Origin of the sequence: Amycolatopsis thermophila, from assembly GCF_030814215.1 — a bacterium.
GTDB classification, from domain to species: domain Bacteria; phylum Actinomycetota; class Actinomycetes; order Mycobacteriales; family Pseudonocardiaceae; genus Amycolatopsis_E; species Amycolatopsis_E thermophila.
Map to the genome: position 1 here is coordinate 5,185,971 of NZ_JAUSUT010000001.1, position 112,031 is coordinate 5,298,001.

At 72.6% G+C, this 112,031-nt stretch carries 118 protein-coding genes (2 of these 118 cut by a window edge); 77 read left to right on the plus strand and 41 right to left on the minus strand.

Annotated elements, in window-relative coordinates:
- The 7 genes from FB470_RS25405 to FB470_RS25435 all read left to right on the plus strand — a co-directional run.
- Positions 1-447, plus strand: partial view of an LLM class flavin-dependent oxidoreductase gene (locus FB470_RS25405; protein WP_306995496.1) — the end only. 639 nt of this gene lie to the left of the window's left edge; only the last 447 of its 1,086 coding nucleotides appear in the window; the start codon falls outside the window, past its left edge; the stop codon is at positions 445-447.
- Between the two features lie 28 nt (positions 448-475).
- Positions 476-2,008, plus strand: a complete 1,533-nt coding sequence (locus tag FB470_RS25410) for a class I adenylate-forming enzyme family protein (RefSeq protein WP_306995498.1) — start codon at positions 476-478, stop codon at positions 2,006-2,008.
- Between the two features lie 62 nt (positions 2,009-2,070).
- Complete coding sequence (locus tag FB470_RS25415) at positions 2,071-2,745, plus strand: TetR/AcrR family transcriptional regulator (RefSeq protein ID WP_306995500.1); 675 nt, start codon at positions 2,071-2,073, stop codon at positions 2,743-2,745.
- Between the two features lie 13 nt (positions 2,746-2,758).
- Positions 2,759-3,505 (plus strand): SDR family NAD(P)-dependent oxidoreductase, encoded by a 747-nt coding sequence (locus FB470_RS25420; RefSeq protein WP_306995502.1) that lies wholly within the window; start codon positions 2,759-2,761, stop codon positions 3,503-3,505.
- Positions 3,502-4,296, plus strand: coding sequence for an SDR family NAD(P)-dependent oxidoreductase (locus FB470_RS25425; protein ID WP_306995504.1), 795 nt, complete (start codon positions 3,502-3,504; stop codon positions 4,294-4,296). Before FB470_RS25420 ends, FB470_RS25425 begins: the two co-directional genes overlap by 4 nt.
- A gap of 10 nt (positions 4,297-4,306) precedes the next feature.
- Positions 4,307-5,194 carry a hydroxymethylglutaryl-CoA lyase gene (locus FB470_RS25430; protein WP_306995505.1) on the plus strand — a complete coding sequence of 296 codons (888 nt, stop codon included), beginning with the start codon at positions 4,307-4,309 and terminating at the stop codon, positions 5,192-5,194.
- Positions 5,191-5,988: an LLM class flavin-dependent oxidoreductase gene (locus FB470_RS25435; RefSeq protein ID WP_306995507.1), complete on the plus strand. Its 798-nt coding sequence runs from the start codon at positions 5,191-5,193 to the stop codon at positions 5,986-5,988. Before FB470_RS25430 ends, FB470_RS25435 begins: the two co-directional genes overlap by 4 nt.
- On the opposite strand, the gene FB470_RS25440 is transcribed toward FB470_RS25435, so the two are convergent.
- The 3 genes from FB470_RS25440 to FB470_RS25450 form a co-directional block, all read right to left on the minus strand.
- A complete protein-coding gene (locus tag FB470_RS25440; protein ID WP_306995509.1) occupies positions 5,973-6,854 on the minus strand; it encodes an aldo/keto reductase in 882 nt (293 codons plus the stop codon). The genes FB470_RS25435 and FB470_RS25440 overlap by 16 nt on opposite strands.
- Positions 6,851-7,390, minus strand: coding sequence for a hypothetical protein (locus FB470_RS25445; protein WP_306995512.1), 540 nt, complete (start codon positions 7,388-7,390; stop codon positions 6,851-6,853). The genes FB470_RS25440 and FB470_RS25445 overlap by 4 nt, the downstream gene beginning before the upstream one ends.
- 125 nt (positions 7,391-7,515) lie before the next feature.
- A complete protein-coding gene (locus tag FB470_RS25450) occupies positions 7,516-8,283 on the minus strand; it encodes an enoyl-CoA hydratase/isomerase family protein (protein WP_306995514.1) in 768 nt (255 codons plus the stop codon).
- Here FB470_RS25450 and FB470_RS25455 point away from each other — a divergent pair.
- The 3 genes from FB470_RS25455 to FB470_RS25465 are packed head-to-tail and all read left to right on the plus strand — an operon-like array spanning position 8,231 to position 10,676.
- A complete protein-coding gene (locus tag FB470_RS25455) occupies positions 8,231-9,334 on the plus strand; it encodes an acyl-CoA dehydrogenase family protein (protein ID WP_306995516.1) in 1,104 nt (367 codons plus the stop codon). The two genes, FB470_RS25450 and FB470_RS25455, sit on opposite strands and share 53 nt — an antisense overlap.
- 2 nt (positions 9,335-9,336) lie before the next feature.
- On the plus strand, positions 9,337-9,666 hold the full coding sequence (locus tag FB470_RS25460; protein WP_370876698.1) for a Rossmann fold domain-containing protein: 330 nt from the start codon (positions 9,337-9,339) through the stop codon (positions 9,664-9,666).
- Between the two features lie 32 nt (positions 9,667-9,698).
- Positions 9,699-10,676 carry an SDR family NAD(P)-dependent oxidoreductase gene (locus FB470_RS25465; RefSeq protein ID WP_306995519.1) on the plus strand — a complete coding sequence of 326 codons (978 nt, stop codon included), beginning with the start codon at positions 9,699-9,701 and terminating at the stop codon, positions 10,674-10,676.
- Positions 10,677-10,681: 5 nt separating this feature from the next.
- Here FB470_RS25465 and FB470_RS25470 read toward each other — a convergent pair whose 3' ends face one another.
- The gene (locus FB470_RS25470; RefSeq protein WP_306995521.1) at positions 10,682-11,338 is read right to left on the minus strand and encodes a TetR/AcrR family transcriptional regulator; all 657 of its coding nucleotides are present in this window, start codon (positions 11,336-11,338) and stop codon (positions 10,682-10,684) included.
- A 103-nt stretch (positions 11,339-11,441) separates the two neighbouring features.
- On the opposite strand from FB470_RS25470, the gene FB470_RS25475 reads away from it, so the two are divergent.
- Positions 11,442-12,857, plus strand: coding sequence for a cytochrome P450 (locus tag FB470_RS25475; protein WP_306995523.1), 1,416 nt, complete (start codon positions 11,442-11,444; stop codon positions 12,855-12,857).
- A gap of 175 nt (positions 12,858-13,032) precedes the next feature.
- Here the strand turns inward: FB470_RS25475 and FB470_RS25480 are convergent, their stop codons facing one another.
- Together FB470_RS25480 and FB470_RS25485 are read right to left on the minus strand one after the other, a co-directional pair.
- Positions 13,033-13,887, minus strand: a complete 855-nt coding sequence (locus FB470_RS25480; RefSeq protein WP_306995525.1) for an alpha/beta hydrolase — start codon at positions 13,885-13,887, stop codon at positions 13,033-13,035.
- Positions 13,888-13,961: 74 nt separating this feature from the next.
- Positions 13,962-14,729 (minus strand): NAD(P)-binding domain-containing protein, encoded by a 768-nt coding sequence (locus FB470_RS25485; RefSeq protein WP_306995527.1) that lies wholly within the window; start codon positions 14,727-14,729, stop codon positions 13,962-13,964.
- A 314-nt stretch (positions 14,730-15,043) separates the two neighbouring features.
- Between FB470_RS25485 and FB470_RS25490 the strand changes: the two genes are divergently transcribed.
- Positions 15,044-16,252, plus strand: coding sequence for a hypothetical protein (locus FB470_RS25490; RefSeq protein ID WP_306995529.1), 1,209 nt, complete (start codon positions 15,044-15,046; stop codon positions 16,250-16,252).
- Positions 16,253-16,423: 171 nt separating this feature from the next.
- On the opposite strand, the gene FB470_RS25495 is transcribed toward FB470_RS25490, so the two are convergent.
- Positions 16,424-16,936 carry a gamma carbonic anhydrase family protein gene (locus FB470_RS25495; protein WP_306995531.1) on the minus strand — a complete coding sequence of 171 codons (513 nt, stop codon included), beginning with the start codon at positions 16,934-16,936 and terminating at the stop codon, positions 16,424-16,426.
- Between the two features lie 300 nt (positions 16,937-17,236).
- On the opposite strand from FB470_RS25495, the gene FB470_RS25500 reads away from it, so the two are divergent.
- From FB470_RS25500 to FB470_RS25515, 4 genes are read left to right on the plus strand one after another with little or no spacing between them, the layout of a single operon-like run.
- Entirely contained in the window at positions 17,237-18,208 is a 972-nt protein-coding gene (locus FB470_RS25500; RefSeq protein ID WP_306995533.1) for a thiamine pyrophosphate-dependent enzyme, read from the plus strand.
- A complete protein-coding gene (locus FB470_RS25505) occupies positions 18,201-19,190 on the plus strand; it encodes an alpha-ketoacid dehydrogenase subunit beta (RefSeq protein WP_306995535.1) in 990 nt (329 codons plus the stop codon). Before FB470_RS25500 ends, FB470_RS25505 begins: the two co-directional genes overlap by 8 nt.
- Positions 19,183-19,506 carry a biotin/lipoyl-containing protein gene (locus tag FB470_RS25510; protein ID WP_306995536.1) on the plus strand — a complete coding sequence of 108 codons (324 nt, stop codon included), beginning with the start codon at positions 19,183-19,185 and terminating at the stop codon, positions 19,504-19,506. Before FB470_RS25505 ends, FB470_RS25510 begins: the two co-directional genes overlap by 8 nt.
- A 2-nt stretch (positions 19,507-19,508) precedes the next feature.
- Positions 19,509-20,168 carry an alpha/beta fold hydrolase gene (locus FB470_RS25515; protein WP_306995537.1) on the plus strand — a complete coding sequence of 220 codons (660 nt, stop codon included), beginning with the start codon at positions 19,509-19,511 and terminating at the stop codon, positions 20,166-20,168.
- A 366-nt stretch (positions 20,169-20,534) separates the two neighbouring features.
- Here FB470_RS25515 and FB470_RS25520 read toward each other — a convergent pair whose 3' ends face one another.
- The 4 genes from FB470_RS25520 to FB470_RS25535 all read right to left on the minus strand — a co-directional run bounded on the left by FB470_RS25520 (position 20,535) and on the right by FB470_RS25535 (position 24,989).
- Positions 20,535-21,407, minus strand: coding sequence for a helix-turn-helix domain-containing protein (locus FB470_RS25520; protein ID WP_306995538.1), 873 nt, complete (start codon positions 21,405-21,407; stop codon positions 20,535-20,537).
- A 93-nt stretch (positions 21,408-21,500) separates the two neighbouring features.
- Positions 21,501-22,424 (minus strand): LysR substrate-binding domain-containing protein, encoded by a 924-nt coding sequence (locus FB470_RS25525; RefSeq protein WP_306995539.1) that lies wholly within the window; start codon positions 22,422-22,424, stop codon positions 21,501-21,503.
- A gap of 37 nt (positions 22,425-22,461) precedes the next feature.
- Positions 22,462-23,637, minus strand: a complete 1,176-nt coding sequence (locus tag FB470_RS25530; protein ID WP_306995540.1) for a CaiB/BaiF CoA transferase family protein — start codon at positions 23,635-23,637, stop codon at positions 22,462-22,464.
- Between the two features lie 17 nt (positions 23,638-23,654).
- The gene (locus tag FB470_RS25535; protein WP_306995542.1) at positions 23,655-24,989 is read right to left on the minus strand and encodes a GntP family permease; all 1,335 of its coding nucleotides are present in this window, start codon (positions 24,987-24,989) and stop codon (positions 23,655-23,657) included.
- A 241-nt stretch (positions 24,990-25,230) separates the two neighbouring features.
- On the opposite strand from FB470_RS25535, the gene FB470_RS25540 reads away from it, so the two are divergent.
- Positions 25,231-25,854 carry a VOC family protein gene (locus tag FB470_RS25540; RefSeq protein ID WP_306995544.1) on the plus strand — a complete coding sequence of 208 codons (624 nt, stop codon included), beginning with the start codon at positions 25,231-25,233 and terminating at the stop codon, positions 25,852-25,854.
- A 50-nt stretch (positions 25,855-25,904) separates the two neighbouring features.
- Positions 25,905-26,345, plus strand: a complete 441-nt coding sequence (locus FB470_RS25545) for an iron chaperone (protein WP_306995546.1) — start codon at positions 25,905-25,907, stop codon at positions 26,343-26,345.
- A gap of 118 nt (positions 26,346-26,463) precedes the next feature.
- Here FB470_RS25545 and FB470_RS25550 read toward each other — a convergent pair whose 3' ends face one another.
- Positions 26,464-26,673: a hypothetical protein gene (locus FB470_RS25550; protein WP_306995548.1), complete on the minus strand. Its 210-nt coding sequence runs from the start codon at positions 26,671-26,673 to the stop codon at positions 26,464-26,466.
- Between the two features lie 98 nt (positions 26,674-26,771).
- Positions 26,772-27,752 carry an AraC family transcriptional regulator gene (locus FB470_RS25555; protein WP_306995550.1) on the minus strand — a complete coding sequence of 327 codons (981 nt, stop codon included), beginning with the start codon at positions 27,750-27,752 and terminating at the stop codon, positions 26,772-26,774.
- 208 nt (positions 27,753-27,960) lie between these two features.
- On the opposite strand from FB470_RS25555, the gene FB470_RS25560 reads away from it, so the two are divergent.
- The 4 genes from FB470_RS25560 (at position 27,961) to FB470_RS25575 (ending at position 32,673) form a co-directional block, all read left to right on the plus strand.
- Complete coding sequence (locus FB470_RS25560; protein WP_306995552.1) at positions 27,961-28,758, plus strand: cupin domain-containing protein; 798 nt, start codon at positions 27,961-27,963, stop codon at positions 28,756-28,758.
- Positions 28,759-28,837: 79 nt separating this feature from the next.
- The gene (locus tag FB470_RS25565) at positions 28,838-29,818 is read left to right on the plus strand and encodes an NADPH:quinone oxidoreductase family protein (RefSeq protein WP_306995554.1); all 981 of its coding nucleotides are present in this window, start codon (positions 28,838-28,840) and stop codon (positions 29,816-29,818) included.
- Positions 29,819-29,842: 24 nt separating this feature from the next.
- Positions 29,843-31,009 carry a CaiB/BaiF CoA transferase family protein gene (locus tag FB470_RS25570; protein ID WP_306995556.1) on the plus strand — a complete coding sequence of 389 codons (1,167 nt, stop codon included), beginning with the start codon at positions 29,843-29,845 and terminating at the stop codon, positions 31,007-31,009.
- 41 nt (positions 31,010-31,050) lie between these two features.
- Positions 31,051-32,673, plus strand: a complete 1,623-nt coding sequence (locus FB470_RS25575; protein ID WP_306995558.1) for an acyl-CoA synthetase — start codon at positions 31,051-31,053, stop codon at positions 32,671-32,673.
- A 1-nt stretch (position 32,674) separates the two neighbouring features.
- Here the strand turns inward: FB470_RS25575 and FB470_RS25580 are convergent, their stop codons facing one another.
- The 3 genes from FB470_RS25580 to FB470_RS25590 form a co-directional block, all read right to left on the minus strand.
- Positions 32,675-33,835 carry a PucR family transcriptional regulator gene (locus tag FB470_RS25580; protein WP_306995560.1) on the minus strand — a complete coding sequence of 387 codons (1,161 nt, stop codon included), beginning with the start codon at positions 33,833-33,835 and terminating at the stop codon, positions 32,675-32,677.
- Positions 33,832-35,481 (minus strand): class I adenylate-forming enzyme family protein, encoded by a 1,650-nt coding sequence (locus FB470_RS25585; protein WP_306995562.1) that lies wholly within the window; start codon positions 35,479-35,481, stop codon positions 33,832-33,834. Before FB470_RS25585 ends, FB470_RS25580 begins: the two co-directional genes overlap by 4 nt.
- Positions 35,482-35,590: 109 nt before the next feature.
- Positions 35,591-36,370: an enoyl-CoA hydratase/isomerase family protein gene (locus FB470_RS25590; protein ID WP_306995564.1), complete on the minus strand. Its 780-nt coding sequence runs from the start codon at positions 36,368-36,370 to the stop codon at positions 35,591-35,593.
- Between the two features lie 135 nt (positions 36,371-36,505).
- Here FB470_RS25590 and FB470_RS25595 point away from each other — a divergent pair, with 135 nt between their 5' ends.
- On the plus strand, positions 36,506-37,234 hold the full coding sequence (locus FB470_RS25595) for a mycothiol-dependent nitroreductase Rv2466c family protein (protein ID WP_306995566.1): 729 nt from the start codon (positions 36,506-36,508) through the stop codon (positions 37,232-37,234).
- An 890-nt stretch (positions 37,235-38,124) separates the two neighbouring features.
- On the opposite strand, the gene FB470_RS25600 is transcribed toward FB470_RS25595, so the two are convergent.
- On the minus strand, positions 38,125-38,997 hold the full coding sequence (locus tag FB470_RS25600) for a TetR/AcrR family transcriptional regulator (protein ID WP_306995568.1): 873 nt from the start codon (positions 38,995-38,997) through the stop codon (positions 38,125-38,127).
- Between the two features lie 220 nt (positions 38,998-39,217).
- Here FB470_RS25600 and FB470_RS25605 point away from each other — a divergent pair, with 220 nt between their 5' ends.
- From FB470_RS25605 to FB470_RS25670, 14 genes are all read left to right on the plus strand, one after another.
- The gene (locus FB470_RS25605) at positions 39,218-40,216 is read left to right on the plus strand and encodes an ABC transporter permease (RefSeq protein ID WP_306995569.1); all 999 of its coding nucleotides are present in this window, start codon (positions 39,218-39,220) and stop codon (positions 40,214-40,216) included.
- Between the two features lie 46 nt (positions 40,217-40,262).
- Entirely contained in the window at positions 40,263-41,339 is a 1,077-nt protein-coding gene (locus FB470_RS25610) for a sugar ABC transporter substrate-binding protein (protein ID WP_306995571.1), read from the plus strand.
- Positions 41,340-41,367: 28 nt separating this feature from the next.
- Positions 41,368-43,569, plus strand: a complete 2,202-nt coding sequence (locus FB470_RS25615; protein ID WP_306995573.1) for an ABC transporter permease — start codon at positions 41,368-41,370, stop codon at positions 43,567-43,569.
- 9 nt (positions 43,570-43,578) lie between these two features.
- On the plus strand, positions 43,579-44,691 hold the full coding sequence (locus tag FB470_RS25620; protein ID WP_306995575.1) for an SMP-30/gluconolactonase/LRE family protein: 1,113 nt from the start codon (positions 43,579-43,581) through the stop codon (positions 44,689-44,691).
- Positions 44,691-46,235 carry a sugar ABC transporter ATP-binding protein gene (locus FB470_RS25625; RefSeq protein ID WP_306995577.1) on the plus strand — a complete coding sequence of 515 codons (1,545 nt, stop codon included), beginning with the start codon at positions 44,691-44,693 and terminating at the stop codon, positions 46,233-46,235. Before FB470_RS25620 ends, FB470_RS25625 begins: the two co-directional genes overlap by 1 nt.
- Positions 46,236-46,336: 101 nt before the next feature.
- Positions 46,337-46,915, plus strand: coding sequence for a TetR/AcrR family transcriptional regulator (locus FB470_RS25630; RefSeq protein ID WP_306995579.1), 579 nt, complete (start codon positions 46,337-46,339; stop codon positions 46,913-46,915).
- A gap of 173 nt (positions 46,916-47,088) precedes the next feature.
- The gene (locus tag FB470_RS25635; RefSeq protein ID WP_306995581.1) at positions 47,089-47,847 is read left to right on the plus strand and encodes an SDR family NAD(P)-dependent oxidoreductase; all 759 of its coding nucleotides are present in this window, start codon (positions 47,089-47,091) and stop codon (positions 47,845-47,847) included.
- Between the two features lie 113 nt (positions 47,848-47,960).
- The gene (locus FB470_RS25640; protein ID WP_306995583.1) at positions 47,961-48,782 is read left to right on the plus strand and encodes an SDR family oxidoreductase; all 822 of its coding nucleotides are present in this window, start codon (positions 47,961-47,963) and stop codon (positions 48,780-48,782) included.
- Complete coding sequence (locus FB470_RS25645; RefSeq protein WP_306995585.1) at positions 48,779-49,960, plus strand: thiolase family protein; 1,182 nt, start codon at positions 48,779-48,781, stop codon at positions 49,958-49,960. The genes FB470_RS25640 and FB470_RS25645 overlap by 4 nt, the downstream gene beginning before the upstream one ends.
- A gap of 51 nt (positions 49,961-50,011) precedes the next feature.
- The gene (locus FB470_RS25650; protein WP_306995586.1) at positions 50,012-50,758 is read left to right on the plus strand and encodes an SDR family NAD(P)-dependent oxidoreductase; all 747 of its coding nucleotides are present in this window, start codon (positions 50,012-50,014) and stop codon (positions 50,756-50,758) included.
- Between the two features lie 17 nt (positions 50,759-50,775).
- Positions 50,776-51,939: an acyl-CoA dehydrogenase family protein gene (locus FB470_RS25655; RefSeq protein ID WP_306995588.1), complete on the plus strand. Its 1,164-nt coding sequence runs from the start codon at positions 50,776-50,778 to the stop codon at positions 51,937-51,939.
- Positions 51,940-52,078: 139 nt separating this feature from the next.
- Positions 52,079-52,498, plus strand: a complete 420-nt coding sequence (locus tag FB470_RS25660; RefSeq protein ID WP_306995590.1) for an ester cyclase — start codon at positions 52,079-52,081, stop codon at positions 52,496-52,498.
- 292 nt (positions 52,499-52,790) lie between these two features.
- Complete coding sequence (locus FB470_RS25665; RefSeq protein WP_306995591.1) at positions 52,791-53,921, plus strand: chloride channel protein; 1,131 nt, start codon at positions 52,791-52,793, stop codon at positions 53,919-53,921.
- Between the two features lie 14 nt (positions 53,922-53,935).
- The gene (locus tag FB470_RS25670; protein ID WP_306995592.1) at positions 53,936-54,514 is read left to right on the plus strand and encodes a TetR/AcrR family transcriptional regulator; all 579 of its coding nucleotides are present in this window, start codon (positions 53,936-53,938) and stop codon (positions 54,512-54,514) included.
- A gap of 16 nt (positions 54,515-54,530) precedes the next feature.
- Here the strand turns inward: FB470_RS25670 and FB470_RS25675 are convergent, their stop codons facing one another.
- Complete coding sequence (locus FB470_RS25675; RefSeq protein ID WP_306995593.1) at positions 54,531-55,022, minus strand: flavin reductase family protein; 492 nt, start codon at positions 55,020-55,022, stop codon at positions 54,531-54,533.
- Complete coding sequence (locus FB470_RS25680; RefSeq protein ID WP_306995595.1) at positions 55,019-56,158, minus strand: LLM class flavin-dependent oxidoreductase; 1,140 nt, start codon at positions 56,156-56,158, stop codon at positions 55,019-55,021. The genes FB470_RS25675 and FB470_RS25680 overlap by 4 nt, the downstream gene beginning before the upstream one ends.
- 204 nt (positions 56,159-56,362) lie before the next feature.
- Here FB470_RS25680 and FB470_RS25685 point away from each other — a divergent pair, with 204 nt between their 5' ends.
- From FB470_RS25685 to FB470_RS25695, 3 genes are all read left to right on the plus strand, one after another.
- A complete protein-coding gene (locus FB470_RS25685; RefSeq protein WP_306995597.1) occupies positions 56,363-57,175 on the plus strand; it encodes an N-acyl homoserine lactonase family protein in 813 nt (270 codons plus the stop codon).
- Positions 57,176-57,290: 115 nt separating this feature from the next.
- Positions 57,291-58,868, plus strand: coding sequence for a class I adenylate-forming enzyme family protein (locus FB470_RS25690; RefSeq protein WP_306995599.1), 1,578 nt, complete (start codon positions 57,291-57,293; stop codon positions 58,866-58,868).
- Between the two features lie 31 nt (positions 58,869-58,899).
- Entirely contained in the window at positions 58,900-60,096 is a 1,197-nt protein-coding gene (locus tag FB470_RS25695; RefSeq protein ID WP_306995601.1) for an iron-containing alcohol dehydrogenase, read from the plus strand.
- 66 nt (positions 60,097-60,162) lie between these two features.
- Here FB470_RS25695 and FB470_RS25700 read toward each other — a convergent pair whose 3' ends face one another.
- Entirely contained in the window at positions 60,163-61,458 is a 1,296-nt protein-coding gene (locus FB470_RS25700; protein ID WP_306995602.1) for an MFS transporter, read from the minus strand.
- Between the two features lie 334 nt (positions 61,459-61,792).
- Here FB470_RS25700 and FB470_RS25705 point away from each other — a divergent pair, with 334 nt between their 5' ends.
- The 4 genes from FB470_RS25705 to FB470_RS25720 all read left to right on the plus strand — a co-directional run bounded on the left by FB470_RS25705 (position 61,793) and on the right by FB470_RS25720 (position 64,280).
- Positions 61,793-62,131, plus strand: a complete 339-nt coding sequence (locus tag FB470_RS25705; protein WP_306995604.1) for a cupin domain-containing protein — start codon at positions 61,793-61,795, stop codon at positions 62,129-62,131.
- Positions 62,132-62,378: 247 nt separating this feature from the next.
- Positions 62,379-62,645: a DUF1876 domain-containing protein gene (locus FB470_RS25710; RefSeq protein ID WP_306995605.1), complete on the plus strand. Its 267-nt coding sequence runs from the start codon at positions 62,379-62,381 to the stop codon at positions 62,643-62,645.
- A 142-nt stretch (positions 62,646-62,787) separates the two neighbouring features.
- Complete coding sequence (locus tag FB470_RS25715) at positions 62,788-63,396, plus strand: CBS domain-containing protein (RefSeq protein ID WP_306995607.1); 609 nt, start codon at positions 62,788-62,790, stop codon at positions 63,394-63,396.
- A complete protein-coding gene (locus FB470_RS25720) occupies positions 63,393-64,280 on the plus strand; it encodes a universal stress protein (protein WP_306995609.1) in 888 nt (295 codons plus the stop codon). Before FB470_RS25715 ends, FB470_RS25720 begins: the two co-directional genes overlap by 4 nt.
- A 49-nt stretch (positions 64,281-64,329) precedes the next feature.
- Here FB470_RS25720 and FB470_RS25725 read toward each other — a convergent pair whose 3' ends face one another.
- Positions 64,330-64,680 carry a DUF190 domain-containing protein gene (locus FB470_RS25725; RefSeq protein WP_306995611.1) on the minus strand — a complete coding sequence of 117 codons (351 nt, stop codon included), beginning with the start codon at positions 64,678-64,680 and terminating at the stop codon, positions 64,330-64,332.
- 61 nt (positions 64,681-64,741) lie between these two features.
- Positions 64,742-65,149 (minus strand): CBS domain-containing protein, encoded by a 408-nt coding sequence (locus tag FB470_RS25730; RefSeq protein ID WP_306995612.1) that lies wholly within the window; start codon positions 65,147-65,149, stop codon positions 64,742-64,744.
- A gap of 141 nt (positions 65,150-65,290) precedes the next feature.
- On the opposite strand from FB470_RS25730, the gene FB470_RS25735 reads away from it, so the two are divergent.
- From FB470_RS25735 to FB470_RS25765, 7 genes are all read left to right on the plus strand, one after another.
- Positions 65,291-65,815 carry a hypothetical protein gene (locus FB470_RS25735; protein ID WP_306995614.1) on the plus strand — a complete coding sequence of 175 codons (525 nt, stop codon included), beginning with the start codon at positions 65,291-65,293 and terminating at the stop codon, positions 65,813-65,815.
- A gap of 135 nt (positions 65,816-65,950) precedes the next feature.
- The gene (locus FB470_RS25740) at positions 65,951-66,775 is read left to right on the plus strand and encodes a universal stress protein (RefSeq protein WP_306995616.1); all 825 of its coding nucleotides are present in this window, start codon (positions 65,951-65,953) and stop codon (positions 66,773-66,775) included.
- A 15-nt stretch (positions 66,776-66,790) separates the two neighbouring features.
- A complete protein-coding gene (locus tag FB470_RS25745) occupies positions 66,791-67,726 on the plus strand; it encodes an Acg family FMN-binding oxidoreductase (protein WP_306995617.1) in 936 nt (311 codons plus the stop codon).
- Between the two features lie 210 nt (positions 67,727-67,936).
- The gene (locus FB470_RS25750) at positions 67,937-68,983 is read left to right on the plus strand and encodes an NAD(P)-dependent alcohol dehydrogenase (RefSeq protein WP_306995618.1); all 1,047 of its coding nucleotides are present in this window, start codon (positions 67,937-67,939) and stop codon (positions 68,981-68,983) included.
- Positions 68,984-69,061: 78 nt separating this feature from the next.
- A complete protein-coding gene (locus FB470_RS25755; RefSeq protein WP_306995620.1) occupies positions 69,062-69,730 on the plus strand; it encodes a CBS domain-containing protein in 669 nt (222 codons plus the stop codon).
- Between the two features lie 16 nt (positions 69,731-69,746).
- Complete coding sequence (locus tag FB470_RS25760) at positions 69,747-70,634, plus strand: universal stress protein (RefSeq protein WP_306995621.1); 888 nt, start codon at positions 69,747-69,749, stop codon at positions 70,632-70,634.
- Positions 70,635-70,814: 180 nt separating this feature from the next.
- The gene (locus tag FB470_RS25765) at positions 70,815-71,270 is read left to right on the plus strand and encodes a universal stress protein (RefSeq protein ID WP_306995624.1); all 456 of its coding nucleotides are present in this window, start codon (positions 70,815-70,817) and stop codon (positions 71,268-71,270) included.
- A 104-nt stretch (positions 71,271-71,374) separates the two neighbouring features.
- On the opposite strand, the gene FB470_RS25770 is transcribed toward FB470_RS25765, so the two are convergent.
- From FB470_RS25770 to folE, 4 genes are all read right to left on the minus strand, one after another.
- The gene (locus tag FB470_RS25770) at positions 71,375-72,067 is read right to left on the minus strand and encodes a response regulator (RefSeq protein WP_306995625.1); all 693 of its coding nucleotides are present in this window, start codon (positions 72,065-72,067) and stop codon (positions 71,375-71,377) included.
- 333 nt (positions 72,068-72,400) lie between these two features.
- Entirely contained in the window at positions 72,401-72,667 is a 267-nt protein-coding gene (locus tag FB470_RS25775) for a PLDc N-terminal domain-containing protein (protein WP_306995627.1), read from the minus strand.
- A gap of 304 nt (positions 72,668-72,971) precedes the next feature.
- Positions 72,972-74,201: an NAD(P)/FAD-dependent oxidoreductase gene (locus FB470_RS25780; RefSeq protein ID WP_306995629.1), complete on the minus strand. Its 1,230-nt coding sequence runs from the start codon at positions 74,199-74,201 to the stop codon at positions 72,972-72,974.
- A gap of 18 nt (positions 74,202-74,219) precedes the next feature.
- Positions 74,220-74,819 carry a GTP cyclohydrolase I FolE gene (gene folE, locus FB470_RS25785; RefSeq protein WP_306999480.1) on the minus strand — a complete coding sequence of 200 codons (600 nt, stop codon included), beginning with the start codon at positions 74,817-74,819 and terminating at the stop codon, positions 74,220-74,222.
- Between the two features lie 113 nt (positions 74,820-74,932).
- On the opposite strand from folE, the gene FB470_RS25790 reads away from it, so the two are divergent.
- The 3 genes from FB470_RS25790 to FB470_RS25800 all read left to right on the plus strand — a co-directional run bounded on the left by FB470_RS25790 (position 74,933) and on the right by FB470_RS25800 (position 76,512).
- Complete coding sequence (locus tag FB470_RS25790; RefSeq protein ID WP_306995631.1) at positions 74,933-75,592, plus strand: helix-turn-helix transcriptional regulator; 660 nt, start codon at positions 74,933-74,935, stop codon at positions 75,590-75,592.
- Positions 75,589-75,747 carry a hypothetical protein gene (locus FB470_RS25795; RefSeq protein ID WP_306995633.1) on the plus strand — a complete coding sequence of 53 codons (159 nt, stop codon included), beginning with the start codon at positions 75,589-75,591 and terminating at the stop codon, positions 75,745-75,747. Before FB470_RS25790 ends, FB470_RS25795 begins: the two co-directional genes overlap by 4 nt.
- Before the next feature lie 87 nt (positions 75,748-75,834).
- Positions 75,835-76,512: a DNA alkylation repair protein gene (locus FB470_RS25800; RefSeq protein WP_306995635.1), complete on the plus strand. Its 678-nt coding sequence runs from the start codon at positions 75,835-75,837 to the stop codon at positions 76,510-76,512.
- Positions 76,513-76,827: 315 nt separating this feature from the next.
- On the opposite strand, the gene FB470_RS25805 is transcribed toward FB470_RS25800, so the two are convergent.
- Entirely contained in the window at positions 76,828-77,757 is a 930-nt protein-coding gene (locus FB470_RS25805; protein ID WP_306995637.1) for an NADP-dependent oxidoreductase, read from the minus strand.
- A gap of 133 nt (positions 77,758-77,890) precedes the next feature.
- Between FB470_RS25805 and FB470_RS25810 the strand changes: the two genes are divergently transcribed.
- Positions 77,891-78,406: a MarR family winged helix-turn-helix transcriptional regulator gene (locus tag FB470_RS25810; protein ID WP_306995639.1), complete on the plus strand. Its 516-nt coding sequence runs from the start codon at positions 77,891-77,893 to the stop codon at positions 78,404-78,406.
- A gap of 648 nt (positions 78,407-79,054) precedes the next feature.
- On the opposite strand, the gene map is transcribed toward FB470_RS25810, so the two are convergent.
- Both map and FB470_RS25820 read right to left on the minus strand, forming a co-directional pair.
- Complete coding sequence (gene map / locus FB470_RS25815) at positions 79,055-79,879, minus strand: type I methionyl aminopeptidase (RefSeq protein WP_306995641.1); 825 nt, start codon at positions 79,877-79,879, stop codon at positions 79,055-79,057.
- 75 nt (positions 79,880-79,954) lie between these two features.
- On the minus strand, positions 79,955-80,341 hold the full coding sequence (locus FB470_RS25820; RefSeq protein ID WP_306995642.1) for a hypothetical protein: 387 nt from the start codon (positions 80,339-80,341) through the stop codon (positions 79,955-79,957).
- Between the two features lie 244 nt (positions 80,342-80,585).
- Between FB470_RS25820 and FB470_RS25825 the strand changes: the two genes are divergently transcribed.
- From FB470_RS25825 to FB470_RS25835, 3 genes are read left to right on the plus strand one after another with little or no spacing between them, the layout of a single operon-like run.
- Entirely contained in the window at positions 80,586-81,137 is a 552-nt protein-coding gene (locus tag FB470_RS25825) for a TetR/AcrR family transcriptional regulator (RefSeq protein WP_306995644.1), read from the plus strand.
- Between the two features lie 23 nt (positions 81,138-81,160).
- Positions 81,161-81,844, plus strand: coding sequence for an enoyl-CoA hydratase-related protein (locus tag FB470_RS25830; RefSeq protein ID WP_306995646.1), 684 nt, complete (start codon positions 81,161-81,163; stop codon positions 81,842-81,844).
- Entirely contained in the window at positions 81,841-82,293 is a 453-nt protein-coding gene (locus FB470_RS25835) for a PaaI family thioesterase (RefSeq protein ID WP_306995648.1), read from the plus strand. Before FB470_RS25830 ends, FB470_RS25835 begins: the two co-directional genes overlap by 4 nt.
- Before the next feature lie 118 nt (positions 82,294-82,411).
- Here the strand turns inward: FB470_RS25835 and FB470_RS25840 are convergent, their stop codons facing one another.
- Positions 82,412-82,777: an IclR family transcriptional regulator domain-containing protein gene (locus FB470_RS25840; RefSeq protein ID WP_306995650.1), complete on the minus strand. Its 366-nt coding sequence runs from the start codon at positions 82,775-82,777 to the stop codon at positions 82,412-82,414.
- Here FB470_RS25840 and FB470_RS25845 point away from each other — a divergent pair.
- The 14 genes from FB470_RS25845 (at position 82,764) to FB470_RS25910 (ending at position 97,453) form a co-directional block, all read left to right on the plus strand.
- Complete coding sequence (locus FB470_RS25845) at positions 82,764-83,210, plus strand: SDR family NAD(P)-dependent oxidoreductase (protein WP_306995652.1); 447 nt, start codon at positions 82,764-82,766, stop codon at positions 83,208-83,210. The two genes, FB470_RS25840 and FB470_RS25845, sit on opposite strands and share 14 nt — an antisense overlap.
- The gene (locus tag FB470_RS25850) at positions 83,207-84,820 is read left to right on the plus strand and encodes an acyl CoA:acetate/3-ketoacid CoA transferase (RefSeq protein ID WP_306995654.1); all 1,614 of its coding nucleotides are present in this window, start codon (positions 83,207-83,209) and stop codon (positions 84,818-84,820) included. Before FB470_RS25845 ends, FB470_RS25850 begins: the two co-directional genes overlap by 4 nt.
- On the plus strand, positions 84,817-86,073 hold the full coding sequence (locus tag FB470_RS25855; RefSeq protein ID WP_306995656.1) for a CaiB/BaiF CoA transferase family protein: 1,257 nt from the start codon (positions 84,817-84,819) through the stop codon (positions 86,071-86,073). The genes FB470_RS25850 and FB470_RS25855 overlap by 4 nt, the downstream gene beginning before the upstream one ends.
- Positions 86,074-86,094: 21 nt before the next feature.
- A complete protein-coding gene (locus FB470_RS25860; RefSeq protein WP_306995658.1) occupies positions 86,095-87,270 on the plus strand; it encodes a DUF993 family protein in 1,176 nt (391 codons plus the stop codon).
- The gene (locus tag FB470_RS25865; protein ID WP_306995660.1) at positions 87,267-88,661 is read left to right on the plus strand and encodes a four-carbon acid sugar kinase family protein; all 1,395 of its coding nucleotides are present in this window, start codon (positions 87,267-87,269) and stop codon (positions 88,659-88,661) included. Before FB470_RS25860 ends, FB470_RS25865 begins: the two co-directional genes overlap by 4 nt.
- The gene (gene denD / locus FB470_RS25870; RefSeq protein ID WP_306995662.1) at positions 88,658-89,647 is read left to right on the plus strand and encodes a D-erythronate dehydrogenase; all 990 of its coding nucleotides are present in this window, start codon (positions 88,658-88,660) and stop codon (positions 89,645-89,647) included. Before FB470_RS25865 ends, denD begins: the two co-directional genes overlap by 4 nt.
- A complete protein-coding gene (locus FB470_RS25875) occupies positions 89,644-90,996 on the plus strand; it encodes an MFS transporter (RefSeq protein WP_306995664.1) in 1,353 nt (450 codons plus the stop codon). Before denD ends, FB470_RS25875 begins: the two co-directional genes overlap by 4 nt.
- Positions 90,993-91,850, plus strand: a complete 858-nt coding sequence (locus FB470_RS25880; protein WP_306995666.1) for a class II fructose-bisphosphate aldolase — start codon at positions 90,993-90,995, stop codon at positions 91,848-91,850. Before FB470_RS25875 ends, FB470_RS25880 begins: the two co-directional genes overlap by 4 nt.
- A gap of 60 nt (positions 91,851-91,910) precedes the next feature.
- Positions 91,911-92,345, plus strand: coding sequence for a VOC family protein (locus FB470_RS25885; protein WP_306995668.1), 435 nt, complete (start codon positions 91,911-91,913; stop codon positions 92,343-92,345).
- A 211-nt stretch (positions 92,346-92,556) separates the two neighbouring features.
- Entirely contained in the window at positions 92,557-93,582 is a 1,026-nt protein-coding gene (locus FB470_RS25890; protein ID WP_306995670.1) for an amidohydrolase family protein, read from the plus strand.
- Positions 93,583-93,587: 5 nt separating this feature from the next.
- Positions 93,588-94,502 carry an amidohydrolase family protein gene (locus tag FB470_RS25895; protein ID WP_306995672.1) on the plus strand — a complete coding sequence of 305 codons (915 nt, stop codon included), beginning with the start codon at positions 93,588-93,590 and terminating at the stop codon, positions 94,500-94,502.
- Between the two features lie 29 nt (positions 94,503-94,531).
- Complete coding sequence (locus FB470_RS25900) at positions 94,532-95,884, plus strand: MFS transporter (RefSeq protein WP_306995674.1); 1,353 nt, start codon at positions 94,532-94,534, stop codon at positions 95,882-95,884.
- Between the two features lie 17 nt (positions 95,885-95,901).
- Positions 95,902-96,504, plus strand: coding sequence for an HD domain-containing protein (locus tag FB470_RS25905; RefSeq protein ID WP_306995675.1), 603 nt, complete (start codon positions 95,902-95,904; stop codon positions 96,502-96,504).
- Positions 96,505-96,532: 28 nt separating this feature from the next.
- Positions 96,533-97,453, plus strand: coding sequence for an NADP-dependent oxidoreductase (locus FB470_RS25910; RefSeq protein ID WP_306995677.1), 921 nt, complete (start codon positions 96,533-96,535; stop codon positions 97,451-97,453).
- Here the strand turns inward: FB470_RS25910 and FB470_RS25915 are convergent.
- Positions 97,450-97,785: a hypothetical protein gene (locus FB470_RS25915; RefSeq protein ID WP_306995679.1), complete on the minus strand. Its 336-nt coding sequence runs from the start codon at positions 97,783-97,785 to the stop codon at positions 97,450-97,452. The two genes, FB470_RS25910 and FB470_RS25915, sit on opposite strands and share 4 nt — an antisense overlap.
- Before the next feature lie 59 nt (positions 97,786-97,844).
- Complete coding sequence (locus tag FB470_RS25920; RefSeq protein ID WP_306995681.1) at positions 97,845-98,492, minus strand: TetR/AcrR family transcriptional regulator; 648 nt, start codon at positions 98,490-98,492, stop codon at positions 97,845-97,847.
- A gap of 99 nt (positions 98,493-98,591) precedes the next feature.
- On the opposite strand from FB470_RS25920, the gene FB470_RS25925 reads away from it, so the two are divergent.
- From FB470_RS25925 to FB470_RS25940, 4 genes are all read left to right on the plus strand, one after another.
- Complete coding sequence (locus tag FB470_RS25925; protein WP_306995683.1) at positions 98,592-99,107, plus strand: DUF4863 family protein; 516 nt, start codon at positions 98,592-98,594, stop codon at positions 99,105-99,107.
- A gap of 4 nt (positions 99,108-99,111) precedes the next feature.
- Positions 99,112-99,939, plus strand: coding sequence for an alpha/beta hydrolase (locus FB470_RS25930; protein ID WP_306995685.1), 828 nt, complete (start codon positions 99,112-99,114; stop codon positions 99,937-99,939).
- A gap of 8 nt (positions 99,940-99,947) precedes the next feature.
- On the plus strand, positions 99,948-100,658 hold the full coding sequence (locus FB470_RS25935) for a nitroreductase (protein ID WP_306995687.1): 711 nt from the start codon (positions 99,948-99,950) through the stop codon (positions 100,656-100,658).
- A gap of 185 nt (positions 100,659-100,843) precedes the next feature.
- Entirely contained in the window at positions 100,844-101,566 is a 723-nt protein-coding gene (locus tag FB470_RS25940; RefSeq protein WP_306995689.1) for an alpha/beta fold hydrolase, read from the plus strand.
- 737 nt (positions 101,567-102,303) lie between these two features.
- On the opposite strand, the gene FB470_RS25945 is transcribed toward FB470_RS25940, so the two are convergent.
- The 8 genes from FB470_RS25945 to FB470_RS25980 are packed head-to-tail and all read right to left on the minus strand — an operon-like array spanning position 102,304 to position 110,703.
- Positions 102,304-103,041, minus strand: coding sequence for an SDR family NAD(P)-dependent oxidoreductase (locus FB470_RS25945; protein ID WP_306995691.1), 738 nt, complete (start codon positions 103,039-103,041; stop codon positions 102,304-102,306).
- On the minus strand, positions 103,038-104,549 hold the full coding sequence (locus FB470_RS25950) for an acyl-CoA synthetase (RefSeq protein WP_306995693.1): 1,512 nt from the start codon (positions 104,547-104,549) through the stop codon (positions 103,038-103,040). Before FB470_RS25950 ends, FB470_RS25945 begins: the two co-directional genes overlap by 4 nt.
- Complete coding sequence (locus FB470_RS25955; protein ID WP_306995695.1) at positions 104,549-105,322, minus strand: SDR family NAD(P)-dependent oxidoreductase; 774 nt, start codon at positions 105,320-105,322, stop codon at positions 104,549-104,551. The genes FB470_RS25950 and FB470_RS25955 overlap by 1 nt, the downstream gene beginning before the upstream one ends.
- 11 nt (positions 105,323-105,333) lie before the next feature.
- Positions 105,334-106,077 (minus strand): SDR family NAD(P)-dependent oxidoreductase, encoded by a 744-nt coding sequence (locus FB470_RS25960; protein ID WP_306995697.1) that lies wholly within the window; start codon positions 106,075-106,077, stop codon positions 105,334-105,336.
- On the minus strand, positions 106,074-106,475 hold the full coding sequence (locus FB470_RS25965) for a carboxymuconolactone decarboxylase family protein (RefSeq protein ID WP_306995699.1): 402 nt from the start codon (positions 106,473-106,475) through the stop codon (positions 106,074-106,076). Before FB470_RS25965 ends, FB470_RS25960 begins: the two co-directional genes overlap by 4 nt.
- Before the next feature lie 11 nt (positions 106,476-106,486).
- A complete protein-coding gene (locus FB470_RS25970; RefSeq protein WP_306995701.1) occupies positions 106,487-108,418 on the minus strand; it encodes a hydantoinase B/oxoprolinase family protein in 1,932 nt (643 codons plus the stop codon).
- A gap of 10 nt (positions 108,419-108,428) precedes the next feature.
- Positions 108,429-110,459 carry a hydantoinase/oxoprolinase family protein gene (locus tag FB470_RS25975; RefSeq protein WP_306995703.1) on the minus strand — a complete coding sequence of 677 codons (2,031 nt, stop codon included), beginning with the start codon at positions 110,457-110,459 and terminating at the stop codon, positions 108,429-108,431.
- Positions 110,460-110,475: 16 nt separating this feature from the next.
- A complete protein-coding gene (locus FB470_RS25980) occupies positions 110,476-110,703 on the minus strand; it encodes a hypothetical protein (RefSeq protein WP_306995705.1) in 228 nt (75 codons plus the stop codon).
- Between the two features lie 221 nt (positions 110,704-110,924).
- Between FB470_RS25980 and FB470_RS25985 the strand changes: the two genes are divergently transcribed.
- On the plus strand, positions 110,925-111,584 hold the full coding sequence (locus FB470_RS25985; protein ID WP_306995707.1) for a TetR/AcrR family transcriptional regulator: 660 nt from the start codon (positions 110,925-110,927) through the stop codon (positions 111,582-111,584).
- Between the two features lie 28 nt (positions 111,585-111,612).
- On the opposite strand, the gene FB470_RS25990 is transcribed toward FB470_RS25985, so the two are convergent.
- Positions 111,613-112,031 carry the 3' portion of a TetR/AcrR family transcriptional regulator gene (locus FB470_RS25990; RefSeq protein ID WP_306995709.1) on the minus strand. 157 nt of this gene lie beyond the right edge of the window, so the window shows 419 of its 576 coding nt (coding positions 158-576); its start codon lies beyond the right edge, outside the window — the gene reads right to left on this strand; it ends in the stop codon at positions 111,613-111,615.

A 112,031-nucleotide genomic window follows, 5' to 3' on the forward strand; every position in this document is an offset into this window, starting at 1 on the left:
CGCTACCGGGAAGGTCTGGAGCAGGTCCAGCCGGTCGGCAAGTTCATCAACGACCGGGTCGCGACCTTCGCCCAGGCGCACTGCGCGGAGACCACTGGCCAGGCGCACGCGGACGCCCGTGAGGCCTTCCCCTGGTACATCCAGACCTCGCTCAAGACGATCGCCGAGCTGGGCGCCTGGCAGGAGGGCACGAACCTGGGCAGCTACGAGTACGCCCGGAAACTGCTCGGCGGCATGCAGCTCACCGACCTGACCTTCGACTACCTCGTGCAGAACGAGACCGTGCTGTGCGGGGACCCTGACCACTTCCTGTCGATGTGCCGGCGCTACGAGGCCGTGGGTGTCGACGTCCTGCTCCTGCTCGTGCAGTCTTACAACATCCCGCACGAGAAGGTGATGCGCTCCATCGAGCTGATCGGCACCGAGGTACTGCCCAAGCTGTCGTGACCCCACCGTGCTGCACAAGGGAGTGCGCATGACCGTCCAGCAGAACTCGCGCATCGCGGACTGGATCCGCATCAACGCGGGCACCGTTCCCCACCGGGCCTGCTTCGTCACCGACACCGCGTCCTACACCTTCCGCGAGGTCAACAGCCGGGTCAACCGGATCGCCTGCGCCCTGCGCCGCATGGGCGTGGGCAAAGGCGACCGGGTGGCGCTGTTCGCGACCGACTCGCCGCAGTACGTCGAAACACTCCTGGCCTGCATGAAGCTCGGCGCGGTGTACGTGCCGCTGAACTTCCGGCTGGCGCAGCCCGAGCTGGAGACGCTGCTGCGCACCGCCGAGGCGAAGGTGCTGTTCTTCAGCGACCGCTACACGCCGATGGTGCGCGCGCTCGACGTGCCCGGCCTGAAGGTGGTGATCGGCTACGACTCCGCCTCCGGTGACGAGTCCTACGAGGACCTGGTCGGCGAGGGCGACGACGTCGAGATCGACACCCCGGTGGCCGACGACGAGCTGGTGTGCCTGGCCTTCACCAGCGGCACCACCGCGCTGCCCAAGGGCGTGATGCACTCGCAGCGCATGGCCAAGCACATGGTCATGCAGTGCATCGTGGAACGGCGGATGACCAACCTGTCCTTCCACTACTCGGCCGCGCCGCTGTTCCACGTCGGCGGCATGCTCTACACGCTCGCCGGTGTCGCACGTGGACACACCTCCCTGGTGCTGCCCGCCTTCGACGCGCCGACCGTGGCGCACTGGATGGCGCACGGCGGGCTCGACGGCGTGTTCCTCGTGCCGACGATGATCGACACACTGCTGCACGAGCCCGCGGTGATTACCGGCGACTTCTCCCGGCTCGGGTCGATCGGGTACGGCGCCGCACCGATGTCGCCGTCGCTGCTGCGCCGCGCCATGCAGCGGTTCTCCTGCGACTTCATGAACATGTTCGGCGCGGGCACCGAAGCCGGGTTGCAGACGGTGCTCACGCCGGAGGACCACCGCCGCGCGCTGGCCGGTGACGAGCACCTGCTCGGGTCCATCGGCAAGGCCGGCATGGGCGTGGTGCTGCGGCTGTGCGACGACGACCTCAACGACGTGCCCGACGGCGAGGTCGGCGAGATCGTCACCCGCGCGGACGCGGTGATGTCGGGCTACCTGAACCAGCCGGAGGAGACCGCGAAGGTCCTCGTCGACGGCTGGTTCCGCGGCGGCGACCTGGCCTGGCGGGACAAGGAGGGCTACCTCTACCTCAACGGCCGCAAGAAGGACATGATCATCCGCGGCGGGGAGAACATCTACCCGGTCGAGATCGAGGACGTGCTCTGCCGCTACCCCGGCGTGCGCGAGGTGGCCGTGGTCGGCGTGCCCGACGAGCACTGGGGCGAGGTGGTGCGCGCGCACCTGATCCTCGAGGACGGCGTGCGGCTGGACGTCGAAGCGGTGCGCGCCCACTGCCGCGCCCACCTCGCCGGCTACAAGGTCCCGGCCCGGTTCCGCGTCGAGACCGACTTCCCGCGCAACGCCAGCGGGAAGGTCCTCAAGCGCGAATTGCGTGCGGTCTAAGGTGGGACCGTTGGCAGACGCCCCGCACAGGCGCGGGTACCACCGAGGGGGTTGGATCGCTAGTGGCTGCGCCACGTCGACGCCGCACCGCGGCACCCGAACCGGCGAGCGACATCGCCCGGCGGCGCATGGAGCGCCGCCAGGCGGGCGGGCGGCGCTCGGACGCGCGCTGGGAGGAGATCCTGGCCGGCGCCGGGCGGGTGTTCGCGCGGCTGGGTTACGGCCGCTCGACGCTGGAGGACGTCGCCGGCGAGGTCGGCATCAGCCGGGCGACCCTCTACTACTACGTCGGCACGAAGGAAGAGCTGCTAGTCGGGTTGCTGCACGACCCGATCCAGCTGATGCGCACCCGCCTCGACGAGGTCGCGGAGCTGCCGATGTCGGGGCCGGACCGCCTCGAGGCGGCGCTGCGCGAGTACGTCCGCACGATGTCCGAACTGCCCGAGTTGTTCATCTTCCTGAGCGAGAACGTGCACCAGGTGATGTCCGGGCCGGAGGCCGACCACATCCGGGAGAACGCCGACCGCTACGGGCGGACGCTGGCCCAGGTCATCCGGTCCGGCGCCGAGGCGGGGGAGTTCCGGTCCGACATCGACCCGTCGACCGCGGTGCTCGGCATCATCGGCATGTTCAACTGGATGCACCGCTGGTACAACCCCGCGGGCAAGCGCAGCCTGCAGGACTTCGGCGAGGTGTTCATCGAGATGGCGCTGTCGGCGCTGGCCCCCAAGGACTGAGCCGGGGGCCGGCGTGACCGGCCGGACGGCACTGGTGACCGGCGGTGGCCGGGGCATCGGGGCGGCGGCCGCGCGGCGGGTCGCGCGGGAGGGCGTGGCGGTGGCGATCGCCGACCGCGACGCCGGTGCCGCGGCGGCGACCGCGGCCGGGATCCGCGACTCCGGCGGGTGCGCCCTGGCGATCGAGGCCGACGTGTCCTGCCCGGACCAGGCCGCCGCGGCGGTGGCCGAGGCCGTCGAGTGGGGTGGCGGGCTGCACTTCGCCTACAACAACGCGGGCGTCCCCGGCGTCCGCGCCCTCACGGCCGAGTACCCGGACGAGGTGTTCTGGCGGGTGCAGCAGGTCAACCTCGGCGGGGTGCTGGCGTGTCTGCGGGCCGAGCTGCGGCACATGGCCGCCGCGGGCGGCGGGTCGATCGTCAACGCCGCCTCCGGCGCGGCGCTGGCCGGCGTGCCCTGGTCGAGCGCCTACGTCGCCAGCAAGCACGCGATCGCCGGGCTGACCAGGACCGCCGCCGTCGAATACGCCGCGCGGGGCGTCCGGGTGAACGCCGTCGCGCCCGGCCTGGTGCGCACGGAGCTGGTGCGTGGTCTGGACGACGACACGTTCGCCGCGGCGCACCCGATGGGCAGGCCGGCGGAACCGGAGGAGGTGGCCGAGGCCGTGTGGTGGTTGCTGAGCCCGGGGGCGTCGTTCGTGACCGGGGTGGTGCTCCCGGTCGACGGCGGGCTCCTGGCGCGCGTGCCGGGACTGTCGTGATCGCGCCACGACCGACCGCGCAGGAGTGCAAGGTCCTGCCCGCCGCGGCGCTCCGAGACCGGCTGGCGCTGGTCACGGGCGCGGGGTCGGGCATCGGCCGGGCGGTCGCGCTCCGGCTGCTGGAGCTGGGCGCGTCCGTCGTCGGCGTCGGGCGCCGCGCGCAGCGGCTCGCGGAGACCGCGGAACTGGCGAAGACCAGCCGCTTCCGGTACCAGGCGCTCGACCTCCGCGACCGGCCCGCCGCGGCGGAGTTCGTGGCGGGGCTGGGCGGCCTGGACCTGCTCGTCAACAACGCCGGCGGGCAGTTCGTCGCCCCGGCGGCGGAGATCTCACGCCGCGGGTTCGATGCGGTGACCGACCTGAACCTCACCGCCCAGGCGTCGCTGCTCCTGGCTGCCCGGCCCGGTCTCGCCGCGCGGGGTGGCCGGGTGGTGAACCTGTCGCTGTCCGCCCCCGACCGCGGCCTGCCCGGCCACGCGCACTCCGCGGCCGCGCGCGCCGGGATTGCCGCGCTGACCCGCTCGCTGGCGCGGCGCTGGCGGGCCGAGGACATCCGCTTGTTCTGCCTGGCGCCGGGCACGGTCCTGACCGCCGGGGCCGGTGAGGAGCTGCCGGCCGGCGACCTGGCGCGCATCGTCGCGCGCACGCCGCTCGGGCGGGACACCACGCCCGGCGAGGTGGCCGAATGGGTCGCCGCGCTCGGCTCCGGTGCCGCCGACGCGGTGAGCGGTGCACTGATCGAAGTGGACGGTGGGGCCGGCCTGGTCGCCGCGGCCGCCCTGCCCGGGTAGGAGGTTTGCGTTGCGGATCGACATCGTCGAGGTGGCCCCGCGGGACGGGCTGCAGAACGAGCAACGGGTGCTGCCGACGGAGGCCAAACTGGAGCTGATCGAGCGGGCCGCGCGCACCGGCGTCCGCCGGATCGAGGTGACGTCCTTCGTGCGCCCCGACCGCGTTCCGCAACTGGCCGACGCCGCCGAAGTCGCCTCCGCGCTGGCGGACCACGGGATCGGCTACAGCGCGCTGGTGCTGAACCTGCGCGGCTACGAGCGGGCGCTGGCCGCAGGCATCCGCGAGGTGACCACGCTGGTGCTCGCCAGTGACACCTTCAGCCGGCGCAACCAGGGCATGACCACCCAGGAGGCCGTCGAGGTGGTGCGCGAGATCCGGCGCCGCGGCCGGGCCGACGGAGTCCAGGTGGCCGTCACGATCGGAGCGTCGTTCGGCTGCCCGTTCGAGGGCGAGGTGCCCGAGCCGCGGTTCCGCGGCGTCGCTGCCGCCGTCGCCGATCTGGACGCCGACGAGGTCAGCCTCGCCGACACCATCGGCGTCGCCGTGCCCTCGGACATCGAGACGCGGTTCGGGATCCTGCGGGAGCTCGCACCGGCGGTGCCGATGCGGGTCCACCTGCACGACACGCGCAACACCGGCGTGGCCAACGCGGTCGCGGCGGTGCGCAGCGGTGTCCGGGCGCTGGACGCGAGCCTGGGTGGCATCGGCGGCTGCCCGTTCGCGCCCGGAGCGTCGGGCAACGTGGCGACCGAGGATGTCGTCTACACCCTGCACCGCATGGGTTTCGACACCGGGCTCGACCTCGGCGCGGCGATCGAGCACGCCGGCTGGGTGACCGGACAGCTCGGGGTGCCGGTGTCCGGGCGGCTCGCGCGGGTGGGCGGGTTCCCCCGGTGACCGTGCACGCGCTGCTCATCCCGGACGTCACCTGGCCCGAGTTGCTGGCCCGCGCCCGCCGGCTCGAAGAGATGGGCGTGGCGACGGTGTGGGTGGACGACCACGTGCTCAACCCCGCGCATCCGCACCGGCCGTGGCTGGACGCGTGGAGCGTGCTCCCGGCGCTCGCGGCGGCGACCTCCCGGGTCCGCCTGGGGCCGCTGGTGGCGAACGCGCTGCTGCGTCCGCCCGTGGTGCTGGCGCGGCACGCGCTGTCCGTCGACCACCTCTCCGGCGGCCGGCTCGACCTGGGCCTGGGATCGGGGTACGCGGCGGGCGACCGCGCGGCGGGGCGGGTCGCGGGCGGGTTCGCCGAGACGGTGGCGGCCGTCCACGGCGTACTCCGCGGACGGCCGGTGCTCGGCGGGTTTCCCGCGCTGGCACCGGTGGGGGAGCGGCCGGTGCCGTTGACGATCGCGGCCCACGGTCCGCGGGCGCTCGCGGTGGCGGCGGAGTACGGCGATCGCTGGGTGTCCTACGGCGGGTTCGGGCTGAGCGCGGCCGAGCACCTGGCGGTGACGCGGCGCCGCATCGGCCGGCTCGCTCGTGGCGGGCGTCCGGTGCGACGGATGCTTCTCGCGGGCAGCCCGGCGGTCACCGCGGAGCCGATCTGGTCGTCGGTGGCGGCGGTCGAGGACTTCACCGGGCGTTACCGCGAGGCGGGCATCGACGAGTTCGCCTTCCACTACCCGCCAGGTCCGATGTGGACGGACGCCAAGGCGGACCAGGTCTTCGAGGACTACGTCACCAGCTGATCGAGCTCGGCCCACAGCGCGTCCGGCACCGGCGTGCCGAGGAGCGCGGTGTTGTCCCGGACCTCTTCGGGCGAGCACATCCCGGTGACCACGGGGCCGACCGCGGGATGCCGTAACGGGAACTGCAGCGCGGTCTGGCGGAGTCGCACGCCGTGTCCGGCGCAGAGGCGGGCCATCGCCCGCACGCGCTCATGCACGTCCGGCGGCACCGGCCGGTAGAGGTAGCGTCCCTCGTCGCGGGCAAGCAGGCCGGAGTCGAACGGGGCGGCGGCCAGGACGGTGACCCCGGTGGCCGCGCACTCGTCGAGCAGGGCCGCGGCACCGCGCCGGGTGAGGCTCCAGGCGCCGGCGATCAGGACCACGTCGACGGCGCCGAGCCGGACGAGCGTGCGGGCGGCGTCCACCGAGGTCGTGCCCACGCCGACCGCGCCGACCTCGCTCATGTCGCGCAGGGCCGGGAAGGTTTCGCGCACGGCGAGGTCCAGGTGGTCGTCGGGGTCGTGGCCTCCGACCATGTCGAGGTGGTCGAGCCCGAGCCGGTGCAGGCTGGTGTGCACGGACGCGCGAAGGGCGGGCGCGGTGAAGTCGAAGAGCGGCTCGCGGCAGGGGCCCTCCGGTCTGCCGTAGCGGTCTTCGATCGCCATGCGCACGCGGCCCACTTTGGTCGACACCGTCACTTCGTGCCGGGGCCAGTCGCGCAGGGCCAGGGCGAGCAGTTCCTCGCCCGCGCCGTCGCCGTAGCTGGGTGCGGTGTCGAAGTGCCGGATGCCGCAGTCCCACCCCGCGGTCAGGGCCGCGACCGAGTCGTCCCGCGCGGCGAGGCCGCGGCCGCCGATGGGCCCGCAGCCGAAGGCGAGCGCGCTCACCCGATCCGCCGCAACTCGGCGTCGAACTCCCGGGCCCGCGCTGGAGTGGACCGGGCGGCGAAGCGCAGGGAGCGGACCAGCGATGTGGCCGTGGGGTCGGTGAGCCGGTGGATCATGCCGATGGCGTCTTCGGCGGGGCGCGCGAGGCCGGACCGCACGAGCGCCGCCGCGCCGAGCGCGGCGCTGAGCAGGAGCGAACGCGCGGGCGCGGCGCCGATCGCCGCGGGCAGCGACGACGTGAGCCCGAGCGCGAGGACGTCGGCCGCGTGCACGGAGACGGCCAGGTCGTCGGTCACGAACCCGAGCGTCGCCCCGGCCAGGATCGCGAGAGCGGCGGCGTCGCACTCCCCGCCGACGGTCGCGACCACGGGAAGCGCGACGGAGTCGAGCTGCCGTACGAAGTGCGCCCCGCCCGCCGGCAGGCCGCCGGAACCGTCGAGGTGGAGGACCGTCGTCCCGGGATCGCGCGTCAGGCCGCGCAGCGCCTTCGCGGCTTCGCTCCAGTCGGTCAGCTTCAGGGTTGCCACGTCGGGCACGGGATCCTCCTACCGTCCGGTGAACCGGGGCGCGCGTTTCTCCAGCAGGGCCGTGATGCCCTCGACGTGGTCGTCGCTGTCGAGGAGCAGGAGCAGCTGCTGCCGCTTGTAGTCCAGGGCCGCCGTCAGCGGCAGTTCGTCCGCCCGGCGCAGCGCCGCCCTTCGTGTGCGACCTCCGTCGCCGCCGCGACCACCCGCTCGGCGGGCACGATCCGGTGCACCAGGCCGCGGGCTTCGAAGGCGTCGACGGACCGGCCGGTGAGGACCACGCCTGCCGCGGTGTACCGGCCCGCCGCCCGCGCCCACCGCTGGGTGCTGCCCGCGCCGGGCACGAGTCCCAGCTTCACCTCCGGTTGCCCGAAGACCGCGGTGTCGGCGGCGACCACGAGATCGGCGACGAGCGCGAGCTCGCACCCACCGCCCAGCGCATACCCGGCGACGGCCGCGACGAGCACCGTCTCGAGCGTGCCGAACCGGCGCCAGCCGGCTCCCCGCGCCGAGGCCGCGTACTCGGTCGGCGAAATCTCCTTCAGCTGCCGGACATCGGCGCCCGAGGCGAACAGCGTGGTTCCGCCGGTGAGCACGATCGCCCGCACCGCGGGATCGGCGTCCAGCTCGTCGAGCGTGTCCGCGAGCGCCACCAGCATTCCGGTGGAGAGCGCGTTGCGGCTTTCCTGTGCCGCCAGCGTGACGACGGCGACCGTGCCCTGCCTGGTGACGGTGACCTTGATCCATGCGCCGTCCCTTGACTTCGGTGTGCCTTTTTTGTCAGCATCTACGTAGACGTTGATTGTGGCAAGGGTCCCGATCGACGACAGGAGTCGCCGCCGTGACAGTGCTGTGGAACCGACGCTGGACGACGAGGCCGCGCATTGGCGTGACCTCGCCCGCACGGTGGCGGCCGAGCGCTTCGCCCCGCTGGCCGGGGAACTGGACCGCGAGCAGCGCTACCCCGGCGAGCACATCGCGACCGTCGTCGAAACCGGCCTGTCCGGCATGCTGGTGCCCGCCGAATACGACGGCAGGGCACTGTCGATGACCGCCATCACCACGGTCATCGAGGAGATCTCGGCCGCGTGCGCGTCGACCGGGGCGCTCCTCGCCGCGCGCACCCTGGGCGCGGTGCCCGCGCGCCTTGCGGGCACCGAGGAGCAGCGCCGCGCTGTGCTCGGCGCGCTCACCGACGGCTCCGCGATCAGCTTCGCTCTCACGGAGGAGGGCGCGGGCAGCGACGCCGCCGCGATCCGCACCCGCGTGGAGGCCGACGGGGACGCCCACCGGCCGACCGGCGAGAAGATCTACATCGGCAACGGCGGTGTCTCCTCGCGCTACGTGGTGTTCGCCAAGACCGATCCCGGTGCGGACGCGCCCGGTGTCACCATCGACCGCATCGAGGACAAGATGGGGATCCGCGGAACCCGCACCAGCAACCTCGAACTCGACGGCGTGCGCGTCGCCGCCGGTGCCGTGCCGGGTGAGGTCGGCCGGGGCCTGAAGCTGGCGCTGCAGACGCTCGACCTGGGCCGGGTCTCGGTCGCGGCGCAGGGCCTGGGCATCGCGCACGCCGCCTACCGGCTGGCCGTCGCGGAGGCCACCGGGCGCCACGCGTTCGGCACACCGCTGATCGACAACCAGGGCATCGGGTTTCGGCTCGCCGACCTCGCGGTCGAGCTGTCCGCCGCGCGGATGCTGACCTACGAGGCGGCCCGCGCCTACGATGCCGGGCAGCCGGTGTCCGTGCCGGGTTCGATGGCGAAGCGCTACACGAGCGAAGTGGCGCACCGGGCGGTGGACCTCGCCGTGCGGGTCTTCGGCGGCGCGGGATTCCGCAAGCCGTGCCCGGCCGAGCGGCCCTACCGCGACCAGCGCGTGCTGGAGATCTACGAGGGCTCGTCGGAGATCCAGCGGCTGGTGCCGGCGCGCACGATCACCGCCGGGGCGTGACGATGCAGGTGCTCGTTCCCGTCGGCGGCCCGGCGGACGTGGCCTCGGGGGCGGCGGCCGGGCTGCTCGGTGACGCGTTCGTCACGGCCCGGGACGCCGTGCTGCGGCTCGAACCCGGTGGTGCGGTGCTGTTCCGCTGCGAACCGGGGGAGGACGCCCTGGTCGGTGCGATCACCTCGCTGTGCCGGACGCTGGCCCGCGAGGCGGCGCCGCGGGGTGTGCGGGTGAACGCGATCGTGGCCGGCCCGGAGGCCGACGTCGACGGGCTGATCGCGTTCCTGGGCAGCCCGGCCGCCGCGATGTGCACCGGCGCGGTGCTCGAAGCGGTCTGAAGTGGACACCCTCGTCGCCAGGGAGGCCTCGCGTGGACGCGTTGCTCGCCGGACGTGCTGTCGTCGTCACCGGTGCCGGCCGGGGGCTCGGCCGCGCCTACGCCCTCGACCTCGCCGCCCACGGCGCGTCGGTCGTGGTGAACGACATCGATGTCACCGAAGCCCGGGCGGTGACCCGCGAGATCGCGACGGCGGGCGGGGTCGCGGTCGCGGACGGGCACGACATCAGCGAACCGGCCGGCGCCCGCGCGCTCATCGCGCGGTGCACGGGTGAGTTCGGCCGGCTCGACGGCCTGGTGAACAACGCCGGCCTCTACCACGAGGCGCTGCCCTGGGAGGAGCGGCCGGAGGCGATCGGACGGGCGGTCTCGGTGAACGTGCTCGGCGCGCTGCTGTGCCAGGCGGAGGCGAGCGCGGTGATGCGGGCACACGGCGGCGGAGCGATCGTCAACGCCTCCTCCGGCGGCATGTTCGGCTTTCCCGGGGTGTCGACCTACGCCGCGACCAAGGGCCCGCTCGCGGCGCTCACGTTCAGTTCGGCGCTCGACCTCGAACACGCGGGCATCCGGGTGAACGCGATCTCCCCGAAGGCGCTCACGAGGATGACCGAGAACGCGCTCGGGCGCAGCCTCACCGCGTCCACAGAGGACCCACCACCGCTGGCCGGCATCGAGGACAACCTGCCGGAACGGGTGGCGCCGCTGGTGACGTTCCTGCTCAGCGATCTCGCCGGGGGCATCACCGGCCAGTTCTTCCGCTTCGACGGGCGGCGGATCTCCGTCGTCACCACGAGTGCGTTCGACGATCACCCGTCGCGGCAGCGCCCGGCTGGGACCCGCGGTCGATCGCGGAGGCGTTCGACGGCCGGCTCGGCGCGCACCTGCAGCCCTACGGCGTGGAGCGCAGGCGACCGCCGCGGCACCGTTCTCGGCGCCCGTGTTGAGGTGCGGACGGTGACGCTGCGGGAGCTCGACGGCGACCGGCTCGTCCCGGCACTCGTACCGGTGTGACGCGGTCACCCCCGGCGGGCGAGGCGCTGGGACAGCCGCGGCAGGCTTTCGGTGGTGGTGAGCGCGAACTCGGTGCAGATGGCGACCAGTTCGTCGCGGCCGCAGTCGAGCCCGCCGTCCAGCCACACCAGCACCAGCTCGGCGAACCCGCCGGTGAGGACCAGCGACACCGCCTGCAGGAGGCGTTCCCGCTCGCCGGGCAGGTCGACCAGATCCCGGATCTGCCCGACCATCGCCTCGGCCACGGCCCGCATCGCCGTGAACCGGCGGCGCATCAGCACCTCGCTGCCGTGCGCCTCGCTGAAGGTGACGCGGGCGCGGCGCGGGTCGTCGGTGAGGTCGGCGATCATCGTCGCGAGCGCGGCGTGGGTCTTCGCCGCCAGGTCGCCGGGTGCGGCGGCGACCGCGGCCAGCGTCCGGGTCAGGGCGGTTTCGACGATCTCGTCGTGCACAGCCGCCGCGAGGGCGTTCATGTCCTCGAAGCTCTCGTAGAAGAACCGGGGCCCGACGTGCGCCTCCTCGCACACCGCCCGCACCGTGGCCGCGGCCCAGCCCTGGGTGCCGATCACCTCGAGCGCGGCGTCCATCAGCCGCCGCCGTCGCTCGGCCCGCCGCTCACCCGCGGTGGCGCCCCGGTAGATCCCGCTCAGCGTGCGTGTCACCGGGCCAGTCTGTCACACCAATCGGGAAACGATTGTTTACGGATAACTGCGTTTCCTGTTATGGTCGGGCCATTCGCACCGTGGCGACGAGAGGCACGCGATCATGGCTGTGGCGCTCGCGGACAGGCTGGGATCGGCCCTCGGCCGGCTCAGCACCAACGCACCCTCACCGACCCGCCCGCTCGCCCTGCCGCCACCCGGCTCGGGGCTCCGCCCGGTCCCCGGCGACTACGGGCTCCCGTTCATCGGGCACACCCTGGACCGGCTCACCAACCTGCTGGACGCCTCCCGCGGCCGCTACGAGCGGTACGGCCCGGTGGAGTGGGGTGGCATGCTCGGCACCAAGATCGTCGGCGTGTACGGTCCGGAGGCGACCGAGGAGGTCGTGGCCAACCGCGACAAGGCGTTCGCCAACGGCGGTCTCTACGAATACCTGATCGGGCCGTTCTTCCACCGGGGCCTGCTCCTGCTCGACTTCGGCGAGCACCTGCACCACCGGCGGATCATGGCCAAGGCGTTCACCCGGCCCCGCCTGGCCGGCTACCTGGCCGCGATGAACCCGCGGATCGGGCGCACCCTCGACGGCTGGCGGCCCCGGCCCGGGTTCCGGGTCTACGACGCGGCGAAGCAGATGACGCTGGACATCGCGACCGAGGTGTTCGTCGGCGAGGTTCCCGGCCCGGAGCAGGCGAGGATCGAGAAGGCGTTCGTCGACGCCGTCCAGGGCGGACAGGCTCTCGTGCGCGCACCCGTGCCCGGTGGCCTGTGGGCGCGCGGGCTGCGGGGCCGCCGGGTGCTGGAGGACTACTTCTTCTCGCGGCTGCCCGCGCGGCGGGACGGCGACGGTGACGACCTGTTCAGTGTGCTGTGCCGCGCGGAGAGCGAGGACGGGCACCGGTTCACCGACGAGGACATCGTCAACCACATGATCTTCGTGCTGATGGCCGCCCACGACACGAGCACCATCACGCTCGCCATGATGACCTACTACCTCGGCAGGCACCCGGAGTGGCAGGACCGCGCGCGCGGCGAGTCGCTCGCGCTGGGCCGGGACGAGGTCGGCCACGACGACCTGGATCGTCTGTCCACACTGGACCTGGTGTTCAAGGAGACGTTGCGCATCAACGCCCCGGTGGGGGCGCTGTTCCGGCAGGCGGTCAAGGACACCGACATCCTGGGCTACTACATTCCGCGGGGCACCAGGATCGCCGTGAGCACCTACGCCTCGCACCGGATCGCGAAGTGGTGGCGCGACCCGGACCGCTTCGACCCGGGACGGTTCGCCGAGGGCCGCCGCGAGGACCAGACGCACAAGTACGCGTGGGCCCCCTTCGGCGGCGGCGCGCACAAGTGCATCGGGCAGTTCTTCGGCGCGATGGAGGTGAAGGCCGTCATGCACCGCATGCTGCGGCGGTTCCGGTGGAGCGTCCCGGACGGCTACGAACCCCCGATGCGCTACGGCACGGGCCCCATGCCCGCCGACGGCCTGCCGATCGACCTGCGCCCGCTGGCCGGATGACGGCATCGCGTGCGGCGCGGCTTATTCGCTAGGTGTACTTGGCCGCTCGGATGAGCTGCCGGGTGAGTGGGTCCAGAGCCGACAGTCGAGGCATGTTGTTGCGGGCCGGCACCCGCGATACTGTCCGGCACGCCCAGCTGCGCCCCCAGCCGGTCCGGGGCACGGCCAAGTACACCTAGGGCGGCCCCGCGGCGGTGAGCGCCTCGAGGACCTGCGGGCCCGCCAGCAGGGCCGGGTCGTTGTGGTCCGCGCCGGGCACCTCCACGGCCCGGCCCCGCGCCGCCGCGGCGACGGCCCGGCTCTGCTCCGGCGGCACGATCGTGTCGCCGGATCCGTAGACCACCGTGACCGGCGCGCGCACCTTGCCGACGAGGCCGGCGACGGGGAAGGTGTCCCGCAGCACCAGGCGCACCGGCAGGAACGGGTAGTGCCGCCGGGCGACCGCGGCGAGGTCGGTGAACGGTGAGCGCAGCACGAGCGCCGCCGGCGGGTGTTCGACGGCCAGTCCGGTCACCACGGCCGCCCCGAGGCTCTCCCCGAAGTACACCATCGGCACCCGGCTCTCGGCGGCGAGGAAGCCGCGGGCGGCGCGCACGTCCAGCGCGAGCCCCGCTTCGGTCGGCGAACCGGGGTTGCCGCCGTAGCCCCGGTAGTCCAGGAGCAGGGTGGACAGGCCGGCCGCGCGCAGGGCCCGCGCGAGGGGAGCGCGCAGCGAGCGGTTCCCGGCATTGCCGGGCGCCACCAGCACGGCCGCGCGCGCCGCGTCGGCGGGGAAGTACCAGGCCGTGAGGTCCAGGCCGTCGGCCGTGCGCAGGGTGACGTCCCGCCCGCCCGGCAGGACCTGCGCCGCGGGGGGCACCGGACCGGCGTCGCGCAGGTAGATGAGCCTGCGCTGGAACGCGAACGCGCCGCCGAACACCACGGCCACGATGATGACGACCACCGCGGCGCCGATCAACACCCGCCTGCGCACGTCCGCGACCTCACTCCCGGGCCGGCGGTCCGCCCACCCGCGCAGTGCGCCGGACATCGTGCCGCCGCGACACCCTACCGCGCTCGTGTCCGCGCATGGCCGCACCCCTTCACCGGGTCAAGGCCCCCAGGCTACCCCCGCACCCGCTCCAGGATCCGGTCCAGCGCGTGGCGCACCGCGTCGGGGACCCCGGCCTCGCGCAGGTCGGCGCGGAACTGTTCGTTCAGGCCGCCCGGTGTGGTGTGCTTCGACGTCATCACGTCCAGCGCGTCGGGCCGCTCGAGCAGCGACTCGCCCAGCCGGCCGAACACGTGCGTGACGAAGGCCGTCGCCGATTCGCGGTCCACGCCATGCCCGGTCAGCCAGTCCACAATGGTCGCCAGGTAGTCCAGGTGCGCGGAAAACGCCGCGGTGGCGCCGGTGAACGATTCCAGCGCGGACTCCGAGGCGGGGACGAGCACGCGGCCCACGCGGGTGAACAACGCCCGCGCCACCTCGCTCTCCGGGTACATCACCGTCAGGCTCTGGCGCCGCGCCGCCTGGGGGAGCGGGATCGACCGCACCACCTCACCGGCCGGCGCCGTCCACTCGCGCAACGACGACAGCGGCACCCCGGCGATCGCGCTGATCACCACGTGCTCCGGCCGGAAGGACAGCTCCTGGGCGACCTCCCGCGCCACCGGCACCCGCACCGCCAGCACGACCACGTCCGCCCGGTCGAGCACCTCCTGGTTGCTCGCGCACACCCGCACGTTCGGGAACCGCCCGGCCAGCGAGCGCCCGACCTCCCGGCCGCGTGGCGACAGGAACACCGCGGGCGGCTGCGCGACGCCCGCGCTGAGCCCCTCGACGACGGCGGCGCTGATCTCGCCCGCCCCCACGAACCCGTACGCGGTCATGGCCTTCCCCTCCGATCACGCGGCGCCGCCGGTTCCGCCGAGACGGACCACGCCACGGCCGCACCGGCCGGCACGACCAGGACGGGATCGGAGTGTAGTGGACCGTGCCCTCCCCGACCGGCGATCGCGCCGTCCTGGCCGGGACGTGACCTGCACCAATCGGCCGATCTTCGGAGAGCGCTTTCCCGCTCGCGGCCGGTTTGACCGGATCAGGTGAACCCGCAGGCCCGGCGTGCCGTGGCCGGTGATCACGGCCGTGTGGTAACGCGCTATGCTCGCGACCCCCACCGACGAGAACTCAACAAGGACACGACATGGAAACCGAGAGCGATCAGCAGGCGGCCTCGACGGACGTCCTCAGCAGCGCGGCCCATGCCGCCCGCTTGGTCTTGTTGAAAACCATGGAGGAGAAGGTCCGCTACGCCTGTGAGGCGCTGGTCCAGCCGTCGACATCGGACGTCCTGGCGTTCCTCATGACCTACGGCGTGGTCACCAACCCCAAACGCGAGCGTTCCGCCGTGGCCGCGCAGGTCGACAAGTGGCGCAAGGAGCGGGGCCTGGGTGACACCGGTGACCTGCCGCGCCTGTCGGTGGAGATGCTGACCGAACTGGACGAACGCCGCGCCGCGGAGAAGCAGGGCGCCGCGCCGGCCGAGTCGCCCGACGCCGGGGACGCCGCCACCGAGCCCGCCCCGGTGGCCGAGGCGAAGACGACGCCGATCGTCGTGGTCGCCGAGGACACCGACGAGGAGAAGCCGGCCACCGACGACAAACCCGCCCCGGTGGCCGAGGCCCCGGCGCCGGCGAAGCGCAAGTCTCCGGAGGGGTCGCGCGGCTTCTACCTGGTGGCGTTCATGTCGCTGCTGGTCTCGGTGGACACGTCGTGGCGGTTCTTCGGTGACAAGCTGGGCATCACCAACGTCTACGAGCGGGCCGCGATGTTCGCCGTGGTCGAGGTGGCCCTGATCGCGTGTGGTTTCGCCATGCGCGCCGGCATCCGCAGCGCGAACGGCAAGCCCGGCCCCGCCCGGCTGATCCTGTGGGCGCTGTGCGCGGCGTCCGGCTACATGGCCTTCGACCTCGCCGGACCGGTGTCCGGCCTGGCGCGGGTCACGCTGGGGCCGGTGCTCGGTGTGGTCATGCTGCACCTGGCGCTGGGGATCGAGCTGCGGCACTCGCGCACGCAGATCAGCACGTGGGCGCGGGTCAGCCGGGAGCTGAAGGAACGGTTCCTGTCCCGGCTCGGCCTGGGCGACGACGAGCGGGACGCGCTGGCCCGCACCCGTGACCGCGCCGCCCGGCGCGCCGCGCACCTGGCGCGCGCCTCGTGGTTCACCCCGTTCCGCAAGACGCGCCTCGACCGGGCCCTCCGCTCGGCGAACGTGGCGCACGACAACCGGATGCGCAGCCGGCTGATGGCGGAGCTGGCGGCCGTGCAGCACGCGGACGAACTCCGCAGGCTCGACCTGGCCTCGCCGTGGTCGGACTCGCTGACCAACAGCCTGAAGTTCCTCAAGCGCTGACCCAGGGGTTCCGGAAGAGGGCGGTCGCCACGTGCGGCCGCCCTCTTCTCTTGAAATGGACTACACCACCCTCCAACCACGGCCGTACCGGGGCGGATCACCTGGGAGGTGTTCGGCGCGCTGCCGCCCGTCAATCCGCGCTCGCTGGCACCGCCCTTGTCGTACCGGGGCTCAGCCGCGGGCGTGGGTGCGGGCCAGCGCGCGGTAGTTCGCGGCGTTGGCGCGGGTGGCGGCCTGCTCGTCCGGGGTGAGGGGCCGGCGGACCTTGGCGGGCAGGCCCGCGACGAGGGAGCCGGGCGGGATTTCGGTGCCTTCGAGCACGACCGCGCCGGCGGCGACGAGGCTGCCCGCGCCGATCTTCGCCCCGTTGAGGACGACCGCGCCCATCCCGATCAGGCAGTCGTCCTCGACGGTGCACCCGTGCAGCACCGCGCGGTGGCCGACGCTGACACCCGCGCCGATGGTGGCGGGGAAGCCGGGGTCGGCGTGGACGATCGTGCCGTCCTGGATGTTGGTGCCCTCCCCGACGGTGATGGTGTCCATGTCGCCGCGCAGCACGGCGGTGTACCAGACGCTGGCGCCGGCGCCGACGGTGACCGCGCCGGCGACCACCGCCCCCGGGGCGATCCAGGCGGCGGGATCGACGACGGGCTGCTTGCCGTCGACGGTGATGTGGTCGGTCATGGTGTCCTTTCGGCAGTCCGGTCTACCACCGTGGAGCCGAGGGTACCGATGGACGAGCCGAACGCCGACACGATCGCGACCGTGGAGCACGGCAGCCGCGCGGCCGGTACCGGTGAGCCCAGTGCCGCGGTCGCCTCCGCCGCACGCCGCCCCGGTTCGTCATCCGCCCGGACGCGGTAGCGGTGGTTCGCTGGACAATTTGCCCAGCGAATGCGGCGAAAGGCTCGTCAGATCGCACAAAATGATCAGCCGTGGTGGCGACACTTGCACAGCCCGGGCTCCGTTACGCACTCTTCCGCCATGCACCACGCTGATCTCCGCGAACTGCACCGGCTGATGCTGGTGGCGCGCCGGCTCGACGAAGAGGCCATCGCGCTGCAGCGGCAGGGCGTCCTCCCCGCCTACGCGCCGGCCAAGGGGCAGGAGGCCGCCCAGGTCGGCAGCGCCGCCGCGCTCGACCTGGCTCGCGACTTCGCCTTCCCCGGCTACCGCGACCTCGGTGCCGCCGTCGCGATGGGCGTCGACCTCGTCGCCTACCTCGCCACCCACCTCAACATCTGGCACGGCGGGCTGTACGACCCGCGGGCCTCCCGCCTCGCGCCGTTCAACGCGGTCGTCGGCGGGCCCGTCACCCACGCCGTCGGCTGGGCGATGGGCGCGACACTCGACGACACCGGCGGCGCCGCGATCACCTACTTCGGCGACGGGGCCAGCTCGCAGGGCGACGTCCACGAGGCCATGAACTTCGCCGGCGTCTACCGGCTGCCGGTGGTGTTCTTCTGCCAGAACAACGGATGGGCGATCTCGGTGCCCACCGGCCGCCAGGTGGCCGGCGGCTCGGTCGCCGCCCGCGCCGCCGGGTACGGCATCGAGGGCGTCCGCGTCGACGGCAACGACGTGACCGCGGTGTTCGAGGCGACCCGCACCGCACTGGACCGGGCGCGCGAGGGCGGCGGCCCGACCGTGATCGAGGCGATGACCTTCCGCATGGGCCCGCACTCCACATCGGACGATCCCGGTCGTTACCGCACCCTGGAGGAGGAACAGTCCTGGCGCGACCGCGATCCGCTGGTGCGCGCGGCCGCCCGGCTCACCGCCGGCGAGGTCGCCGCGGCCGAGGACCACGCCACCGAGGTCGTGCGCGAGGTCCGCGAGGGGTTGCTCGCGCTCGAGGCACCGCCCGCCGAGGAGCTGTTCTCGTTCGTCTACCGCGAGCCCACCAAGGCCCTGCTGGAGCAGCAGCGGACGTGGAAGGAGTCCCTCGATGCCTGAGCTGTCCCTGCAGCAGGCGCTCAACCTCGCGCTGCGGCACGCCTGCGAGGACGACGACCGGGTGCTGGTGTTCGGGCAGGACGTCGGCACGCTCGGCGGGGTGTTCCGGGTGACCGACGGCCTGCGCGACAAGTTCGGCGAGCACCGGGTGTTCGACACGCCGCTGGCCGAGTCGGCGATCATGGGCATGGCGGTCGGCCTCGCGATGCACGGCTTCCGGCCGGTGCCGGAGATCCAGTTCGACGGCTTCAGCTACCCGGCGATCGACCAGATCGTCAACCAGGTCGCGCGCATGCACTACCGCAGCCGCGGTGTGCTGACCATGCCGATCACGTTGCGGCTGCCCAGTTTCGGCGGCATCCGCGCGCCGGAGCACCACGGTGAAAGCCTGGAGGCGCTGTTCGCGCACGTGCCCGGCCTCAAGGTCGTCTCCCCGTCCTCGCCCCGCGAGGGCTACCACCTGCTGCGGCAGGCGATCGCCGACCCCGACCCGGTGGTCTTCCTGGAACCGAAGTCGCGGTACTGGCACCGGGAATCGTTCGACCCGACCGGGGACGCCGAGCTGATGCCGCCGGGCACCAGCCGGGTCGTGCGGGACGGACGGCACGCCACGCTCGTCGCGTGGGGCGCGATGGTCGCCCGCTGCCTGCAGGTCGCGGACCTCGCCGCGGAGGACGGGGTCGACCTGGAGGTCGTGGACCTGCGCTGGCTCAAGCCGATCGACGCCGACGGCCTGGCCGCGTCCGTCGCCCGGACCCGCCGCGCGGTGGTCGTGCACGAGGCGCCGCTGACCGCCGGGCTCGGCGCCGAAGTGTCCACGCTGATCACCGAACGCTGCTTCGACGACCTGCGCGCGCCGGTGCAGCGGGTCACCGGCTTCGACGTGCCCTACCCGTCCGGCGCGCTGGAGGACGAGTACCTGCCCAGCGCCGACCGCATCCTGACCGCTGTCCAGACCACTTTGGAGTATCGCCGTGGCTGACGTGACGTTCCCGCTGCCCGACCTCGGTGAGGGGCTGATCAGCGCGCGAGTGCTGGAATGGCTCGTGGCCGAGGGCGACTGGGTGGAGCGCAACGCGCCGCTGGTGGAACTGGAGACCACCAAGTCCGCGGTGGAGATCCCCTCGCCCCAGTCCGGCCGCGTCGCGCGCCTGCACGTGGGCGAGGACGAGGAACTCGGGGTGGGGGAGCCGCTCGTGACGTTCACCGTGTCCGACGAGCGGGCGGGGATCGTCGGCACCGTGCCCGAGGACGGGAAACCGCGCCGCCGCGTCCGCCTGACCCCGCCGGAGGACTGATCGTGTTCGCCATCGCCGGCGACGGCACCAAGATCTGGTACGAGCACGTGCCCGGGCCGCGGCCGGTCCTGCTGGTGCACGGCTTCGCGTCGGACAGCCACCGCACGTGGGAGCAGACCGGCTGGACCCGCGCCCTCGCCCCGCTCGGGTACCTGGCGCTCGACCTGCGGGGTCACGGGCAGAGCGGCAGGCCGACGTCGGGTTACTCACCCGGCGTTCTGGCCGCGGACGCGCTGGCCGTGCTGGACGAGGCCGCGGTGTCCACTGTGGATGCCGTGGCGTATTCGATGGGCGGTCTGGTCGCCTGGCAGCTGGCGCGGCTGGCTCCGGGGCGGATCGGACGGCTGGTCCTCGGGGGCATCGGCGGGCGCGCGGCCGGCCGGGCGGACCTCGCCGCGCTCGGGGGCCCGGGGCTCCAGGCGTGTGCCGAGGGGATGGCGGGACACGGCCTGGCGGGGGAGCCGCCGGTCCCGGTGCTGTTCGCGGCGGGGGACGACGACGAGATCGCCGCGGACGCGCCGGAGTTCGCCGCGTCCCTCGGTGCGCCGTTCGTGTCGCTGGGGCGGCGCAACCACTTCAACGCCGTGTCCAGCCGGGTGTTCAAGGAGGCTGCGCTGGAGTTCCTCGGCGCCGGTGCGCCCCCCGGACCTGATCGGCGATGACCAGGTCGGGGGCGTAGGTGATCTTGCGCTTCTCCTCCTCGCCCACGGCCCGGCGGAGCGGCAACCTGGAGAAGCGCTCCATCACCGACGCGGTGTCGGTGCCCGCGAGCCCCTGCCGCACGTCTACGGCCGCATCCCGGACGCGGCGGGCGTGGAGGGCCTGCGGGGTCTGGGCGGACTGCGGCGCCGATCACAACGAGGGTGGTCCGGCGCCTGCGGTCGTGCCACCGCGGCCGGGGCGGGCCGGCGGGGGCCGGCTGTCGCCGCGCCGCGTGTCCCGCGTGCGGCAGTCGGTGCCGCGCCGGTGGCCGGGCGCCGATGCCGGCGGGCGATCGGCCGCCGTCCTGCGGGACCTTGCGCATGCGGTCAGCCCTGGTTCCGCACGTGCCTCGCGGCGGGCTCGCGCGGCGGGGCCGGTGGCAGCGTGGCCGAGGCGAGCAGCGCCAGCTTCTCGGCGTCGTCGGTGCCCGCGTCGGGGTGGTAGATGCACAGCACCTGGCCCGCGGTGCCGTTCACGGTGAGCTTCTCGCGGTTGAGCCGCAGCTCGCCGACCTGCGGGTGGTCCAGCCGGATCGGCGTGGGCGTGCCCTGCCGGTCGCGCACGTCGTGCCGCGCCCACACCTGCCGGAAGCGCGGGCTGGCCAGCGAGAGTTCCCCGACCAGCTCGATGAAGCGCGGGTCGTCGGTGTCCGTGCCCACGGACTGGCGGAACCCGGCCACGACGCCGCGGGTGATCATCTCCCAGTCCGGGTAGAGGCTCTGCTCGGCCGGGTCCAGGAACACGTCCCGCAGCCGGTTGTGCCCCACCGCCAGCCGCGGCGAGAGGGCGCCGGCCAGGGGATTGGCCGCGAGGACATCCAAGTACCGCCCCTCGACGAACGCCGGCAACGGCAAGGTCGCGACCAGCTTGGCGATGCCCGGTGGCACGGTCTCCGCCCGTGGCCGCCGCCGTCGCCGCGGCTTGCCCGCGCCGAGGCTCAGCAGGTAGGCCGTCGCGTCGTCGTCGAGGCGCAGTACCCGCGCGATCGACTCGAGGACCTGCGTGGACGGGTTGCGGTCGCGGCCCTGCTCCAGGCGCAGGTAGTAGTCGGCGCTGATACCGGCGAGCATCGCGACCTCCTCCCGCCGCAGCCCCGGCACGCGCCGCACCCCCAGCACGGGCAGCCCGACCTGCTCAGGAGTGACCAGCTCGCGACGTGCGCGCAGGTAGTCGCCCAGCGGGGCTGCCTGATCCGTCATACGAGCCACGGTAGTACCCGGCGGCATGCCGCTGCCTGGTCCTGTCACCCCCACCCACCGGCGAGCGCCAGGGTGCCCACGGCCCGGCGGCCCTCATCTGATGCCCGGCCACCGGCCCTCGCCGGCGAGGTGCCGGGTCACCTCGACGATGCCGTTCCGGATCGCGATCACCGCGTCTCGCGGTTCGTAGACCTCCGTGGCGGTCCGGACGGCCACGTGCCGCCGCAGGACGGGGTCGACGATCCGGCGCACCCCCAGCTCGCGGGGGTCCCCGTGGTCCCGCAGCACCGACAACGGCAGAATCGTGCACGCCTCACCACCGGCCGCGATGCGGATCATCGTGCCCAGCGATTCCACGTCGGCCACGATCGCGGGCACCAGACCCTTCGTGGCGAACGCCCGCTCGATCAGGGCCCGCAGGTTGCTGCGGCCGCCCGGCGTCACCAACGGCACCGCGCGCAGCCCGGCCAGCGGCACCTCCTCGTCGGAATCCGGCCGCGGATCCGGCTGCCCCACCAGGTACAGCTCCTCCGAGTACAGCGGCACCTCCGCCGCCCGCGGCACGTCGTCCTCCCGGAACACCGCGGCCAGGTCCAGCCGCCCCGCCAGCAGCAGCTCGTGGATGTAGCCGCTCATCGACTCGAACAGCTGCAGGTGGATGCCCGGGTGCTCCGCCTTCGCCCACGAGAACAGCGCCGGTGCCAGCGGCGCGGCGACCGTCGTCGGCAGCCCGACCGCGACCGGGCCGTGCAGGTGGTTGCGGCTGTCGGCGACGTCGCGCGCGAGCCGGTCGAACTGGCGCACCAGCTGCTGCGCGTCGCGGTAGAGGGTGGTGCCGGCGGGTGTCGGCACCACGCCGCGCGGCCCGCGCACCAGCAGCCGCACCCCGAGCTGCGCTTCCAGCTGGGCCACGCGCTGGCTCAACGCCGGCTGCGACACGTGCAGCCGTCCGGCGGCCCTGGACAGGCTGCCGGCCTCGACGACGGCGATGAAATCCCGCAGGTGGGCGATGTCCACGGTGCTGCCTCCCGCCCGATCATCCCACCACCGCCGGTCACGCCACCCCGTCGGCCACCAGCTCGTCGATCTCGGCCGCGGTCATCCCCAGCTCGGTGAGGATCGCCCGGGTGTGCTCGCCGACATCCGGCACCGCGTCCATCCTGGGCTCGCCGGTGGTCAACCCCGGCAGGGCCCACGAGCGGACCGGACCGGCCGGCGTCCCCACCTCGTGCCAGCGGCCGCGTGCGGCGAGCTGCGGGTGGTCCCAGACGTCGGCGAGCTCGTTGACCCGGGCGTTGGCGACCGGGATCGCGGTGAGCAGCTCGATCGCCTCCGCGCTGGGCAGCTCGGCGAACCGCCCCGCGATGATCTTCCCCAGGGCCTCGCGGTGGGCGTTGCGGTCGGCGTTGGTGGCGTAGTCCGGGTGCCCGGCCAGCTCGGGCCGCTCCAGGAACCGCTCGCAGAACAGGGCCCATTCGCGTTCGTTCTGGATCGCCATCATCACGACCTTGCCGTCGCCCGCGGTGAACGGTCCGTACGGGTAGATCGTCGCGTGCGCGGCGCCGGCCCGCGGCGGCGGTTGCGCGCCATCGTAGGCGTAGTACATCGGGAAGCCCATCCACTCCACAGTGGCCTCGAGCATCGACACGTCGATGTGCGTGCCGGCACCGGTCCGCCCGCGCTCCAGGAGCGCGGCGAGGATCGAGGTGTAGGCGTACATGCCCGCCGCGATGTCGGACACGGAGATGCCCACCTTGGCCATCTCCCCGGCCGTGCCGGTGACCGACAGCAGCCCGGCCTCGCTCTGCACCATCAGGTCGTAGGCCTTGCGCGACTCGTACGGGCCGGGGGAGCCGTAGCCGGAGATGTCGCACACGATCAGGCGTGGGTTGTCCGCCCGCAGCCGCCCGGCGCCCAGCCCCGCGCGGTCCGCCGCGCCCGGTGCGAGGTTCTGGATGAACACGTCCGCGCCGTCGATCAGCCGCCGCAGCACCGTCATGCCGCGCGGGTCCTTGATGTCGAGGGTGAGGGACTCCTTGTTGCGGTTCACCCACACGAAGTGCGAGCTGAGACCGTGCACGCGCGAGTCGTAGGCGCGGGCGAAGTCGCCGGCGCCCGGACGCTCCACTTTGATCACCCGCGCGCCCAGGTCGGCGAGGTGCCGGCTGGCGTAGGGAGCGGCGATGGCCTGCTCGAGGGAAACGACGGTCACTCCGCGCAGAGGTCGCATGTCCGGCTCTTTCGCTGTCACACCACGGAAACCAGGCCCATGACCAGCACCAGCGACACCAGCGACGCCAGGGAGGTCACGAACGTGAGCGCCTTCAACGCTCCCCGGGTGGTGACCCCGAGCAGCGTCTGGAACATCCAGAAGAAGTTGCTGTTCAGCTGCAGCGCGAACAACGCGCCGGAGCCGATGGCCAGGGCGAGCACCTCCGGCGGGATGCCGAGACCGCCCATGATCGGTGCCAGGATACCGGCCGCGGCGATCCCGGCCACCGCGATCGAACCGATCGCGAAGTGCAGGACCGCCGCGACCAGCCAGACGAGCAGGACGGTCAGCACGGCGTGCACGCCCGCGTCGGCGGAGAACAGCCCGGACAGCACGTCGTCGAGGTCGGTCTCGCCGATCACCGCGCCCAGCGAGCCGCCGACGCCGGTGACCAGCAGGATCTGGCCGGTGGAGCCGAACCCCGACGTCATCGTCTCGGCGACCCGCTCGCGGCCCAGTGACCGGCGCGCCAGGGCATACGCGCCGACGAGGCCGGCGAACAGCGCGAACACCGGGTCGCCGACGAACGCGAGCACGTCCGACTTCACTCCCGCCGCCTCGGTGATCGCACCGGTGGCGATCAGCACCAGCGGGACCACGATCGGCAGCAGCGACACCGACAGCCGCGGCTGCGCGTTTGGTTCCGCGCCGGTCTGTCCGGCCGGCTCGGCGGGCGGGTCGCTTTCGTCCTTGTCCGCGTTCCAGAACCCGCGCTTGAGGAGCCTGCGGTAGACAAGCATGGTCAGCAGTGCGGTCACCGGCGCGATCACGAAGCCGTACAGCAGCATCGTGCCCAGCGGGACGTGCAGCAGCCCCGCGATCGCCACGGTGCCCAGGCCCGGCACGACGAAGACGTAGCCGACCAGGATGCCGGTGGTCAGCGCGCCGCCCATCGTCGCCAGGCCGTTGCGCCCCAGGTGCGGGGCGGCCGAGCGGGCCAGCGGCGCGGCCAGCACCAGCTGGACGTCGACGTAGATCGACGGGAAGATCGTGCTCAGCGCGACGGCGAGCGCGTAGGGGAGCTTGCCCGGTCCGAGGGTGCGCAACAGCTTCTCGACCACGCTGTGCAGTGCGCCCATCGCGTGCAGCAGCGAGCCCAGCAGCACGCCGAAGCCGATGAGCAGGCCCACTTCGGTCATGATGTCGCCGAACCCCTGGGCGATCGTCGTGATGGTCTTGGCGAAACCGAGCCCGGACGCGAGCCCCAGGTAGAGCGACCCTGCCACGAGTGCGATCACCGGGTCGACCCGGAGCGCCAGGATCAGCACGATCACCACGGCGATGGCGATCGCCGCATGCAAGACGACCACGGTGCGCCACGTCCTCTCGCCGGCCACGGTGCGGGTGCCGGTGATCGAAACACAGCCCGGCCAGGGCCGGTAGACGGCGCGCGTGAAGATCGGTATAAGGACGGCTTATAGGTGGAGGCTCCGCCGTGGTGCACCGCACTCAGTGCGCCCCCGGCTCCACGGCCTCGCCGTCACGGGCGGCCCGGAAACCGGTCAGGAATCGAGAAGCCCCCGGTACCCGCACCGCCCTACCGTTCCTGACATGACATCGATCGACACCATCACCCTCGAGGTGGCCGACCCCGCGGCCGCCGAACGCTTCTACACCACCGCCTTCGGGCTCGGCGACCAGCTGCGGCTGCGGGCCTCGCAGGAACCGACGTCCGGTTTCCGCGGGTTCACGCTGTCGCTGATGGTGTCCCAGCCCGCCGACGTGGACGCACTGGCCGGCGCCGCCGTCGAGGCCGGGGCCACCGTCCTCAAGCCCGTCGCCAAGTCGATGTGGGGATACGGCGGGGTCGTCCAGGCGCCGGACGGGACGATCTGGAAGGTCGCGACGTCGGCGAAGAAGAACACCGGACCCGCCACCCGCCGCATCGACGGGATCGTGCTCCTGCTCGGCGTCGCCGACGTGGCCGCCAGCAAGAAGTTCTACCTCGAGCGGGGCCTGGCCGTGGGCAAGAGCTTCGGCCGCGTGTACGTGGAGTTCGCCGCCGACGGCCCGGTCAAACTCGCGCTGTACCGGCGCCGCGCCCTGGCCAAGGACGCCGGGGTGCCGGTCGAGGGCACCGGCTCGCACCGGATCGCGATCGGCGGCGGCGCCGGGACGTTCACCGATCCGGACGGTTTCGCCTGGGAAGCCGCGTCCGTGGCGGCCCGGTCCTGATGTGCCTGCACCACCCGCCCGCCGACGCCCACCGATCCGAGGAGAGTCCCATGACCAGCAGCTACCAGGGTTTCACGGCCGAAGAGCGGGCCGCGATGAAGGAACACGCCCAGGAGGTCAAGAAAGCGGCCCGGCGCGCGGCGCAAGCGGACAAGGCGGCCGAGGCGGAGCGTGACGTTCTGGCGAAGATCGCCGCGATGACCGGCGCCGACCGGGTCCTCGCCGAGCGCGTCCACGAGATCGTGACGGCGAACGCCCCGGCGCTCGCGCCGAAGCTCTACTACGGCATGCCCGCCTACGCTTCGGACGGCAAGGTGGTCTGTTTCTTCCAGCCCGCCGCGAAGTTCAAGGCCCGCTACGCGACACTGGGGTTCAGCGACGAGGCGAACCTCGACGACGGCGCGATGTTCCCGACGTACTTCGCCCTGAAGGAGATCACGCCGGATGTCGCCGAGCGCATCGCCCTGCTCGTCAAGCAGGCGGCGAGCTGACACCGGGGTGATCAGGGGATGCCGTCCGCCGGCTGAGCGTTCGTGCCGTCGCCGTCACCGCGGTCACGACGGCGGTGTCGGGCGGCAGGTCCGGGTCGAGGAGCTTCAGCGCGCCGAGTCAGGTGGCGCACCCAGCCGGCCCGGACGCGGACCGCGTCGGCAGGGTGCGGGAACTGTCCATCGCGATCTGCTCGAGCTGGTACCGCATCCGCGGGTTCGCGAAGCGGGCCAGCAGCGCGGCGCCGTAGGCGTCCACATCGGACGGCGGGAGCGAGTGGTGCCGGGCCGCCTCCTGCCACCACTCGCGCAGCCCCTCCCTCCACCACACGCGCCCGGCGTGTCGGTGGTCAACGTCGACAACGGCTACGGCGCGGGGCACCTGGCCGCGCAGATCGCCGCGCCGCACTGAATCCCGGGCCCGCGGCGCTACGTGCCGCTGCGCAGTGTCTCCGACGGCAGCACGCCGAAGCGGGTCCGGTACTGCTGCGCGAAGCGGCTCAGGTGGAAAAACCCCCACTTCGTCGCGACGTCCGTGACGTTCACGCCCGGCCCGCCGACCACCAGCTCCTCGCGCACCCGGTCCAGCCGCGCGGCGCGCAGGTAGGCGCCCGGCGACGTGCCCACCAGCTCGCGGAACCCGCGCTGCAGCCCGCGCGCCGTGGTGCCCACCGCCTCGGCCAGCTCGGCCACCGTCAGGTTCCGCTCCGGGTGCGCCTGGATCAGGTCCAGCGCCGCCCGCACGGCGGTGCGCGCCGCGGGCGGGTGCGGTGCCCGCATCAGGTCGCTGAACTCGTTCGGGATGGTCAGCAGCAACTGGGTCATCACCGCCGACTCGAGCTGGTCCCGCGCCATCGGCATGGTCGCGATCCCGCCCGGGCGCTCCAGTTCCGTGCGCAGGAAGTGGACCGACGCCAGCAACGCCTGCCCCGCGGGGCCGGACAGGTCGAACCCGAGGTCGAACCGGACGGGCCGGTCGATCTCGCGGTTCAGCAGGCGCGACAGGTGCGTCTCCAGGGACCGGCGCGGCAGTTTCAGCGCGTACTGCACGGCCTCCGGGCTCCACCGCACGACGAACGGGTCGGCCGGCGCGAAGATCACGCCGCTGCCGCGCGCGTTCGTCGCGGCCTTGCGGCCGCCCTGCTCGACCATCGTGCGGCCGTGCAAGGTCAGGTTCACGTGGTAGCAGCCGACCATCGGCGGGACGAACAGCTCCGCGTCCGCGCCGTACACGCAGTGCCCCACGGTGAACCGCTCGGAGGTGAGGTAGCGCAGCCGGAAGTTCAGCGGCTTGCCGCCGAGGGTGGTCAGGTCGTGCGGGATGTAGATGCGGGTGACGATGTCGCGGGCCTGCTCCAGATCTCGCGTCGCGAAGGGACGCCGGTCCGCCACGCTGCTGTCTCGCCCCATTGCGATCCTCCTGGACACGTGCGGCGTCCAGCGTAGCGGCCGATGACCTGGATCACTATCCCCGTCGCGACCGGACTATCCGGAATGCGTCCGGCGCCCGTCCCGCGCGGATAGCGCGGCACCGGCCCGGCCGGTAGCGTCCCGGACCGATCCCTCGACAGGCAGGTCAGCGATGCGCACGAGCGAACCCTTGTCGCGACTCCGGGCCATGCACACCACCGACCCGGAGGAGGCGTGGCGCACCGTCAGCGCCGTCTTCGTCCCGCACGAGGTCACTGTGGACGGAGCACTCGACGCCCGGCTCAACGTGGCGCGCAGCGACCGCGTCACCTTCGGGTACCTGACCTACGGCGCGGAAACCACGCTCGAGGTCCCGCCGCTGACCGACTGCTACCACCTCAACCTCACGCTGACCGGGCGCACCCGGGTCCGGCACGGGCGGGACGAGACCGCGACGCACGGTGCGGTGGGAGCGATGTTCTCGCCGTTCGAGCCGAGCACGGTCACCTGGTCCGCGGACGCGGCGCAGTTCGCGATCAAGCTGCCCCGCACGCACCTGGAGGCGCACCTGTCGGCCCTGTTGCACGACGTGGTGCCCCGGCCGCCGCGGTTCGCGGTGCGCGTCGGGCTGCGCGGCCCCGCCGGACGCGGCCTGCTGGCGGCAGCGAAGTTCTTCGCCCAGCAGGCCGGTGCGCAGACGTGCGTGCCGGAGCTGCAGCGCGAGCAGTGGGAGTCCTTCCTGCTCACCCAGGTCCTGCTCGGCGTGCCCAACACCTACAGCCGCGCGCTGCGGACGATCGGGGGATCGGCGGGCCGGTACGCCGTGGAACAGGCCATCGACTACATCGAAGCGCACCCCGGCCGCCCGCTCGGCGGCGCGGTCCTGGCGTCGGTGGCCGGAACCAGCGCCGCCGCCCTGCGCCGGGCCTTTCTCCGGGAGGTGGGGATGACGCCCGCCGAATACGTCCGGCGGGCCAGGGCCGCCCGGCCGCCGCGCGGGTTTTGACCATCCACCAAGACGGCGGGCCGGTCTCTTTGGTCTTCGCACGAAGACACCGCACCCCGCGCACGGGCAGGATTTCCGCATGCCGAGTGAGGAGAACCCGATGCCGGACGTCCGCGCACTGGTGGTCGACGAGCCCAGCGGGCCCGACGCGCTGCGGATCGGCTCGCTCACCCTGACGCCCGCGCCGGACGCCGTCGTCGTCGACGTGCACACCGCGGGTGTCACCTTCCCCGACCTGCTCCTCACCCAGGGCCGGTACCAGGTCAGGCCCGAACCCCCGTTCACGCCCGGACTGGAGGTCGCCGGCGTCGTGCGCTCGGCGCCCGCCGACTCCGGCATCGCGCCGGGCGACCGGGTCATCGCGTTCACCGGCCACGGCGGTGGCTGGGCGGAAACGGTGGCGGTGCCGCCGCACCACGTCGTTGCCGTCCCGGACGCCCTCGGCTTCGACGCGGCCGTGGGCCTGATGGTCAACTACCAGACCGCCTACTTCGGACTCGTCGAACGCGGCCGCCTTCGCGCGGGCGAGACGGTGCTGGTGCACGGAGCCGCCGGGGGTGTCGGCACCGCGGCGGTGCAGATCGCGGCCGGGCTCGGTGCCCGCGTCGTCGCGGTCGTCAGCGACGAGGGCAAGGCGGCGGTCGCGCGGGCGGCCGGGGCCCACGAGGTGGTCCTCGTCCGGGATTGGACCGAGCAGGCCGGCGGGGTCGACGTCGTGTACGACCCGGTCGGCGGTGACCGTTTCGACGCCAGCCTGCGCCTGATCCGGCCCGGCGGCCGCATCCTCGTCATCGGGTTCGCCGACGGGCGCATCCCGCGCATCGCCGCGAACCGGTTGCTGCTGCGCAACATCGACGCCGTGGGTGTCGCATGGGGACACTACCTGCCGCACGACCCGGGCCTGATCCGGCGCGTCGGCGCGAAGCTGAACGACCTCGTCGCCGCGGGTCACGTCCGGCCGGTCGTCGGCGCGTGCTACGCGTTCGACGACGGCGCGCAGGCGCTGAAGGACCTGCAGGCGCGCAAAACCGTCGGCAAGAGCGTGCTCACGCTGCGCTAGCCGTCCCATCGATTCGGAGGTGCCATGTCCGGACCCCTGCGAGGTGTGCGGGTCGTCGAGCTCGGCGGGATCGGTCCCGCGCCGTTCGCCGCGATGATGCTGTCCGACCTCGGTGCCGAGGTCGTGCGCATCGACCGGCCCGCCGGCGGTGAACCCGGGGAGCACCAGCGGCACGAGCTGGACCTGCTGCTGCGCGGGCGCCGGTCGATCGCACTCGACCTCAAGGCGTCCCGCGGCCGGGACACGCTCCTGCGCCTGCTCGACCGGGCCGACGTGCTGCTCGACCCGTTCCGCCCCGGCGTGACCGAACGCCTCGGGCTGGGACCCGGACCGGTGCTCGAGCGCAACCCCCGCCTGGTCTACGGGCGCATGACCGGGTGGGGCCAGACCGGCCCGCTGGCCACCGCGGCCGGGCACGACCTCAACTACGTCGCGCTGGCCGGCCCGCTCGCGGCGATGGGGCGCCGCGGCACGCCACCGCCGCCCGCGCTGAACCTCGTCGGTGACTTCGGCGGCGGCGGCATGGTCCTGGTCGCCGGGGTGCTGGCCGCCCTGCTGGAGCGGACCGGGTCGAACCGGGGCCAGGTGATCGACGCGGCGATGATCGACGGCACTGCGGCGTTGTTCACCAGCATCGTCGGGTTCATGAACATGGGCGCGTGGAGCACGGCCCGTGAGGACAACTTCCTCGACGGGGGAGCGCCCTACTACGACTCCTACGCGACGGCCGACGGCCGCTACGTCACCATCGCCGCCCTCGAGCCGCAGTTCTACGCCCTGCTCCTGGACCGGCTGGGCCTCGATCCGGCCGAGTGGCCGCAGGACGACCGGTCCCGCTGGCCCGCCCTGCGCGCCCGGCTCACCGCGATCTTCGCCGCCGGAACCCGCGACCACTGGGTCGAGCGGCTCGAAGGCTCCGACGCCTGCTTCGCGCCGGTCCTCACCGTCGACGAGGCGATGGACCACCCGCACGTGAAGGCCCGCGGGACCTACGTGACCGAGTACGGCATGCGGCAGCCGGCACCGGTCCCGCGTTTCGACCGCACCCCCGGCTCGATCCAGTCGCCGCCGTGTTCGCCCGGCGAGCACACCCGGGCCGCGCTGGCCGACTGGGGCGTGCCCGGACCGGAGATCGCCGAACTGCTCGAACTCGGCGTCGCGGTCGACCGTCCCCGGGTCGGTTCCGCGTGAGCGAGGGCGAAGCGGCCACCCCGAACCGAGGAGGAGTACACATGGGACAGTCCGAGTGGGAACGCGTCCTGGGCACGCTCGCCCAGGACCCGGAGCGGGGGTTCAACCTCGCCCACGAGTGCTGCGGGCGCTGGGCGGGTGACCGCGACCGCCTCGCGCTGGTCACCCGCCACCCGGACGGCAGCGCGCAGCGGCACACCTACCGCGAGCTCTTCCGCCTGGCGAACCGGGCGGCCGACGCGTTCGCCGCCGCCGGACTGGGACGCGGTGCGAAGGTCGGCGTGATCCTCACCCGCCAGGTCGAGGCGTGGATCGCCGCGCTGGGCACGTGGCACGCCGGCCTGGTCTACGTCCCGCTGTTCTGCGGCTTCGGTCACGACGCGGTCGCGCAGCGGCTCAACGCGGCCGGGGTCGACGCCGTCGTCGTCGACCACCGGTGGCGGGCCGTCCTGGAGGCGGCCCGTCCGCTGCTGCGGCGCGACATCCAGGTGTTCACCGTGACCGGCGCCGACGGGGACGGACTGCTCGACGGCGACCGCGACTTCGCCGCCGAGCTCGAAGCCGGTCACCCGGTGACGGCGATGGCCGCCACCGCCGCCGACGACACCGCGGTCGTCATGTTCACCAGCGGCACCAGCAGCGAACCCAAGGGCTGCGTCATCCCGCACGCCGGGGTGATCGCGCTGCTGCCGTGGCTCGACCACAGCGTCACCGCCGGCCCGGACGACGTCGTGTTCACCACCACCGATCCCGGGTGGTCGTTCGGCCTGCTGTCCACCGGCGCGGCCCCGATGGTCCGCGGCGCCACCCGGGTCATGTACACCGGTGACTTCGACCCCGGTGCCTGGCTGGACGTGATCGAGCAGGAGGGCGTCACGTGCCTGACCTCGGTCCCCACCGCCTACCGCCGCCTGGTCACCGCCGGCCGCGACATCCCGGCCTCGCTCCGCTGCGCCGTCAGCGCGGGCGAACCGCTGGACGCCGCCACCGCCGACCGGTGGCGGCGGCTGACGGAGGCGCCCCTGCGCGACGGCTACGGGCAGACCGAGCTCGGGATGGTCCTCGCCGACCTCGCCTCCGCCGAGAGCGACCCGGTTCCCGGCTCGCTCTCCGGCGCCGTCCCCGGCTGGGAGGCGCGCCTGCTGGGCGAGGACGGGGAGTTCATCGACGGCCCGGGGCGGGGTGAGGTCGTCTTCCGGCGCCCGCCCTACCAGCTCTCCAGCGACTACGCCAACGCCCACGAACTGTGGGAGTCCCGCGTCGTGCACGGGGAGTGGTTCCGCACCATGGACATCGTCCGGCGGGACGAGGACGGCCGGTGGTGGTTCGTCGGCCGCAACGACGATGTCATCGTCACGGCCGGGTACAACGTCGGCCCCGGCGAGATCGAGGCGGTGCTCGGGTCGCACCCGGCGGTCCTCGAGGCGGCGGCGGTGGCGGCGCCGGACCCGCAGCGGGGATCGGTGGTGCGCGCCGTGATCGTCCTGGCCGACGGGGTCACGCCGTCGGCGGCTCTCACCGCGGACCTGCAGGACCTGGTGCGCCGGGAGATCGGACGGCACGCCTACCCGCGCGTGGTCGACTACGTGCCCGAACTCCCCAAGACCGTGACCGGCAAGATCCGCCGCGCCTCGCTGCGGGAGCCTCTGGTGGAGGCCGGGTAGCTCAGGGGGTGCGGGTGGCGGCGAGCACCAGGTGCGCGGCCAGCCTGGCGTCCGGATCGGCGAGATCCAGCGGCGCCAGGTCGGCCAGCCGGGACAGCCGGTAGCGCAGCGAGTTCGCGTGGATGTGCAGCGCCGCCGCGGCCCGCCGGACGTCGCCGAACTCGTCGAGGTACACCCGCAGGGTCCGGCGGTAGTCGGTGCCGTGCCGGCGGTCGTGTGCGCTGAGCCCGTCCAGCAGGCCGTCCACCAGAACGGGGCGGGTGCGCAGGAACGCGACCACCTCGTGCACCAGGATCTCGTGCCGGAGGGCGCCGAAACACCCGGCCCGCCGGTCGCCGGCCTGGAGGAGCCGCAACGTCAGGTCGGCCTCCTCGCGCGACCGCGTCGCGGACGCGAGCCCGCGCACGACCGACCCGGCGGCCACCCGCACGTCCGGCCCGAGGTCCGCCTCGGTCTCCCGCACCACCTGGGCGGCCGTCACCTCGGACAGGTCCGGGGCCACGTGCAGCAGGTAGGTGCGGCGGCCGACGGCACCGGCGAGCCAGGTGTGCGGCTTCAGCCGCGCGTACCGGGACAGGGCGCGGACGAGGCCGGGCGGTTCCGCGCCCCCGAACGCCAGCACCACGGCGCAGGCGTTGTCGCCCTCCACCTCGAGCGCGTCCGCCAGCTCCGCCGCGGACAACTGCCCGTCCAGGAACCCGCGCAGCAGCCGCTCACCGGTGACGCGGCCGCGCCGGGCGAGTTCGGGCGCCAGCGCGCCCGCGAAATCCCGGGCCAGGCGCTCCACCTCCGGCGCCGGCTCGCGCTCGCCGCTCAACAGCCACAGGTAACCCACCACCTGATCGTCCGCGCGAACCGGCCGGACGAAGCGGTGCAGCGGCGACGGCCACGGCGGGTCCAGCCGGACCAGCCGGTCGTCGCGCTGCAGGCGGTCGCGGATCCCGGAGTCGGCCATCCACCGCACCCAGCGGTCCGGGGTACGCCGGTTCAGGATCGCCGACCGCCGCGCCTCGTCGCCGGGCTGCCCGGGCACCGCGGAGTAGGCGAGGACGCGGAAATCGACGTCCTCGACCACCACCGGTCCGCCGAGCAGCCGGGCCGCGGTGTCGGCTACCTCGAACAGGTCCTCGGCGTACCCGGGCGCCGCCGCCAGGGCGCTCAACCGCCGACCTTGCGATCGCCGTCGGCCCAGTAGCGGTCCCGCAGCTGCCGTCGCATGATCTTGCCCGAGCCCGTCTTCGGCAGCTCGGACACGAACTCCACCGACCGGGGTTTCTTGTAGCCGGCCAGGTTCGCCGCGCAGACCGCCACCACGTCGTCGGCGGACAACTCGTACCCCTCCCGCACCACGACCACGGCCTTGAGCGCCTCGCCCCACACCGGATCGGGAACGCCGACGACCGCGACCTCGGACACCGCGGGCAGCGTGGACACGACGTTCTCGACCTCCGTCGGGTAGACGTTGAACCCGCCGGTGACCACCATGTCCTTCTTGCGGTCCACTATGTACAGATAGCCGTCGTCGTCGAACCGGCCGAGGTCGCCGGTGCTCGCCCAGCCCTCGGCGTCGATCATGTCGGTCGTCGCCGACGGCAGGTTCCAGTAGCCCATCATCGTCTGGTCGCCGCGCACGGTGATCTCGCCGATCTCGCCGTGCGGCACCTGCACACCGCGGTCGTCCACGAGCCGGACCTCGACGAACGGGCTGACGCGCCCGGCCGAGGCCAGGCGCGCCGGCACGCCGCCCGCGGGGTCGAACGCGTGGTCCCGCCGCGACAGGCAGGCGATCGGGATCGGCAGCTCGGACAGGCCGTAGAACTGGACGAACACGTCACCGAACACCTGCCGGGCGCGGGCCAGCCGCCCGGGCGCGATCGGCGAGCCGGCGTAGACGACCGTGTGCAGCGACCGGTAATTACCGGTCCGCCGCTCGGCGGCCTGCACCAGCAGGTTCAGCATCGTCGGCACCATCGGCAGGATCGTCACCCGGTGCCGCTCGACGAGTTCGAGCGTCGCCACCGCGTCGAACCTGGGGCAGGTGAAGTGGGTGGCGCCGCGGACGAAGTAGGACGGCGCGACGTACCCGCTGAGGTGGCTCAGCGGCGCGACGTGCAGCACCCGGTCGTCGTCCTCGGCCGGGGGCAGTTCGAGCAGTTCGTTGCGGACCATCGCGGCCCAGTTGGCGTGGCTGAGCGTCGCGCCCTTGGGCATGCCGGTGGTGCCGCTGGTGTAGAGGATCGCCGCCGGATCGTGGGGGAGGGGAGGCGCGTACGGCGCGGGAGGCGCTTCGCGCAACCGGTCCACCGTCGTGTCGCCCGGCCCGCCGGCCACGGCGACCACGTGCCGCAGCGCGGGCAGCCGGTCCCGCACCCCGGCCAGCTGCTCGGCCCAGCCGGGCGAGGCGAACACCACCGCGGCCGCGCAGTCGGCGAGGATGTGCACCACCTCGCGCAGGTGCAGCCGGACGCTCAGCGTGGTCCGCACGAACCCGCCGACGAACAGCGCGTGCTCGATCTCGAAGAATTCGGGGCAGTTGTCCAGCAGCAGGACACCCCGGTCGCCGCGCCGGACGCCGAGCTCGCCCAGGCCGCCGACGATGCGGTGCACCTGCTCGCCGAGCTCGCGGTAGGTGATCGTCGTGCTGCCGTCCCGGATCGCGACGCGCGAACCGTACTGGTGGTAGCCGCGCTCGTAGAGGTCCGCGACCGTGACCCGGGTGACGCGCTGCCGGTGATCCAGTCCGTCGGGGCCGATCACGCCGGCGTCCCCGGACGTGCCCTGACCCGTGCGGGTCGTTCCGCTGAGCATCGTCGCTCAACCTCCTCGCCCGATCCAGTGTTTGTACTGATCGGTCTGAAATAGGCCGTCGAATGCAGATTATGCTTGTACCGATCGGTATGAACAAGGGGAATGGAGGTCACCGTCCGGTGAAGCGGGCCTTGCCGGGGCCGTGCTCGAGGAAGGACTCCATGCCGATCGTGCGGTCCTCGGTGGCGAACAGGGCCGCGAACACCTCCGACTCGAGATCCAGGCCCGCTTCGAGGTCGCGGTCGAGGCCGCCCTCGATCGCTTCCTTGGCCGCCGCGTAGGCGCGTGCCGGACCTTCGGCGAACTGGGCCGCGTAGGCGACGGCGCGGTCGAAGACCTCCCCGGCGGGCACGACCTCGTCGACGAGTCCCATCGCCAGCGCCTCGGCCGCGCCGACGAACCGGCCGGTGTAGACGAGGTCCTTCGCCGCGGCCTCGCCCACGAGGCGCGCGAGCCGTTGCGTGCCGCCACCGCCGGGGATCACGCCGAGCAGGATCTCCGGGACGCCGAGCCGGGCGTCGTCGGCCGCGATGCGGCGGTCGGTGGCGAGGGCGATCTCGAGTCCGCCGCCCAGGGCGAAGCCGGTGATCGCGCTGACCGTCGGCTTCCGGATGTGCGCCAGTGCGCCGATGCCCGCGGAGATCCGGCGGGACTCGCTGATCATATCCGCGTGGGAGGTGGACGCCAGTTCGCGCACGTCGGCGCCGGCGGCGAAAGTCTTCGGGCCACCGTGGACCACGACGGCGCGGACGTCCTCGCGCGCCGTCACGATCGCGGCGACCTCGATCAGTTCCTCCCGCACCGCACGGTTGAGCGCGTTGACCGGCGGGCGGTCGAGGCGGACGACGCCGATCCTGTTCTCGACGGTCAGGTGGACGTGTTCCGGCATGACGGCTCCTGTCTGTATCGATCGGTACAAGCGAGAGTACGGGGCGCGTCCTGTGGCCGTTTGTGAGCTTTTGCATAGGGTCGCGTGCTGAGTGGACCGGGTGGTCCAATGACGCTCGGGAGTAGGCTGTGCGTCATGGCCGACGCTGATCTGCACTTCTACTTCGACCCCGTCTGCCCCTTCGCGTGGATGACGAGCAAGTGGGTGCGCACGGTCGCCCGGCGCAAGCGGTACGACGTGGAGTGGCGGTTCATCTCGCTGCGGCTGCTCAACGCCCACATCGACTACGACGCGCACTTCCCGCCCGAGTACGAGGCTTCGCACACCGCGGGACTGGAGTTGCTGCGGGTCGCGGCGGCGATCCGGCGGGAGCACGGCCCGGAGCCGGTCGGTGCGTTCTACCAGGTGGTCGGGGAGGAGACCTTCGAGCGTGAACCGGTGCCCGGCGGCACCGCGGCCGCGGTGCATCGCGGCACGCGCACCCTGGCCACCGAGGCGCTGGTCCGGTGCGGGCTGCCGGCCCACCACGTGGAGGCGCTGGAGGATCCGGCGTGGGACGCGGAGATCCAGGCGTCGACCGACCTCGCGCTCTCGCTCACCGGTAAGGACGTCGGCACGCCGATCCTGCACTTCGAGCCGCCCGCGGGCACGGCGCTGTTCGGCCCGGTGATCAGCAGGCTGCCGGGCGAGGACGAGGCCGTCGAGCTGTGGGACCACGTGGTGGCGCTGGCGCGGTTCCCCGGTTTCGCCGAGCTGAAGCGCAGCCTGCGGGAACGCCCGCAGCTCGCGGCGTTCGGGGTGCGCCCCGGGGAGACCGGCCGCCAGGAGGACTGGCACGCCGGAAGCCGGCGGCAGAAGAAGTGACCGGCGGCGCCCCGCCTCGCCGGTGACCCCGGCGCGGTGTGCGCCCATCGGTGACCCCGGCGCGGTGACTCTGCGCCGCCACCGGTGGTCTGCCCCGGCCCGGCACAGTGACCAAGGGCGGTGCTACGGCGTCCGGCTCCGGAGCCGTGAGCCACGGCCGTGGCGCGCCGGCTCCGGAGTGGCGCTGGGGCGCGGGCCGGTCTGCCCGGCCGGCTCTGCCGGCTCGGCCCGCGCAGCGGGCTCAGCCTGCGCGGTCGATCCGCCCGGCTCGGCTCGCCCAGGGGCTCAGTCTGTCCGGCCAGGTCTGCCGGCTCGGCTCGCCAGTGGGCTCAGCCTGCCCGGCCCGGCGTGCCGGGCCGGCGGGTTCGGTCGCGCGAGGACGCTGGGCGCAGCTGGGCCGCCGCGGCGCGCCGGGCCGGCCGGTCAGGAGGTGCCCGCTGCCGCGGGCTCGGCGGTCGTGCCGGCCTCGGTGGGCTACGCCTCGGTGGTCGCCCGGCTTCGGTGGTCTGTCCGGTCGATCCGCCCGGCTCGGCCCGCGCAGGGGCTCAGTCTGTCCGCCCGGCTTCGCTGGCTCGGCCCGTCCAGCGGGCTCAGCCGGGCCGGCCCAGCGTGCCGGGCAAGCTGGGTCGGTGGCGCGACGACGCCGGCCGGTCTAGGAGGTGCCCGCTGCCCCGGGCTCGGCGGCTGTGCCGGATTCGGTGGGTTGCGCCCGGTGGTTTGCCCGGCTTCGGTGGTCTGCCCGGCCTCCCCAGTCGATCCGCCCGCCTCGGCCCGCGCAGGGGCTCAGTCTGCCCGGCCGGCTCTGCCGGCCCGGCTGAGCCCACTGGGCGAGCCGAGCCGGCCCAGCGTGCCGGGCAAGCTGGGTCGGTGGTGCGGCGACGCCGGCTGGTCTAGGCGGTGCCCGCTGCCGCGGGCTCGGCGGCCGCGCCGGCTTCCGTGGGCTGCGCCGCGGTGGTGTGCCCGGCCTCGGTGGGCGCCCCGGCCTCCCCGGCCCCCCTGGCCTCCCCGGTCGATCCGCCCGCCTCGGCCCGCCCAGCCGGCCCAGCCGGCCCAGCCGACTCGGCGCGCCCAGCCGACTCGGCCGGCCCAGCCGACTCGGCCGGCCCAGCCGACTCGGCCCGCCCAGCGGGCGCAGCGGGCACAGCGGGCACAGCCGATCCGCCCGGCGCGCCGGGCCGCAGCTGGCCGTGGATCACCAGATCCGTGAGCCGGTCCGCGATGTCGTCGGGGGTGAGCGGTCCCCGTGCCGCGTCGAGCCAGACGTGGGTCCAGTTGAACATCCCCAGCACGCCCAGCACGACCACCCGGTCGGCGCCGGCGAACACGCCCTGCTGTGCGCCCTCCCGGAGGACGTCGGCGAACAGGTTCTCGTACTCGTCCCGCAGCGCGGTCAGGCGCTTCGCGCGCTTGCCCGTCAGGGCGTGCATCTCGCGGATCACGACGGTCACCTCGTCGCACCGCGCGGCGATCGTGCGCAGGTGCTCGCGCGCCAGCGCCCGCAGCTTCTCCGCCGGCGGCAGATCGCGCGCCACCACCTCCCGGCCCCGCGCGAGCGCCTCCTCGACGTGCCGTTTCGACAGGTCGTACAGCAGGTCCTCTTTGGACCCGATGTGGTAGTACAGCGCACCGCGCTGCAACCCGGCCGCCTCACCCAGCTCGGCCACCCCGGTGGCGTGGTAGCCCTTCCGCGCGAAGATCTCCGCCGCCACCCGCAGGATCCGCTCGTGGGTCGACTCGCCCGACGTGTCCCGGCGACGTGCCATGGTCCCTCCCCGCTCCAGCCAATCCGGACAAGCGTACCGATCGGTCCAGCAAACGCAACGCCACACAGAACCGCCACTCGCTGTGCCCTGGATCACTCAAGGGGGTGAAGCCTTCGCTCAACCCCACCCGAAACCATTGACGAACCGGCACCTCCGTGTACCGTTCGGTCCGACGTCGGTACTGACCGATCGATACAGGCCATCGGACAACGGAGTGACGATGAGCGGAACCCTTCTGCGGCGGCGATCCACCGGGCGCGCGGGCATCTCCCAGGAACAGATCGTCGGGGTGGTGGTCGTCGCGCTGTTCGTGGTGTTCGGCCTGACCCTCGACGGCTTCCTCCACTTGGACAACCTCGTCAACCTGGTGCGCAGCGTGTCCTCGCTGGGCATCTTCGGCGTCGCGATGGCCGTCGTGGTGATCGCCCGTGGCATGGACCTGTCGCTGATCGCCTCGATGGGCGTGTCCACCGCGGTCGCGATCCAGCTGATGCGCAGCGAGGTGAGCACGCCCGTGGCCCTCGTCGCGGGCCTGGGCATCGTGCTCGTGATGGGACTGCTCAACGGGTTCCTGATCGCCTTCGCCGAGATCCCCGCGCTGTTCGCGACGCTGGCCTCCGGCCTGCTCGTCTACGGCCTGGCCCGCACCACCGTCCTCGACGGACTGATCGCCGAACTGCCCGGCGACCGGCACTTCGTCCTCGCGCTCGGGCAGGGGACCCTGTTCGGCGTCCCGGTCCCCATCCTCGTGTTCGTGGTGACCGCGGTGCTCGCCCAGGTCATGCTGTCGCGCACGAAGGCGGGCCGGTTCATCTACGCGCACGGGGACAACGCGGGAGCCGCGGCGCTGTCCGGCATCGCCGTCCGCCCGCTCACCGTCTTCGAGTACATGGCGAGCGCGGCGATCGGGTTCGTCGGCGGGCTCGTGGTCGCCGGATCGGTGGGCGGGCTCAACACCCAGGTGATCGACAGCTCGCTGATCTACGACGTGCTGCTGGTCGTGGTCGTCGGCGGCATCAGCCTGGTCGGCGGCCGGGGCAGCGTGCTCAGCGTCGTCGTCGGCACCGCGCTGATCGGCGTGATGCTCAACGGCATGACGATCCTGAACATGAACACCCACGAGCAGGACATCGTCAAGGGTCTGATCCTGCTGGCGGCGCTCGTGCTGGACAACCGGCTGCACCCGCGCGACGAGGAGACCGTCCGCCAGGGCGACTGACACCGCACATCCCCCGAATTTCCACAAAGGACAAGGAGGTCCTGGAATGCGTAACGCCAAGACGCGGGCGCTGCGGATCGGCGCGCTCGCCGCGGCCGCCGCGCTGGCCGCGAGTGCCTGCTCGACGGGCAGCAGCGCGAACACCACCGCCGCGGGCTCGAACCAGATCCCGCCCACCGCGTCCGCGGGCGAGCTGCGCGACCACGCGCTGAACAGCCTGCAGGGCAAGACGGCCGCGTTCGTGCCGGTCGGCATGGGCACCCCGCTGATGGAGGAGTGGAACCGCCAGCTGGAGCGCGGCTTCGAGGCCGCCGGCATGCACTACGTGCTGCGCGATCCCAACTGGGACACCGCCAAGCAGGCCGAAGCGGTGCAGTCGCTGATCAACGAGAAACCGGCCGTGCTGGTGGTGCACAACTTCGACGTCCAGATCCTGGCCAAGCTCATCCAGCAGGCGCAGCAGGCGGGGATCTACGTCATCCAGATCAACATGGTCTCCAACTACAAGTCCGACGCGTTCGTCGGTGCCGACACCATCGACCTCGGCCGTCGCATCGCGACCGACATCGTTGGCCAGTGCGGGGCGAACACGCCCACCTCGCACGAAGTGCAGATCGTCCAGGGCGACGCGACCTCCGGCTTCACCCTCGACGTCATGGCCGGCGCGAAGCAGATCTTCGACCAGCACCCGGAGATCAAGGTCGTGTCCACCCAGGCGGCGAACTGGGACCGCACCAAGGCCCACGACATCACCGCGACCGTGATCCAGCAGCACCCGAACCTGTGCGCCAGCTGGGGATTCTGGGACCAGATGCAGTACGGCGCGGCGACCGCGATCAAGGAGGCCGGCAAGCTCGGCCAGGTCAAGGTGTTCACCTCCGACCACAGCAACATCGCCTGCGAAGGCGTGCGCGACGGGATGTTCTTCGAGTCCTACGGCTACTCCGTGCCCACGCAGGGCACCGACATCGTCGCCATCGCCAAGTACCTGATCCAGTCCGGTCAGGCGCCGGGCACCGCCCGCATCGCCGACTACACGCCGCTGGTCAAGATCGACAAGAGCAACTGGAACCAGCCCAACACGTGTTACGACGGCAAGAACGACGGTCTCACCGTCCGCTGATCCCACCGGCTCCTAACGAGGGAGAACCATGACGGCCACTGCGGACGTGCGGCCCGCGCCCCCGCGGCGCCGCCCACCCGAACGCAACGTCGGCGAGCGCGAGACCGTGCGCGACCGGCTGCGGCACCTTCGCCACCGCGCCTCGCCGCAGCAGTTCTTCGCGGAACTGTTCGAGAAGCGGTGGATGGAGCCCGCCATCCCGCTGGCGATCCTGGTCGCGGTGATCGTGTTCTTCTCGATCGCCGCGCCCGGGTTCGCCGGCCCGGCCAACCTGCTGTCCACCGCGGCCGAGCTCGCGGAGATCTCACTGCTGTGCCTGGGCATGGCGGTCGTGATGATCTCCGGTGGCATCGACCTGTCCGTCGGCTCGATGTTCGGCCTGTGCAACATGATCGCGATCCTGCTGATCACGGTGGCCGGGGTGCCGGTCGTGCCGGCGATCCTGCTGACGCTGGTCGCCGGGGCGGTGCTCGGCGCCACCAACGGCGTGATCGTGGCCTACCTCAAGGCGCGGCCGTTCCTCACCACCCTGGTCACCCTGATCATCTTCCGCGGCGTGCTGAACCTGCTGGACCTGCACTACTCGGCGAAGACGGCGACCGCGTTCGTCGTCGACCCGGTGTGGGACTGGTTCGGCACGGGCAAGGTCGCCGGGCTGCCGTTCAGCTTCGTCACCCTGCTCGTGGTGCTGGTCGCCGGTCACGTCGTGCTGAGCCGGTCGCGCCTGGGCTGGCACATCACCGCGGTCGGCGCGAGCCGGCGGGCCGCCCGGCACGCGGGCATCCGGGTGGAACGCGTGCTGCTGATCAGCTACGTCTTCGCCGGTGCGCTGTGCGCCCTGGCGGGCGTCTTCTACGCGGCACGGCTGAGCAGCGCCAGCGCCCGCGTCGGCGAGGGGCTCGAGCTGAACGTGCTCACCGCGGTCATCCTCGGCGGCATCAGCCTCTCCGGCGGCAAGGGCACCGTCTGGCGGGCGTTCATCGGTGCGGCCACCATCAGCCTGCTGGGCAAGGGGCTGCTGCTCATGGACGTGGGCGGCGAGGTCCTGCAGACCGTGCTCGCGGTCGTGCTGATCGTCGCGGTCGGCCTGGACACCAAGTGGGGCAAGAACCGCGGCAAGGCCATTCAGAAGACCTACGTCAACCCCACCCTGCTGGAGTACGGTCCGCTGCCCGACGTGCGGCCCGGTTCGGGCAGCCCGTACGAGATCAACGACCGGCTGCGCGACGCCGAAGCCATCGGGCTCGGCGAGGTCGAGGGCCCCGAGGACGTGATCGTGGATTCCCGGGGCCGGGTCTACTGCGGCACCCGGCAGGGCTGGATCCTGCGCTTCTCCGGACCCGGCTTCAGCGAGCGGGAGGTCTTCGCGCGCATCGGCGGTCACCCGCTCGGGATGGCCTTCGACGCCGAGGAGAACCTCATCGTGTGCGTCGGCGGCATGGGCCTGTACGCGGTGTCGCCGGACGGCAAGCACCGCAAGCTGTCCGACGAGACCAACCGCACCTGGACCCGCCTGCGCGACGACTCGCGGCTGCGCATGGCCGACGACCTGGACATCACGCCCGACGGCAAGATCTGGTTCAGCGAGGCCACCACCCGCTTCGACATGGCCGACTGGATCCTCGACGGCGTCGAGGGCCGCCCCAACGGGCGCCTGGTCTGCTACGACCCGGCCACCGGCAAGACCCGCACGGTGATCCGCGACCTGGTGTTCCCCAACGGGATCTGCAGCTGCCACGACGGCGAGTCGCTGCTGATCGCGCAGACCTGGCTGTGCCGCATCCTGCGCTACTGGCACAGCGGGCCGAACCGGGGCAGGCTCGAGATCTTCATGGACAACTTCCCCGGCTACCTGGACAACATCAACCGCGCCTCGGACGGCACGTACTGGGTGGCGATCAACGGGATGCGCTCACCCGCCTACGACCTCGCGATGCGCATGCCGACCTTCCGCCGCCGCATGATGAAACGCATCCCGCGCGACGAATGGCTCTACCCGAGCATGAACCACGGGTGCGTGGTGAAGGTGTCCGAGGACGGCGAGGTCCTGGAGACCTACTGGGATCCGGGCGGGGAGAAGCACTCCACGATCACGTCGATGCGCGAGCACGACGGCTGGCTCTACATCGGCGGACTGGAGAACAACCGGATCGGGCGCATCCGGCTCCGCGCCGGGCAGCCCGACGCCGCCACCACCGGACGGGCGGGCCGTCCCGCCACCGTCGGCTGAGGAGGACCGATGCCCCGAGTCGAAGCGTGGGAACTGGTCAAGGAGTTCCTGTTCCCCGGCCGCACCGGCCACCGCGCCATCCCGCCGCTGGACGGCGGCCTCACCCCGAACGACGCGCTCGACGCCGTCGGCACCGCGATCGGCGGGCTGGCCGAACCGGAGGACGCCTGCCTGGACGAGCAGGGTGATCTGTACGTGAGCACCGGCCGGCGGGTCCTGCGGCTGTCCGGTCCGGACTTCACGAGGTCGGAGGTGGCCGCGACCCTGTCCGGTCCGGCGGGCGCCCTCGCACCCGCGCCCGGCGGCGGCCTGCTGGTGTGCGTGGCGGGAACCGGCCTGGTGCGCGTGTGCCCGGACGGGACCACGGAACTGGTGACTGGGGCCGACGAGACCGGCACCCCGATCCACTGCCCGACCGACCTGGCGGTCGCCGCGGACGGCACGATCTACCTCACCGACGGGTCCACGCGGCACCACGGCCGCGACTGGATCCGCGACCTGATGGAGCAGAACGCCCGCGGCCGGCTGCTGCGCCACGACCCGGCGACGGGACGCACGAGCGTGCTCGCCGGCGGCCTGGCCTACGCCAGCGGGGTGTGCCTGACGCCCGCGCGGGACGCGCTCGTGGTCTGCGAGGCCTGGGCGCACCGGGTCCGGCTCCACCCGCTCACCGGCGGCGCTCCGCGGCCGTGGCGGGAGAACCTGCCCGGCTACCCGGGGCGGATCAACCCGGGTGGCGGCGGCTACTGGCTGGCGGTGTTCGCGCTGCGCACCCAGCTGGTCGAGTTCGTGCTGACCCAGCGCGACTACGTCGAGGAGATGATGCGCACCATCGAGCCGGACTACTGGATCCGGCCGGCGCTGCGCGGCCTGGACTCCGGCCTGGAACCGTTGCAGGGCGGGCAGATCCGCAAGCTGGGCGTGATCAAGCCGTGGGCGCCGCCGCGCTCGTACGGGCTGGTCGCCCGGCTGGACGAGGAGGGTTACGTGGTCTCGAGCATGCACAGTCGCGGCGGTGGCCGGCGGCACGGGGTCACCTCCGCCCGGCAGTGCGGCGGCCGGCTGTTCGTCGCGGTGCACGGGGGCGACCAGGTGCTGGTGACCGACGCGGGGGAGGCGTGATGAGCACGTCACTGGTGGACCAGCTGGACATCGACCCGGCCGCCGGGCGCACCCTGCTGGTCGAGATGTCGAAGGTGACCAAGACCTACCGCGGCGTGCACGCCATCCACGACGTCGACTTCGACCTGCGCGCCGGTGAGGTGCACGCGCTGGTGGGGGAGAACGGCGCGGGCAAGTCCACGCTGTGCAAGATCCTCGCCGGCGCGGTGCAGCACTCCAGCGGCGAGCTGCGGATCGCCGGCGAACCGGTGACCTTCCGCCGCCCGCACGACGCGCTCGACGCCGGCATCGCGATGGTGTACCAGGAGACGAGCCTGGTGCCGACGATGACGGCCGCGCAGAACATCGAGCTGGGCCACGAGAAGCCGCTGACGCGGTTCCGGTCGCTGAACATCGGGGCGCAGCAGCTGCTGCAGTCGATGAACTTCCACGTCGACCCGACGGCGTACGTGTCCACGCTGGGCGCGGCGAAGAAGCAGATGGTGGAGATCGCGCGGGCGCTGCGCTCCCGCGCCCGCATCGTCATCTTCGACGAGCCGACGGCGAGCCTCACGCCCGAGGAGACCCTGCACCTGTTCAACGTCATCGAGGACCTGCGCAACGCGGGCCTGGGCATCATCTACGTCTCGCACGCGCTGGAGGAGTCGCTCAAGATCGCCGACCGCGTCACCGTCCTGCGCGACGGGGAACGGGTGGCGTGCCTGGACGCGAAGAAGACCGACCGGGACGAGATCGTCCGGCACATGGTGGGCCGCAGCCTCGCCGGGGTCGGCCGGGTGGAGTCCCGGCGGACCACGGACGTGCGGCGGCGGCGCGTGCTGGAGGTGGAGAACCTCATCCTGGGCAACGTCGTGAAGAACATGTCGTTCACCGCCTACGCCGGAGAGGTCCTCGGCATCGCCGGGCTCATCGGCAGCGGCCGCACCGAGACCGCGAAGATCATCGCGGGCGCGCTCAAACGCAACCGCATCCACGGCGGGCGGGTCCTGCTCAACGGCAAACCGGTGCGCTACCGGGTGCCCAAGCAGGCGATCGACGACGGGATCGTCTACATCACCGAGGACCGCAAACTCGACGGCTTCTTCGAGACGATGACCATCGCCGAGAACCTCTACCTCGGCCTCCTCGCCTCCCGCAAGGGCCGCCGCCAGTGGTGGCTGTCCGCGGCGCGGCGGAAGCGCCTGGCGAAGGAGTGGGGCGACCGCCTGCGGATCAAGGCGATCAACGCCGACGCCAAGATCGTCGAGCTCTCCGGCGGCAACCAGCAGAAGGTGGTGGTCGGCAAGTCGCTGGTGGCCGACCCCGAGGTGGTCATCTTCGACGAGCCGACCCGCGGCGTCGACGTCGGCGCGATCGAGGAGATCCACCAGCTGGTGCGGCAGCTGGCCGACGAGGGCAAGGCCGTCATCGTCATCTCCTCCTACCTGCCGGAGATCCTCGCGGTGTCCGACCGGATCCTGGTCACCCGGTTCGGCCGGACCGTCGCGGAGTTCAGCCGCGAGGAGGCCACCCAGGAGAAGATCATGTACGCCGCCATCTTCTGATCGGGCCACGCCGGGCGCCGCCCTTGCTCCGGCCCGCCGCCTCCGGGCGATATCCTGCGGATCGTTCGGTACACGGGTCGGGAGTGAGGGCGGCGTCGGCGATGACGGTCACGAGTTTCGAGGCGAACCGGGCGCGGGTGATCGGGATCGCGGCGGAGCTGTTCGCCCGCAACGGCTACCACGGCACCGGCATCGCCGAGCTCGGCCAGGCCGCCGGGCTCGGGCGGGGCGCGCTCTACCACTACATCGGCAGCAAGGAGGCCGTGCTCTACGCCATCAGCAAGGACCAGGTCGACAAGATGAACAGCTACGCCGAGCAGCTGCTCGACGAGGGTCGCGAACCGCTGGACCTGCTGCGGCAGATGGCCCGCGGGCTGCTGCGCAACATCGCCGACCACCGGTCCGAATGGGCGGTCTTCTTCCGCGAGTACACCGCGCTCACCGGTGAGCGCCGCGACCACGTCATCGCCGCCCGTGAGCGGTACGAGAGCTACTGGCGCCAGGCGCTGGACAACGGTGTGCGCGCCGGAGTGCTCAAGCAGACCCCCCGCCTGCTCGTGAAGGGCATCCTCGGCATGCTCAACTACACCTACCTGTGGTTCGAGCCCGACGGTGAGCTGACCCCCGACGAGGTGGCCGACATGTTCCTCGACGCGCTGATCGAGGGCATCCGGGCTTGATCCCGGCGCGATCGGCCCGCGCAGTGTGACCGTGGACCGATCGGTACGGAAATTCTTGTGCCGCCGTCATCCGCCCTGTTACAACGGGGCGGACCGGTGGCGCCCGCCCGTCGTTCTCCCGAACCTTTCCGCGGATGCCCGCCGCCGGCGATGCCCACGTGGGAGGAAAAGACATGCGAATCGACGAGTGCGCGGCCGTGGTCACCGGCGGCGCGTCCGGCCTCGGCCGGGCCACGGCGCTGCGGCTGGCGGAAAAGGGGGCGCGGGTGTTCGCGCTCGACCTGCCCGCCGCGGTGGCCGGAGCCGCCCCCGCCGACGGGGTGACCTGCCTCGAGGCGGACGTCACCGACGCCGACCAGGTGCGGGCGGCGGTGGCGCGGGCCGCGGACGGCGGCGCGCCGCTGCGGATCGTGGTGAACTGCGCGGGCATCGCCCCGTCGGCCCGGATCCTGTCCCGCGCGGGCGTGCACGAGCCGGCCGTCTTCCGCAAGGTGCTCGACATCAACCTGACCGGCACCTTCACGGTGATGACGCTCGCCGCGGAGGCGATCGCCGCGACCGAGCCGCTGGCCGACGGTGCGCGCGGGGTGGTGGTCAACACCGCCTCGGCCGCCGCGTTCGACGGCCAGATCGGGCAGGCGGCCTACGCCGCGTCCAAGGGTGGCGTCGCCGCGCTGACGTTGCCGGCGGCGCGTGACCTCGCCTCGTCCGGCATCCGCGTGATGACCATCGCGCCGGGCATCATCGACACGCCGATGATGGCCACCGTCGCCGAGGAGTACCGGGCCGGGCTCGCCGCCGGTGTCCCGTTCCCGCGGCGCTTCGGGCGTCCCGAGGAGTACGCCGAGCTGGTCGCCGGCATCGTCGAGCACGACTACCTCAACGGCGAGGTCATCCGGATGGACGGCGCGATCCGGATGGCACCGCGCTAGGGGTCCGCGCTCGCGCGATCGTCCGTGCACCGGTCAGCGGAAATACTTGTACCGACCGGTCCATACAGGTATTGTTCGGGAAGAGAGTCCAGCGTCGGACACCGGGAGGAAACGTGAGCAGCAGTCCGGGGTGCGCCCTCGTCACCGGCGGGGCGGGCGGGATCGGCCGGGAGGTCGTCCGCCGGCTCGCCGAACGCGGACTGCGCGTGATCGTCGCGGACATCGACGCCGGCGCGGCCCGCCGCACCGCGGACGAGGCCGGGGCGTCGGCGGTGGCCTTCGACGTCGGTGACCCGGACGCCTGGGCGGAAGCGGACCGCGCGGTCGCGGCCACCGGTCTGCCGCTGGTCGCGCTCGTCCTCAACGCCGGGGTCGCCCTCGGCGAGGCCGAGGTGCTCGACGTCGATCCGGCCGCCTACCGCCGCGCCTGGTCGGTGAACGTCGACGGCGTCGTGCACGGTCTGCGGGCCCTGGTGCCGCGCCTGGCCGAGGCGGGCGGGCACGCGGTCGTCACCGCCTCGCTGGCCGGTCTGACCGCGGTCCCGTTCGACCCGGTCTACGCGATGACCAAGCACGCGGTCGTCGGACTGGTCCGCAGCTACGCGCCGGCGCTGGCCGCCCGCGGCGTCGGCCTGCACGCGGTGTGTCCCGGGCTCGTCGACACCGCGATGCTCGGCGCCGCGCGGCCCGAGCTGGACCGGCTCGGCTTCCCGCTCGTGGCTGCGTCCGACGTGGCCCGCGCGCTGGTGGCGTGCGCCGTGGGCGACGACCCGCACGAGGTCGTCGTCGTGCAGCCCGGCCGCGATCCGCTGCCCTACCGCTTCGCCGGCGTGCCCGGCGGCCGCACCGGAACCCCGATGCCCGCCCTGCCGTCCCGGCTGCCGATCGGCACCCGCCGGTCGCGCCAGAACCCCGTTCCGAGGGAGGAACCATGACACCACCGCGCGACGCGGTCATCGTCGACGTGCTGCGCACCCCGGTCGGCAAGGGCAAGAAGGGTGGCGCGCTCTCGCACGTCCACCCGGTGCACCTGCTGGCCGACGTCCTCGCCGAACTCGTCCGCCGCAACGACCTCGACCCGGCCCTGGTCGACGACGTCATCGCCGGCTGCGTCACCAAGGCGGGGGAGCAGGCGATCAACCCCGCCCGCAGCGCCGTGCTGGCCGCCGGTTTCCCGCTCTCGGTGCCCGCGACCACGGTGGACCGGCAGTGCGGGTCCAGCCAGCAGGCCGTGCACTTCGCCGCTCATGCGATCCAGGCCGGTGCCGCCGACGTGGTGATCGCCTGCGGTGTCGAGTCGATGTCGCGGGTGCCGATGCACTCCGACGCCCAGGGCGCCGACCACCTCGGGGCGCGGATCGCCGAGCGCTTCCCCGGCGGCGGTCTCATCGGGCAGGGCCTGTCCGCCGAACTGATCTGCGCGCGCTGGAAGCTGGACCGGGACGAGCTGGACGAGTTCTCCGCGGTCTCGCACCAGCGCGCGGCGGCCGCGCACGAGGCGTTCGTGCCCGACCTGGCCACGGTCACCGAAGCGCCGGAGCTGAGGGTCGACGAAACCGTGCGGCCCACGACCACGGTCGACAAGCTCGCCGCTCTGCGGCCGTCCTTCGTCGACGACGCGGCCGCGGCCCGTTTCCCGGAGATCGACTGGAAGATCACGCCGGGCAACTCCTCGCCGCTCACCGACGGCGCGGCGGCGGTGCTGATGATGAGCGCGGAGAAGGCCGAACGGCTGGGGCTGACCCCGCGTGCCCGCGTCCACGCCACGGCGGTCGTCGGCGACGACCCGATCGTCATGCTCATGGGCGTCGTGCCGGCCACCCGCGCCGTGCTGGAGCGGGCCGGGCTCACCGCCGACGACATCGACCTGTTCGAGGTCAACGAGGCCTTCGCGCCGGTGCCGCTGGCCTGGATGCACGACCTCGGGGTCGAGCACGAGCGGCTCAACGTGCACGGCGGCGCCATCGCACTGGGGCACCCGCTGGGCGCCAGCGGCGCCCGGATCATGACGACCCTCGTCGGCGCGCTGGAGCGGCGCGGCGCCCGCTTCGGGCTCCAGACGATGTGCGAGTGGGGCGGCATGGCCAACGCCACGATCGTCGAGCGGCTCTGACCGCCGACTTCATCACACCTATCCGTACAGACCGATCGGTACAGGGAACTCATGGACGCAGACGACACCACGACGGGCGACCGGGTCGCCCTGGTCACCGGCGCCTCCCGGGGCATCGGCGCCGGCATCGCGCGACAGCTTCTCGACCGGGGAGTGCGCGTCGCCGGCACCTACCGGTCCGGCGGCGAGCTCGTCGAGAAGCTCGGGGCCGCCCATCCCGGCCGGGTCCTCCCGGTCGCCTTCGACCTCGCCGTGCCGCAGACCGCGGCGGACGTGGTCGAGCAGGTCACCGCGCACTGGGGCCGGCTCGACTCGCTCGTGCTCAACGCCGCGGTGTGGCAGGGCGGCAAGCTCGCCCGGATCGACCTCGGCGACTGGTGGCGGGTGATCGAGGAGAACCTGCGCAGCACCGCGGCGCTCGTGCGCGCCGCGATCCCGTGGCTGATCCGCGGCGAAAACCCCGGCGTGGTGCTCATCGGGTCCGCGGTCGGGTCGGTGGGTTTCCCCGGGGACACCGCCTACGCGAGCGTCAAGTCGGCGGCGGTGGGCTTCGCCCGGTCGCTGGCCAAGGAGCTCGCACCGCAGGGTGTGCGGGTCAACGTGCTCGCGCCCGGCTTCGTCGACACCGACATGACCGCCGCCATCCCGGACGGCTCGCGGCAGAAGATCGCCGACGCCACCCTGCTCGGCCGGTTCGGCACGGTCGACGAAATCGCCCGCGCCGCGGTGTTCCTGGCCGAGGACGCCACGTTCTGCACGGGCGCGGTACTCGCCGCCGACGGCGGCTGGACGCTGTGAATTTCAAGGAGGACACCATGAACGCTGGCCTGCCCGCCGACGAGTACCAGAAGCTGCGCGACAGCGTCTTCGCGACCATCTGGGACGAGCTCGACCCGCTCGAGCACCGGATCGAAGACACCGAGAAGATCCCCTACGACATCGTCCTGCCCGCGCTGCGGGCGTGCGGCGCCTTCGGCCTGATCGTGCCCCAGGAGTACGGCGGCGCCGGCCTGTCGATCGCGCAGTACCTGCCGATCCTCGCCGAGTTCGCCAAGATCCAGGGCGGCATCCGCGCCATCGTGCACGTGCACAACTCCTTCGCCCACGCGCTGTCCGAAATCGGCAACGCGGAGCAGAAGAAGGAGATCCTGCCCGGCGCGGCGACCGGGGAGAAGTCGGTGGCCTTCGCCCTCACCGAGCCGGGCAACGGCACCGGCGCCGACCTGTCGACCACGGCGCGCCGCGAGGGTGACGAGTACGTGCTCAACGGCCGGAAGTGGCTCATCACCAACTCCGACATCGCCTCGCACTTCCTCGTGTTCGCCAAGACGTCGGCGAAGGAGGTCTCGGCGATCATCGTGCCGCGGGACACGCCCGGGTTCACCATCGCGCCGCTGCCCGAGACGATGGGCTGCAAGGGTGCCGAGCACGGCGAACTGACGTTCACCGACGTGCGGGTGCCGGCGTCGAACCTGGTGGGCTCCGAAGGTGAGGGTGGCGCGCACCTGGAGCGGGCGCTGGAGATCAGCCGCGTGTTCATCGCCGCGTCGTCGCTCGGCACGGCGTCGCGTGCGCTGGAGCTGTCGCTGAAGTACTCGCAGGAGCGGGTCACGTTCGGCAAGCCGATCGCCGAGCGCCAGGCGATCCAGCGGTACCTGGCCGAGATGGCGGCCGACGTGTACGCGTTGCGCGGCATGCTGGCCGACTGTGCCGCCAAGTGGGACGCGGGCAAGCGCATCCCGGCCGAGTCGTCGCTGGTGAAGCAGTTCGGGCTGGAGGCCGTCGGCCGCGTCACCGACCGCGCGCTGCTGGTGCACGGCGGCATCGGCTACACGCGCAAGTACCCGATCGAACGGCTCTACCGGGACGCCCGGCTGAACTGGCTGGAGGAGGGCACGCCGACCATCCAGTACATGGTGGCCGCGCGGCAGCTGATCGACGGCTACACCTTCGACGACGCGTTCACCGTGGCCGGCTGACGCACCGTCCACAAAGGCCGGGTGCCCGTTCGGGTACCCGGCCTTTTCGTGTGGCGGTGCTCTCCCGGGCTGGGCTTCAGGGGCGTGCGGCGGCTATGTTTGACAGTGCTGTCAAACATGCTTGATCGAGGAGGTTGTCTTGTCTTCGTTGAATTCGGTGGACGTGGTCGAGTCGTTCTGGCGGGACGTGTGGAACGCGCGCAACCCGGAGGCTGCCGACGACTACGTCGTCGAGGACTTCGTCATCACCAACGCCGGCGAGCGCATCGAAGGGCGCGAGAACTTCAAGGCCTGGATCGCGGCGTTCCTCCGGCAGATCCACGATTTCGAACTGGAGGTCCTGGAGACGTTCCAGAACCACGACGGCAGCCGGGTCGCCTCGCGGTGGCGCGTGCACGGCCGGAACAACGGGGTGCTCGGCACCGAGCCGGACGGGCGGCCGATCTCCTTCAGCGGCACCGCGGTGTGGGAAGTGCGCGAGGACGGCAAGCTGCTGCACAACCACGTGGAGCGCGCGTCGTGGGAACTGTTCCAGCACCTGAACACCGCCTCCGCCTGACGGCCCGCCGATGAGCGGAAGTCCTCCCGGTGCGGCCGCCCGGTCCGGTGCGGAGGTGCGGTCCGCCCGGGCGCGCTGGGCATGTCCCGGTGTCCGGTGGGCGACCACGGTCCTGGCCGCGGGCGCCCACCGTCGATCCTGGCGCAACCGGCGGTGGGGTGCCCGGTCCGCCGGTGCGGCCGGGTTCGTCCGCCGGGCGTCCCGGCGCGAACCACTGCGGCCGGCGGCGGTCTCCGGTGGCGGACGGTGGGCGCGGTGGCGTTCCCGGTCCCCTGCTCGGCACGACCACCGGGTGCTTCCGCCGCACACGCTGCTCCTGGCGGCGATCGCGGGTGCGCTGGGCGCCGCGGGCGCGGTCGGCCTGATCCGGTCGGTGGCCGTGCTCCGCGGGCTCCTGGCGGGCGCTCCGGCGGTCGTGCTTCTCCTCGCGCCGGTGGTGGCCGGCCTGTGCTGCGGGCCCCTGGTCGCCGCGCTGGCGACCGGGGCGGGTGGTGTCGTGGCGGTGCGGGATGCGCTCGCCGCGGGCGAGCCGCTTCCGGCCCGTGCGGCCGCTATCAAGGGAGTGGCGGCCGTCCTCACGCTCGGGTCCGGGGGCTCGGGCGGGAGTGAGGGCCCGATCATCCACCTCGCCGCCGCACTGGGGTCCGCGCTGGCACCGGCGGCTTCGGTGCGGGCGGTCATGGCCGGGGCGGTGGCGGGTGGCTTCGCCGGGTCGTTCCAGGCTCCGTGGGCGGGCGTGGCCGTGGTCGCGGAGGTGCTGCTCGCACGGATGTCGTGGGCCGAGGTCGCCGCGGTGGTGGTGGGAGCCACCGCGGGGACCGCGACCGCACGAGCGCTGCCCTTCGCCCCGCTGCGGCTGCCTTCCGGGACCGCCGGAATGCTCACCGTCCTCCCGGTCGCGCTGCTCGCGGGGCTCGCCGGGGTGGCGCTCGTCTGGTGTCTGCGGCAGGCGCGGCGAGCCGCCGACGCCGTGTGGCACCGGCCGGAATGGGCGCGTCCGATCGTGGGCGGGCTCCTCGTGGGTGCCGCGGTGGTCGCGGTACCCGGAGCCGGCGGGATCGGGCAGGACGTGATCGCCGCCGCCGGGACCGCCGGCGCCACGCTCCTCCTCCCGGTGGCCAAGATCGCGGCGACGAGCGTCACCCTCGCGGTCGGCGGAGTGGCCGGCACGATCGGCCCGGCGCTGGTCACCGGCGCGACAGTGGGTGCCGCCGTCGCCGGACCGGGAGGTGCGGCCGTGGGACTGGCCGCCTGCCTGGCGGCCGGCGCCCGCGCCCCGGTGACCGCCGCCGTGCTGGCGGCCGAACTCACCGGCGTCACCGCACTGCCCGCCGTCCTGCCCGCGGCGGTCCTGGGATGGGCGGTGGGCCTGCTGTGGTGCCCCGGCACCCTCTTCGAGCCCGGTAAGGTGGAGCGGAGCTAGCCGGAAGGAGTTCCATGGCGGGAGTACGCCAGTTCGACGAGCAGACGACTCTCGAGCGCGCTCTCGACATCTTCTCCGAGCGCGGCTTCCGGGCCACGTCGATGCTCGACCTCGCCGCGGGCACCGGCGTCCAGCGCGGCTCGCTGTACCACGCCTACGGCGGCAAGGAGGAGATCTTCCTCCGTGCGTTCGCCGAATACGCCGGCCGGTTCCTCGCCGGCGCCCGCGAGGCGCTGGACCGCCCGGGCACCCGATCCGCCCTGCTGTCCTTTTTCGACTTCTGCGTCGACTCGATCGTCGCCGGCTCGCCGTCGCGCGGCTGCCTGTCCACCCGCACGGCGATCGAGGCGGCCACCGACTCCGAACGCACCGAAACCGCCGTCCGCGCCTTCCTCGACGAGCTGGAAACCGTGGTGCACGACCGGCTGACCGCGATCGACGACGGCGTGCGCCTGACCGTCGAGGCGCGTGCCGCAGCCCGCCTGGTCGTCACCACCACCCGCGGCATCGCGGTCATGGAACGCGTCGACCACACCCCCGCGGAGCTGCGCGCCATCGCCGAAACCCTGGTGACCGCGCTCGTCGGCCCCTGACCGGGTCCGGGCCGCGTCACGACACCCCGTACGCCCCGCGGTGGTACACCAGCGGCGATCGATCCTCATCGCCGCCGTGCAGCTCGCGCACGAGGCCGGTCACGATCGTGTGGTCGCCGCCGTCGTACTCGGCCGCCAGCTCGCACGAGACCCACCCGCACACCCCGTCCAGGACCGGCACGCCCCGCGGACCCGGCCGCCACGCGGTCCCGGTGAACTTGTCGGTCCCCGAACGCGCGAACCGCGCGCTGACGTCCGCCTGGTGCGCGGCCAGGATGTTCACCGCGAACCAGCGCGTCCGGCGCATGCGCGGCCAGCTCGCCGAGGCCCGCGACGGGCAGAACACCACCAGCGGCGGAGCCAGCGACAACGACGCGAACGACTGGCAGGTGAACCCGGCCGGCCCGTCCGGGGTCGTCGCGGTGACCACGACGACCCCGGACGCGAACCGGCCCAGCACGTGCCTGATCCGCTCCGGCGTGACCAGGGGCGGTTCCACCCGGGTCACTGGCGCAGACCGTACTTGCGCAGCACCGGCATCACCTCGGACCCGAACTCGCGCAGTTCCCGCACGTAGTCGTGGAACCCGAAGATCGCCCCGGACAGGCCGGCCTCGCTCAGCTCGGCGAACTGGTCGGCGACCTGTTCCGGTGTGCCCACCAGGCACGGGCCGCCCCAGCTGGTGATGAAGCTTTCCTGGAACTGTGTGATCTGCGTGCCGAACGACTGGCTCTGGATGCCCAGCGTGTCCATCACGACCTGCGCACCCGGCCAGTCGCCCGCGTCCACGATCGCCCGGTAGGCCGCGCGGGCCTCGCGTTCGGTCTCCCGGCAGATGACCAGGCAGTAGGTCCACACGTCGATGTCGCGGTCGTAGTCCTCGCGCGCCATCCGCTTGATGTTGCCGACGTAGCCGCCGATCTGGTCCACCGGCAGGGCGACCAGGTTGACGTCGACGTTGCGCGCCGAGAACCGTTGTCCCGCCGGGGACGCGCCGGCGTTGAGCAGCACGGGCCGCGGGTCCTGCAGCGGCTTGGGGTAGGCGTGCGCGCCCTTCGAGTGGAAGTACCGGCCGTCGAAATCGAAGTCGCCCGGCTGGTTCCACAGTTCCATCACGAAGTCGAGCCACTCCTGCCCGTACGCGTACCGCTCGTCGTGCTCGAGCTGGCGGTTGCCGAACAGTTCCATCTCCGGCGTGAACCAGCCCATCACCAGGTTCATGCCGAACCGGCCGCCGGAGATGTGGTCGATGGTGGTCGCCATCTTCGCGGCCGCCACCGGGTGGATCACCGGCAGGTGCGTGGTGCAGAAGACGCCGATGTGCTCGGTGGCCTGCGCGAGACCGGCGGCCCAGGTGTAGGTCTCGTAGCACACGGCGTGGACGTGCGTGTTCCCGCCGAAACCGGTCCACCGTCCGACCGGGACCATCGCCTCCAGGCCCATCCGGTCGGCCGTGGTGGCGATCTCCAGCTGCTGGTCCCAGGTGACCCGGAAGCCGCTGGGGGCGTCGGTCATCACGATCCCGCCGCTGGTGTTCGACGAGAACACCCCGAGCTTCATCTTCTGGTCGTTGAACAGGACGCTCTCACTGGTCTTGCGCGTCTTCCCCAGCAGCCCGTCGGTCCGGTGCGCGGCAAGCGTCATCGCTTCCTCCTCGGTTCGTGGTCGGCTGTCCCCACTGTGCCGGGAGCGGCCGGCCGCGCACTATCCCGAAGCCGACCGCGACTATCCCGTTTGGACGCACTCCGGAACGAACGGTCCACGCTGCTTGTCGCCACCTGAGTTGCGATGCTATACCTGGGCTCGCCCGGCCGTTCCGGACCGGATGTTCGCGAGATCGGATTCCCCATGTCTGCAACGAAGCTGCATCTGCTCGACCTCGGACGCCTCACCGTCGACGACGGGTTCTTCATCCGCGGCTGCGGGTGCGCCACCCGGTCCGAACCGGCGCCGCAAGCGAGCGCGCGGGAGGTCGCCGCGCTGGCCGCCGTCGTCGAACACCCCACCGCGGGGCCGATCCTGTTCGACACCGGGTGCGCGCGCGACGCCGCCGAACAGTGGCCGGCGCCCGCGTTCGAAGCCTTCCCCGTCACCACCTACGACGAGAGCCACCACCTGGACAAGGCCCTGGAAGCCGCGGGATTCGGCATCGGAGACATCCAGGCCGTGGTCATGAGCCACCTGCACCTGGACCACGCCGGGGGACTCGAGCACTTCCTCGGCACCGACGTCCCCGTCTACGTCCACGAACAGGAGCTGCGTGAGCAGTACTACGCCATCGCCACCAAGGAGGACTTCGGCGCCTACGTGCCGGGCGACCTCCACTGGCAGCTGAACTGGCAGGCGATCTCCCGCGACGAGATCGAACTCGCCGGCGGCGTCACCCTGCGGCACATGCCCGGGCACACCCCGGGGTCGCTGACGATGCAAGTGGATCTGGACAACTCCGGCACGTTCCTGTTCACCGGCGACCTGTTCCACGTGCGGGACCTGTTCGAGCAGGGGCTGCCGCAGGGGTGGCTGAACCGGAATTCGCAGGACTGGTGGAACAGCGTCCGGTGGATGCGGCACCTGCAGAAGCGTCACGACGCGACCCTGGTCTACGGCCACGACGCGACCGTCCTGACCGAACTCAAGGCGCGGGCCGAGTTCCTCGACTGAGCGCGGGTGTCCGCGGGGGCCGGGCCGGTGGCCGAAAACGGATAGTGCACCGGCGCCACGTTCACCAGAGTGGACCGCGGGTCGTACCGGGCGGTCCACCGGAGTACGGAGGTTCGTGATCGTGACACTCCAGGCGACGCTGGCGTCGGCCTTCACCGACGTCCACGCCAAGTTCGCCACCCGGCCCGCGGTCCTCGGACCGGACGGTCCGGTCCTGACCTACGGCGAGCTCGGCGCCCGCGCCCGGCGCCTGGCCCACGGGTTGACCGGGCTCGGCGCGGGGACGGGGGACCGGATCATCGTGGTCTCCGCCAACCGCACCGAGAGCTTCGTCGTGGACCACGCCCTGGCGGTGGGCGGATTCGTGCGCGTGGCCCTGTCGATCAGGCTGCACCCGCGCGAGATCGCCGCGATCGCCCGGGACTGCGAAGCGCGTGTGGCCATCGTCGACGCCGAGCGCGAACCCGGCGTGGCCGCGGCCTTCGCCGAGGCGGGCCGGGACACCGCCGTCGTGGCGCTCGACGAACCGGCCGGACCGGTGGCCGCCCGCTACCCCGACCTGCTGGCCGGTCCGGAACTCGACCCGGCCCGGCCGGACCCGGACGACCTGGCCTGGCTGCCCTACACGTCGGGCACCACCGGCGAACCCAAGGGCGTGATGCTCAGCCACCGCAACCTGCTGGCCTACAGCCGGAACCTGATGGTCGAGCTCCCGCCGATCGAGACCTCGGACGTGGTGCTGCACGTCGCCCCGCTCACCCACCTGTCCGGCTACGTCTCCCTGCCGTTCCAGCTGCGGGGCGCGCAGCACCTCCCGATGGCGTCGTTCGCGCCGGAACCGGCGTTGCGCGCGGTCGCCGAGCACGGGGTCACCGTCCTGCCGATCGTGCCGACGATGCTCACCATGATGCTGCCCGCGCTGGAAACCGGTTCGCACACCACGGATTCCCTGCACACCGTGCTCTACGCGGGCTCGGCGATCGCGCCGGACCGCCTCGCGCGGCTGGTCCGGTGCCTCGGCCCGGTGTTCGTCCAGGGCTACGGCCTGACCGAAACCCCGCTGCCCCTCACCGCATTGTCCAAACAGGACCACCGCGTCGACCCTGCCGGCCCCCTGCCCGCCCGGCTCGGCTCGGCGGGCCGGGTCAGCCCGTTCGTCCAGGTCCGCGTGCGCACGCCCGACGGGCGCGACGCGTCGGAGGGCGAGGAGGGGGAGATCCAGGTGCGCGGCGACATCACCATGCTCGGGTACTGGAACCGTCCCGCGGCCACCGCCGAGGTCCTGCTGCCCGGCGGCTGGGTGGCCACCGGCGACGTCGGCCGGTTCCACGACGGGTACCTGCACATCGTCGACCGCAAGAAGGACATGATCGTCTCCGGTGGGTTCAACGTGTTCCCCGGCGAGATCGAGAACGCCATCTCCGCGCTCGAGGGCGTGGCCGAGGTCGCCGTCATCGGCGTCCCGGACGAGCGCTGGGGCGAAACCATCAAGGCGGTGATCAGCGTGCGCGAGGGCCACCGCGTCACGGCCGAAGACGTCGACCGGATCTGCCGCGAGCGCATCGCGAGCTACAAACGGCCCCGCTCGGTGGAGTTCGTCGAGGCGCTGCCCAAGACCGGCACCGGCAAGATCCAGCGGAGCGAGCTCCGGCGGCGCCACTGGGCCGGCGCGGACCGCCGGGTGGGTGGCTGATCCACCGATCCCTGCAACCGAGGAGACGACCTTGACCACTCAGACCCCGCTCGCGGGCCGGTTCGACGTCCTGCCGCTCGAATCCGTCCTTTTCGGACCGGGGGTGTCCGGCTCGCTCGCCGTGGAATGCGCCAAGCGGTCGGTGCGGCGGCTCTTCGTCGTCGCCTCGCCCAGCCTGGCGCGGCAGATCGACGTGCGGGAGCGGTTCGCGGCCGCGACGGGCGGCCGCGTGGCCGCGGTGTTCACCGGCGGACGACCGCACGTCCCGCACGACGTCGTGCTCGCCGCGACCCGCGCCGCCCGCGAAGCGGGTGCCGACGGGGTGCTCAGCGTCGGCGGGGGCAGCGCGATCGACCTCGCCAAGGCGGTCGTGCTGTGCCTGGCGGAGGGCATCGACAGCGCGGCCGCGCTGCTGCGCTGGAAGGTGGTCGTGTCGCCGTCCGGGACGAAGCAGAGCCCCGTCACCACCGCGCCGAAGGTGCCCCACTTCACCGTCAGCACGACGTTGTCGGCGGGCGAGTTCACCCACATCATCGGGATCACCGACACCACCCGCGGAGCCAAGGACCTCTACCTGTCCCCGGACTTCGTGCCGCGGGTCGTGGCGCTGGACCCCGGCCTCGCGGCGCACACCCCGCGCTCGCTGTGGGCGTCCACCGGGATCAAGGCCGTCGACCACGCCGTGGAGACGCTCTGCTCGCCACGCGCCCAGCCGGTGACCGACGCACTGGCGGCGGACGCGCTGCGCAGGCTGACCCGCCACCTGCCCGCCTCGGTGCGCGACGCCGGCGATCTGCACGCGGCCGGGCAGTGCCAGCTCGGTGCGTGGCAGTCGATCTTCGGCGTGACCAACGTCAGCCTGGGTCTGTCGCACGGGATCGCGCACCAGCTCGGCGGCCGCCTCGGCGTTGCACACGGCGTCGCGTCGTGCGTGCTCCTGCCCACCGTGCTCGAGCACCACGCGGAACACACCCGCGGCCCGCAGCGGCTGATCGCGGACATCCTCGCCGAGACCACGGGGCACCCGGCCGGCCTGGGCGCGCCCGAACTGCTGCGCCGGTTCATCGCCGGGCTCAGGCTGCCCACCGGGCTGCGCGAGGCCGGCGTCGGCCGGGAGGAGTTCCCCGCGATCGCCCGGCACACCGTGGGCGACCTGATGGCCGCCGCGGCACCGGGCCCGGCACTCGGCACGGACGACGTGGAGAAGATCCTCGGCCGCGCGTGGTAACCAATGGACCGATCGATCCATTGCGATACGGGGCGGCTCCGGGTATCCGGTGCCGCCCCGAATCGGTCACGCCCGGCGGGGCGCCAGCAGCAGTGCGACGAAGGTGACCACGCACGCCACGACGATGTACAGGGCGATGACCCACGAGCCGCCGAACCCGGCGAAGAGAGCTGCCGCGATGAACGGTGCCGGGCCGCTGGTGATCAGGCCGCCGACCTGGTAGGCGACCGAAACGCCGGTGTAGCGGTGCTCGGCGCCGAACAGCTCGGCCAGGAACCCGGCCATCGCGCTGTAGGTCAGCGCGTGCCCGAGGGTGGCGAACAGGAACATGGCCACCAGTACCGCGAGCGGCGCGCCGGTGTCGATCAGGTGGAAGAACGGGAACGCGGCGAGGGCGGAGTAGAGCGCGCCGATCAGGAGGACCTTCCGGTTGCCGATCCGGTCGGCGAGCACCGCCACCAGCGGCACCGCGGCGATGTCCACCAGGGACGCGACGATCAGGCAGGTCAGCACGGTGCCGCGGGAGACGCCGGCCGCGCCCGGCGCGTAGGACAGCACGAACACGCTGACGACGTAGAACGGGATGTTGGACGCGGCCTGCGCGAACAGGCCGACGAGCACGGCGCGCAGCGAGCGGCGCAGGGTGTCCTTGAGCGGGAACTTCGAGACCTCCCGGGCCTCGGTGACTTCCTGGAACTCCGGCGATTCCTCCAGGCGGGAGCGCACGTAGAGGCCGACCACGATCAGCACGGCGCTGGCCAGGAACGGCAGGCGCCACCCCCAGGAGAGCAGCTGGTCCTTCGGCAGTTGCTGCACCGCGAGGAACGCCGAGGCGGACAGCACGAGCCCGGCCGGGACGCCGGCCTGCGGCCAGCTGCCGTAGAAGGCCCGGCGGTGCGGCGGGGCGTGTTCGACGGCCATCAGCACGGCGCCGCCCCATTCGCCGCCGACCGCGAAACCCTGCAGCAGCCGGACGAGCACGAGCAGGATCGGTGCGGCGGCGCCGATCCGGGCGTAGTCCGGCAGCAGTCCGATCGCGACCGTGCCGCCGCCCATCAGGAGCAGGGACAGGATCAGCATCCGCTTGCGGCCCAGCCGGTCGCCGAAGTGGCCGAACACGATGCCGCCCAGCGGCCGCGCGACGAAGGCGACGCCGAAGGTCGCGAACGCGGCGAGGGTGCCGGCGAGCGGGCTGAGGGTGGGGAAGAAGCGGGTGTTGAACACCAGCGTCGCCGCCGAGCCGAAGAGGAAGAAGTCGTACCACTCGATCGCGGTGCCGAGGAAACTCGCGAAGGCCACGCGCGCGGGTCTCACCCGCACGGCCTGTTGCTGGTCGACCACCATCACTACCTCCAACGACATCGGGGAGAGTTCCGCCGCGACGCGGCGTGGGGCTGGACGCCGCCGGCCCCGTGCGCGAACCGGAGCCGGCGGACGACGCCGCGTCCTCGATCGGGCGACCGTGGTCCGCGACGTTGCGTGGACTATAGGTCGTATTGACCGATCGGTACAAGAAGTTGTCCGTGGTTTTTACGAACGCGATGCCGGAGTGCCGCATGCCGGGAGCGGGCGCTGCTCGGTCCGGGGACGGCCGATCGTGTCGCCGACGGCGGAGACCGATCCGCTCTATCGTGTGCGGCAGCCGCCACGCCGAAGGTGGGCAGCCGCCGGGCCCCGGCGGGGAAGGGAGCGCGCAGTGACCGGACAGCACCCCGAAGTCAGCCGGCTCGACGACGTGGCCACCGAGCTGCTCGGCGAAGCCCGCGGGCACGAGTCGCGGCGAGCAGCCAGGACGCTGGTCGGCGGCCCAGCTCAGCGCGCCACCCTCATCGCCATGGCGGAAGGCGCCGAGCTGGCCGAGCACGACTCGCCGGTGGCCGCGACCCTGCAGGTCGTCAGCGGACGGGTCCGGCTGCACACCCGCGACCGTCGCTGGGTCCTCGACGGCGGGCAGCTCGCCGCCGTCCCGCCGGAACGGCACGGGCTGAGCGCCCTGACCGACGCCGTGGTGCTGCTGACGGTCGCCCTGCGGTAGGGACCGCGCCGGCCGGGACGGGGGAGCTCCAGCGTCGGGCGGGCCACTGTGGACGATCGGGGGCCCCGGCCCGACCGCCCGGCGGATCCGGCCACCGCGACGCACCGGCGCGGGGGAGCGTCGAAAGTCCCCGGCCGTGGTGTCCGAAGGCCCTCCCCTTCGCGCGGTCGCCGGACCACCCTGAGGGACATCGCGGGGCCTGCCTACGGCGACGCCGTCGGCAGAGGTGAGCACGGGAGGTTTCCAGATGCGGGAGAAGAACTGGACCGTCGAGATCGTCATCGACGAGCACGAGCGGCGCACCAGGGCGACGGCGCGCCTGCACACCGGGGCCCCGACCCACCTGGTCGGCGTCGGCACCGCGCGGCTCAACCCGGCCGACGCCGACGTTCCCGAGATCGGCGACGAACTGGCCGCCGCGCGGGCGCTGAACGACCTGGCCCACAAGCTCCTCGACGCCGCCGCCGGCGACATCGAGCGGGTCACCCACACCCCCGCCCACCTGCACCACTGATGATCACCACACGCGCCGGGTCCCGGGTGATCGCGATGCCCGCGAGTCCCCGCTCACCGGTGCCGCGGAGGGCCGGAAGTCCCTCCCCGAGGTGACCATGGGCCGCTGCCCGCACGCACCCCGCGTTCGTAGCGTCGAAGGCATGCGAGCACTCGACATCATGAGCAGGCCGGTCACCACGGTGACACCGGACGTCCCGGCGAAGGAAGCCGCCCGGATCCTGTCCACGCACGGGTTCACCGCGCTGCCCGTGGTCGACGACGACGAGCGTCTGGTCGGCATCGTCACCGAGGCCGACCTCATCGCCGGCCGGGTGCCGCCGGACGCGCGGTACCCGCGGCCCGAGGGCCAGCCGCACCGCGCCGGCGCCTCGGTGGGCGAGGTGATGACCACCCCGGCGACCGCCATGGCACCCGGGTGCGACCTCGCCGCGCTGGCCCGCGCCCTGCTCGACGCCCGCATCCGCGCGATGCCCATCGTCGACGGCGACCGCCTGGTCGGCATCGTCACCCGCGGGGACATCGTCCGCGTCTTCGCCCGCAGCGACAGCGCCATCGCCGCGGACGTGCGGCGCCACCTGAGCAGGTACGGCGGGCCGGACCGCTGGCACGTCGACGTCCGCGACGGCGTGGTGCGCATCGCCGACGACTTCGACGACGAAACCGACCGTCACGTGGCGACCCTGCTGGCCGAGGCCGTGCCCGGCGTGGTGGAGGCCACCATGGTCAGCACCGCGGGAGGCCGGGCATGAGCGGGGAGCAGGACGCGATCGTCGCCGGTACCGACGGCTCGGAGGGGTCCCTCCGGGCCGTCCGCTGGGCCGCGCGCGAGGCCGCCCAGCGCCACGCGCGGCTGCACGTCGTCCACGCCTGCGCACCCCTGGTCGGCCTCTACGGCGCCGGGCTGTCCGCGCTGCGGGGGGCCTCCGAGCAGATCCGGCGGGCCGCCCGCGAGCGCTTGGACGAGGCCGTCCGGGTGGCGCACGACGCGGCCGGCGACGAGGTCGTGATCAGTTCGGAGATGCCGGAGGAAGCGGCGTCGCCCCTGCTGGTCGAGCGGTCCCGCCGGGCCCGCATGATGGTCCTCGGCTCGACCGGGACCGGCGGCTTCACCGGCATGCTCGTCGGGTCCACCGCCGTGCAGGTGTCGGCCCACGCCGCCTGCCCGGTCGTGGTGGTCCGGGGCCGGGAGGCGGCGGAGGGACCGGTCGTCGTCGGGGTGGACGGAAGCCGGGGCGGTGAGCGAGCGCTGGCCACGGCCTTCGAGGAGGCGAGCCGGCGCGCGGAGCCGCTGGTCGCGGTGCGGTCCTGGAACGACGCCGAGTTCCCCGGCTACTACGGCAACCTGTACCTGACCGTGGACTGGGACGAGATCGAGAAGGACGAGCAGCGGACGCTGACCGAGCAGCTGGCCGGCTGGGCCGGGAAGTACCCGGACGTCGAGGTCGAGCGGGTCGTCGTGCGGGACCGGCCCTACCGCCAGCTGCTGGAGTGGAGCAGCCGCGCGCAGCTGCTCGTCGTCGGCAGCCGCGGCCGGGGCGGGTTCCGCGGTCTCCTGCTCGGTTCGACGAGCCAGGCCCTGATCAACCACGCCGACTGCCCGGTGGTGATCGTGCGGCCGGGACAGGACCAGTGACCACCGCGTGGGCACCGCGCTCAGGTGGGGAGCCGGCCGCCCGCCGTGCTCAGCGCTGCGCCGCCCGGTCCCGGCCGACGTAGCGGATCACCTCGACCGGTTCGACGACGACCATGCCCTCGCCGATCAGGTCGTCCAGCGTGGGCAGGAACCCGCGGATCCGGGCCTCGTCGTCGACGATCAGGACCACCACCGGCAGGTCGTCGGACAACGACAGGATGCGCGTGGTGTGCACGTGGTTCGAAGCGCCGTAACCCTCGATGCCGCGCAGCACGGTCGCGCCCGCCAGCCCGGCCGCGTGGGCGCGGTGCACGATCTCGGTGAACAACGGCTTGTGGTGCCACAGGTCGGACTCGCCGACGAAGATCGTCAGCCGCAGTGCGCCTCCCTGGAGTTTCATCGCCTCACCATCCGCCGCGCCGCGCCGGCGGTCAATGCGCCGGCCGCCCGGAAGCGCCGGGTCACCGCCGCACGGCGACCAGGTGGGCGAGCAGGTCCCGCCAGCTGACGATGCCGACGATGTGGCCGTCGTGCACGATCGGCAGGCACCGCTGACGCGAGTCGACCAGTGCTTCGGCCACGTCCGCCACGTCCGCGTCCGGCTCGGCCGTGACCACCGGCCGGTGCATCAGCGCCGCCACCGTCGCCGGCCGCGCGCGAAGCAGGACGCCGTCGTCGGGCTCGCTGCGGGCCATCAGCCGCGCGGCGGCCAGATCGGACTCCCGCACCAGCCCGACGAGCTCGCCGGACTCGGTCAGCACCGGCAGCGTCGTGAAACCGCGCTCCACCATCGTCGCGGCCGCCTCCTCGGGCGTGGTGTTCGGCGTGATGCCGACGACGGGGGTGCTCATCAGGTGCCGGATCTGCATACGCCGATCTTCGCCCCGCCGCGCGGCCGCGGCCAGGGCACAACGTCCCCCCGCCGAGGGACCAAGGCGAGGACCGAGGGCCCTTCGCCCGGGCGCCCCGCCGGACCAGGCTGGAACCACCGGAAACCCGGAGGAGTCCCGATGAACGTCGGCGCCAGGGCGGGTGGCACCGCGGGCGCGTGGTCCCGCTTCGGCACCCGCAGCCCCGGCCGTGACCCCAGGAAGGAGAAGACGGTGCCCAAGATCGACTGGAAGCGGTTGCGGCGCCAGGAGAAGCGGCCGGCCCGGCGGCGGCCCTGGCTCGGCTCGTGGACCGGGCTGCTCGCCGTGTTCGCCTACGTCGGCGCGATCGGCCTGTTCACCGGAGTCCTCGACTTCGGTGCGGAGGTGAACGAACGGCTGCCCTTCCGCAGCCCGGTCTTCGCCGGGGTCTCCCTCGCGGTGATCGTGGGCGTCCCGATGACCGTGGTGACGGTCTTCGCCGCCCGACGCGACAACCGGACCGGCCCCGCCGCCGTGGTGGCCGGTCTCGCGCTGATCGGCTGGATCGTCGTCGAGGCGGGCGTGATCCGCACCTACAGCGTGTTGCAGCCGGTGTGCGCGCTGGCCGGGCTGGCCGTGCTGATGGCGGGGCTGAAGGACTTCCGCCCGCCGGGTGGGGCATGAGCGGGGCTCGTTCGTCGCGGCCGCCGAGCCGGGCGGCCTGCCCGCGATGACCGGACGGAAAAGAGCCGAACGGCCCCCGCCTCAAGGGCCGCTCTCCTCTGACCCGCGACCGGCTCCGGCGGACAGGATCACCTCATGAACCCACGCTCGATCCTGGCCGGTGCCGACGGCTCCCCGTCCGCGCTCAACGCGGTGCGGTGGGCGGCGCGCGAGGCGGCGTCGCGGCGCCTGCCCCTGCGTCTCGTGCACGTGGCTCCGGACGGCCGGCAACCGGGAGACCGCCCGCTCGAGGAAGCCCGCCGCCGCGCCGAGGCGACCGAGCCCGGCCTCGAGGTGCGCACGGCCACCCGGACCGGACCGGCTGCCGCGGCACTGATCGACGAGGCGGGCACCGCGTCCCTGGTGGTCCTGGGCTCCCACGGGCTCGGCGGCTTCCCCGGCATGCTGCTCGGCTCGGTCTCCTCGGCGCTGGCGGCCCACGCCCCCTGCCCGGTGGTCGTGGTGCGGGGCACGCTGCCCGACGACCCGCCGCCGGAGCAGGGCCCGGTGGTGGTCGGCGTGGACGCCTCGCCCTCGAGCGACGCCGCCATCGCCTTCGCCTTCGACGCCGCCGGCCGGCGCGGGGCGCCGCTGACCGCGGTGCACACCTGGACCGACATGTCCCTCGGCGAGACGTGGTCGGTGCTGCCGATCGACGTCGACTACGACGAGGTCGCCGAGGACGAGCGACGGCTGCTGGCCGAACGGCTCGCCGGCTGGTCCGAGAAGTACCCGGACGTGCGGCTGATCCAACGGACCGTGCGGGACCGCCCGGTGCGCGGCCTGCTCGCCGCCGCGGCCGGCGCCCAACTGCTCGTCGTCGGTTCACGCGGGCGCCACGAACACCACGGCATGGGACTCGGTTCCACCAGCCAGTCCCTGCTGCACCACGCCGCCTGCCCGGTCGCCGTGGTGCGCTGACCCGAGGAGACAACCATGATCTGGTCCACGGTGGAGATCCAGGCACTGGCGCGGGCCGCGAGCCGGGCGCCCTCGGTCCACAACTCCCAGCCCTGGACGCTGGAGGTCGCCGACGACGTCGTGCACCTCTACGAGCGGTTCGACGTGGCACTGCCCCGGCACGACCCGGCCGGCCGCGACCGGGTCCTGTCCTGCGGCGCCGCGCTGACCAACGTCGAGCTGGCGGTGCGGGCGCTGGGATGGCGGCCCGGCATCGAGGTCCTGCCCTCGGCCGAGCGGCCGGACCTGGTCGCCACGCTGCGGGTCCGCGAACGGGCGGAAGCCACCGCCGCGGAGAGCGCCCGCTACTCGGCGATCTTCCAGCGCGGCAGCTACCGGTCGCCGTTCGCGCTGCACCACGTCCCGCCGCGCGTCCTGCGCCGCCTCGGCGACACCGCGGCGGGGCCGGGAACCGAAGCGCGCCTGGTCCGGTCGCGCACCGAGGCGGCGCCGCTGGCGGACCTGCTGGCCTACGCCGGGCTGGCGCTGCGCGCGGACCGCGCCTACCAGCGGGAGCTGTCCGCCTGGACCGCGCAGTTCCGGCAGCCGCCCGCGGAGGCGACGACCGTGCCCTGGTCGGGTCTGGTGCGGGCGGACACCCACCTGCCCGACACCGTGACCCTCACCGAGCGCATCGCGGCGGAGTCCCTGCTGATCGTCCTCACCGCCGACGACACCCGCCGCGACCACCTGCGGGCCGGGGCCGCCCTGGAACGCGCCTGGCTGGCCGCCGTCGCCGAAGGGCTCGTGGGCTCGGTCCTGACCCAGCCCCTGCACCTGCACGAGGTGCGTGCCGGGCTGATCGAGAAGCTCGACCTGCCCGGTTATCCACAGGTGATCCTGCGGATCGGGTATCCGGTCACCGCCACGCCGGCGCGCGTCGTGGTCCCCGCCGGACGGGGAACGGTGTGAGGGCAGGGCCGGGATGCTCGCCTCGCCCACGGCAGGGCACAAAGTCCTCACCCGCGTCGACCTCGGCCCTTCCGCGTCGGGTCTTCCGCCCGTCGATCTCCCGCCGGTCCGCGAATAGCGTCGAGGACACGGAGGGGTTGTCGATCCCGGAACCGACCACCTACGTCCGCCGGGCCGTCGCTCCGGCGTGACGACACGAGGGGAGGCGCCATGCGGGCATGGCGGTTGCAGGCCTGGAAATCGGACCCGGAGCTGGTCGAGGTCGACCAGCCCCGTCCCGGACCCGGCCAGGTGGTCATCCGGATCGGCGGCGCCGGCGCGTGCCACTCGGACCTGCATCTGATGCGGGAGTTCGACGCGGGACAGCTGCCGTGGGGACCCCCGTTCACCCTGGGCCACGAGAACGCGGGCTGGGTGCACGAAACCGGCGACGGCGTCACCGGTCTGCAGGTGGGGACACCGGTGGCGGTGCACGGGCCGTGGGGCTGCGGGACCTGTTCCCGGTGCCTGGCCGGCCTGGACCCCTACTGCGAGAACCCGGAGGCCGCACCCGTGGCCGGCGGTGGCGGGGGACTGGGGCTGGACGGCGGCATGGCCGAGTTCATGATCGTCCCCGCCGCCCGGCACCTCGTGCCGCTGCCCGACGGACTCGACCCGGTCACCGCGGCGCCCCTGACCGACGCGGCCCTCACGCCCTACCACGCGGTGCGCCGGTCGTGGGGCAAGCTGTCGCCGGGCAGCACCGCGGTCGTCATCGGCATCGGCGGCCTCGGGCATCTGGCCGTGCAGATCCTGAAGGCCACCACGGCGGCGCGCATCGTCGCCGTCGACACCCGCGGCGAGGCGCTGGACCTCGCCGGGCGGGCGGGCGCCGACCTGCTGGTGCCGGCGGGGGAGCGGGCGGCCGAGGAGATCCGCCGCGGCACCGGCGGCCGCGGCGCCGACGCGATCTTCGACTGCGTCGGCACCGACCGGACCCTCGCCCTCGGTGTCGCTTGTGGACGCATGCTCGGCGACCTGACCATCATCGGCCTGGGCGGCGGAGCCGTGCCGGTGTCGTTCTTCGGCGTCCCGTACGAACTGTCGGTGCAATCCACCTACTGGGGCAGCCGCCCGGAACTCGTCGAGGTCCTCGACCTCGCCGCCCGCGGCCTGCTGAACACCGCGACCACCACTTTCCCCCTGACCGACGCGCTGGAGGCCTACCGGCAGATGGAAGCCGGGAGCCTCGTCGGCCGCGCCGTCGTCGTGCCCTGACCTTTCCCGAGGAGCGCCCATGTCACCGCCCACCGTCGTCGGCGGCCCCCTGCTGATCGCCCGCGCGGGGTGAGGCCGGTGCCCAGACCGACCGTCGGCGACCTGATGACCCACCCCGTCGTGTCCGTGGTCAAGACGATGCCGTTCAAGAACCTCGTCGCGCTCCTGGCCCGGCACCGGATCGGCGCGGTGCCGGTGGTCGACGAGCAGGACCGGCCGATCGGCGTGGTGTCGGAGACGGACCTGCTCGCCAAGGAGGCACAGCGCGGTGACCGCATGCCCTCGGCCTTCGCGCGCGCCCGGCGGTGGCGCTGGTGGGGCAAGTCGCGGGCGGTGACCGCGGAAACCGTGATGACCCGGCGCGTGGCGGTGATCGGGCAGGACGAACCGGTTCCCGTGGCCGCGCACCGCCTGGTGCACGAGGACCTGCGGCGCCTCTACGTCGTCGACGGCGCCGGGGTGCTCGTCGGCGTGCTCGCCCGGCGGGACGTGCTGCGCGTGTTCCTGCGGCCGGACGACGAGATCGCCCGCACCGTCGAGCAGGAGGTGCTCGCCCGGTGCCGGTGGGCCGAGGCCGGCCAGGCCCGCGCCGAAGTCGCCGACGGCGTCGTGACACTCACCGGCTCCGCCGGCCGGCGGAGTGAAGCCGATCGCGTGGCCCGCCTGACCGAGGCGATCCCCGGTGTGGTGGCCGTCGTGAACCAGGTGCGCTTCACCGTGGACGACCGGCTTCCCGGACGGCCCTGAGACAGGAGGGACCAGCATGACCACCCCGACCGGAGCGATCGTCGTCGGTGTCGACGGCTCGGAAGCGTCTGCCGCCGCGGTGCGTTGGGCGGCCGCCGGCGCGGTGCGGCACCACGAGCGCCTGCACATCGTGCACGGCTTCGCCCCCTTCGCCGGGCTCTACGGCGCCGGGATGCCCGTGCTGCACAGCGTGTACGACGACTTCGTGACCAGCGCGAAGGACCTGCTGGCCGATGCGGTCCGGACCGCCCACGACACGGTCGGGGAGACCCTCGAGGTCACGACGGCCATGCCGCAGGACCCGCCGTCGGCCGTCCTGATCGAGGCCTCCCGGTCCGCGCGGATGGTGGTGCTGGGCGCGTCCGGCTCCGGCCGCGTCACCGGCGTGCTGGCCGGGTCCACCGCGGTGCAGGTCGTCTCGCACGCGCACTGCCCGGTCGTGATCGTGCGGGGACGGCGCGGGGCGGTCAACGGCCCGGTGGTAGTCGGCGTCGACGGCAGCCCGCTCAGCGACCGCGCCCTGGGCGCGGCGTTCGACGAGGCCTGCCGGCGCAGCGTGCCGCTGGTGGCGGTGCACGCCTGGAGCGACGAGGACCTGACCGGCCCGTTCGGGGTGTTTTCCCTGGCCGTCGACTGGGAGGAGGTCCGGCAGGACAACGAGCGCCTGCTGGCCGAGCGGCTGGCGGCCCGGCAGGCGGAGTACCCCGGTGTCAAGGTGGAGCGCGTGGTCGTGCGCGACCGGCCCCGGCACCAGCTGATCGACTGGAGCCGGCAGGCGCAACTGGTCGTCGTCGGCAGCCGCGGCCGGGGCGGGTTCACCGGGCTGCTGCTCGGCTCGACCAGCCAGGCACTGATCCACCACGCCGACTGCCCGGTGATGGTGGTCCGCCCGGACGGCGGGTGACCCGCCCGACCCGCACCGCCGGCACCACGCCCGGCGCGACCGTGGCGGTGGCGAGCGCGACGGGGCCCGCGGGTGGGAGAGCAGAACGGATCGGGCGGCGGGGACCATCGGCCCTTCACGGACCCTCCCGCGCCGGAACACGCTGGGGACACCAGGGAACACGAGCGGAAGGACGGCCCCATGACCGGGATCGTGGTGGGAGTGGACGGCTCGGCGGGCAGCGCCGCGGCACTGCGATGGGCGGTGAGTGAGGCGGCGCGGTCCGACCGGGAGGTCGTCGCGGTCAACGCCTGGACCTACCCGGGCACCGGGATGACGGCCGACGAGGTGCGTGACGCGCGTCGGCGGGCGCTCGGCGAGCTGGCCGACCAGGTGCGCGACGAGGGACCGGGTGTGAAGATCCGCACGGAGGTCGTCGAAGGCGATCCCGTGGACGTGCTGTTGTCCACAGCGGACGGAGCGGCGATGCTGGTGGTCGGCAGGTACGGCTACGGGCGGATCTCCCGGGCCCTGCTCGGTTCCGTGGGGGCCCAGTGCGTGCGCCGCGCGCAGTGCCCGGTCGTGATCATCCCGGCCGCGCGCGGCGACCGGCACCCGCTGGCCGCGATGGAGGCCGTGCCGCGCCCGATCCTCTGAGCGGCCACGCCCGCCGCGGCGCCGCGTCGACGACAGGGGAAGGGCCCCCGGGACACCCCGGAGGCCCTTCCCCGCTCGCGGAGACTCCCCTCTCCGCGGAGAACTCAGCGCATCGCCGGCCGCACCACCGGCGCCCACGCGTCCCGGTGGGGACCGTCGGCGTGCTCGCCGGCGTGCACCTTGGCCGCGAGCACCGCCGCCTGCGTGCGGCGCTCCAGGCCGAGCTTGCTCAGCAGGCGCGAGACGTAGTTCTTGACGGTCTTCTCGGCGAGGAACATGCGCTGGGCGATCTGCGCGTTGGTCAGGCCCTCGCCGATGAGGTCGAGCAGCGTCCGTTCCTGCTCGGTCAGCCCGGACAACGGGCCGTCGTCGATGGCGTTCGCGCGCAGCTTGGCCATCAGGGTGGCCGCGGCGCGGGTGTCCAGCAGCGACCGGCCGGAGCCGACGTCGCGCACCGCCGTGGTCAGCTGGATGCCGGCGATGTCCTTGATCGCGTAGCCGCCGGCCCCGGCGAGGATGGCGTTGAGCATCGCTTCCTCGTCGGTGTAGGAGGTCAGGAACAGCACGTTCAGCTCGGGCAGCCGGGAGCGCAGTTCGCGGCACAGTTCGATGCCGTTGCCGTCGGGCAGGCGCACGTCCAGGACGGCGACGTCCGGCCGCAACGCCGGGATTCGGGCCAGCGCCTCCGCCACCGTCGACGCCTCACCGACGACGACCAGCTCCGGATCGGTGTCCAGCAGGTCGGCGACACCACGGCGGACGACCTCGTGGTCGTCGACGAGAAACACGGAGATCACGGCGGTACCCCTTCTGGTGGTGCTGACCTCCTCACGCTAGAGCGCGGCGGGCCCGGGCGGGGTCGGCGGAAGTCACCTCGCGCGGGGACCAAGGTCATCAGTTGGACGGGTCACGGGCCGCAGTCCCCGCGTCCGCACGACCAACGACCCTTCTCCGGCCGGCGACGGGGCAGCTGCCCCTGCGGCTCGACAGGGTTCGCCTCACCCGGCGCGCTCCCGCCCGGTCGGAACCGGGGATCGCCGAGGCCACCGTGGCCGCCGGCGACCGCACCGTCCGCGCCCCGAAAACAGCCGGCGCGCCCCGGCGCGCGAACGACCGCATCCGGCGGCACGTCACCTCGTTCGCCGCCCGGTCCGCGCTCGCCCGACCGCGGGCCCGGGGACGGGTTTGCGGCCGAAGCGCCGGTAGGCGAGCGGGCCGGCGAAGTTGACCGCGATCGCCAGCGCCCAGGCGCGTTTGGGCCCGCGGACCTCGTCGGCGGGGCGGCGCCACAGGTCCCACCACGCGCCGGCGGCGAGCGCCACCTGTACGGCGGCCGCCGTCACGATCACCGCCCGTTCGGCCGGGCTCAGGCCACGCCAGTGGTGGGTGCGTTTCACGTCCGGGCCTCCTCGTCGTCGATGCTAGTGCGGATGGGGCGCACCCGTCGCGGGCTGCGGGGCCGTGTGTTCAGCCGCACCCGGTGCGGCAGGGCCGGGTCGCGAGCAGCGCGGACGTCGCGGCGGCGACCGATCTGCGGGTTTCCTCGCCCTCGCCCGGTCGTGGCGTTCCTGGTCCCGGCTACCGGGGCACCGCGCCGGGTCGGCCCCTCCGCTGAGCATCGACCGGTTCCTGCTCGTGCAGTGGCCGGCGCCCTTCGGTCGTCACCCCGGGCCGGAGCGGGCGAGGTCGTCCCGCTGCGGGTCAGGCCGGGGTGGCCAGCGGCGCCGCCGGGTCGGCGAGGTGCTCCGGATCGACGGTGCGCCCGCTGCGGATGAGGTCCTTGACCGGGTCGATCCCCTCGTCCCACTGGTTCACGTGCAACCCCGCCACGACGCGGCCCCCGGCGAGCCAGAACGCCTGGAACGCCCGTGCCGCGAGGTCCCCGCGGACGACCAGCCGGTCGTAGCCGCCGGGCGGGAACCACCCGGCGAATTCCATGCCGAGGTCGTACTGGTCGGAGAAGAAGTACGGCAGCTCGTCGTAGCTGACCTCGTGCCCGAGGATCGCCCGCGCGGCCGCCGGGCCCTGCTTCAGCGCGGTCGCCCAGTGCTCGACGCGGATGAGGCCGCGGTAGAACGGGTGGTAGGCGCGGGCGATGTCGCCGGCCGCGAAGACGTCGGGGTCGCCCGTGCGCAGCGACGCGTCGACCAGGACGCCGTCGTCGACCGTGAGCCGGGCCGCGGCGGCGAGCTCGGTCTCGGGCCGCGCGCCCACGCCGACGATGACGACATCCGCGGGGATCACCGTGCCGTCCGCGGTGACCACAGTGGACACCCGGCTCGCGCCGCGCAGCTCGGCGACGCCGGTCCCGAGGCGGAAATCCACGCCGTGCGCTCGGTGGACGTCGGCGAAGAACCGGCCCAGCTCGGGCCCGAGTGGACCGTGCAGGGGAGTGGGGGCCGGTTCGACGACCGTGACCTCGCATCCCATCGTGCGCGCCGCGGCGGCCGTTTCCAGGCCGATCCACCCCGCGCCGACGACCACCACCCGGCCGCCTGCACCGAGTTCCGCGTGCAGGGCGTCGGCGTGCCGGAGGCGACGCAGGTAGTGCACGCCGTCCAGGTCGTGGCCCGGCACGCGCAGCCGCCGCGGCGACGAGCCGGTGGCCAGCAGGAGTTTGGTGTAGCCGATCCGTTCGCCGTCCTCGAGCTCGACCAGGTGCGCCGCCCGGTCGAGCCGCGTGACGCGGCGGCCCAGGACGAGTTCGATCCGGTTGCCGGCGTACCACTGCTCGTCGTGCAGGAACACGGCGTCCCGGCCCGTCTCGCCCAGCAGGTAGCCCTTGGACAGCGGCGGGCGGTCGTAGGGCCGGTCCGGTTCGGCGCCGACCAGCACGACACGGCCCGCGAAGCCTTCCGCGCGCAGGGTTTCGGCGGCCTTCGCGCCCGCGAGGCCCGCGCCGACGATGACGACGACGTTGTCGTGATCCATGTCGATCTCCCGTGGTGGTCAGCCGGCGATCCCGGTCAGGGCGAAGAACTCCTGCCGCGTCGCGCGGTCCTCCCGCAGCAGGCCGTGCACGGCGGAGGTGACCGTGCGCGATCCGGCGACCTGCACGCCCCGCAGCGACATGCACAGGTGCTCGGCCTCGATCACCACGCCGACACCCTTGGGTGCGAGGTGTTCCTGCAGCCAGTCGGCGACCTGCTGGGTGAGCCGTTCCTGCACCTGCAGGTCCCGGGCGAACAGCTCGACGACACGGGCCAGTTTGGACAGTCCGAGGATGCGGTCGCCCGGCAGGTACCCGACGTGGGCCACGCCGTGGAAGGGCAGCATGTGGTGCTCGCACAGCGACCACACCGGGATCCGCTTGGCGACCACCAGCTCGTCGTAGGCCTCGTCGTTGGGGAACGTCGTCAGCTGGAACTCGCGCGGGTTGAGCAGTTCCGCGTAGGACTTCGCGACGCGCCGCGGGGTGTCGGCCAGGTGCTCCGACGTGGGGTCCTTGCCCAGCGCGACGAGCAGGTCCCGGACCGCGCGTTCGGCCGCGGCCAGGTCGACGGTGCCGCGGCCGTGCACCACGTTCAGGTGCCGGACCGGCGCATCCAGGTCGCGCAGTTCGTTGACGGTCACCAGCCCTCACCCCTTCTAAAAACAGGATGTGCTGACCTTAGAACGCCCGCGGAGTTTTCGTCAAACGTCACTTGTTTTAGAGTGGGGTGATGGACGACGCAGTGTCGGCCGTCGCCGCTCTCGAGGAACCGACGCGCCGGCGACTCTACGACTACGTGGTGCGGCAGCCGGACCCGGTCGGCCGCGACGAGGTCGCGGCCGCCACCGGCCTCCCGCGCGCCACGGTCGCGTTCCACCTCGACAAACTGGTCGCCGAGCAGCTGCTCGACGTCGGCTTCGAGCGCCGCACCGGCCGCAGCGGGCCGGGAGCCGGGCGGCCGGCGAAGCTCTACCGGCGGTCCGGCCGGCAGGTGACGGTGTCCCTGCCCGAGCGCCGGTACGAGCTGGCCGGGACGCTGCTCGCGGGCGCGCTGGAGGAGGCGGACCGGACCGGGGGGCCACCGGGCCCGATCCTGCGCCGGCGCGCTCGTGAGCTCGGCGAACAGCTCGGCCGTACCGCGGTGGGTGTCCCGGTGGAGAGCATCTTCGAGGAGTACGGGTTCGAACCGCGCACCGGGCCCGGCGGGACGGTGTTCGCGAACTGCCCGTTCCACCGGCTCGCGCAGGAGCACACCGAACTGGTCTGCGGCATGAACCTGAGCTTTGCCGAAGGGCTGCTCGCCGGGCTGCGGTGCGCGGACCTCTCAGCCCGCCTCGAGCCGCTGCCGGGGGCCTGCTGCGTCCGCCTGCGCCCAGGGGTGCCGTCATGACGCCCGAGGAGCGCGAGCAGGTGCCCGACGAGGGTGGCGACCCGGCGTGCTGGCTGGCCCGGGTGTGCCCGGAGTGCGGCCTGGTCGCCGACGTCGACCCGCCGACCGTGTGTCAGCGGTGCGGGACCCGGCTGGAGACCGGCGACCAGGGGTGAGCGGCGCGGTGGGCGTGGCGGACGCTGCCGGTCACCGCCGCCCTTCCGCCTAAGCTGGAGCCCCGCGCCAGGAACAGGGAGGCTCTGGTGACCGAGACGACGGTGGCCGACGTGCTGGCCGAGCTGGCCGAGCTCGAGGACCCGAAAGCCCGCGCCGTCAACGAGAAACACGGCGACGACCACGGCGTGAACCTCTCGAAGCTGCGCGCCCTGGCGAAGCGGCTGAAAACGCAGCAGGACCTCGCGCGCCGGCTGTGGGGGACGGGGGATTCCGCGGCGCGACTGCTCGCGACCCTGATCTGCCGCCCGAAGGCGTTCGAGCGCGACGAGCTGGACGCCATGCTCCGTGAGGCACGCACGCCCAAGGTCCACGACTGGCTCGTGAACTACGTGGTGAAGAAGAGCCCGCACGCCGAAGAACTGCGCCGGTCCTGGTTCGCGGACCCGGATCCGGTCGTCGCCAGTGCGGGCTGGGCGCTGACCACCGAACGGGTCCACAAGACACCCGCGGGTCTCGACCTCGCCGGACTGCTCGACACCATCGAGGCGCAGATGAAGGACGCCCCGGACCGGCTGCAGTGGGCGATGAACGCCTGCCTGGCCCAGATCGGGATCGACCACGCCGGGTACCGCGACCGCGCGCTGGACATCGGGGAGCGCCTCGAGGTGCTCAAGGACTACCCGACCCCACCGAACTGCACGTCCCCGTTCGCGCCCGTCTGGATCAGCGAGATGGTGCGCCGGCAGCACGAGCGGTCCGGCTAGGCGGCAACCGGCTGGCCGCGCTGGGGCCGGTGTGCCACGCCGCCGAGAATCCAGCGGCTGGTCTTGGAAGCGGCGCTCCCGCGACAGTTCCGGCTCGCCGAGGTCGGCGAGGGCCCTCTCGTTGAGCTGGGTCCAGGAGCCTGCGTCGCCGGGCGCGGCCGGGATCGACCCGTGCCGGCGCGGCCCACCGCCGCAGGCCGAACTTCCCGGCGGCGCTCGATCTTCCCGTCTCTGCGCGCACTGGCGCGGGAGCTGCGCCCTGCCCCACGCCACCAGATCCGCACCGGCGAACCACCACCGGTGCGCGGCACCTCGTCAGGCGGGGATGAGGACGGTCTTGCCGGGCAGACGGCCGGCGTCGGAATCCGAGTGCACCGCGGGGAGTTCGGCCAGCGGGCGCCGGGCGGCGACGTCGATCCGCAGCTCCCCGGCGTCCACCCGGGCGACGAGGCCGGCGAGCTGGTCGGCCTTGCTCAGGGCGAAAACGCGCGTGGTGCGGATGCCGCGCCCCGGGTCGTCCGGGGGCGGGGTGGTGGTGCTGACCAGGGCCCCGCCGTCGGCGACGAGCCCGGCCAGCGCCGCGATCTCGCCGGGCGAGGTGGGCACCAGGTTGAGCACGACGTCGAATCGCCGGCCCGCGTCGGTGACGGGGGTGGTGGTGTGGTCGATGAGCCGGTCGGCACCGTGGTCGCGGAGGCGGTCGGCGCTGCGCGGGCTCGCCGTCGCGGTGACGGTCGCGCCGGCCCGCCGGGCGAGCTGCACGGCGTAGCCGCCCACCGCGCCACCGGCCCCGTTGATCAGGATGGTCTGCCCGGACCGCAGGCCGGCGTGGTCGAACAGCGCCTGCCACGCCGTGAGCCCGACGGACGGCAGTGCCGCGGCGTCGGCCAGGTCGACGGTCTTCGGGGCCGCGGCGAGGACCTCGGCCGGCGCGAGTGCGTACTCGGCCGCCGCGCCGTCGGCGTCCAGCGGCAGGAACGCCACGACCGCGTCGCCCGCCTGCCAGCGGCCGACGCCGGGACCGGCCTCGGCGATCGTCCCGGCGAGGTCGATGCCCGGCACGTGGGGCAGGGCCAGCGGGAACACGTCCCGCAGGGCGCCGGCGCGGATGGCCGCGTCGACCGGGTTGAACGAGGTCGCCGCGACCTTCACCAGCACCTGCCCGGTGCCGGGGACCGGCGTCTCGGCCTCCTCGTGGACGAGCACATCGCTGTCGCCGTAGCGGTGGTAGCGCACTGCCTTCATGGTCTCCTCCTCGGACGGGTTGCTTCGATGTCGAAGCACTAGACCAGAGTAGCGTGTTTCGACATCGAAGCAAGTTGTCGCTGTCGCGACCGCCGCCACACTGCTTCCAAATCGAAGCATTATGCTGAGGGGTATGGCGGATGACCTGCGTCCCGAGCAGCTGCAGACCTATTTCGCGCTCGTGGAGGCCACCGCCCTCCTCCACCACGCGGTCGAACAGCACCTGCGGGCGGACGGCGGCCTGAGCTACGTCCAGTTCCAGCTGCTGGCCCGGCTCGCCGGGTCCGCGGGCCAGCTGACGATGACCGAGCTGGCCGACGGCGTCGTCTACAGCCGCAGCGGCCTGACCCACCAGGCGGGCCTGCTGGAGAAGGCCGGCCTGGTCACGCGCGGCCCCAGTCCCGACGACCAGCGCGCCACGCTGGTCACCATCACCGACGCCGGGCGCGCCCTGGTCGAGAAGGTGCTGCCCGGTCACGTCGAGGTGGTGCGCAGCCTCCTGTTCGATCCACTGTCCGAAGAGGACCTGCCCCGCCTCGGTGACATCATGACCCGCGTCCGCGACCACATGCGCGCCCTGCCGCCCCGCTCGGTCACGACCCGCAAACGCCGCACCGCGACCGGCGACGACCGGCGAAGCCCGTCCTGACGCGTTTGCGGTCGCCGGCGCGGGAGTCGGCGGGTGCCACACCGGATGGCGGCGCCGGCCTGGCATCGCGCAATTCCCCGGCGGCGCCGAGGTCCGGATGGCGCGGGAGCTGTGGCCCTTGTGCGCCCCATCGCCAGAACCGGTGGCAGACCGTCTTCCGAGGCCCGTTCCGGTCCGGCAGGTCCCGCCACGCGATCCGGTCTCGCACTCGTGCGCGCCACAACCCGAGGTCGAACCAGCCAATCCGCCGCGCTGTGCGGACTCTCCCTAGGCCGTATCCGGGTAAGTCATCGGAGCCGGAGGATGATGGCGGCGATGGTGTGTTCGGCGTGGTAGCAGGCGGCGCGTTGGGCGGAGCGGGTGGCGAGGTCGCGGAACTGTTCGAGCCGGTTGAAGCAGCGTTCGACCACGTTGCGCCGCTTGTAGGTTTCGTGTCGCCGGCGTGGCCGCCGGTGGGCAGCACCCGAATCGGCAGGCCGCGCCCGTCGACGGCGAGGTGGATCAGTCGAGCACCTGCCGGTGATCCCGCCACCGCCGCCCCCGGCCGGACATCGGCGGCAGCAGCGGCTCACTCCACGCCCACGCCCGATCCATCACCTCACCCCGACCCACCACAACCCAAGACCAAACCAGAACCCCAGAGCTCACCTAGGCGTCCTTAGTGGACAGACGTCTGGCGGAACCGCCCCGTGCGGGAGGGGTTTCGTCGGCCCGGCGGGTGAGCACCAGGGGGGCGTCCTCGGTGATGGCGACCGTGTGCTCGGAGTGGGCCGTGCGTGACCCGTCGGCCGAGCGGATCGTCCAGCCGTCGGCGTCGTGCACGATCCGGTCGGTCGTGCGGGCGAACCAGGGTTCGAGTGCGAGGGTCAGCCCCGGCCGGAGCTTCAGGCCGCGGCCCGGGCGGCCCTTGTTGGGCACGTGCAGGTCCTCGTGCATGGTGCGGCCGATGCCGTGGCCCCCGAACTCGGTGTTGACCGGATAGCCGTAGTCGCGCGCCACGGTCCAGATCGCCGCCGAGATGTCACCCAGCCGGTTGCCCGGGCGCGCCACCTCGATCGCCGCCTCCAGCGCTTCCTCGGTGGCGCGGATGATCCGCAGGTCCTCCTCGGCGGCGGTGCCGACGACGATCGTGCGCGCCGAGTCGGCGACCCAGCCGTCGATGCCGACCGCGAGGTCCGCGGTGAGCACGTCCCCGTCCCGCAGCGTGTAGTCGTGGGGCAGGCCGTGCAGGACGGCGTCGTTGACGGACAGGCAGATGACGTTGCGGAACGGGCCCCTGCCGAAGGACGGGGCGTAGTCCCAGTAGCAGGACTCCGCCCCGCGCCGTTCGATCATGCCGCGCACGTGGTGCTCGAGGTCCAGGAGGTTGACGCCCACGTCGGCGAGCCGGCCGACCTCGGAGAGCACTTCGGCGACGAACCGCCCGGCCACGTGCATGCGGTCGATCTCCGCAGGCGTCTTCAGTTCGATCACGACTACCTCGCGTCACAGGGTTGGTATAGTTATACCGAAACCCTAGCACGTGCCGGTATAGTTATACCGCGCCGGTCAGTGGTCGTTGTACCACTGCGCGGTGTCCTGGTACGCGTACGGCGTGCCGCTCCGGTAGAGGTAGATCCGGAAGTTGACGTAGGCGTTCTCCGGGATGTCGTGCTCGCTCGCGTCGGTCGACCGGCAATTCCCGTTTCCGCCGACCTTGAGGGTGTATTCGCCGCCGTTCCAGTACACGTCGACGCCGACCGCCCATCCGTCCGCTTCGATGTCGCAGACCTGGACGACGTCGCCGTGTTCGGTGAAGTACACGACGCCGCCGGGGTCGCCGTCGTTGGTGCGGACACTGTGGTCGGCGGCGGCGGCTTCCGGCGCGCCCAGCAGCGCCGCGGTGGTCAGCAGCCCGGCGCCGGCGAATCCGGTGATCATGCGCGAAATCTTCATCGTTGCCATCGCAGGTGATCTTCGCAGTTCCGCCCCGCGCGAAGTGGACGTTCCGCTGATGGGCGGCGGCACGGTTCGCCCGTTTCAGGCCGCCGGGGCCGCCTCCGGTGCGGGTCCGGTGCGGTTGCGGTACGGACGCCGGGGAGCGGCTGGTTGCATGTTCTATGTCATAGACCATAGAATCCGCGGCGTTCCGCGGGGAAGGAGGCCGGTGAGCCCTCGCAAGAGCGACAGTCGTGACCGGATGGTTCGCAGTGCCGTCTCGCTCCTGCGCGAACACGGCGCGAGCGCGACCAGCGTCGACCGGGTGCTCGCCCACAGCGGAGCCCCACGCGGGTCGGTCTACCACCACTTTCCCGGCGGGCGGACACAGCTGATCGAGGAGGCGGTGGTGCTCGCCGGGGACGTCATGACCGGCGTGATCGAGGCCGCCGCGGAGGCCGACGACCCGGTCGAAGCCGTCGACGCGTTCTTCGCGTTGTGGCGCGACCGGCTCGTGCACGGCCGCTTCCGGGCCGGCTGCCCGATCGTCGCGGTCGCGGTGGAGGCCACCGACGACGCGCCCCAGCTCGCGCGTTCCGCGGCCGCGGCCTTCGCCCGCTGGCAGGAGGCGCTCACCGCGCTGTTCCGGCGGCACGGCCTGCCCGAGGAGCGCAGCCGCAGGCTCGCCGCGCTCATCATCGCCGCCGCGGAGGGCGCGCTGGTCCTGTGCCGGGCCCAGCAGAGCACGGCCCCCATCGAGGCGGCCGCCGCCGAGATCCACGACCTGCTCGTCCACGCCCTGCGCACCCCGTGACCGGAACCCGAAGGACCCCCCGCATGCCCACGCTCGACCGCCAGGACGACGTGTTCGTCCTCGACCTCGGTGACGGCGAGAACCGCTTCCACCCCGACTGGATCGCCTCCGTCGACGCCGCTCTGGACGACGTGGAGAAGGCGCCGGGACCGCGTGCGCTGGTGACCACCGCGACGGGCAGGTTCTACTCCAACGGGCTGGATCTGGAGTGGCTGTCCGCCCACGGCGACCGGTACCGCGAGTACGTCGACTCCGTCCACGGGCTCCTCGCGCGCGTGCTGTCCCTGCCGGTGATCACCGTCGCCGCGATACCGGGGCACGCGTTCGCGGCCGGCGCGATGCTCTCGCTGGCCCACGACTTCCGGGTGATGCGCGCCGACCGCGGCTTCTGGTGCCTGCCCGAAGTGGACATCGACATCCCGTTCACGCCCGGCATGTCCGCGCTCATCCGGGCCCGGCTGACGCCGCAGACCGCCCACGAAGCCATGGTGACCGGACGGCGGTACGGCGGCACCGACGCGCAGGCGGCCGCCATCGTCGACCGGGCCGTCGCCGAGGGCGCCGTCCTGGCCACGGCCGCCGAGATCGCGGGGGCGCAGGCCGCCAAGGCCGGCTCCACCCTGGCCACCATCAAGGAACGCCTGTACGGCCCGGCGCTGGCCCTGCTGCGCACGACCACCGCCGCCGAGCAAGGAGAACGCGCGTGACGAGCACCGATCTCGCTGCCATGTCCGGTCTGGAACTGATGCGGTGGGTGCAGACCGAGAGCCCCGCCGAGCTCCCCTCGATCCGGCGGCTGCTGGGCATGCGCTTCGACGAGGTCGAGCACGGCCGCATCGTCATCTCCCTGGACACCCGCCCCGACTTCGCCAACCCGCTGGGCACCGTCCACGGCGGGATCGCCGCCACGCTCCTGGACTCCGTGATGGGGTGTGCCGTCCACACCACGCTGCCCGCCGGCGTCGGCTACACCACGCTCGAACTCAAGGTCAACTACATCCGCTCCGCCCGGACCGACGGCCAGACCCTGACGGCCACGGGCACCGTCATCCACGCCGGCCGTCGCACCGCCACCGCCGAGGGCCAGGTGCTCGACGAGCGCGGCAAGCTGATCGCCCACGCCACCACGACGTGCATCATCCTGCGCGACGGCTGATGGTCCACCCGACGGCGAACGCGACTTCCCCCACCGCAACGACCACCGCCGAACCCACACCGCCCTCGGCGGCCAACCCGCCCATCGCCGGCGTCGACAACTTCACCGGGCACCACCCCTAGCCGGCGGGCTCGAGCTGGTTCCGGGAGTGCAGTTCGTGCGACAGGCTGGTGGCGAGCCCGGACAGTTCGGCGGCCGTTTCCAGCAGGCTGGGTGCCAGGGTCTCCATCCGCTCGTCGGTCAGCTGGACGCTCGGGCCGGCGATGCTCACCACCCCGAGCGGCTTGTCGCTGTCCGGGTCGACCAGGGGCGCCGCCATCGCGGAGATGCCCTCCTCGACGCTGTCGTGCACGCGGGCCCACCCCTTCGCCCGTGCCTCGTCGATGCGCGCCTGCACCTCGGCCAGTGTGCGGGGCGCGTTGCGGCCGGCCGGGTGCCGGTCGTCGGGGTCCTGGCGGGCCACCAGCCGCGTGCTCGCCGTCAACGCGCGCGGCACCCTGCTCACCCTGCAGCTCGCCGCGCGGTGCCTGCGCGACTCCGGCGCGGCGGTCGCCGTCGCCTCGATCCAGGCGCTGCTGCCCAACCCGCTGTCCGCGGACTACGCCGCGTCGAAGGCCGCCGTGCTGAGCCTGACCAGGTCCTTCGCGGCCGAGCTGGCGCCGCGCGGGATCCGGGTGAACGCGGTCGCGCCGGGACGCATCGACACCGCGCTCTCGGACTACGGCAGCGCCGAGGTCGGGCGCCTCACCGGGCAGGACGCGGGGGAAACCCTGGCGCGACGGCTCGCGACCAACCCGCTCGGCCGGATCGGCCGGGCGGACGAGGTCGCCGCCGCGGTCGCGTTCCTGGCCTCCGACGACGCCTCCTACATCACCGGCGAATGCCTCAACGTGTGCGGTGGGGACGTGATGGCGTGATCCCGCTCGACGCCGCCCCGTCCGGCCGGGGCCACGCGGACCTGCACCTGACACCCGAAGCGGCCGTGGCCCTCATCGCCGACGGGGCGAGGGTCGCCGTCGGCGGCACCGGCTCGCTCCTGCAGGTCCCCGAAACGCTGCTCGCGGCGCTCGAACAGCGCTGGGAGCGGGACCACTCGCCCGCCGGGCTCGACGTCGTGCACGTCATGGGCCTGGGCGACCACACCGGCCGCGGAATCGACCACATCGCGATCCCCGGCCTCGTGCGCCGCTTCGTCGGCTCGCACTTCGTGCTCTCGCCACGGCAGCAGTCGGTCATCGCCCGCGGCGAGGTCGAGGCGGTCGGCCTGCCCGCCGGGACGATCTCGCTGCTGTACCGGGAGATCGCCGCGCGCCGGCCGGGCCTGTTCACCGACATCGGCCTCGGCACGTTCGTCGATCCGCGGCAGCAGTGGGGGCGGATGAACGCCGGCACCACCGAAGGTCTCAGCGAGCTGGTGACCGTCCGGGGCGAGGAGTGGCTGTTCTACCCGCGCTTCGACATCGACGTCGCCCTGTTGCGGGCCACCGAGGCCGACCCCGACGGCAACATCGGCATGGACGACGAGGCCGCCCTCGGCGACAACCTCGCGATCGCCCAGGCCGCGCACAACAGCGGCGGCACCGTCCTGGTCGAGGTGAAACGGCTGGTCGGGCGTGGCGCCATCCCGGCGAACCGGGTGCGGATCCCCGGACCGCTCGTCGACCACGTGGTCGTCACCGGCTACCCGAACCAGACCCCGGTCACCGTCACCGACCCGCGGCGCACCGGAACCACGGCGAACCGGCCGACCGAGGTCGAACCGCTGCCGTTCGACCAGCGCAAGGTGGTGGCCCGGCGCGCGGCGATGGAGCTGCACGAGGGCGACCTGGCCAATCTCGGTGTCGGCATGGCCAACGGGATCAGTTACGTGGCGCTCGAGGAGGGTTTCCTCGACCGGTTCACGCTCACCGTCGAGCAGGGCATCTTCGGTGGCCTGCCCGGTGTGGGCCTGGACTCGGGCACCGCGATCAACCCGTCGGCCGTGGTGGACATGCCCGGCCAGTTCGACCTCTACGACGGCGGCGCGCTCGACTTCGCCGGCCTCGCCTACGCCGAGGTCGACCGGCGCGGCAACGTCAACGTCGCGGCTGCGGGCGGCAAGCCGATCGGGCCCGGCGGGTTCATCGATATCAGCCAGAAGGCCCGCACCATCGTGTTCTGCGGCACCCTGCGCGGCGGGGGCCTCGAAGTCCGGCTGGACGACGGGAAGCTCACCATCACCCGCGAGGGCCGCTACCCGAAGTTCGTGCCGGAGGTCTCGCACATCAGCTTCAGCGCCGAACGGGCCTGCCGCCGGGGACAGCGGGTGCTGTACGTGACCGAACGGGCCGTGTTCCGGCTGACCGGCGAGGGCGTGGAACTCATCGAGATCGCCCCCGGCGCCGACCTCCGGCGCGACGTCCTCGACCGGATGGGCTTCGTCCCGCTCATGCGGTCCGAGCCGCGCCCGATGGATCCCCGCCTGTTCCGGCCCGAGCCCGCCGGGCTCAAGCCGCACCCGAGCACAGAAAGGCCCCAGCACGCATGACGGACGCGTTCGAAGGCATCCGCATCCTCGACTTCACCCAGCTCGAACAGGGCCCGTCGGCGACCCAGGTGCTCGCGGACTTCGGGGCCGAGGTGATCAAGGTCGAGCGGATCGACGCCGGCGAGATCGGCCGGTTCCAGCCGCCGCTGCTGGCCAACGGCTTCAGCCCCCACTGGTCGGCGACGAACCGCAACAAGAAGAGCATCAGCATCGACGTCAAGTCCCCCGAGGGCAGGGAGATCATCCACACCCTCGCCCAGGACGCCGACATCGTCGCCAGCAACTTCCGGCCCGGTGTGATGGACCGGCTCGGCTTCGGCTGGGAGCAGCTGTCGGCGATCAACCCGCGCATCATCGTCGCCTACGCCTCGGGCTACGGCCTGTCCGGACCGTACGCGCACCGGCGCGGCCAGGACCTGGCGGCGCAGGCGATCAGCGGGCTGATGGCGCTGACCGGCAGTAAGGAGACCGGCCCGGTCCCGACCGGTACCTTCATGATCGACTACCTCGCCTCCATGCAGTTCGCGCAGGGCATGATGATCGCACTGGCGGCCCGGGAGAAGACCGGCCGCGGGCAGGTCGTCGACTCCAACCTGCTCAACGCGGCGATCACCAGCCACCTGCAGGAAGGCACCACCTACCTCAACACCGGGCAGCGGTTCGACCGGCCCGCCGCAGGTATCGCCCATGCCCACAACACCGCCCTCTACGGCTACTACGAAGCCGCCGACGGCCTGTGGTTCACCCTCATCGGCGAGTTCTACGTCGACCGGCAGTGGCAGCGCGCCGCCCGCGCGTGCGGGCTCGACCAGGACGTCGCCGACGATCCGCGGTTCCAGACGATCGACGGCCTGCGGGAGCACACCGAGGAGACGCACCGGCTGCTCGCCGAGGCCATCCGCAAGTTCCCGCGCGCGGAGATCATGGCCCGGTTCGAGGCCGAAGACGTGCTCGTCGCCCCGGTCCACGACTACGACGCCGTCTTCGACGATCCGCAGGTGCGCCACAACGGGCTCGTGCTGGAGGCCGAAGTGGACGGTGTCGGACCGGTGAAGTTCGTGGGCATGCCCGTCGCCCTCACCGAGACCCCCGCCCGGCTGCGTCACCTCCCGCCCACCATCGGCCGGCACAACGACGAAGTCCTCACCGCCGCGGGCCTGTCCCCGCAGCGGATCGCCGAACTCAAAGCCGCCGGCGTCGTCGGCTCCGAACGCGACCGCGAACGCGACGGCGGCACCCCCGCCTGGTCCTGACCACCCGAGGAGAAACACCCCGTGACCCCCCTGACCTCGACCGGGCTCGTGCTGCCCACCGCCGGCGGCGGCACCGTCCGCCACGTGATGCACGAGCCGATCGACTACCCGCGCCACCCGGAGCCGTTCACCTCCCGCACGGTGCTGGCCGCCGCGCACGTCGTCGCCGACGCGCGCGCCGACTACCAGCCCGGCCAGACCCCTCCGGTGGACTGGGAGGCGACGATCGCGTTCCGCAAGCACCTGTTCAGCTACGGCGTCGGCATCGCCGAAGGCATGGACACCACCGAACGCGGCCCCGGCGGGCTCATCTGGCCGCAGGCGAAGGAACTCATCCGCCTCGGCGTGGCCGCCGCGCGGGAAGCCGGAGCCGCCGTCGTCGCCGGAGCCGGTACCGACCAGATCACCTCGCCCCGGCCCAGCCTCGCCGAGATCGTCGACGCCTACACCGAACAGCTCGAGTTCGTGCAGGCCCAGGGCAGCGCGGCGGTGCTGCGCGCGAGCCACGCCCTGGTCTCCGCCGCACGGTCCGAGGACGACTACCTGTCGGTCTACCGCGACGTGCTCGCCCGGACCGACCGGCCCGCCATCGTGCACTGGCTGGGCACCGGCTTCGACCCCACCCTCGCCGGCTACTGGGGACACACCGACGTGCGCGAGGCGATGGACGTGGTCGTGCGGATGGCGCAGGAGAACGCCCCGCACCTCGAGGGCATCAAGTTCAGCCTGCTGGACGAGGAGCTGGAGAAGGAGTTCCGCCGCCGCCTGCCCACCGGGGTCAAGGTGTTCACCGGTGACGACTACGGCTACACCGACCTGCTACTGGGCGACGGCGAGCACCACAGCCACGGGCTGCTGGGCGTGCTCGACCCGATCGCACCCCTCGCCGCCGCCGGGTTCGCCGCGCTCGACGCCGGTGACGAGCAGGGGTTCGCCGAGACGATGAACCGCTCCATCCCGATGGCCGTCAAGATGTTCGAGGCCCCGGCCGACCGCTACAAGGTCGGCACGGTGTTCGTCGCGTGGCTGTCCGGCCACCAGGACCACTTCCGCATGGTCACCGGGCGCGAGGGCCTGCGTTCCCTGCAGCACCTGACCGATCTGTTCGTCCTCACCGACGCGCTCGGCCTGTTCCCGGATCCGGAGCTCGCCGCGCACCGGATGCGCCTGCTGCTCGCCGTGGGAGGGGTGGGATGACCGTGAACTCGTGGCCCGCGGTCCGCCCGGTGCCGGCCGCCGACGTGCGCGCGGCCCTCGCCGGCGCGCGCCGCGTGGTGTTCCTGGACGACGACCCGACCGGTACGCAGACCGTGCGCGATCTGCCGGTGCTGACCCGGTGGGCCGTCGACGACGTCCGCTGGGCGCTGCGGCAGGGCACCGCCGGGTTCTTCGTGCTCACCAACACCCGCAGCCTCGCGCCGCAGGACGCCGCGGCACGGGACCGCGAGGTCGTCGAGGCGTGCCTGACCGCCGCCGAACGGGACGGGATCCGGCTCGCGTTCGCCAGCCGGAGCGACTCCACGCTGCGCGGTCACTTCCCGCTCGAGACCGACGTCATCGGCGAGCTGCTGGCCGAGCACGGCGGCGCGATGGACGGTGTCGTCCTCGCGCCGGCGTTCACCGACGCCGGCCGCGTCACCATCGGCGGGGTGCACTACCTCCGGTCCGGCGACGAGCTGCTCCCGGTCGCCGACAGCGAGTTCGCGCGGGACGCGACCTTCGGCTTCGCCGCGTCCCGGCTGGCGGACTGGGTGGCCGAGAAGAGCGGCGGCCGCATCCCGGCGAGCGAGGTCGTCGAACTGACCCTCCGCGACCTCCGCGGCGGCAGCACGGACAGCCTGCGTGACCGGCTGACCGGGCTGAGCGGGGGCCGGGTCGTCGTCCTCGACACCGCCGAGGACGACGACCTCCGCGCCGGCGTGCTCGCGATCCTCGCCGCGGAGGACGCGGGCAAGTCCCTGGTGTACCGGGTCGGCCCGTCGTTCGTGCGAGCCCGCACCGGCCAGGACACGCCGCCGCCGATCGAGGACGACGCCCTCGCCGCGCTGGTCGGGCGGGACGCGCACGGGCTCGTCGTGGTCGGGTCCCACGTGGGGCTGACCAGCAGGCAGCTCACGAAGCTCGGTGAACGCCGGGAGTTCGTCCACGTCGAACTCGACGTCCCGGCGATCCTCGAGCACCCGGCCGAGCACATCGACGCCGCGGCCACCCGCGCGGCGGCGGCGCTCGAGCGCAGCCTGGTCGTGCTCAGCACGTCCCGGACCCTGGTCACCGGCGCCGACGAAACCGAGAGCCTGGACATCGCACGCCGCGTCAGCGCGGCGCTGACCGAGACGGCCCGGCGGGCCGTCGCGCGACGGCGTCCCGCGTTCGTCGTCGGCAAGGGCGGCATCACCTCCTCGGATGTGGCGACCGGGTCGCTGGGCATCCGGCGGGCCTGGGTCCGCGGCTCGATGCTGCCGGGGATCGTGTCGCTCTGGGAGCCGGTTTCCGGTCCCGCGCAAGGGCTTCCCTACGTCGTCTTCGCCGGCAACGTCGGCGACGAGAACTCACTGGCGGATGTCGTCGACCGGTTGGAGGCGGTGTGAGCACGCGAATCGTCATCACCGGGGGCGCCGGTTTCCTCGGGTCCCTGCTGGCGCGGCGGCTGCTGGAGCAGCCGGCCGGCCTCGGCGGCGCCGACCCGGCCGAGGTGGGCGAGCTGATCCTGCTCGACCTCGTGGCTCCCCGCGACGACCTGGCCGCGGACCCGCGGGTGCGGCCGCTCGCCGGCCCCCTGGAGGACACCCTGCGCGAACTGGGCGAGGTGGACGGGATCTTCCACCTGGCCGGCGTCGTCAGCGGCGCCGCCGAGGCCGACTTCGACCTCGGGATGCGCACCAACGTCGACGGCACCCGCGCCCTGCTGGAGTACGCGCGCGGCCTGGCGACCCCGCCGGTCCTGGTGTTCTCCAGCTCGCTCGCGGTGTTCGGCAACGACCCGGCGCTGCCGCCGCTCGGTACCGTGGACGACGACACGCTGCCGCGGCCCCAGTCCAGCTACGGCATCCAGAAGTTCATCGGCGAACAGCTCGTGGCCGACTACACCCGCAAGGGGTTCGTCCGCGGCCGGTCCGTGCGGCTGATGACGGTGTCCGTGCGTCCCGGGAAGCCCAACGCGGCCGCGTCGAGCTTCCTGTCCGGCATCATCCGTGAACCGCTGGCGGGGGAGCGCGCGGTCTGCCCGGTGCCGCCGGACACGCCGATCGCGCTGTCCTCACCCCGCCGCACGCTGGAGGGCCTCCTGCGCGCGGCCGAAGTGGACGACGCCACCTGGGGCAGCCGCACGGCGATGAACCTGCCCGCACTCACCACCACTCCCCGCGAAATGGCCGAGGCGCTCGACCGCGTCGCGGGGGCGGGAACCAGCGAGCTGATCGACTGGACGGACGACCCCGCCGTCGGCGCGATCGTGCGGAGCTGGCCCGCCGAGTTCCGCACTCCCCGAGCGCACGCCCTCGGCCTGACCGCCGAGAAGTCCTTCGACGACGTCGTGCGCGCCTACCTCATCGACAACCCGGGAGCCCGACCATGACCACCGGCAACGACGCCATCGTCCCCAGTGGACGCGAGGACCGCCGCGCCGCCGGCGGCCCGGAGCCGAGCTCCGTCCGCACCCCGGCCGAGGTCCGCCGGGTCGCCCTCGCCGGCGGCGTCGGCACCCTCATCGAGTACTACGACTACGCGCTCTACGGCTACGTCTCCACGATCATCGCGCCGTTGTTCTTCCCCGGCAGCGACCCGGTCGCGTCCCTGCTGGCCGTGCTGGCCGTGTTCGCACTGTCCTACGTGGTGCGTCCACTCGGCGGGATCGTCTTCGGCTGGGTCGGCGACCGCTTCGGGCGCCGCCACGCGCTGATGGTCACGGTCGTGGGCATCGGCGTCGCCAACACCGCGATCGGTGTCCTGCCGACCTACGCCGTGGCCGGGGTACTGGCACCGGTCCTGCTCGTGGTCGTCCGCGTCGCCCAGGGCTTCTTCGCCGGTGGTGAAGTCGGCGGTGCCGCCACCGTCATCGCCGAAGCCGCCCCGCCCGGCAAGCGGGCCCGCTACGGCGCCTTCACCCCCATGGGCACCAACGGCGGCTTCGCGATCGCCTCGGCCGCCATCGGCATCGTCTCCGGTGTGCTCGCCACCCAGCAGCTCAGCACGTGGGGCTGGCGCGTCCCGTTCCTGCTCGGCCTGCCGCTGACCGTCATCTGCTACTTCGCCCGCCGCATGCTGCCCGACATCGACCGCCGGGTCTCGCTCGGCAAGCACGGTTTCCCGCTGCTGTCGGCGCTGAAGAACTATCCCGGCTCGCTGCTGCAGGCCACCGCGCTCGGCGTCGGCGTCCAGGGCGCGGCCTACATCGGCTCGACCTTCATCAGCATCTACCTGGTCTCCAACCTGCACTACCCCAAATCCCCGGTGTACTGGGTCACCGCGGGCGTGACGCTGTTCGCCGTCGCACTGATGCCGTTCACCGGCCGCCTGGCCGACCGCATCGGCACCTTCAAGGTGGCGACCATCGGGCTCGCCGGGTACGCGATCATCACCTACCCCGCGTTCCTGCTGATGGACATCGGCAACATCGGCCTGGCCGCCCTCGGCTACGTCGCCATCATGGTGAACATGGCGTTCCTGCAGGTCGCCTCCTTCACCCTGACCCCGCGGCTGTTCCCCGACGAGGTCCGCTACACCGGAACCGCGCTGGCGACCAACATCTCCGTCGTCATCGCCGGCGGCACGGCGCCCTACGTCGCCACCTGGCTCGTCCAGCGGACCAGCGACCTGCGCTCGCCGTACTACTTCGTGGCCACGACCTGCCTGATCGGCCTGATCGCGATCGCCACCATGCGCAAGCGGCTGGCGTCGGAGTTCGCGTCGCCGGGCCTGCGATGAGGGCGGCACTCGACGAGGTCGTGGCGCGGCGGGTGAACGCGGGCGCGGCGGTTCCGGCGTTCACCTGCTACGGCGCCGGCACCGCGCTGGCGGTCGTCGGCGCGGCCGAATCCCTGCGGCTGCCGGTCATCCTGCTCGTGGCGCCCTCCTCGGCCGCCGCCGGCGGCGGACCGAGGTTGATCTCCACGCTGCGGCACATCGCCGACGACGCCCGCGTACCGGTCTGCGTCCAGCTGGACCACGCGAAGGACGAGGCGTTGATCCGGCAGGGGATCGAGGCCGGGGCGGACGCCGTGCTGGCGGATGGATCGCACCTGTCCCCGGAGGACAACGCCGCCTTCGTCCGGCGCGTCCGGGCGTCCGCCGACGTGGTGGTGGAAGCCGAACTGGGCAGCGTGCCCGGAGCCGAGGACCGCGCCGCGGTGCAGGAGACCGACCTGGCCGGGAAGACCGACCCGGCGACGGTCGGAGCATTCCTGGACGCGTCCGGTGCGCAGCTCCTCGCCTGCGGGGTGGGCAACGTCCACGGCCGCTACCGCGGAACTCCGCGCATCGACTGGCCTCTGCTCGCCCGCATCAGGCAGGAGGCGGGCGCGGTGCCCCTGGTGCTGCACGGGGCGTCCGGCATCCCCGCCGCCGACCTGCGGGCGGCGGCCGCCGCGGGGGTCGGGAAGGTCAACGTCAACACCGAACTGCGCACCGCGATGCTGGCGGCGGCGGAGGAGAACCTCGGCCGGTGCCGCGCAGCGGGCGAGGACATGCTGTCCTTGACCGGGGCCGTGACCGCCGCCGCCGAGGCCGTGGTGCGGGAGGTGCTCACCACCCTGGCGGGCGCGGCTGCCGTGCCGACCTGACCGGCGGCCCTGCGGCGACGGGCCGCACCGGCGTCGAGCGGGCCCCACTAGGCTGGGTCGATGGGGTCGGTCAAGCAGTTCCAGGTCACGTTCGACTGCGCGGAGCCGGAGCGGGTCGCCCGGTTCTGGTGCGAGGTGCTGGGGTACGTCGTGCCACCACCGCCGGACGGGTTCGCCACGTGGGACGAGTTCAACCGCTCGCTGCCGCCCGAGCAGCAGGGTGCGGCGTTCGCCTGCGTCGACCCGACGGGTGTGGGCCCGCGGCTGTACTTCCAGCGCGTTCCGGAAGGCAAGGTCGTCAAGAACCGGGTGCACCTCGACGTGCGGGCCGGCACCGGGCTCGTGGGGGAGGAGCGCCTTGCCGCGCTCCAGGTCGAGCGCGAACGGCTGGAAGCGCTCGGGGCGACTTGCGTGCAGGTGCTGGTCGCCGACGAGCACAACGAGTCGTGCATCGCGATGCAGGACGTCGAGGGCAACGAGTTCTGCCTCGACTGAGGGGCCGAACGCGCTGAGCGCACGTCCCGGGCGGCTGAGAAGCGCGCCGGGGGCGTGCGCTTACGCATGTCTGGGGGTCGTGCACCGCCTCGTCCGCCGTCGGGTGCCCGAACGCCGGAGATCCTCGAACCAATCTTGGCGTAGATATTGTCAACAATTTCTTCCACGGTTAGGGTGCGGGAAGGGAACCACGACCGCACGAGGACCGACTGTGATCATCGACTGCCACGGCCACTACACGACCGCCCCGCCCGCCCTCGCGGCGTGGCGCGATCAGCAGATCGCCGCGCTGGACGGGACCGGCGCCGCACCCGCGCGGGCGGACCTGCGCATCAGCGACGACGACCTGCGCGAGACGATCGAGCCCAACCAGCTGCGGCTGATGGACGAACGCGGCATCGACCTGACGATCTTCTCGCCCCGCGCGTCGTTCATGGCCCACCACGTCGGCGGCTTCGAGACCTCCGCCGAGTGGGCCGCCATCTGCAACGAGCTGTGCTACCGCGTCAGCAGGCTCTACCCGGAGCGGTTCGTCCCGGCCGCGATGCTCCCGCAGTCACCCGGCGTCGACCCCGCCACCTGCATCCCCGAGCTCACCCGCTGCGTCGAGGAGTACGGCGCCGTCGCGCTGAACCTCAACCCCGACCCCAGCGGCGGGCACTGGACGGCCCCGCCGCTGACCGACCGCTCGTGGTACCCGATCTACGAGAAGATGGTCGAATACGACATCCCGGCCATGGTGCACGTCAGCACGAGCGTGAACCCCGCGTTCCACACCACCGGGGCGCACTACCTCAACGCCGACACGACCGCGTTCATGCAGCTCGTGCAGGGCGACCTGTTCCGCGACTTCCCGCAGTTGCGGCTGATCATCCCGCACGGCGGCGGCGCGGTGCCCTACCACTGGGGCCGGTTCCGCGGCCTGGCGATGGCGCTGGGCAAGCCCGAGCTGGACGAGCACGTCCTGAACAACGTCTTCTTCGACACCTGCGTCTACCACCAGCCCGGTTCGGACCTGCTCTTCGACGTCATCCCGGCCCGCAACATCCTGTTCGCCTCGGAGATGATCGGCGCCGTCCGCAGCGTCGACCCGCGCACCGGCCACCACTTCGACGACACCCGCCGCTACGCCGAGAACGCGAAGCTGTCCGAAGAGGACTGGGCCGCGATCCGGGAGAACAACGCCCGCAGCGTCTACCCGCGTCTGGACGCCCTGCTGCGGAGCCAGGGCCGGTGACCGGCGTGACCGCACCCAAGACGCCGGGCTGGCTCGACTGGTACGCCGGCCCGTCCACGCCGCGGTTCCGGCTGCCCGCCGGCACCGTCGACGCGCACTGCCACGTCTTCGGCCCGCAGGCGGAGTTCCCGTTCGCCCCGGAACGCAAGTACACGCCCTGCGACGCGAGCAAGGACCAGCTGTTCGCCCTGCGCGACCACCTCGGCGTCGCCCGCAACGTCATCGTGCAGGCCACCTGCCACGGCGCCGACAACTCGGCGATGCTCGACGCCGTCCGGGCCGCCGAGGGCCGGGCGCGCGGCGTCGCGACCGTCCGGCCGGACATCGGTGACGCCGAACTCCGCGCGCTCGACGACGCGGGTGTGCGGGGCGTGCGGTTCAACTTCGTGCGACGGCTCGTCGACGCCGCCCCGCACGAGGCCCTGAGCACGATCGCCAAGAAGATCGCACCCCTGGGCTGGCACGTCGTCCTCTACTTCGAGGCCGCCGACCTGCCCGAGCTGGAAGGCTTCTTCGAGTCCCTGCCCACGCCGCTGGTGATCGACCACATGGGACGCCCGGACGTGACCCGGCCCGCGGAGGGCCCGGAGTTCAGCCGGTTCCTGGACTTCGTGGCAGCCAACGACGTCTGGGTGAAGGTGAGCTGTCCCGAGCGGCTCAGCGTGTCCGGCCCGCCCGCCCTGGACGGCGAACGCCACGCCTACACCGACGTGGTGCCCTTCGCCCGGCGCGTGGTGACCGAGTTCCCCGGCCGGGTGCTGTGGGGGACGGACTGGCCGCACCCCAACCTGACCGATCACATGCCCGACGACGGGTTGCTCGTCGACTACGTGCCGCAGATCGCCGAAACCGCCGAACTGCAGCGGAAACTGCTCGTCGACAACCCGATGCGCCTGTACTGGCCCGGCGAAACCGCCTGAGCCTCCCTGTTCCCCTGAGAGGGCCTGCGATGCAGCACGCCAACGCGCTGAACCGGCTCAACCGCCTGCCGGTCGGCCGGTTCCACAAGATGACCCTGTTCGCGGTCGCGTTCGCCTACTTCTTCGAGTTCGCGGACATCAACAGCTTCGCCACCACCGCGCCCAAGCTGATCAAGCTGTGGGGCGTGACGGTCAGCCAGGTCGCCTACGTGACCTCGCTGTCGTTCGTCGGGATGTTCTTCGGCTCGATCGTCGCGAGCACGATCGCCGACCGGTGGGGCCGCAAGAACGCGCTGATGCTGACCACCGTGTGGTTCGGCGTGTTCTCCTTCGCCGCGGTGTTCTCGTGGGACGTGGTGTCGCTGGGCGTGTTCCGCGTCCTGACCTCGGCGGGCCTGTCCGCGATGACGGTCGTCGCGGTCATCTACGTCAACGAGCTGTACCCGGCGGCCAGCCGCGGCAAGTACCAGGCCTACGCGATCGTGATCGGCATCTGCGGCACGCCGGTGACCAACCTGATCGCGAGCCTCGTGGTGCCGCTCAACGACTGGTCGTGGCGCCTGGTGTACCTGTGGGGTGCGCTCGGGATCCTGCTCGTGGCGTTCACCCGGCACCTGAAGGAGTCGCCGCGCTGGTACGAAAGCCGCGGCGAGCACGCCAAGGCCGACGCGGTCCTGCGGGAGATCGAGGCGCAGGTCGAGGCGGAGAAGGGCCCGCTGCCCGAACCGGCGCCGCCGGTCGAGGAGGCCCCGGTGGCCAAGGCGCCGCTGCGGCTGTTGCTGCGCAAGAAGTACCTGCTGCCGACCCTGCTGCTGACGGTGCTGTGGGTGACGCAGACGATCGGGTTCTTCGGGTACTCGAGCTGGGCGCCGACGCTGCTGGCCAAGGAGGGCTTCAGCGTCGAGAAGTCGGTGTTCTACGTCGCGCTCACCACCGTCGGCGCGCCGCTGGGGTCGTACCTGGCCGCCCTGGTCACCGACCGGTTCGAGCGCAAGTGGTGCCTGGTCGCGTTCGGCACGGTCATCGCGCTGTGCGGGCTGTTCTACGGGCTGACCTTCAACCCCGTGCTGATCGTGGTGTTCGGGTTCCTGGTGAACCTGTTCGAGCGCGGCTACACCGCACTCGGGTACGCCTACTCACCGGAGCTGTTCGACACCCGCGGCCGGTCCCTGGGCACCGGCGTCTCCTACGGGCTGGGCCGCCTGTCGAACGCGGCCGGACCGCTGATCGTGTCCGCGCTCTACACCGGTAGCGGGTACCAGAGCGTGTTCCTGTTCATCGCGGGCACGTGGCTGGTCGGCGCGGTGGTGCTGGCGATCTTCGGCCCGCGGACCCGTCAGGGGAGGGCCGCCGCGCGCGTCACGGAGCCGGCCGGCGGGTGACCGGCGATAATGGCCCGATGCGGCTCGCTGATGTTGTCCTTCCCGACAGTGCGGTGTGTTCCGCGGCGGTCGACGTGGCGGAGACCTACGCCTCGCCGGCCCTGCTGAACCACTCGTTCCGCTCCTACACCTGGGCGGCGGCCTACGGCACCGCACAGGGCCTCGCGTTCGACCCGGAGCTGCTGTTCGTCGCGGCCCTGCTGCACGACATCGGCCTGGTCGCCGAATTCGACAGCCACACCGTGCCGTTCGAGGTCGCCGGCGGCAGCGTGGCGTGGGTGTTCGCGGCGGGGGCCGGCTGGTCCCGGGACCGGCGGCGACGCGTGTCGGAGGTGGTCGTCCGGCACATGGGGACCGAGGTGGACCCGGCGCAGGACCCGGAGGGCTTCCTCCTGGCCCGCGCCACCGGGGTGGACATCACCGGCCGGAACGTGGACGACTTCCCGGCCGGGTTCCGCGCCGAGGTGCTGCAGCGGTACCCGAGGCTGGGCCTGGTCGAGGAGTTCGTGCGGTGCTTCGAGGACCAGGCCAAGCGCAAGCCGGACAGTTCGGCCGCCGCCGCGATCGGCAACGACCTCGCCGCCCGGATGGCCCGCAACCCCCTGGAGCGGCCCGAATAGGTCCCGCCGCCCGACCGGAAGGAGCGTCATGCAAGCCGTCACCGCCCGGGACCAGGCGTCCGGGGTCGACGGGCTCGCCCTGAGCGAGATCCCGTACCCGCACGCCGCCGAGAACGACGTCGTGGTGCGCGTGCACGCCGCCGGGTTCACGCCCGGGGAGCTCGAGTGGCCGGGCACCTGGGCCGACCGGGCCGGCCGCGACCGGGCGCCCAGCGTGCCCGGTCACGAACTGTCCGGTGTGGTCGTCGAGCTGGGCTACGGCACCACGGGACTCACCGTCGGGCAGCGGGTGTTCGGGCTGGCCGACTGGACCCGCAACGGGACGCTGGCCGAGTACGTGGCCGTGGAGGCGCGCAACCTCGCGCCGCTGCCCGCCGACGTCGACCACGTCGTGGCGGCGGCGCTGCCGATCTCCGGGCTGACCGCGTGGCAGGGCCTGTTCGACCACGGCCGCCTGACGGTCGGCCAGACCGTTCTGGTGCACGGCGCGGCGGGCGGGGTCGGGTCGATCGCGGTGCAGCTCGCCCGCGAGGCCGGCGCCCGGGTGATCGGTGCCGGCCGGGCGGCCGACCGCGACGTCGTCCTGGACCTCGGCGCGCACGCGTTCCTGGACACCGAGTCGGCCGAACCGGACGTGGGCGAGGTCGACCTGCTCTTCGACGTCATCGGTGGCGAGGTCCTGGAGCGCTCGTCGAAGCTGCTGCGCGCGGGCGGCACGATCGTCACGATCGCGGCGCCGCCGCAGCGGCAGCCTGCGGACGGGCGGGCGCTGTTCTTCGTGGTCGAACCCGACCGCGCGCGGCTCGCGGACCTGGCCGCACGGGTCCGCGAGGGACGGCTGCGCCCGGTCGTCGGGCCGGTGCTCCCGCTGTCCGAGGCGCCCGGCGCCTTCCGCCCCGCCAAGCGCACCCGCGGCAAGACGATCATCCGCGTCACCGACGGCGACTAGCAGGTGGCCATCGCCCGGTTGCGGTTGAGCCGGTCGATGTTGCACTCCCTCGCGTGCTGCTGCTTGCAGACCTCCGGATCGACCGCCGGTGGCCGGCCACCGACCCGCCGGCGCCGGGGCTTCGGTTGGTCGGCCGGCCCCCGGATCGTGGCCTTGACCCCACGACGCCGCAGGTAGGCGCGGTTGGCGCGGGAGCGGTACACGCTGTCGGCCAGCCGCCTGGTCCCGTCGATCAGCTGCCGTGTGGTCCACGGTGGCGGGCGGTCAGGCTTCCTGCCGACGGGCACCGGCGGTTCCAGTGCCGCCCACTGCGCGCCGGTCAGGCGAGACAATCCTCACCCGGCATCGCACCAGCTCCCGGCTGTGGAGCTGGCCGCCCTGGGGCCGGGGATCAGCGCTGGCGCCGGGCCCCTCCGGGCGGGTCGGCGGCGATGGCCGGCCACAGGACCGCCACCACCGCCTCGGGCGTGTCCTCCGAGTCGTCGCCCCGGTAGAACGCGCCGAAGTAGCTGCCGAAGCACATCGTCGCGATCGTGTACGTGTCGATGTCGTCGCGGACCGCGCCGCGCTCCTGCAACTCGCCGAGCACCCGTTCCAGGAGGGACACCCGCGGCTCGACGGCGTGCCTGCGCAGGATCTCGAGCAGCTCCGGCGTGCGCAGCGCCTCCCCGGCGAAGTTGCCCATGAGCACCATCGCGTCGGGGTTGTAGTACGCGGGATCGAGGCGGCGCACGGCCTCGATCAGCGCCTCCCGCGGCTCCAGCTCGCTCAGGTCGAGCGTGTACATGTCCCGCTGCTTGCGGAACCCGTAGTCGAGGGCGTCGACCACGAGGTCGAACTTGTTCTCCCAGCGCCGGTACACGGTGGGGCGGCTGACCTTCGCGTCGGCGGCGATGTCGCCGATGGCCATCTGCGAGTAGCCGTCGCGCACCAGGCGGGCCCTCGTGGCCAGGATGATCGCCTCGTCCAGCGCGGCGTCCCGGGGGCGGCCTCCGGGACGCGGGTTCCCGGCGCCCGTTCCTTCGCGTGCTCGGGCCATGGACCCGGAGCCTACCGGATTCGTTACAGCGAGTGGCTGTTGCGGAAGTGGGTTGAGTTACATATAGTGCTCGTAACGCAATGGTGAGAGGAGTCGGCGATGACCACCGCGCAGGATCTGATCGACCGCAGCATCCCCTTTCTCGAGGAGGTGAAGAACCGCACCGCGGGCGGGGAGCTGGAGAGCTGGCTCAACGAGCGGTACGGGCCGGGCAGCGAGCTCTACGACGACCTCGCCCGCATGATCACCGACGGGGTGCGCGCGGGATGGGCGGCCAACATCGAGGTGGATGGCCCGAAATACCGGCGCAGCCGCATCGCCGACCCCAGTGGCGCGCTCAACTACTTCAGCGTCACCGCCGTTTACATGGACAGTGTCGAGCCCTATCGCGGCCAGTACCACCAGCACCCCTACGGCGAGCTCAACCTGGTGGTCCCGCTCGACCCCGGCGCGAAGCTGATGGGCCCGCGCGGGTGGAGCGGCGCGGGCTGGACCGCCCCCGGCCCGGGCAGCCACCACTACCCGGAGGTCAAGGGCGGCGCGCTGATCGCCCTGTTCTACCTGCCCGCGGGGCGGATCTCGTACGACATCACGCCGCCCGATGCGGAAGGCTGAGGCCATGACTACTGGGCCGGCCGTCGAACGGGACCTGACCTACGCCGTCGTCGACGGGGTACCGCTGCGCCTCGACATCCACCGCGCCGCGCAGCCCGGGGCGCCGGTGGTCGTGTACGCGCACGGCGGCGGCTGGAGCCGCGGCACCCGATCCGACGACAGCGCCACCCGGCTCGCGCCGCTGGCGGCTCACGGCGTCACGGTCGTCTCGGCCGACTACCGCCTCGCACCGCACGCGGTGTTCCCGCAACCGCTGCACGACCTCAAGGGTGCGGTGCGGTGGCTGCGTGCCCACGGCCCGGAACTGGGCCTGCCCACCGCGAGGATCGGCGTGTGGGGTGCCTCGGCCGGCGCCTACCTCGGGTCGCTGCTGGCACTGTCCGAAGGCGACGGTGACCTGGAGGGCACGGTCGGCGGGAACACCGGGCAGTCCAGCGCCGTGCAGGCCGTGGTGCACTGGTTCGGTCAGACCGACCTGGCCGCCTCGGCCGCGCGCACCGAACTGGAGGCGCGGTTGCTGCCGTTCCGGTTCGAGGCGGACCTGCTCGGTGTCACCGACCCCGCCGAACTGGCCGAGCGCGCCTGCGGGCTCAGCCTCCTGTCGCGCGTGTCCGCGCAGGCGCCGCCGTTCCTGATCGCCCACGGCGACCGGGACCGGATCGTCCCGCCCTCGGAAGGCCTCGCGCTGCACGAAGCGCTCGGCCGGGCCGGCGCGCGCAGCCGCTTCGAACTGCTGGCGGGAGCCGGACACGAAGACCCGGAGTTCGACAGTCCCGCCACCCTCGCCACCACCGCCGCCTGGCTGCGTGCGGTCCTGAACCCGCCCGCGTGAGGAGTGCGATGCCCAACCCAGCTCCGGCCCCGGCGCCCGCGGCGACCGTCGAGGAGGCGTTGCTCAGCCGCCGCAGTGTCCGGGCCTTCCGGCCCGACCCGGTGGACCGCGCGGTGATCGAGCGCCTGCTGACGCTGGCCGCCCGGTCGGCGAGCAACTCCAACTGCCAGCCCTGGCAGGTCCACGTGGTCACCGGCGCCGCCAAGCGCCGGCTGTGCGAGGCCCTGGTGCACGCCCACGACCACGCCGGCCCGGTCGCCGAGCGCGAGTACGACTACCAGCCGCCGGCCGAGGCGTGGCCCGAGCCCTACCGGTCGCGCCGCCGGTCGTTCGGCGAGCACCTCTACCAGCACACGCTGGGCATCCCGGCCGTCGACAAGGCGGCCCGCCGGGCGCACCACCGCCGCAACTACGACTTCTTCGGAGCGCCGGTGGGCATCGTGCTCACGGTGAGCCGCCGGCCACGCGAAGGCGCGCTCGTCGACGCGGGCCTGTTCCTCCAGGCGCTGATGCTCGCGGCGCGCGGGCTCGGCCTGGACACGTGCCCGCAGGCCTCACTGATCGACTACTACCCGGTGCTGCGTCAGCACCTCGACATCCCGGACGACCAGATCATCGTGTGCGGCCTGGCCCTCGGCCACGCCGACCCGGACCACCCCCTCAACCGGCTCCGGACGCCCCGCGAACCGCTCGCCCGGTTCGCGACCTTCCACGACTGATCGCCACGGACAGGACTTCCCCCATGTGCCCTGTGAGGTCGCCCCTGACGTGCCGGGAGTCGCGCGACGCTCAGGTTCGTCGTTGCGCACCCCCCGAGACAACCGCTCACCACTGTCGTTGATCACCACCCGGTGATGGTCTTCCTGATGACCAGCTCGAACCAGCCAAGAAGGTAGGGGCCACCATGCCGGAAACCTATGTCCTCGTACCCGGCGCCTGGCACGGCGCGTGGTGCTGGCGGCCGGTCGCCGGCCGGCTGCGCGCCGCCGGCCACCGCGTCTTCGCCGTCACGCTGCCCGGCCTCGCCGACGGCGACGACCGGCGCGGCCGGAACCTGAGCGACACCGTCGACTTCCTCGCCGCCTTCCTGGACCGGCACGACCTGACCGACGTCACGCTCGTCGGCCACAGCTGGGGCGGGTACCCGATCACCGGTGCCGCGCACCGCATCCCGCGGCGTCTCCGCCGGCTCGTGTACTGCAACGCGTTCGTGCCCGAGCGCGGCAGGCCGCTCGTGGACGACGTGCCCCCGGGCCACGCCGCGCTGTTCAAGCAGCTCGCGTCGGCGTCCGCCGACGGCTCGATCGTCATGCCCTACGAGGTGTGGCAGCACGCATTCGTCCAGGACCTGGCCGAACCGGTGCGGAAACTCCTCCACGACCTGCTCGTGCCGCAGCCGATGAGCTACTTCGACCAGGCCCTCGACGCCCCCGACGTGACGTCGCTGGGGATCCCGGTCAGCTACCTCGCCGGGCGCGAGGACCTCGCGATGCCGCCCGGCGAGTTCGCCTGGTCCCCGCGGTTCCCCCGCCGGCTCGGCGTGGACCCCGTCGAGCTGCCCGGCGGGCACGAGTCGTTCCTGACCCGACCCGACGACTTCGTCCGGGCGCTGTCCGCCTTGCGCTGATGCCACCCACGTCGCCGCCAGCTGGCACAACCACGCCACCGGCCAACCCGCCACCCGATCCCTGACCGCCTGCGACCACCAACCGAGATCGGACTTACTCGTCCAGGGGACGTGGACGAAGATCTGGTGCCGCGAGCTCGCGAGCGTGGCCTCCGGAACCGGCGGCGAGTACGGGGCGCCGCGCTCGCTCTCGTCGTGCTGGCGGTTGCGCCGCCGTCCGGCAGGTGGTCCGGCTGGCCGGAGGGCCGTCGTGGGCCTTCCTGGTCCGGTGGTGCCCGGCGACGGCCGGCGTCGTGGCGCTGGCGGCCGCCGCTGCGCTGTGGGCGCGTACCCGGCCGGGGACCGGTCCCGCCGCGACGACGGGCTCCCGGGGTGAGGGGCGCTGGTCCCGGACCAGCGCGATGGTCACCACCCTGACCGTGGTGGGCGCGCTCGTGTTCACCGCGATCTCGCTGGCCAGCAGGGATCAGATCCACGTGGCGCGACAGGGGCAGATCACCGACCGGTACACCCGCGCGGTCGACTCGGATCGCAGCGGGGCGAACCTGAGCGGTACGCGCGTCGGGCTGACGCGCTGTCGGAGGCCACGCTGGTGGACGCCTCCCTGTACCGGGCCGGCCTGACCGGCGCCACCCACGACACCTCCACGAAGACCGAGCGCGCCGTGAAGACCACCGCCACCAGTGGCGGGTGGTGGTGACCGGAACGCGGCCGGAGCGTGCAGCCCGCCGGGAACCTCAGTGCGCGGTCCATCCTCCGTCGATGTAGAGGGTGGTTCCGGTGACGTACGAGGACGCGTCGCCGGCGAGGAAGACGGCTGCGCCGCCCAGTTCGGACGGTTCGCCGGTCCGGCCGAGGGGCACCGAAGCGCGGATGGTGTCGCCCCACCTGCTGTTCATCAGCGGGCCCGCCAGATCGGTGCCGAAGTAGCCCGGGGCCAGGGTGTTGACCCGCACGCCCCGGTCCGCCCACTCGACCGCGAGCACGCGGGTGAGCGCTTCCACCGCGCCCTTGCTCGCCGCGTACGGGGCGATGCGTTCGAAACCCGTCGTGGCGTGCACCGACGACACGTTGATGATGCTGCCCCCGCCCTGCTGCAGCATCCGCCTGCCGGCGGCGCGTGCGCAGTACCAGGTGCCGTCGAGGTTGACCCGCAGCACCTCCCGCCACTCCTCGTCGGTGACCCGCTCGCTGCGTTTGAACACCGGGCTGATCCCGGCGCAGTTCACGAGCACGTCCAGCCGGCCCAGCCGCTCCACCGCCGACTCGGCGAAACCGGCATCGCTCACCGAGCCCGGGAGCACCACCGTGCCCGCCCCGAGTTCGTCGGCCAGGCTCTCCAGGTCGCCGCGGGTGCGTGAGGTGACCGCGACCGTGGCGCCCGCCGAGGCGAGCGCCACCGCGATGGCCCGGCCCAGCCCCTTGCCGGCGCCGGTCACCCACACCGTCTTCCCGGTGAGATCGAACGCCGTCACGCGATCACCGGCAGGGTCCGCAGGTCGCGCTTGAGCACCTTGCCCGACGGGGTCCGCGGCAACTGGCCGAGGAACTGGATCTCGGCGGGCACCTTGAACTTCGCGAGCCGTTCGCGGCAGAAGGCCACCAGCTCGGCGGCCTCGACGGCGGCACCGGGACGCAGCACGACGAACGCCTTGGGCACCTCGCCCCACCGCTCGTGCGGCATGCCGACGACCGCGGCCTCCACGACGTCCGGGTGTTCGTAGAGGACGCGTTCGACCTCGGGGGTGGCGATGTTCTCCCCGCCGGAGACGATCATGTCCTTCTTCCGGTCCTCGACGTAGAGGTAGCCGTCCTCGTCGAGTCGCCCGATGTCGCCGGTGTGGAACCACCCGTCGCGCAGGGCTTTCGCCGTCGCTTCCGGGTCCCGCCAGTACCCGGCGAACACCTTCGGCCCGGACAGGGTGATCTCGCCGAGCTGCCCGCGCGGCACTTCCCGTCCGAGGTCGTCGACGATGCGCACCCGCTGGTGCACCACGGGCCTGCCGACCGATCCCACCTTCGACAGCACGTGCCCGGGGTCGTTGAAGGTGTCGCCGGAGACGGTCTCGGTGAGGCCGTAGGCGTCGGCGAACCAGGCGGACGGGAACGCCGCGCGGATGCGCTCGACCAGCGGGACGGGCATCTTCTCGCCGCCGCCGATGATGAACCGGATCGAGGAGGTGTCCCGTTCGGTGATGCCCGGCAGGTGCAGCAGGGCGTTCATCATCGAGGGCGCGAGCCAGATGTTGGTCGGCCGCTCCCGCTCGATGACGTCGGCGACCTCGCGCGCGTCGAACTTCCGCGTGAGGATCAGCGAACCACCGGCGTGCAGGGTGGCCAGCGCCGGCAGGTCGAGCCCGCCGACGTGGTAGAGCGGGCCGCACACCAGCGTGGTGTCGGCGCTGGTGATCCCGAACTCGACGATCTGCCCGAGGTTCTTGTACAGCACGTTGGCGTGCGTGATGCACACCCCCTTGGGTCGGGAGGTGGTGCCGGAGGTGTACATCAGGCGCTGCAGCGCGTCCGGGCCGACCTCCGCGATCGGCACCGTCTCACCGAGGTGGCCGGCCACGAGGTCGTCGTAGGACAGCCACCCGTTCCGCGCCTCGCCGAGGAGCAGCCGGTGCCGGACGGGGATCGCCGCGACGGCGTCGGCGAACTCCGGTTCGGTCAGGATCGCGGCGGCCTCGGAGTTGCCGAGGATGAACTCCCACTCGGCGGGGGAGAGCCGGTAGTTCAGCGGCAGGAACGCCGCACCCAGGTGGTTGAGCGCGAGCACCGTCTCGACGAACTCGATGTGGTTGTACAGCAGCAGGGCGACGATGTCGCCGCGGCCGATGCCCCGTTCGCGCAGCCCCGCGGCGAGGGCGTGCACCCGGGCGGAGAGCTCGCGGTTGGTCGTCCGCCGCTCACCCTGGGCGAGGACGACCTTGTCCGGATACCGCCCGACGTTGTGCTCGAGCACGCCGGCGAAGTTGTACATCAGCGCTCCTCCGAGTGGAAGCTGTGCAGTTCGGCGCCCGCCTTGCCCCAGTGGATGGTGCTGATCATGCCGCCGTCCGCGACGAGGTCGGCACCGGTGACGAAATCGGCTTCGGGGCCGGCGAGGAAGGCGACGACGCGGGCGATGTCGTCCGGTTCGCCGAGGCGGCCGAGGGGGATGTTGTCCACTGTGGCCTGGCGGATCGCCTGGTTGCCCAGGGTGTCCCGGTTGAGGCCGCTTTCCACCACGCCGGGGCTGACGGAGTTGATGCGGATCCGGTGTTCGGCCAGTTCCGCCGCCAGCTGCCTGGTCAGGGCGAGCACCCCGCCCTTGGCCGCGGTGTAGGAGGAGAACCCGTAGCCGGTGTGCCCGGCGATCGAGGCGATCTGGACGATGGACCCGCCGCCCGCGGCGGACATGGCCGGGATGACGTTGCGCAGGAGGACGAAGTAGCCGGTGAGGTTGACGTCGACGACGCGTCGCCACTCCTCGACGGTGCACTCCAGCAACTTCTTGCGGACGATGATCCCGGCGGCGTTGACGAGCACCCGCGGGGGAGCGGGCAGCCGGCCCACGACGTCGCGGACGGCGTCGTCGTCGGTGACGTCGACCCCGAAGCCCACGGCTTTGCCGCCCCGGTCTTCGATCTCCCGGCGGGTGCCATCCGCGCCGTGGCGGTCCAGGAGCGCCACGGTCGCGCCGGTGGCGGCCAATCGCAGGGCACAGGCCCGTCCGATGCCGGACGCGGCGCCGGTGATGACAGCGCAGTTCATGTGGTTTCCCCTCAGCCCATCGCGTATCCGCCGTTGACGTCGACCACGGCGCCGGTCATGTAGCTGGCCGCGGGTGAGGCGAGGAACGCCGCCACCCGCGCGATCTCCTCGGGCCGGGCGAGTCGGCCCAGCGGGCAGTAGTCCGGCCGGTAGCCGCGGCCGGCGACCATCTCGGTGTCCACCACGCCGGGAGCGACGGCGTTGGCGGTGATCCCGTGCGCGGCCTCGGTCTTGGCGAGCCATTTCACGACCGCGTGCACGGCACCTTTGCTCGCCACGTAGTGCGGCCCGGCGAGCACGCCGCCCACCTTGCCGGCGACCGAGCCGATGCAGACCACCCGGCCGCCGCGGCGGCGCAGGAGCGGCAGCGCCGCCTTGATCGCCCACAGCGTCCCCTTGACGTTGACGCCGAGCACGAAGTCCACTTCGGACTCGTCCAGGTCGTCGATCGCGACGGTGTCGCCGTAGACCGCGGCCGAAGTGACCAGCACGTCGAGAGCGGGCAACGCCGAGACGGCCCGCCGGAGCGCGGCCAGGTCGGTGACGTCCACCGCCTGCCCGGTCGCGACTCCGCCCCGCTCCTGGATCGCGGCCACCGTCTCGCCGGGATCGTTGATGTCCAGCACGGTCACGCCCGCGCCGGCGGCGGCCAGTTCGCACGCGATCCGCGCCCCGATGCCGCGGGCGGCGCCGGTCACGACGGCCTGCCGGCCGTGCATGCCGGCGGGACCGCCCGCGGCGAGGACGCCGGTCATGAACCCTGGCCGTTCTTCCGCTCGTGGGCCGCCAGCTCCTCCATCAGCACCGGCACGCCGAGCGTGCAGCTGTGGATGCCCAGCACGCTGGTCAGTTCCAGGACCTCCATGATCTCCTCCTTGGTCGCCCCGTAGCCCAGTGCGTTGCGGATGTGCTGGCGCAGCCCGGGTTCGTACAGGTGCGTGGTGGAGGCGTCGATGGCGGTGTAGATGAGCTCCCGCACCTTCGGTTCGAGAACCCCCTTCCGCCACGGCACGGACGAGAAGTTGAGGTAGGCCTCGAAGAACTCGGGGTCGAGGCTGAGCAGCCCCTCCCAGAACGGGTTCCAGTACCCGCGTTCGGACACGAACTGCTCACGCAGCTCACGCTGCCGGTCGTTCAGCTCGATCGAAGTCATCCGGTTTCTCCTTACCGCCCGGCCAGTTCGGCACGGCGCTGACGTGTGGCCGCCTCGTCCACCCGCAGACCTTCCGGGTCGTTCACCGGGTCTCCGGTGATGACGACCCCGTAGTCGCGGTAGGCGCCCTCGACCGTGACGTACTCGTCGCGCACGTCCTTCTTGACCCGCTCCGGGTCCCGTTCGAGGGGGTTGCCCCAGCCGCCGCCCCCGTTGGTGAGGTAGCGGAACACCGCGTGGGGTTTGGTGTGCCAGACCGGGGTGCTGGCGAAGTAGAAGTACTCGCCGTCCGGGTCGACGCACTTGGTGCCGGGGTTCAGCATCCCGGCGACCGGCGTCGCCCCGGCGTAGACCTCGTCGGTGGTCGGGAGCAGTTCCCTGCGGCGCACCACGTCGCGGTCCTCCGGGTGGAAGACCCACGTCGCGCCCAGGCCGCCGCTCTTGCCGCCGTAGACCCCCAGCCCGCTGGGGCTCTTGGTGTGCAGCGGGCTGGACCAGTGCTCGGCCGCGGTCAGGTACAGCGTGTCCTTGAGCACGGCCGCGCCGCCGCGGTTGGTGCCCGCGCCGCCACTGTCCGGTTTGTACTCCTTGCGCAGCACGACCGCCGGCAGTTCGGACTCGATGGCCTCGGTCGCCGGGTCGAGGTTGTTGGCCTGGTACACCACGGAGTAGCTGTCCGCGTCGCCGGCCTCGGTCGCGCCCCACGGGCCGTGCTCGCCGCCGCACTGCGCGGTGGTGACCCACGGGGTGCCGTCGTCCAGGACACCGTTGGCGTTGTGGATGTTGAGCGAGCCGTAGTCGCCGCCGACCGCCTTGCGGCCCAGTGCCTTCTCCAGCGCGCGGAACACGGCCAGCAGGACCGGGCCGGTGCTCTCCCAGTAGAGGAACACGGCGCCGTCGGGCGGGGTGGCGCTGATGAAGGTCCCGGCCGGCAGCACGATGTCGATGTCGCGGTAGGCGCCGGAGGTGAACGGGGTGGCCGGGTCGATGAGGAACTTCAGCGCGACACCGACCGCGGTCTTGGTGTCCAGGATCCCCGCGTTGATGCTCGTCCGGGCCTGCGGCGAGGTACCGCTGAAGTCCAGTTCCATGCGGGGGCCGGACTTGGTGATCTTCACCTTGATCCGGTAGTCGATGGTGTCGTCGATGCCGTCGCAGTCGATGCCCTCCTCGGCTTCGTACACGCCGTCGGGCAGCTCGGCCAGCGCGGTGCGCATCGCCTCCGCGGAAACGTCGGTGCTGTACCGGATCGCGCCCAGGTACGCCTCGACCCCGTAGCGCTCGACGCTTTCCAGGATCAGCTGCTCGCCGAGCCGGAGGTTGGCGTAGATGGTCTTGATGTCGGGCAGCAGCAGCGCGCAGTAGCGGGCGTTGTCGAAGATCAGGTTGAACGCCGACTTGATCGGCTGGTCGTCGCGGTAGAGCAGGGTCGGCGCGATCACCAGCCCGTTCTCGTAGACGTTGCGCTTGGTGCCGCTGAAGCCGGCCGGGACGACGCCGCCCATGTCCAGCTGGTGCGCCCGCAGGGTGACGAACGAGATGAGGCGGTCCCCGGCGAACACCGGCCGGATGAAGCAGATGTCGTTGACGTGGTTGCCGGCGCGGTAGGGGTCGTTGCAGATCACCACGTCGCCGGGGCGCAGGTTCTCCGGCCCGTATTCGGAGATGGTGTTGCGCACCGCCTCCGACATCGTGCCGAGGAACATGGCGAGGCTGTTGCTCACCGACGACATCGGGTAGTTCTGCTCCGGCGGGCCGGAGATGGTGGCGGCGAAGTCGTACCAGTCGCGCAGGATCAGCGAGAACGCGTTGTTGAGCAGGCCCGTGCACATGTGCTGCACGATGTAGCGCATCCGGCTGGACAGGACGGTGGCGGTGAACCGGTCGGCGCCGTACCGCTCGGTGAACTGCGCGTCGTCGAGGTCCTTGAGTGAAACAGTCATGGTCTTCCCTTCACGCCTTGCGGATGCGCAGCTCACCGTGACCGCCGACGTGGGCGGTCTGGCCGGGCACCAGGAACGTGGTGGACAGCGGTTCCCGGATGACCGCGGGTCCGTCGATGGCGTCACCGGCACGCAGGTCGGCGCGCTGGTACTCGTGCGCGGGCAGATCCTCGCCGGTGAGGTAGCGGATGGTGAGCGTGCGCGTCGGTTCCGGGCGTTCGCCCGCCGGCCGCTCGGGCAGCGCCGGGTACTCGACCTTGTCGGCGTGCACGACGGCCTGGACGCGGTAGGTCACGCCCTGCACCGGCAGCGCCTCGAACTTGTTGCCGGAGCGTTCGGCGTAGGCCTCGTGGAAGTTGGCCACCATCTGCTCGACACCCTCGGCGGTGATCTCGCCGTCGGGGACCGCGATGAACGGGGTCTCCCAGGTCTGGCCGGCCAGCCGCCCGTCGAAGCTGCGGACGAACGTGACGTTGCCGCGGTCCTTCTCCTTGAGCCGCTCGGACAGGCGCTGCTCCATCGAGCGGTAGACCTTGTCGATGGATTCCGCCGCCTCGGCGGTGAGCAGGGTGTAGGCGCTGCGGCTGTCGGCGTAGACGAGGTCGGTGCTGACCAGGCCGAGCGCGGAGAACAGGCCCGGGTGCGGCGGCACGATCACCTCGGCGGCGTGGACCAGGTCCAGCACCGCGGGCAGCAGCATCGGGCCCGCGGCACCGTAGGCGACCAGGCTGTAGTCACGCGGGTCGACACCGTGCTGGATCGCGATGTTCGTGACGCCCTCGGCGATGTTGTTGATCCCGATGTTGAACGCGTAGGACACGCGCTGCTCGAACGACAGCTTCGTGTCCAGCGCCTCGAACGCCCGCCGGGACAGCTCCGGGTCGAGCTTCATCCGCCCGCCGGCGAAGCCGTCCGGGTCGATGATCCCCATGAGCAGGCAGGTGTCGGTGGTGGCCGGCTGCGTGCCGCCGATGCCGTAGCAGGCGGGACCGGGGTCGGCGCCGGCGCTGCCCGGGCCGACCTTGAGCTCGCCCGCCGCGTTGATCGTGACGAGACTGCCACCGCCCGCGCCGATGCTGGAGATCTCGTTGGACAGCGCGTTGACGATCAGGTCGTGTTCGAGCTCGAACGTGGTGTTCACGAACGGCTTGCCGTCGGTGACGATGCTGATGTCGCAGGAGGTTCCGCCCACGTCCGCGCACAGCAGGTTCTTCGCGCCGATCAGGCTGCCGAAGTGGGCGCTGGAGACGGTGCCGGCGGCGGGGCCGGCGAACACGATGCGGAACGGGTGCTCCATCGCGACGTCGGAACGCACCAGTTGCGCGGCGCAGTCGGCGAAGTTGAGGTCACCGGTGAACTTCAGGTCGCGCAGGCCCGCGTCCAGGCGCTTGGTGTAGTCGTCGTAGATCAGGCGCATGAACACGTCGACCACGGTGGTGGAGGCGCGCGCGAATTCCTTGGCCAGCGGGGAGACCTCGCTGGAGATCGAGACCGGGATGTCGCCGAGCTCCTCGTGCACCAGCTGCCGCAGGCGCTCTTCGTGGTGGTCGTTGACGTAGGCGTTGAGCAGGCAGATCGCCACGCCCTCGACGCCGCAGCGGCGCAGCACCGCCAGGTGCGCGCGGGCCTGTTCCTCGTCGAGGGGGATCAGCACGCCACCGTCGGCGGTGAGCCGTTCGCGGATGCCGCGCCGGAGGTAGCGGGGTACCAGGGGCCGGTTCGCGTCGCCGTAGGAGCGGCGCCACGCCGGGTTCATCAGGCCCTCGACCGGACGCCACGTCCGTCCGATGTCGAGGATGTCGCGGTGGCCTTCCGTGGTGAGGAAGGCGATCTTGGGCAGGCGCCGGGTGATCACGGCGTTGAGGCCGTGCGTGCTGGCGTGGTTGAAGACCTCGGCGGCCTCGACGCCGATCTCCTCGGCCCCCTTGAGCACGCCCCGCTCGGTGGTGCGCACGTCGGTGGACACCTTGACGGTCTTGATCCGGCCGTCCTCGATCGCCACGACATCCGTGAAGGTGCCGCCGACATCGACTCCGATCATGGTGACTTCTCCTCTCTCAGTACACGTCGAGGCCGTCGGAGGCCAGGGTGATCGGGCCGAGCAGCGGGCCCGGCTCGCGGGCGACCGACTCGAGGGTCTTCTGGTGTTTCACGGCGATGAACCAGCCGCCCTCGGACAGGACCGGGTACCGGCGGAAGTCGGCGGCGGTGCTGCCGGGGAAGTCGCGGGCCACATCGACGCCCAGGGCGCGCAGGTCCTCTTCGGAGACTTCCTCCCTGGGCACGGCGAGGCCTTGCGGAGCAGGGGACTTTTCATCACTCACGGGCCATCACTCCAGTGTGTTGTGCCGGTGGCGAGTTTCGTGTACCAGTCGGTCTACGAAACGGTGACGGGAAGCACTCTAAGGCTCGGCTCCGGACCTGACAAGCCCGGACCGGGTGAGAGTGGAGGCCGTGGCGCGGGCGGCGCGCGGGAACGCGGGCGGCCGGAATAGGCTGTGGCCTTATGCCAAGACCACCGGGGCACGGGCCGGGTTACGAGATCAAGCGGCAGGAGATCATCGACCAGGCGGCACAGTTGTTCGCGAAGCAGGGTTACGCGGCGACCGGCATCGCCGAGATCGGTCAGGTCGCCGGCCTGGCCAAGGGCGCGTTGTACTACTACATCGGGTCCAAGGAGAACCTGCTGGTCGAGATCCAGAACCGGGTTCTCAACCCGTTGCTGACCGCGGCCCGGCGGATCGCGGCCCTGGACGAGGATCCGGTGCTGCGGCTGCGGTTGCTGTCGCAGACCCTGCTGGAGCTCATCCTGGCGCGGCTGGACCACATCTGGGTCTACGAGCACGACTACCGGCACCTGCGCGGTGCCAACCGCACGCGCCTGCTCCGCCAGCGCCACGAGTTCGAAAAGATCGTGCAGGAACTCCTCGTGGAGGCCATGGAGTGCGGGGCCTTCCGCAAGCTGGACGCGCGGCTGGCGATGCTGCAGTTCCTCAACATGCACAACCACACCTACCAGTGGGCCAAACCCGGCGGCGACTGGGACGCCGAGTTCCTGTCCCGCGAGTACTGCGCGACGCTGATCTCCGGCTTCCGGAGCCCGTCCTACGACGCCGACGATCTCGAGGATCGCGTGCGCGCCTACCGGGAGCGCGAGGGGGAGTAGCGGCCCCTTTTCCGTGGTGTGCGGCCGCTCAGTCCGCGGTGTCGGCGAGCCGGGTGACGAGGAGGTCGAGCCGCTCGTCCTGGGTCTCCGGCGGGATGCGGCCGCTGCCGGACAGGACGGCGATGCCGTGCAGCGCGCTCCAGGTGACCTCGGCGACCAGTTCGCGACGCGGGTTGTCCGCGCGGAAACAGCCGACGAACTCGTCGAAGGCGGCGCGCAGCTGCGGCGGGGTGTCGGCGTGCGCGCACCTCACGTCGGTGGGCATGACGAACATGGCCTGGTAGAGGGCGGGCCGGTCGGTGGCGAACTCCAGGTAGGCGCGGCACACCGCGCGCAGGGCCCGGGCCGGCTCGGGGGCGGCCAGCCGGGCGCGGCGCAGGTGGCCGGTCAGTTCGCCGAAGCCGTCGATCGCGACGGCGCGCACGATGGCGTCCTTGCCGCTGAAGT

Coding starts and splice junctions, on each gene's coding strand:
- FB470_RS25410 (WP_306995498.1), top strand. CDS start 476: ATGACCGTCCAGCAGAACTCGCGCATCGCGGACTGGATCCGCATCAAC.
- FB470_RS25460 (WP_370876698.1), top strand. CDS start 9,337: ATGCAGGTGCTCGTTCCCGTCGGCGGCCCGGCGGACGTGGCCTCGGGG.
- FB470_RS25475 (WP_306995523.1), top strand. CDS start 11,442: ATGGCTGTGGCGCTCGCGGACAGGCTGGGATCGGCCCTCGGCCGGCTC.
- FB470_RS25480 (WP_306995525.1), bottom strand. CDS start 13,887: ATGTCCGGCGCACTGCGCGGGTGGGCGGACCGCCGGCCCGGGAGTGAG.
- FB470_RS25485 (WP_306995527.1), bottom strand. CDS start 14,729: ATGACCGCGTACGGGTTCGTGGGGGCGGGCGAGATCAGCGCCGCCGTC.
- FB470_RS25490 (WP_306995529.1), top strand. CDS start 15,044: ATGGAAACCGAGAGCGATCAGCAGGCGGCCTCGACGGACGTCCTCAGC.
- FB470_RS25495 (WP_306995531.1), bottom strand. CDS start 16,936: ATGACCGACCACATCACCGTCGACGGCAAGCAGCCCGTCGTCGATCCC.
- FB470_RS25500 (WP_306995533.1), top strand. CDS start 17,237: ATGCACCACGCTGATCTCCGCGAACTGCACCGGCTGATGCTGGTGGCG.
- FB470_RS25505 (WP_306995535.1), top strand. CDS start 18,201: ATGCCTGAGCTGTCCCTGCAGCAGGCGCTCAACCTCGCGCTGCGGCAC.
- FB470_RS25520 (WP_306995538.1), bottom strand. CDS start 21,407: ATGACGGATCAGGCAGCCCCGCTGGGCGACTACCTGCGCGCACGTCGC.
- FB470_RS25530 (WP_306995540.1), bottom strand. CDS start 23,637: ATGCGACCTCTGCGCGGAGTGACCGTCGTTTCCCTCGAGCAGGCCATC.
- FB470_RS25540 (WP_306995544.1), top strand. CDS start 25,231: ATGACATCGATCGACACCATCACCCTCGAGGTGGCCGACCCCGCGGCC.
- FB470_RS25545 (WP_306995546.1), top strand. CDS start 25,905: ATGACCAGCAGCTACCAGGGTTTCACGGCCGAAGAGCGGGCCGCGATG.
- FB470_RS25555 (WP_306995550.1), bottom strand. CDS start 27,752: ATGGGGCGAGACAGCAGCGTGGCGGACCGGCGTCCCTTCGCGACGCGA.
- FB470_RS25560 (WP_306995552.1), top strand. CDS start 27,961: ATGCACACCACCGACCCGGAGGAGGCGTGGCGCACCGTCAGCGCCGTC.
- FB470_RS25565 (WP_306995554.1), top strand. CDS start 28,838: ATGCCGAGTGAGGAGAACCCGATGCCGGACGTCCGCGCACTGGTGGTC.
- FB470_RS25570 (WP_306995556.1), top strand. CDS start 29,843: ATGTCCGGACCCCTGCGAGGTGTGCGGGTCGTCGAGCTCGGCGGGATC.
- FB470_RS25575 (WP_306995558.1), top strand. CDS start 31,051: ATGGGACAGTCCGAGTGGGAACGCGTCCTGGGCACGCTCGCCCAGGAC.
- FB470_RS25585 (WP_306995562.1), bottom strand. CDS start 35,481: ATGCTCAGCGGAACGACCCGCACGGGTCAGGGCACGTCCGGGGACGCC.
- FB470_RS25590 (WP_306995564.1), bottom strand. CDS start 36,370: ATGCCGGAACACGTCCACCTGACCGTCGAGAACAGGATCGGCGTCGTC.
- FB470_RS25595 (WP_306995566.1), top strand. CDS start 36,506: ATGGCCGACGCTGATCTGCACTTCTACTTCGACCCCGTCTGCCCCTTC.
- FB470_RS25600 (WP_306995568.1), bottom strand. CDS start 38,997: ATGGCACGTCGCCGGGACACGTCGGGCGAGTCGACCCACGAGCGGATC.
- FB470_RS25605 (WP_306995569.1), top strand. CDS start 39,218: ATGAGCGGAACCCTTCTGCGGCGGCGATCCACCGGGCGCGCGGGCATC.
- FB470_RS25610 (WP_306995571.1), top strand. CDS start 40,263: ATGCGTAACGCCAAGACGCGGGCGCTGCGGATCGGCGCGCTCGCCGCG.
- FB470_RS25615 (WP_306995573.1), top strand. CDS start 41,368: ATGACGGCCACTGCGGACGTGCGGCCCGCGCCCCCGCGGCGCCGCCCA.
- FB470_RS25620 (WP_306995575.1), top strand. CDS start 43,579: ATGCCCCGAGTCGAAGCGTGGGAACTGGTCAAGGAGTTCCTGTTCCCC.
- FB470_RS25625 (WP_306995577.1), top strand. CDS start 44,691: ATGAGCACGTCACTGGTGGACCAGCTGGACATCGACCCGGCCGCCGGG.
- FB470_RS25630 (WP_306995579.1), top strand. CDS start 46,337: ATGACGGTCACGAGTTTCGAGGCGAACCGGGCGCGGGTGATCGGGATC.
- FB470_RS25635 (WP_306995581.1), top strand. CDS start 47,089: ATGCGAATCGACGAGTGCGCGGCCGTGGTCACCGGCGGCGCGTCCGGC.
- FB470_RS25645 (WP_306995585.1), top strand. CDS start 48,779: ATGACACCACCGCGCGACGCGGTCATCGTCGACGTGCTGCGCACCCCG.
- FB470_RS25650 (WP_306995586.1), top strand. CDS start 50,012: ATGGACGCAGACGACACCACGACGGGCGACCGGGTCGCCCTGGTCACC.
- FB470_RS25655 (WP_306995588.1), top strand. CDS start 50,776: ATGAACGCTGGCCTGCCCGCCGACGAGTACCAGAAGCTGCGCGACAGC.
- FB470_RS25670 (WP_306995592.1), top strand. CDS start 53,936: ATGGCGGGAGTACGCCAGTTCGACGAGCAGACGACTCTCGAGCGCGCT.
- FB470_RS25680 (WP_306995595.1), bottom strand. CDS start 56,158: ATGACGCTTGCCGCGCACCGGACCGACGGGCTGCTGGGGAAGACGCGC.
- FB470_RS25685 (WP_306995597.1), top strand. CDS start 56,363: ATGTCTGCAACGAAGCTGCATCTGCTCGACCTCGGACGCCTCACCGTC.
- FB470_RS25700 (WP_306995602.1), bottom strand. CDS start 61,458: ATGTCGTTGGAGGTAGTGATGGTGGTCGACCAGCAACAGGCCGTGCGG.
- FB470_RS25710 (WP_306995605.1), top strand. CDS start 62,379: ATGCGGGAGAAGAACTGGACCGTCGAGATCGTCATCGACGAGCACGAG.
- FB470_RS25715 (WP_306995607.1), top strand. CDS start 62,788: ATGCGAGCACTCGACATCATGAGCAGGCCGGTCACCACGGTGACACCG.
- FB470_RS25720 (WP_306995609.1), top strand. CDS start 63,393: ATGAGCGGGGAGCAGGACGCGATCGTCGCCGGTACCGACGGCTCGGAG.
- FB470_RS25725 (WP_306995611.1), bottom strand. CDS start 64,680: ATGAAACTCCAGGGAGGCGCACTGCGGCTGACGATCTTCGTCGGCGAG.
- FB470_RS25730 (WP_306995612.1), bottom strand. CDS start 65,149: ATGCAGATCCGGCACCTGATGAGCACCCCCGTCGTCGGCATCACGCCG.
- FB470_RS25735 (WP_306995614.1), top strand. CDS start 65,291: ATGAACGTCGGCGCCAGGGCGGGTGGCACCGCGGGCGCGTGGTCCCGC.
- FB470_RS25740 (WP_306995616.1), top strand. CDS start 65,951: ATGAACCCACGCTCGATCCTGGCCGGTGCCGACGGCTCCCCGTCCGCG.
- FB470_RS25745 (WP_306995617.1), top strand. CDS start 66,791: ATGATCTGGTCCACGGTGGAGATCCAGGCACTGGCGCGGGCCGCGAGC.
- FB470_RS25750 (WP_306995618.1), top strand. CDS start 67,937: ATGCGGGCATGGCGGTTGCAGGCCTGGAAATCGGACCCGGAGCTGGTC.
- FB470_RS25760 (WP_306995621.1), top strand. CDS start 69,747: ATGACCACCCCGACCGGAGCGATCGTCGTCGGTGTCGACGGCTCGGAA.
- FB470_RS25765 (WP_306995624.1), top strand. CDS start 70,815: ATGACCGGGATCGTGGTGGGAGTGGACGGCTCGGCGGGCAGCGCCGCG.
- FB470_RS25780 (WP_306995629.1), bottom strand. CDS start 74,201: ATGGATCACGACAACGTCGTCGTCATCGTCGGCGCGGGCCTCGCGGGC.
- FB470_RS25790 (WP_306995631.1), top strand. CDS start 74,933: ATGGACGACGCAGTGTCGGCCGTCGCCGCTCTCGAGGAACCGACGCGC.
- FB470_RS25795 (WP_306995633.1), top strand. CDS start 75,589: ATGACGCCCGAGGAGCGCGAGCAGGTGCCCGACGAGGGTGGCGACCCG.
- FB470_RS25805 (WP_306995637.1), bottom strand. CDS start 77,757: ATGAAGGCAGTGCGCTACCACCGCTACGGCGACAGCGATGTGCTCGTC.
- FB470_RS25810 (WP_306995639.1), top strand. CDS start 77,891: ATGGCGGATGACCTGCGTCCCGAGCAGCTGCAGACCTATTTCGCGCTC.
- FB470_RS25820 (WP_306995642.1), bottom strand. CDS start 80,341: ATGAAGATTTCGCGCATGATCACCGGATTCGCCGGCGCCGGGCTGCTG.
- FB470_RS25825 (WP_306995644.1), top strand. CDS start 80,586: ATGGTTCGCAGTGCCGTCTCGCTCCTGCGCGAACACGGCGCGAGCGCG.
- FB470_RS25830 (WP_306995646.1), top strand. CDS start 81,161: ATGCCCACGCTCGACCGCCAGGACGACGTGTTCGTCCTCGACCTCGGT.
- FB470_RS25855 (WP_306995656.1), top strand. CDS start 84,817: ATGACGGACGCGTTCGAAGGCATCCGCATCCTCGACTTCACCCAGCTC.
- FB470_RS25865 (WP_306995660.1), top strand. CDS start 87,267: ATGACCGTGAACTCGTGGCCCGCGGTCCGCCCGGTGCCGGCCGCCGAC.
- FB470_RS25875 (WP_306995664.1), top strand. CDS start 89,644: ATGACCACCGGCAACGACGCCATCGTCCCCAGTGGACGCGAGGACCGC.
- FB470_RS25880 (WP_306995666.1), top strand. CDS start 90,993: ATGAGGGCGGCACTCGACGAGGTCGTGGCGCGGCGGGTGAACGCGGGC.
- FB470_RS25885 (WP_306995668.1), top strand. CDS start 91,911: ATGGGGTCGGTCAAGCAGTTCCAGGTCACGTTCGACTGCGCGGAGCCG.
- FB470_RS25900 (WP_306995674.1), top strand. CDS start 94,532: ATGCAGCACGCCAACGCGCTGAACCGGCTCAACCGCCTGCCGGTCGGC.
- FB470_RS25905 (WP_306995675.1), top strand. CDS start 95,902: ATGCGGCTCGCTGATGTTGTCCTTCCCGACAGTGCGGTGTGTTCCGCG.
- FB470_RS25910 (WP_306995677.1), top strand. CDS start 96,533: ATGCAAGCCGTCACCGCCCGGGACCAGGCGTCCGGGGTCGACGGGCTC.
- FB470_RS25920 (WP_306995681.1), bottom strand. CDS start 98,492: ATGGCCCGAGCACGCGAAGGAACGGGCGCCGGGAACCCGCGTCCCGGA.
- FB470_RS25925 (WP_306995683.1), top strand. CDS start 98,592: ATGACCACCGCGCAGGATCTGATCGACCGCAGCATCCCCTTTCTCGAG.
- FB470_RS25930 (WP_306995685.1), top strand. CDS start 99,112: ATGACTACTGGGCCGGCCGTCGAACGGGACCTGACCTACGCCGTCGTC.
- FB470_RS25935 (WP_306995687.1), top strand. CDS start 99,948: ATGCCCAACCCAGCTCCGGCCCCGGCGCCCGCGGCGACCGTCGAGGAG.
- FB470_RS25940 (WP_306995689.1), top strand. CDS start 100,844: ATGCCGGAAACCTATGTCCTCGTACCCGGCGCCTGGCACGGCGCGTGG.
- FB470_RS25950 (WP_306995693.1), bottom strand. CDS start 104,549: ATGTACAACTTCGCCGGCGTGCTCGAGCACAACGTCGGGCGGTATCCG.
- FB470_RS25955 (WP_306995695.1), bottom strand. CDS start 105,322: ATGAACTGCGCTGTCATCACCGGCGCCGCGTCCGGCATCGGACGGGCC.
- FB470_RS25960 (WP_306995697.1), bottom strand. CDS start 106,077: ATGACCGGCGTCCTCGCCGCGGGCGGTCCCGCCGGCATGCACGGCCGG.
- FB470_RS25965 (WP_306995699.1), bottom strand. CDS start 106,475: ATGACTTCGATCGAGCTGAACGACCGGCAGCGTGAGCTGCGTGAGCAG.
- FB470_RS25970 (WP_306995701.1), bottom strand. CDS start 108,418: ATGACTGTTTCACTCAAGGACCTCGACGACGCGCAGTTCACCGAGCGG.
- FB470_RS25975 (WP_306995703.1), bottom strand. CDS start 110,459: ATGATCGGAGTCGATGTCGGCGGCACCTTCACGGATGTCGTGGCGATC.
- FB470_RS25985 (WP_306995707.1), top strand. CDS start 110,925: ATGCCAAGACCACCGGGGCACGGGCCGGGTTACGAGATCAAGCGGCAG.